Consider the following 115,343-nt stretch of genomic DNA (forward strand, 5'->3'; position numbering starts at 1 on the left):
AAAAATAGGCTGGTTATCGTTCCAATCAGTCATTACATGCGCTTTGTTGTTTGGTGTTATACATAACTATAACACCATAATTGAAGATGATGAAAGAGGAAGAATGAACTCAGTATCGCAATTTTCCATATAGGGATAGTCGTACCATTAAAAAAATGAGACTATATGGTACTACGTACTATTATTGTTTTGGTTAATTAGAGATGCTGCATTTTAACGATAGAAAATTGGTTTGGTTTATCAAGTACCTACCTATTTCGATCATTGTTGTTTCGGCGATCATTATTAATGCAGCCATGTTTTTTGGCATCAACCAGAAAGTAAAAGCTTTAGTTGAAGTAGTAAAAACCGACTACGTAGCTTCTCAAAAGCTATTGATTGAGACTCAAGTACTACAGGTATCTCAGCAAGTGGAACATATTCAACTTGCGGTGAACCATGAAATAAAGAAGAAGATAAAACTGAGAATGGATCGAGCTTATACGATGGCTCAGAATATTTACTCTTCTAATCAGCACCTGCCAGAAGACGACCTAAAACGAATGATCATCCGCGAGCTCCGAAAGCTCAGGTACGATGATGGTCGGGGCTATATCTATCTTTATGACATGGATGGAAATAGCGTCATGCACCCAATTATTCCTGAGATTGAAAGCACCAACCGTTTGCATGTTAAAGACGTGAATGGAGATGAAGTCATAAAGAGTCACATTGATTCTTTGCAGGGGAAACAAGGTGCTTACTCTAGGTATTGGTATATCAAACCGGGTCATGGTGATGTTGAGTTTGAGAAGATCAGTTATAACCGTCGATTCGAGCCTTTTAACTGGTACTTGGGGACGGGCGAGTATGTGGTGGATATCGAACAGCTAAGCCAAGAACGAATTCTCACCATATTGTCTCAGATTAAAATTGGCGATAATGGCTATATTTTTGTTTTTGAAAAGAGTGGAAAAAGTTTACTGACGTCAAATCGTATTACCAAACATACAAGCAGGAATGCTTACGATGTGTTTGGTGAAGCCTTTATGCACGACGTATTAAGTGTTGCAAAGCTGGGTGGTTTTGTTGATTACCAAACTTACGATAAATCGGGAACCTTTGGCCCGAAAAGCAGCTACATGAAAGAGTTGGATCGTTGGGGGTGGATCATCGGAACTGGGGTCTACTTAGATCAAGTCAATGAATCCATTGAATTACGCAAAGACGAACTGCTACTGGAATCGAGACAAGAGTACCGAGTCGTGTTGGCGATTAGTTTGATTGCTACATTGCTGTGTATCTTTTTAAGCGTGTTAGTCAGTCGAAAAGTGTCTGCGCGCTTCATTCAAATGGAAACGCGAATCGCCAACGACTTTAACCGTTTGCAGACGAGCCAACGTAGGTTACAGCATATGGCTAAGCATGATTCCTTGACCGCGTTACCGAATCGCTCTGAGCTGGAACTTAGAATCGCGAAAAGCATTGCTCACTCTAAGCTGGAAGACAAATTGTTGGCGGTTGTTTTCCTTGACCTTGATGATTTTAAGCGGATTAACGATCAATATGGTCACACTTATGGTGACGAACTGCTTAGGCAGATAGGTCAAAGGTTTGAATCGGTATTAGGTTCAAGTGATACCGTGTCGCGCTTTGGTGGCGATGAGTTCGTTTTTTGTTTGTCTGGGTTAAACGAGATTGCAGAAGCGGAAGAAAAAGTGATCAAAATTCGCAACACCTTCAAGCAAGAGTTCAACCTTGGCTCGGTATCGGTGAATGCGAAATGTTCGGCTGGCGTTGCTATGTATCCCTATGACGGGTGCAAAGTTGAAGAGTTGCTAACCAAAGCTGACATCGTATTGTACAAAGCGAAAGAGAGCCATAAAGGTGATGCGATTTTCTATGATGATGTCATCAACAAACAGGTTCAATTCGATTTTGCTGTAGAAGAGCACCTAGAGCATGCGATTACAAATCGAGAGTTGAATGTGGTGTATCAACCGCAAGTCGATTCAAAAACTCAGCAGCTTAAAGGTATAGAAGCCTTGTGTCGTTGGGAAAACCCTGAGCTTGGCTTCGTGTCTCCGCTCGATTTCATTCCCGCAGCGGAGCGCACAGGGCAGATCCACATGATAGGTGAATATGTCTTGAAACAAGCGTGTCGAGATACCTTAAGGCTCATGCCGAACGGTGAAGGAGCGGTTGGCGTGTCAGTGAACGTTTCTCCTAAGCAATTATTGGAGCCAGAGTTCGTTTATCGAGTGACCCGTTTGGTTGCGGAATCGGGGCTCGATGCAAAGCGTGTGACCTTGGAAATTACAGAGAATATTCTAATTAAAGAGCTTAATATCGTGGAGCCGATATTACTTCAATTGCGAGAATACGGCTTTGGCATTTCGCTTGACGATTTTGGTACTGGATTTTCGTCACTGAACTATTTGAATACACTACCGATCAGCGAGATCAAAATTGATCGCTCTTTCATTGGTAAATTGAATACCAGTCAGCACAGTGAAACCTTGGTGAAAGCCATTATTGAAATTGGCGCTTCCTGCCAAATGAAAGTCGTCGCGGAAGGGGTGGAAACTAACGAACAACTACAAACGCTTAAACAGTATCAGTGTGACTTATTACAAGGTTACTACTTTGACAAGCCGCTTAGCGCCAATGCATTGATTGAAAGCTACACCTCAGATAGCGAAGCGCTATGTTGTGAGCTTTAATCTGTTCATCTCAAGTTACTTTGCTTCAAAGACATAGGCGGAAGAGTGAAGTGTTTTGTTTGGTTCTTCACTTTTTAAAATATGGCACATGAAGCCAATCTGAGCCGTTCTCTGGTAATCGTCGACATTATGGTTAAACCCATAAGATGTGGCGGGGCATACTGTTTGTGGTACTTGATTCGCTAAGGTCAAGTCGAAATGGGCGTGAGCATGGCCGCTTAATACTGCAATAGTTTGAGGGTGTATTGCGTCCATCACTTTAAGGTTGTTTTCAATCCCAATTTCCTGAAACCACTGAGCGCCGACATTCAGTAAAGGATGGTGTATTACAACAATGCTTTGCTTTTTACGAGACTGCGATTTCAGTGCGGAGAGTCCGCGCTTAGCCAGTCTTCCTGAGCCAAGCGCCATCTCGGAAAAAGGCTTATCGCTAGAATCCAAACAAATAATTTGGCATCGATGATCCAACGGAATGCGGCTGCGTATTTGAATCCGACTGCCTTGAAAGGCGGTTTTCATGAGATCTCTGTCGTCATGATTGCCAGCAATCGCGTATATATGTGAAATAGAGGTGTGAGTTTCGACCGCGGCCTTGAATGCTTGGTATAGCGCAAGTGTCGGTTGGCATACTAAATCACCGGTCAGCAGCAGTATGTCTTGTTCGCCATTAAAAGTAAGGCGCGAACAAGTCGTACTGACGCGGTTCTGTTCTATTTGGTTGAGAATATAGATTAAGCGTTCGGTAGGCTGAGTTTCTTCCGCCGAAAGGTGGCAATCACTTAGTTGGTAGATTCTTCTTTCATTCACGTGAACTTCTCACCTATCTAATCACAAATAACACGGGATTTCGGGCGCAAAATTTACCTTGAATCGATAGGGATAGAAAGTAGATTCCCACGAAAGTCTTGATGGCGTGACTTTGCTAACATTTGGGGCTGCTAGAGTGTAAACAAATGTTTGATTTGGTCTGCCGTCCTTTAAAGCATAGACACAGATTACAGTGACTGGGTAATTTGAGAACAAAGGCTCCTATCGCGAGCTTGGAGCCTTTACTTTGTGACATTGAGTTTAGCAACCATCCTGCAAACGAATGATTTGCGGGGTACGATGAGGGCGGTATAACACTTGGCAAAAAGGGCCGTCTTCTTTAAAGGTATAGCTATCTTTATTAAAGGTAATGGCCGCAATTAGGTGCTCTTGTTCATTAGGGTTTTGATGATCCGCATCATCGGCTTTGTTTCTTACGTAAAGCTTTGCACTTTCGTCGTTGGTATCAATGTTCATTAAGCGTTCGACGGATTCAATAAAGGCAATCGGATAGCCCCGGCATACAAAGAAACCTTCTACTTCCACCTTAGTCCCGGCTGCGCAATCTCCTTCTACACCACTTATGGCTGACTTAGCATAGATCATGTCGATGCCTGTCCGAAGGTTGCCCGCTACGCCGTCGATCTTGCTAGAACGGGCATCACTTTGGACGCCCGCAAACTTCATCATGGCTATTGACGCGACAAACGCCATGATAACCACGCTCGCGATCAGCTCTAGAAGGGTGAAACCTTTTTGCTTAGCGATCACTCTTCAGGGCGCCAGCTCAATGCACTTGCAATCGTACCAATGACAAGTGTGTCTTTTTGGGACTCATTAAGCTCTGGCAACATCTGCAGTGTTAACATACCGTTGGTTTGCGCTGCGGCTACTTCTTGCGAACCTTGTTTGAAGCTATAACCTAGTGCGTTTTCCACCGACATCATTAAATCTTTACTCGAGTGCACAGTTTCGACGCTAAAGTTTGTATCACCAACACGCACGAATCCGGTTTCTTTCTTCTCTAGGCTCAGCTTGATCATGCCTGCTTGTGGCTCAAGTTCGAATTCTCCGACTTCTTGGCCGTCTTGAGTCACTGTGCATCGATAAGGCTGGTTTCCCCCGAAGTCTACACCCATGTAATTCACAGATGTACCACCACCAGAACAGACTAGTTGCCACTGATGGCCATTATCATTACGAGTGATCTCTGCTGCCAACTCTCCGTCTTTAAACGATACGGTATCAAACCATGTCGAGCTAGATGAATTGCGGCTGTATTTACCTTGGTACAAACCCGCTAGGTCAAAAGTCCCCTCTTGTCCTAGGCCCCAGAAATCACCGTCAGTCTTCATCATTAATTCTGGTTGCGCGCTAACGGCATCTGATTTTTCCATGATGGCAACACTGCCACACGCTGTTAATGCCAATGTAGGGATGAGAATAGAAAGACGCTTTTTCATGGTGGTATCTGCTCGCTAAATAGTAATGGGAGATGAATTTTCAAAGAGAATAATTGAAACCACAGATTGAAAATAGAGAGTGGAATGAGGGCTACTGACGAGAGTGATTATGTAAGCAAGGTTAAAGTATTAAAAGTGATAAATAACAGTTGTTTAGCTGGGTGTTTTACATTGTATTAGCTTTGTAAGGCCGTGTAAGAGCTAGCTAAACTAGCTCTGGTTAAGGATTAGGTCGACTTTAAAAGTTGCTGCGTAGTGTACTTTGAGAAGGAAGGCAGTCCTGTTTTTCGTTAGCTCTCTGATAGGTTGTGGCTTATAGGCTTATAAATTAAGCGAGCGAGTGATCTTTATAACTTTCCCGTCGCTAGTGGTTTCCGCTATGTAGCCCTTTTTGTCGTCAAAAAACTCGCCGTTAATAAATACCCAGCCATTTTCAACCTGCGTCAATTGTTTTGGGAATCGTTCATCAAACATAGATTCACTAGGGTAAACCGTTTCTATGGCTTCAAATAGCAACTGTGCTTGCTCGCTATCGCGTACGACAAAGTTTGGTTTGAGGCAGAAGGTGAGCTCTGGCAAAGGTTCGGTTGATGTTGGCATCGTCATTAAGCCAAGAGATTGTTCGTGAGAATAATATAGAAAACTCTCTGAACTCGATTCCCCACCGTCTGCTGACATTAGGTAAGGTGTCGCCTGATAGAAGTCGCAATCGAATACCATCTTTTGAATAATGCTTTTATTCTGGTTTACTTCAAATTTTATTCTTTTGGCGACTCGTTCTTTTATGCTTTGTTCGATTGAATTTTGTGAATTGTCCTGATTTGCGAACGCAAGTCCTGTTAGAACCATGGAAATGAGGCCGATTTTTAAAATTATTTTAAACATATTTTTCCCTAAAACGCTTACTTTAAATAAAATCTCAATATTGACACGAACACTAAAAATATAAATATCAATTGAAAACTTATGGTAGTCGAATAAAAACTATCGACCAAGTTGTGCCCACGTTCCGGTGATTAGTGGAAGGGGGGGATCTGCTAGAGAAAACGATTCAATGAGGAATTTGGCGACCAAGTTGGCTGTTTTTGATGCGTATTTGTTAATTATTCTTTAATAAATTAAAATAATTTGCGTTATTTCTTTATATTTTTCATTAATCTAAGATGTAAATAGGGTCGGTGTAAGTCATTGTAAGAATATAAATGCTTTGTAATTGCTTCGATTAAAGCGCGTAGCGCTAGCTATATTTTAATCAACTAGGTTCTTAATCAATTAGGTGTTTGATATTTCGGTAAATATCAAAATTTAAATATGTATATTTTAATATACAGTATTTAAAATCATGTTTTACGTACGGTAAAAATTCTGGTGAATAATTGAGGTTGAAGCCATAAATTCTCTATATATACTACGCGAAAATCTATAAAGAGCGTGTAGTTATGAACAAAGCCAAAATTCTTATTGTCGAAGATGATCCTGAAATCGCCCGCTTAACCACTCTTTATTTAGAGGCTGAAGGCTACACCTCTCATGTTGTGAATGATGGTTGCCATGCTCTTGATGCTATTCGTACTTTCAATCCTGATTTAATTCTATTGGATCTGATGCTTCCCGGGTTATGTGGAACGCAAATATGCCGCCAAGCACGAGAATTTTATACAGGAATGATTTTAGTGCTCACCGCAACCGACGATGAACTGAGTGAAGTGAGCCTATTCAAATTTGGGGCCGATGATTATGTAACAAAGCCCATTCGCGGCCATGTTCTCCTAGCAAGAATCGAAGCCTTATTACGCCGCTCGGTTGCTATTCAATCCGCTTCTAGCCAAACCAAAACCTCAAATATCAAAGGCATTGCTGTCGATCCTGTTACTCAAGTAGCGACCCTAGACGGTAAACCACTCAATCTTACTTCCGCAGAATTTGAAATCCTTAATTTGTTGGCCGAAAACGTCAGCGATGTCGTGACCCGTGAGCAATGCTGTCAGTTGTTCAGAGGAATTGATTATTCGTTTAATGACCGCTCAATAGACATGCGAGTCTCGGGGTTAAGACGAAAGCTTCGTGAACACGCTAAAGATAAGCAATTCATCCGTACTATACGTAATAAGGGGTACATGCTTGTTGCTTAAACGTTTTAAGCCGTCGATGTTTGTTCGGTTATACATAGGTAGCGTTGTTGGGTTGATATCGACGGTTTGGCTATTTCTGACATTGGGTGACGGTTACATGCGCCGGACTGAAATAGAGACGTTTCTTAACGATGGCAATTATTTTGTCGAGCAATACATACAGCAGCACAACAAGCCGCAATCCCTTTACGCTGAACTGGATTCTACCGGTCGGCAAACCTTCTATATTTTTGACCTAGCTTTAATCGATAATTGGGACGATACACTGCCTTGCCTTGACTGCGAGTTGTTATACACCTTGAGTGGTGTGCCCGTTTATTTGCGTGGTAACGACCTTTACACCGCCGTGTTTCCACTGCCAAACTCGTCGAAAAGTTTTGTATTCAATGAAAGTCGGGATTTCTTTAGCCCAGACATAGAATGGTATGAAGATTCAGAGCGTCACTTTTTAATTGCGCTGCTGCTATCGGTGTTCTTCGCTATTGGTGCTTGTATTTATTTGCCCGTATATCGATTGCAACGTCATATTCAAAACTTGGTGGATACGCAGAAGCGCTTTGGGCTTGGGAAGCTGGGCACCCGTGCAAACACCAATTTGCCCAAACCTATCTCTGAATTGGCGAATAGCTTTAACGAGATGGCCGAAGAAATCGAAAGCAAAGTCAAACAGAGCCATATTTTCTCTCAAGCGATTCCTCATGAAGTGCGTACACCGCTCAGCAGAATCCAATTGGCGGCCGATCTACTACGAAGGGAAGCCCCTAGTGATAACCAAGATCTGTTTGAAGACATTGATAGCTATATAGATGATATTAATGACTTAACGTCGCAAATCATGATGCTGTCGAAATTGAATGTGATGGACAATAGCTTTTTCGAACTCGTGAAAATTCATGTTGATATCGCTGAATACTGCCAAGATCGAATTCGTTATGCGCGCTTTAATCACGTGACCTTTACAAGCCACCTCCCAATTGGTGTTCAAAGTAAATTCGACTGTACGATGGCGCGTTTGGTAATTGATAACGTCATGAAAAATGCGAACAACTATACGAGCGATTCTGTGTGGGTGTCTTTGGATGAAAATGCCGAAAGCTGGTTGATGATCATTGAAGATAATGGCCCTGGTATTCCAGCAGAGAAAAGAGAAGAAGTACTCATGCCGTTTGCTCGCTTAGATGAGAGCCGTAGCGTACAAAACCAAAGTGGCTTTGGGTTAGGGCTGGCAATAGCAAAAGCGGCGGCGAAAAAATTGGGGTGGGGAATCTCGATTTTTGATAGTGACTACGGCGGCGCTAAGTTCACGATAGTGATACCCAAGAGCTAAAGCGCTTACTTAAAAATAAAACAAAAAGCCCAACCATCACGTATTTTGTGGTGGTTGGGCTTTGTCTTTTGGGGGCCTGATTGTCAGGCCCGATGTTTGTTACTTTACTCGTTTATCAGGTGCTAATTGTTGCTATGGGGGAATGTAGTTAGCGAACAATCAAGCCTAGTAGAATACCCACGACACCGAAGTCAGCGTCACTAAAGGTAGTGTTTGCAAAACCTAAGTCGCCCAGTACAGGTAGCAGGAATACAGGTAGGAAAGTAATCAGTAGACCCTGAGCAAATGCACCTAGAATCGCACCGCGACGTCCGCCTGTAGCATTACCGAATACACCAGCTGCCGCGCCCACGAAGAAGTGTGGAACAACACCAGGGATAATCACTGTTAGGCCCATGATGTATAGTAAGAACATACCGATTAAGCCTGCTGTAAAGCTTGAAAGGAAACCAACTAATACAGCGTTTGGCGCGTATGGGAATACAACAGGACAATCCAGTGCAGGTTTCGCGTTAGGGACAAGTTTGTCTGAAATGCCTTTAAATGCAGGAACGATTTCAGCGATAACCATGCGCACACCTTGTAAGATGACGTACACACCACCAGCAAACGAAATAGATTGCATCATAGCGAACATGAACCAGTGCTTACCGCCACTCACTTCGCGAACAAAGTCGCCGCCAGCGAATAGGCAAGTAATCATGAAGATAATACCCATAGTGAATGAAATCGCTACTGGTGTATCACGTAGGAAAAGCAGGCTTTTCGGTACGTTCATGTCTTCTGTTGAGTGCTCTTTGTTACCAAACTTGCTACCAATGAAACCAGCAAGGACGTAAGAAAGCGTAGAGAAGTGACCAATCGCTACGTCATCAGATCCAGTTACTTGTTTCATGTATTTGTGAGCGATTGCTGGGAATAGCACCATCACTGAGCCCACAACCACAGAGCCAAGAGCGATAAGTGGCACGCCAGTCATACCGTTTGACGATAGAATAGCGGCAACCATCATCGACATGAACAATGTGTGGTGACCCGTTAAGAAGATGAATTTCCAAGGTGTTAAACGAGCAATTACAATGTTCACTAGCATGGCGAAGAACATGATCATAGCCATTTCTTTACCGAAAGCTTCTTGTGCGATAGATACGATAGCTTCGTTATTTGGTACTACACCTTTGATGTTGAAAGCTTCTTGGAAAATGGTCGCGAAGTCACCCAGCGAGTTAACCACTAGGCCAGCACCGGCACCTAAGATAATGAAACCAAGAATGGTTTTCACCGTGCCTTTGATACATTCAGTGGCTGGTTTTTTCTGGGCAATTAAGCCGATAAGAGCGATGAGACCAACCAGAACCGCCGGCTCTGAGAGGACATCGTTCATTAAAAAATTAAAGAATTCCATGATAGATCCTTATAGTGCGCCAAGTTCTTTAAGAGCAACTGAAAGACGTTCTTTCATCGCTGCCTTGTCTACCATGTTGTCTAGGCTAACGATCTTTGGTTCAACATCCATTGATTTTAGTTGATCCGTAATATCGTTCGTACCGATGAAGATTTCACAGTCTGTACCTTTTGCAGAACCAAGATCGATGTGATCAACCGCAGCATTAACTTCTAGTTCTTTAACGATGCTTTTGATGCTCATTTCCATCATTAGGCTAGTACCAAGACCGTGACCGCAAACTACCATAATTTTCATATCTTCTACCTTTTGTATTTGTTATCAAAGGGTGCGCTTAGCACCTGAAATTGTTGTTATTGTGATTAGTACTGGCTGATGATGCTAAGCACATCGTCGGCCGATTTTGCATTACAGATTCGTTCAATGTGTTCGTCGTTCATGAACAAATCCGCTAATTTCTGAATAGCGCCAATGTGGCTGTCGCTGTCTGTTGCGGCTAGTGTTACCAGCATTTTCACTGGGTCATTGCCTTCTGAGTCAAACTTCACGCCGTTTTGAATTACGGTTAAAGAAAGTGATAAGCGGTTTACGCCATCTTCCGGGCGAGCATGAGGCATTGCCATGCCTGGTCCCACAACGTAATAAGGTCCAAGTTCTTCATGAGAGCGGAAAATCGCTTCAACGTAGCTTGGTTCAATCGAACCGTTATCAAGCAGCGGCTGACAAGCTTTACGGATCGCATCTTGCCAATTCTCTGATTCGCTGTGCACTCGAATCACGTCTTTAGTTAATAACTCACTGAGCATTTGTTCTGTCCATCATGTGTGGTTGATGGCGCTAATGTAACGATCTATTTGAAACAAAAAATCGACAATGATCACAAATGGTAGCGTTATCAGGTAGCGCTACCATAATGTGTGATAGCGCTATCATTTCTGAAATACACGCAATTTCATATGGATGTTCTGAGCCAGTTATGCGCTAATATCAGCAAAGGATTGAAAAGTTACTGCATCTTGTTGTAACGCATGATGATTATTGAGAAGTAAATGAGTGAACCTAGAAAGCGCCGCAGTTCGGGTAAAGTGACCATTTCAGATGTCGCGAAGCGAGCAGGCGTAGGTACCATGACAGTATCTCGGGCATTACGTACACCCGATTTAGTGTCTGATAAATTAAGAGAGAAAATTGAACAGGTTGTAGAAGAGCTTGGTTACATCCCCAACAAAGCTGCAGGTGCTTTGGCTTCGGGAGAAAGTCACTCTATTGCTGTGATACTGCCCTCGTTGGTGGAAAAGTCGTGCACTTTATTCTTGCCTAGCTTCCAGCAACACCTCAATAAGGCAGGTTATCAATTATTGTTGGGGTACTGTAATTATTCGATTGAACAAGAAGAAAAACTGCTTACTCAATTTTTAGAAAGTCGCCCCGCGGCGGTGGTGGTGTTTGGTATCGATCACACCACTAAAACTCATCAGCTGTTTGCGGCGTCTAAAGTGCCAGTGTTAGAAATCGCTGAATTTAGCCTTGCATCCAAGTATTTAAATATTGGTGTCGACCACTTTCATATTGGTAAAGCGGCGACTCAGCAATTGATCGATTCAGGTTACGAAAACATCGGTTTCATTGGGGCGAGAGGTAACCATTCGTTATTGCAGAGGCAATTACATGGTTGGCAAAGTGCCATGATAGCTAACTATAGAACCCCCGATCACTTCCTAACTACTCATGAAGCACCAAGCGCAGAACTCGGTGCAGAAGGGCTCGCGAAGCTGTTACTGCGTGAATCAACACTCGACGCCTTGGTGTGTAGTCACGAAGAAGTTGCGTTGGGGGCGCTGTTTGAGTGTCATCGCCGTGTGATTAAGATCCCGAGCGATATGGCCATTATTTGTCTAGATGGAGCGCAGTTAGTCGAGCACGCTTACCCAAGTATCACCTCTATTGATATCGATTATGACGCCATGGGACAAAAAGCTGCCGAGAGTGTTATGAATGCCGTGAAAACCAAAATGTTATTGGCAGAACCGATCAATATCGGCTTTAAACTGAATTCTCGATCCAGTACGTAGAGTGAAGCTGTTTCTTCGAATCATAATTTGCGGAAATGTTGAAGCTGCCGTGTTGTGTCACCGCAGCTTTTTTGATTCCTAGAGTTCAGCTGTTAGATATAAAACTATCAATAATCTCAACCTATCAATCTACATTGGTTCAATAACTTAATATCCATTTTGCTTAGGTCTATTCTTGGTTGATGCGGTTAATTTAAACTATCTTTATAGTGTTCACTCAACTAATTATGGTCTTTCCGATGCAACGAAAATTCATTTATGTTTACCTCATACTTGTTTTTTTACTTCCCTCAGCGAAGTCGTTCGCCCAGTATCAAATGCACTTTTTTTTGCCTGACTTTCCTCCCTACACAACGATAGATACCGATGGCAATCCAAGAGGCATTGGTTTAGATAAAATGAAACAAGTGCTCGATTCAATGGATATAGAGTACACAATTCAAGTGGGGTCGAATCACGGTAGGGCGTTATCTGAGCTGAAGGTAGGGCGATCCGATGGTTTCTTTATGGCATCTAAGAATGAACAACGTGACCGATATGCGGTGTTTTCAGAATCTGTAATGGTGAATCGCTGGGTGTGGGTTGTACTGAAACATAATAAAGACTCGTTTAATCCAAGCCCTGAAGCAGGTTACGAAATAGAAAGTTTGTTGAACACCAACACTCATTATTGGCTAAAGAAGTCCGGTTATGCCGCCGCAAAGCCCGCGTATGACATTACCTCATTGGTTGAAAAGTTAGACACTAAAGAAGCAGACGCCATTTTGGTAGCGGAAGAAGTGTTTAATAGCCGCTTTGGACAAGATGAGCGATACCAAGTGATTCTTCAGCAAGAAAAGAAATTTGGTGCTTATATTTCAAAGGCTTTTCTAAGCCAGAACCCCACCTTCATGACAGAATTAAACCAAGCCATACTGGCGAATCGTTAATATCACGCCAGCCCGATAAAACGCTCTAACCATGGTGTATCACCAGCTTGGTTAGAGCGACTTTAATTAGAACCTGACATACGTTATTTACGCTTTTTGAAGCCCATAGATGGCATGGTCAACAATTCGGCCATTCAGGTTTTCGGCTCGTGTAATTGTGCCTTCGTAAGTAAATCCTAAACGTTCACACAGTTTTCTGCTCGGCTGATTCTCGGTTGCAACGAAGGCTTCGACTTTTTTCATTTCCAGCTCACCGAAAGCGATCTCGATCAGCTTATTGACCACACGAGTCATGATCCCTTTTCCTTGCTCTTCTTTCGACAGCCAGTAACCAATGGTCACTTTTCCAAGATCGTGGTTAATGACGTTAAAGCTACAGTTACCGACCAATCGCTCTTGATACCAAATTGCGCACGTCATGCTTTTTCCTTCTGCGTAATCATGTAAGCAACGCTGAATGAAGATCCGAAAGTCCTGTTCGCTTTGGCAGTGGGGCGGCCAGGCGAGCCACTGGGCTAAATAATCTGTTTGAGTTTGCACAATTTCTGCATAATAAGGCGCAAAGCTTTCTTGCACTAAGGCTAATGACAGCTCTGAATCGATAACGGATTTAAACATCGAAGTCCTTTTTATATTAAATAAAGTGATGTTGAATCACACACATATGTGAGATGAATGCCTGTACTTTAAATGTTGCACTTTATTTGTGGCACGAAATTTACGTAGTTCGTTATAAAGCTCACGAAATTACATAAACCTTAATAATTATGTGTCTATAGATACTACTTTTGAATTAGAATTGACACAAATATATATAAGAATAATAACAAGCTAGGTTAATAATGACTTCTTATAGTGAAGACGTCACGGTCGATTTACGACGTGCGTTATTTGGCATCGCCAAAGCTCTAGACAATATTGGTGTAGAAACAAAAAATCACGGGCAACGTGTCGGGTATATCGCTTATCAATGTGCATTGAGTGTTGGTTGGGAAGAAGAGCAAGCCCAGCTCGCTTTTTATCTCGGGCTTATTCATGACTGTGGAGTGACACAAGGTGACGAGCTGGTCAACTTGATGTCTGACATGGTGCCAACAGGAACCCAGAATCATTGCTTGAAAGGCTATCAGATCTTAAAAGAATGCCCAGCCTTATCGATTTTTTCTAAGCCGGTTCTGTACCATCACACCCCGTGGAGTGAATTGAAAGATTTACCAGTAAGTTCACTAGAAAAAGAGCTTGCCGCTATCGTGATGTTGGCGGATAGGGTGGATTACTTATACGGTGAAACGGCCTCCGACAGGTTTGGAAACCTGAGTAATCAAAGTAAGGCTTACATTATCAGTTGCCTCACTGTATCTGCTGGAACTTTGTTTGAAAGCAATTTAGTTCAACATATGTGTGAGCTGGTGGATAACGATGACTTCTGGTTTTCGATGGACATCAGTTACATCGACATTATGAGCAGCAAGCTAGCGCCAATCCCTTTCTTTTCCCAGCATATGTCTTTGGATGAAACGATCGCGTTTGGTGAGTTTATTGCCAAAGTAGTGGATGCAAAGAGCTCGTTTACATTCCAGCATTCTCTGAAAGTCGGGCAGCTGTCGGAATATTTGGCGAAGCAACTGGGCTACTCCTATACCACGCAACGTAAATTGTATTTGGCTGGATTGGTTCACGATATTGGCAAATTGCAGACTCCAAGCGATGTTTTGCACAAACCTGGAGCGTTAACCGATGAAGAGTATTGTTGTATTAAAAAGCACGCCACCGATACCCGCTTTTCATTACAAGAATTGTTTTTATCGGATCAAATCTGCGATTGGGCATCGAACCATCACGAAAGATTAGATGGTTCGGGTTACCCGATGGGCAAAACCGCGGAGCAACTTGATCAACCAAGTCGTATCATCGCTGTCGTTGATGTGTTCCAAGCCCTAACACAGTATCGCCCTTATCGAGAAGGGATGAGCTTAGAGCAAGCAATATCAATTCTCGAAGAGTTAGTTGAAGACAATAAGTTGGATACGGAAGTGTTCAACTGCTTACGCAAAAACGCGCAATACTGTTTTGAGCTATCAACGGAAAGTTTGTCGCTAGAAGAAGCGGATAAGAATTAAAGGAAACTATCGGATACAAAAACGGCTTGATTGGATCAAGCCGTTTTTGTTGGTAGAAGCTAGCGTTTGATGTCGTTGGCTTGGAGAGTCTTCTAAGCCGTGTTGAGCAAATGCTAGTTGTAAACGCTTTATTGGTTGTTAAGAAAAGCTTTGAAACGCTCTTTTGTTTCGGCGTCTGCTTTTTCATACCAGAAATGAAGCATTTCCTCTGCGTTATTTTGAGCATCTTTCACATGGATTGCTGGTAGTGTTACTGGCATGACTTCTTTCTGAGTGAGCGCTGCTACACCCCCTGCACGGTTATAGTCGACAGATTCGCGCTCGTAATCACGGCCAATTTGCATTCCAGATTTGATTAACTGCTCTTGTGCTAACGCAACAGTTTTGCCTTCGCTATTGGTGAAAGCCCATTGGATAGAGTTAATGTCTTTCTCTGCTTCACGTGCGTTACGATAGTTTGGTAAGGCGAAATCTAACGTGGTGTCTTCGGCATTGAATTTGGCAATGATAGCGCGACTTGCGACAGAGGTTCTTTCGGTACTTTGGTCAAAGTTAACCGTGTAACGAAACACGATTTGGTTTTCACCGTTAGGTAAAGTTAGCGTTTTGCCTGATGAGAAAAATCCTGAGCTAGCAGGCTTGGCTTTGGCTTCATTTGCGACCATTACTTCAACTTCACTCGGAACGTTGATAGTGACGTCAGCGTAAGAAAATGCAGAAGCACCCATAGCCAAAATAAATGTTAATGGTTTGATTATATTCACAGTTTTAATCCTGATAGCTCAATACTTAAGATTCCTCAGATTGCCTGTTTTCGACCCTGCTGACAATCGCCTGTGGCATTTTCAGCCGAAATTTAATCGAAAATTAACACAAGCCAACGAGCCCTCACCGGAATTTCCGATGAGGGCTAGCACGTCATTCAGTGAGCTGCTGCTCACTCGTCTACTGAATAGTAGAGCGTCGCAGTCGCTAAATGGCAACGCTGATCAATCAGCTTACTTATTTTCAAGTGTCATTTTGCCAATCACTTGGCCGGATTGAAAATGAGCGTGCGCTTCTGCTGCTTGCCAAATACTAAAATCAGACTCGTCGATTAGGGGAGTGATCACACCTTGATCTACGAGTTCAGCAATGTGAGTCAGGATCTGCCCATGACGTTGGCGGTTAATGCCTTGAGTCATGGGAATGAGCATCAATACGCTGTGGAAGCTCAACCCTTTTAAGGCGATTTGTAGAGGATCTGCGATTGGCAGGATTGTTGCCACTTGGCCGTTGAATTTCGCGGCTTCAAAGCTGCGTTGAATGTTATCGCCAGCGATGGTGTCGAAAATCGCATCAAAGCCGTGACCGTCGGTATGCTTTGCTACGTATTCTTCGACACTCGTGTGATCAACGTTCACAACGTTGTCGGCATTGAACGAGCGCGCAATTTCTTCTGTTCTGGATAAAACCGTTGTCGTTACCTTAGCCCCCAAATGTTTACCCAGCTGAACGGCAATATGGCCAACGCCGCCGGTTGCGCCGTGTACCAGTAAGTTGTCGCCTGACTGAACGTTCATTTTCTCACATAGTGCTTCCCATGCTGTGATGGAAACTAAAGGCAGTGCAGCAGCTTGCTTCATGGTTAAGCGAGCAGGTTTAAGTGCCATCAGGTCGCAGTCAACGAGCATGAATTCTGCTAATGCGCCATTGATACCAGCGATACCCCCAGCACAACCGTAGACTTCATCTCCGACTTTAAAGTTGGAAGTCGATTCGTCGACTGCAACCACCACGCCTGCAACATCACCATGTAAGATTTTAGGTAGGTTTTCTGACCATGGTGTATCAACAGAGCGCAGCATAGTGTCGAGTGGGTTAACGCTTGTCGCCTTCACTTCAACGATCATGTGGCCTGGTTTTAGTTGTGGTACAGGCTGTTCAGTTTGTTCGAATACATCTACGTCGCCGATTTGAGTAATAGTCATTGCTTTCATAATTTGCCCTTTTTGCTTATCTGTTTGGCTGATGGCGGCTATTCTTATTTATTGTGATAAAAGCAACAATATGGCTAAATGCACTTCACTGTTGCTTTTTGAGCAATGGGGTAATGATGGATAACGATATTGGTGAAGAAATGAGTTCATTGAACAAACTGCAATATTTTAACTGCGTGGTAGAAACCGGAAGTATCGCCCAAGCAAGCCGAGTGTTCGATGTGCAGCCATCTTCAATTTCTCGTCAGTTAGCGGCGCTGGAAGCTGAGTTAGGGACGCGGCTACTAGAAAGAACCACTCGTAATGTCGGTTTAACGGAAGCTGGGCAAACCTACTATCAATATTCCAAGCGTATTGTTTCAGAACTAGAGGAAGCAAAACGGGCGGTTGGCGATCTACAGTTAAGCCCTGTGGGACGCTTGAAAATCAGCACTACAGTGGGGTTTGGAGAGAGCGTTTTACTGCCGCTGTTACCTGCATTTCGCCGTTTGTACCCGGATATTGATGTCAGTATTGAATTAACTGAGCGTGTTGTCGATTTGATTGAAGAAAACGTGGATATCGCAATTCGAAGTGGGCGTTTACCTGATTCTGAAATGGTTGCTAGAAAGCTGCTCGATAATCAGTTTATTTTGTGCACTAGCCCAGAATACATCAATGTACATGGGGCTCCAGAATCACCTGAAGATCTCCAACAGCACGATTGTATTGTATATGGCTATACAGGTTGGCGAGAGTGGTACTGGATGAGCGACAAAGAGCATGTTTTCCCTAAGCCTCCTAAATTGGCGATTCGTCGATTCATGACTGTTGATTCGGTAAACGGGCAAAAACAACTGATAGTAAATGCTGGTGGCATTGCCTTAATCCCTAAGTGGGCTGTGAAAGACGAACTCGAACAAGGAACGCTGCAGCAGGTGATGTCTGAGCATCAATTTAGCCCGTGTGATCATTTCAGTGCGACTTACGCCGTCTATCAAAGCAGAAAACTCGTAGCCGCTAAGATTCGTGTATTTTTGGATTACCTATTGCAGCAAGTGGTTTAGGGAATAGGCTTAGAGGTTAAATAACCCATAGTTGTGATTTATAAATCAAGTTTAAAAAGTGAGCTATCTTTCACATTCGTTATGCTTCTTGATGAATTATAATGTGCACTAATCGGTTATGGTGGTGAAATACACTATAATTTTTAGTAAGCCTAATAAGGGCACCATTATCAAGGAGGATAACGCTATGAGCCAGTTACACCAGCTCGACAGCACGTTAGTGTTGTCACCGTGGTATAACCTCGACTACTGCTTGTCGTTACTCAGCAAAGCAACTTCTCTTTAGTTTCCTAGGTGCGCTCTGCACCGACTGATGTGGCCTTGCCTCATCTCAATAAATCTTACTTATTTCCCTTAGGCTGATGCTTTCGCAACTTTTCAGCTGACGGGATAGATCTATTTAAAGGAAATTAAAATGAAACGTATCCCAGAACCTTTTCGCATCAAAATGGTAGAACCGATCAAAATGACCACGCTAGCCGACCGAGAAATCGCGCTGGCGGAAGCGGGCCTTAACCCGTTCTTGCTGCGCAGTGATGATGTTTATATCGACTTGCTGACCGACTCGGGCACAGGTGCTATGAGTGACAATCAGTGGGCTGGTATGATGATGGGGGACGAATCGTACGCAGGCAGTCGCAACTACTACAATTTGTGTGATGCGGTTAAGCATTTCTTTGGTTACAACCTTACTGTTCCTGCTCACCAAGGGCGCGGCGCTGAGCAAATTTTGTTCCCTTGTTTGATTGAGCGAATGAGAAATGTACGCGGAGGAGAGACACCAGTGTTCATCTCTAATTATCATTTCGATACCACCGCTGGCCATATTGAATTGAACGGCGGTAAAGCGCTTAACGTAGTGACACAAGAGGCGTTTGATACAACCACGCCGTATGATTGGAAAGGTAACTTCGACCTTGAAAAGCTAGAAGCGACCATCGAGGAGCACGGTTCTCATAATATCGCGGCTATCATCACGACAGTGACGTGTAATAGCTCTGGTGGACAGCCAGTGTCGATGGCTAATATGCGTGCTGTCTATGAGATTGCGACCAAGCATGATATTCCAGTCGTGATTGACTCGGCGCGTTACTGTGAGAACGCGTATTTCATTAAGCAGCGTGAAGCGGAATACAAGGACAGCTCGATCTTAGAGATCATTCGTGAGATGTACCAATATGGCGACATGCTAACGATGTCAGCTAAGAAAGACCCAATGGTGAACATCGGTGGTTTGTGTTGTATTCGAGATCATCAAGAGCTGTTTCAAGCGGTGCGTACTCGCTGCGTTCCTATGGAAGGGTTTGTTACCTATGGTGGTATGGCTGGGCGTGATATGGAAGCGTTAGCTCGTGGTTTGTATGAAGGGGCAGATGAGGACTTCCTTCATTACCGCATCAGTCAAGTTGAGTACTTAGGTGATCGGCTGCGTGATGCTGGCATTCCGATCCAATATCCGACAGGAGGCCATGCCGTGTTTGTCGATGCTGCTAAGATCTTGCCTCATATCCCAGCGGAGCAGTTCCCAGCGCAAGTTCTGTGTAACGCCTTGTATTTGGAAGCGGGGATTCGAGCTGTAGAGATTGGCTCCTTGTTACTTGGCCGCGATCCTGAAACGGGAGAGCAGAAAGCTTCGGAACTTGAGCTGATGAGACTAACGATTCCTCGCCGCGTTTATACTAATGATCATATGGACTACATTGCCGATGCGATCATAGAACTGAAAAACCGCGCCGATGAATTAGTTGGACTCTCGTTTGAGTATGAACCGGAAGTGTTACGCCATTTCACAGCTCGTTTTAAGTCTCTGTAGTGTAGAGTTTGTGTTAGCAAGTTAAGGAATACTTGCTGCCATTTACATGCGATAAATAAGCTTCGCCCCTGCATTGGGAGTCTCAATGCAAGGGGCGAATTTATTTGTGCTGCTGTCTAGCTTGGTGTTCCAATGAAGCCGCTATCTAGCTAGGTTTCTAATGTTTATAGGAATTCGATTCGTCGCTATTTGATTCCATATTTCATAAGAATTTTATCAAAGGTGCCATTTGCTTTGATTTCAGCGAGCCCTTTATTGAAGGCGTCAATGATCTCAGCATGTTTAGGATTGGCAAGGCCAGACGTTACATGAATCGGATTGACTGATAACGCGTTGTTAGTAAAATCAAAATCCGCTAGGTTCATGCCCGCGCCAGAGATGGTTGCTTTGGCAACTAATTCATCTTCCAACGTTAGGTCAATTCGTTTCGCTTTTAACTTTTTCACGTTCGCAATCAAGTCATTCGCTTCTGGCTTTTTAAAGTTAGTCGCGTTCAAGAATTCAGTACCATAGCCATAGTTTCGAATAATGCCGACGGATTTTCCGTTCAAGCTGTTGTAGTCGTTATATTCAAACCCGTCTCCCGCTCGTTTAATGAACTTAAGCGAGTTTTCCAAATAACTGTCGCTGTATTTCAAAAATGACGTGCGCTCATCGGTAAACCAAGTCGCCACTAATATATCGACTTTACCGTTTTTCACTTCGTTGAGTGCCCTTGTCCAAGGCATGATCTTAAATTGAACTTGGTGACCTTGCGAGGCAAGCGCTTCGGAGACGATTTCCACTGAAATACCTGCGTCACCTTTGCCTTTATTCACGAAAGGCGGCCATGGATCTTGCGCGGCAGTAATCGTCATACTGAATGCTGAAAACGAGAACAGCAGGGTCGTGAGTAACAATAGATAACGTTTCATAATGCTTCCTTGTTTATATGATGCGTACGGCGCTAGCCGACACTAAACCTAGTGATGTACAGGTAAAGCTGGGTAGGTTCTTATTGAACTAGGTTTTGAATTTGGTCATGTGTTGGGCAATGTTGTTACTTAACGTGAGCACTTCTTCGGTGCGTTTGGCATTGGTTGATGCGCCATCCGACACGTCATTAGAGGCTTCCGAAGCTTCCACAATGGCTTGGCTAATTTCTTCGACAGCCATTCTTTGTTCTTCAGTCGCCTGCGATATTTGGCCACTCTTATCGGAAATATGTGCAATGAGCTCTTCGACTTCTTTTACCGACAGCTGTGATTCCGCCACTTTTGCTGCTGTCGTTTCAAGCATGGTGGAAATGCGGGTAATCTCATCTTCAACAGACTTAGTCGCGTTATCCAAAGCAGTGATGTTGGTTTGAATTTGTTCGGTAGATTGGCTGGTTTTCACCGCGAGGTTTCGCACTTCATCTGCAACTACAGCGAAGCCGCGGCCTTGTTCTCCGGCGCGGGCAGCTTCAATCGCCGCATTTAATGCGAGCAAGTTGGTTTGCCCTGAAATATCGTTGATGACATTCAAAACAACGGTGATTTTTTCACCTTCTTCAATCAACTTGTGCATTTCGGCATTCACATGGTTCATTTCTTCACGCATGTTGATGATTTCGTTAGCAGAGCTTTCGATAGTTTGGTGAACATCTGTAGTCAATGAAGTGGCGCGACTGGCTTCTTCCGCTGTGTTTAGGGCGGTATCTGCAACCGTGACAACGGATTGATTAAGCTCGGTTGCGGCTGCAGCCACCGTAGTGAGCTGGTGCTTTTGAACATCGAGTTTTTCTGAGTTAGTACGCGCGGTTTCTCCATTGGCGTGCGCCATTTCTTGAAGATGCACGGAAGAAGAAGAAACATCCTGAACAATACTGCGCAATGAGCTTGTAAATACATTGATGCCTTCTGTAATGTCGTGGAACTCTTTCAGTTTGGCCTCTGGGATACGGTTAGTGAGGTCGCCTTCGCCCGATGCTAGATCTTTGATTCTTAAGGTGAGTTGCTCTAGCGGTTTGAGCACAGTAAATGCTAAAACGAAAATAATGGTGATCGTAATAATGATGTCGAGTATCAAAAGTTCATAGAAGGTATGCATCACCGATTCTTGCAGCTTTGAATCGAGTGCATGGGTGTCGTAGTAAATGGTCACTTGGCCGACATTGTGTTCTTCTTCATATTCGATGAAGGTCAAGTCTCTGAGCACAGTGTTTGCACTGAATTCTTCGCTCACGGATTCTATGGCAGCCGCTTCGTTACTGTTTGGATCAGGGTTCTTGCCTAAGAAAAGAAAGTTATTGCCTTCGCTGTCGAGAACTTGAATAGCCGCGATTTCAGGTGACTTTAATTCGGCTGAAGCAGCAAGCGTGGCAGTATTGATGTCGAAGTCCCAGATGGCACGGGGTAAGCTCACCTGCATTCGGTTTGCGGTATTTTGTACATTTAAATCCAAATCAGCATAAAGGTTATCTTTAAAATACTGATATTGGAAAAAGGCGGTCACCAGTAATACGAATGAAACGATTACTATGACTTGGACGACAAATATGGCACGTATACTTTTCACTTGAGCCTCTTTTATAAAAGAGTACATATAGTATTGTTAAAGGTAGTTATTGATTTAATTATTATCAAATAGTGCGAATATTGTGCTCTATGTCTCCTATATCTACCAGCGTATTTTATTAAGCCGCCTTGCCGAAAAGTCATATGAAAGTAGCCACAAATACCGCAGAGTAACGTTTTTTCTGGATCTGCTAATTTACCAACTACACTTAGCCTTATGCAGATGGTGGAGGTGATATGAAGTTTATATATGTATTACTGGCGTTAACTTTTGCGCCTTTGGTTGCTGCTAAGGAAATGGTATTCATACATAGCTATCACTTTGCTTATCCTTGGGTGCAGGAATATAGGGAAGGCTTTCTTGGAGAGATAGATGGCTTCAATATTCATGACTTCCAAATGGACACCAAAAGGCGTCCCGTAGAGGATTTTGAAGGCATCGCCGATGAAGCATGGGATTTCATCCAGATAAAAAAGCCAGACGTGGTGGTTGTTTCTGATGACAATGCGCTTAAATACCTAGGCCCGCGTTTAACTAAAAGTCGTATTCCCACCTTTTTTCTCGGTATTAATGCTAATCCCAGACAGTATGTGAGTATGACCGCCAATATTTCGGGAGTACTAGAGCGTCCGTTATTAAAACGTTCGGTTCACATGATCAGTAAATTGCAGCCAGATGCAAAAAAGGTCAAGGTGATGATGGATGGCGCGGCTACGTCTCATGCGATCTTGTCGACCTCCTTTACTAATAAACTTAAACAAGTAATCAATGGTGTAGAAGTCGACGCTTACCTTATCGATTCTATGGAAGGCTGGCGTGAACACACTAAAAATGCCAGTGAGGAAGGTTACGACGCCTTGATTATTGCTAACTATGCGGCTCTGAAGAACAATCAAGGTAAGCACTTTGCGATGGAAGATGTCAGCCGCTGGACCAGTTCAAATACACCTGTGCCCTTGTATGCGTTTTGGAATTATTCGGTTGGAGAAGGAAAAGCGATTGGTGGCTTAGCGATCAGCGCAGTAGAACAGGGGATAGAGGCTGCGAAACAAGTCCAGCGCTATGTGGATTCAGGCATCATGCCCGTGATCACGACGCCGAAGAAGGGCGCTTTAGTGTTCAGTGAGTCAGAACTTGATCGTTGGAAGATCAAAGTACCTCAGGAAATATTGATGCGTTCGGAACTTCGTGACTAACCGAACTAAAGAGTGAGTGAATGGGATGCCGGGAACGGGATTTAGGTAAAAGTATTCTCAGCCGCTCACTTTTATATTCTGCTATCGCAAACCACTGGATAGAAAATAACGCTTATTGATAGGATACGTTTATTCGCTTTTACGTTATGGAATCGTAATGAACGCAGCCTTACAGCCGAATACCGAAAGATCCGAGTGTGATTTTACGCACCTAGATTTACCTCAACAGTTTCAGACTCTCAAAGCGCTTTATCAGGCGGAGCCTGCCACACCTCTTAAGTCGCGCTTGACGCTACTCAGTAATTTGAAAGCGTTGCTTCTTACCAACCAAGACAGGTTAGCGGATGCGCTGTCGCGCGATTATGGTTTTCGTAGTGATTTCGATTCTGTTATTTGCGATTTATTGCCTGCAGTTCAACACATTAATTACACCTTAAAGAAGCTGCCTAAATGGGTGAAACCGAGTAAACGTCATGCTGGGTTGATGCTGTTTCCTTCAAAAGTATTTGTGCATTATCAGCCTTTGGGCGTTGTTGGGGTGATTGTGCCGTGGAATTTCCCAATCGTGCTTAGTATTGCGCCTGTTGTTACTGCGTTGGCGGCAGGTAACCGAGTGATGGTGAAGCTAAGCGAGCACACGCCAAATACTAATGGTGTTCTGAAATCGATTTTTGCTAATTTTTCAGACCATGTCGTGTGTATCGAAGGCGAGGCCGAAGTAGCGGCTGAATTCAGTGCGCTTCCCTTTGATCACCTGCTGTTTACGGGCTCTACGCCGGTAGGCAAGTTGGTGGCAAAAGCGGCAGCTCCAAACTTAACGCCTATTACACTTGAGCTTGGAGGGAAATCTCCAGTAATCATTGCTCCCGACGTTGATCTAGTGGCAGCAGCGGACGCGATAATGTTGGGTAAATCAATCAATGCCGGGCAGATTTGCGTTGCACCTGACTATGTGTTGCTCCCAAAAGGGAAAGAACGAGAGTTCATTGATATTTATCTGGGGCGTTTTAAGCGTGCTTATATGAAGAAGAACAAAGAGCCGCAGATAACCCACATTATCAATGAAACCCAGCGTCAGCGATTACAGCAATATATTGAAGACGCGAAGGAGAAAGGCGCGTTGGTCGATACTTTGCAAGACTGCGAAGCACAAGGTCGGGAGATGTTGCCTCATTTACTGAGTAATGTGAGTGAGGAGATGCTGGTGTGTCAGCATGAAATTTTTGGTCCTATTTTACCGGTTAAAACCTACGAGTCGCTCAACGAAGCAATCAATTATGTCAATAACAAACCAAGGCCCTTGGCTCTGTATTTAATGAGCAATGACAAAACGACGAAAGATAAAATTTTGGCTGAAACGCACAGTGGTACAACGGGAATTAACGAAACTTTACTGCAGATTGCGGCTGAAGATGCGCCCTTTGGTGGTGTGGGGCAGTCCGGGATGGGGCGTTATCATGGTATCGAGGGCTTTCAGACTTTCTCTCACGCCAAAACGGTATTGGACTCTCCTTCATGGCTGCCGCGTTCAAAGTGGGCACTGCGTTATAAGGCGTTGATGAGTAAAGCTCTATCTAGGTTGTTTTTGCGCTAAGCCAGAGCTAGCCCTTTTATATACCAGCAAAAAGATGGAAGAACGTTGGTCACGCTAACCTTTCACGACGATAAAAAATAAGCCTGTTAGCGTAAAAACTAACAGGCTTATTCGTTGTGGAGCTTGGGGGGGGGGTTACTAAATCTGTATCGGTGATTAAGCGACGTGTTCTACCGCTTCACGAACTAGGCGACCAATCTCGTCCCAGTTACCTTCCGCGATAAGTTTAGGTGCAACCATCCATGTACCGCCACAGCAAATCACGCGATCTAGACCTAGGTAATCAGATACGTTGCCTTTACCGATGCCACCCGTTGGCATGAGTGATACGTTTACGTATGGCGCAAGGAGTGATTTCACCATAGCGATACCGCCAGACGCTTCCGCTGGGAAGAACTTCATGAATGTAAGGCCAAGTTCTAGGCCTTGTTCAATTTGGCTAGGGCTGTTAACGCCAGGGACAATAGGCATGCCTACTTCTTGGCAGTATTTAACCGTAGTAGGGTTTAGGCCTGGTGCAACTACAAACTCAGCACCCGCGGCTTTCGCTTTATCAACTTGCTCGGCGTTTAATACTGTGCCTGCGCCGATGCACATTTCTGGGTACGCTTCGCGCATTAGGCGAATCGCTTCAGCGGCTGCTTCAGTGCGGAAAGTGACTTCTGCTACCGGTAGGCCGTTTTCTACAAGCGCTTTTGCTAGAGGCACTGCTTGAGCCGCATCGTCAATCTGAATGACTGGAATAACTTTGTAAGATTTTAGTGCTGAAATTAATTCTTGAGACATCTTATGCTCCTGAAATTTTAAATTGTTCTGTTTTTGTTTTAGGGATAATCGCCCCAGAATATTGGATCACGGTACCTGCTAAAGCATGGCCTAGTTTTGCACTTTGAGCGGGTGTGTTCCCACTCAAGTAACCTGCTAGGTAACCTGCGGCAAAGGAATCTCCGGCCGCGCAAGTATCGATAACTTTTTCGACTTTGGTTGCTGATACTTCAACTTGTTCAGCACTACCTTGTAAATTGTCGACCACAACACATGGCTCGCAACCTCGTTTGATGACCACTTGTTGGCAACCGAAGTGTTGGCAGCGATCAATAACATTCGCATTGCCCCAAACCAGTACATCGTCATCTTCAGTGATTAGTGCGACATCGGTGTAGCTCAATACTTGGCTGTACCAATGTTGCGCTTCTTCTGTTGACCACAATTGAGGACGGTAGTTGTTGTCGAAAAAGATTTGTTTGTTCTGTTTTTTCAATTGTTTGATGCAAAGTAGCAAACTTTCTTTCGCTTGCTCATCTAAGATAGCTAAGCTGATGCCACTGATGTATAGCGCATCAATGTCTTCTTTTTCTATGGCTTCTTCTAGAGGTGAAACTTGGTCAAAGTAGCGTTTTACCGCACTGTCGCTACGCCAGTAATGAAATGAACGCTCACCAGTATTATCCGTTTCAACCATGTACAGCCCTGGGTTTTTGCCTTCAATTCGTTTAACCAAATCACACGCAATGTTTTCTGCTTCCCAGTTATCCATCATTTCTTGGCTGAGTGAATCTTGGCCAAGACCAGTTGCATAACTGATTTCAAAAGGTTGATCTTGTAAGAGTCGAGCTAGGTATAACGCGGTATTGAGTGTGTCCCCACCGTAAGTTCTATTCAGTGGCGTGCCACTTAGTTCAATCATGCACTCGCCGAAAAAGGCGACCTTCTTATTTTCCATCAACTCGACTCCTACTACTTATATTTGATTCTTATCGTGGGAACTGTGGTTCTATTAAGCGCGGTCTGCGCGGAAACACGTTACGTCTACTTCCACTTTTACGTCTACTACTAGGTCACATACCATGCAGATACGAGCTGGTGGGTTTGCACCAAAGAACTCTTTGAATACTTTGTTAAATGACTGGAAGTAGCGAGAATCAGTCAGTACTACTTTTACGTGTACTACGTCTTCTAGGCCGTAACCCGCTTCTTCCATGATGTCTACACAGTTTTGAATCGCAAGACGAGATTGGTCGACGATGCCGCCTTCTACCACTTCGCCATCTGTCATTGGAGTTTGACCAGAAACGTATAGGAAACCACCTGCTTCAGTTGCACGTGCAAATGGAAGGTGTTGACCACCAGTACCTGTACCGCCTTCAACACCGTAACGTTTGATTGTCATAATATTTCTCCGTATTTCTAATTGGTTGCTCAAATCAAGCCTTGAGCACATAAATTTAATGGGTGATTGTGTATTACTTGGCGTTACGTGCGAGGAATCGACCTGCACGCTCAGTCACGCCTTGTTGTTCTTGATAAGCGACCTTGCCATTGACGATAACGGTATCAATGCCTTTAGCAGCAGCGATCGGTTTGTCGAAGTCAGCAACGTCTGTAATTTTGTCTCTATCGAAAATCACTAAATCAGCGAAGTTTCCGGTTTTGATTTCGCCGCGGCCACCCAGTTTGAAGCGCTTAGCCGATAGCCCCGTCATTTTGTGAACGGCAGTTTCTAGTGAAAAGATCCTACGCTCACGGCTGTAGTAACCGAGTACTCGTGGAAACGCGCCCCATAAACGTGGGTGCGGATGAGGATCGTTAGGTAAACCGTCGGAACCGATCATTGTTAGCTTGTACTTGAGCACGCGCTCAACGTCTGCTTCGTCCATACAGTGATAGACTGCGCCAGCAGGTTGAAGTGCTTTAGCGGCGTCCATCAGTGGCAGGTCTAAATCTGAGGCGATGTCTTTAAGCATCTTTCCTGCTTGATCGGGTAGTGCTTCTGACCAAGTGATGAAGATATCAATCTCATCGGTCACTTGTTTTAGGTCTAGCGTTGAAGAGCTAGCGGAATATGGGTAACAGTCACACGCCACATCTTGGTGCTGATGCGCGGTATCGAGTTTGTCGAGTACTTCAACAGTACGCCCCCAGTTACCAGCGCCGGCGCATTTCAAGTGAGAAATAATGACAGGTACTTTAGCTTTCTGACCAACGCGGAAAGATTCGTCCATAGCATCTAGAATGCCTTCGAACTCAGTTCGCATGTGTGTGGTATAAATACCGCCAAATTCTGATAGCTCTTGCGCAAGTTGTTGAACTTCTTCTTCTGGTGAAGATTTTGCGCTGGCGTAAGCTAGGCCGCTGCTCATGCCAAGCGCACCTTGTTCCATCGCTTGACGCAAAGTGGCACGCATTTGAGTTATTTGATCATCGGTCGCACCTGTGAACAAATCGTCCATCACGTTATTGCGCAGTGTGGTATGGCCTACGAGCGCCGCGACATTGACCGCAGGTTGCGCTTCGGTTACCGCTTGTGCATACGCAGCAAATGTCGGGTACTTAAAATCTTCTTGTTTACCAAGTAGGTTCATTGGATCGGGCGGGGCAGTGGTTAATGTTGCCGGAGACGCACTAATGCCGCAGTTACCAACGATGGTAGTGGTGATGCCTTGGCTGATTTTCGGCAGACATTCTGGCATACGAATTACGTTAGTATCATCGTGAGTGTGAACGTCGATGAAACCCGGTGCTACCACCTTACCTTGCGCATCCAGTTCTTGCTGCGCTTGGTATTGAGATAAGTCGCCAATGGCAGTGATCTTGTCACCAGTTACGCCAACATCAGCTAAGTATGAAGGCGTATTCGTTCCATCGATAACGTTCGCATTGCGAATGATTGTATCAAACTGCATAACTTTGCTGCTCCTTGCTAGTGAGCTAAATCTGTATATTGAGATACAGGGTTAGTCACCTAGCGGTTGTCTATCCATACCTCCTCGATGAGAATCCAGCGCTAGTTTTAGTCTACGTAAGCGGTCGCGAGAGCGGCGTTTATGGCTTACGGCTAATTCCATTGCGATAACATCCACCATGGCTAACATGGCGTATCGAGAAGCAGATGGTTTATAAATAAAATCTGTTTCTTGCGTAACTATTGGTAAAACCAAATCACTTACTTTAGCGAGAGGAGAATCAGCCGCGGTAATCGCGATGATTTTTACTCCGTATTGCTTAGCGATTTCCGCTGCTTCGATAATGGCAGGAGTAAAGCCAGTCACTGACATTACAACCAATACATCATTGGCGTCGGCCGTAGATGCTACCATTCTCGCTTGCAGGCCATCGTTGTATGAGACAACGGCATAGCCAAGGCGGAATGTTCGGTTTTGAAACTCTTGTGCGACCATCGTTGAGCCACCACCCATACCAATGCTGATGATTTGGCGAGCTCCATGAAGCCATTCGACTGCGGTTCTTATGTCGTCTTCATTAAGCAACTTACGGTTAAGATCCATAGATTGCTTGATGGATTCATAAATCCCTTGAACGCCCGTGTTATCGACTGGCTCATGAATAAAGCGCTGACCAACGGCCAGTGATTGAGCCAATTTGATTTTCAAATCTCGAACGTTCTTACAGCCTACTGCTTTTGCAAAGCGAGTAATGGTGGCTTCACTAACACCGGCTTGCTCAGCGAGCTGAGTAATACTGGCGTTGGCGGACATTGCTAAATCATCCATGATCAATTTAGCGACCTTTTTTTCAGCTTCTCTTAACGCATTAAAACGCTCTGAAATGCACGAAATGATGTCTATATCGATAGTCATATGGTTTACCTGTTCGCAGAGCAAATACTAAATACACACCGAATAAAAAAAAGTGAGAAAGTGCACATTTAGTGTTTGTTTGTTTGATACTTTCTAACGTAGTGAATATCTTAGCTCACAACAAGCCTAGATACTACAGGCTTTTCATGCCGTGTTAGGAGAATTTGAAGATGAATCAAGAAAAGCAAAGTTATGATAGTAATTTTCACACATGCAGCTCACAAAGCTTGCCAATTGGTACCAAAGGCCTACCGATTTGCCGTTCATCAAGTGGTGTTTTTTCGCTGACACAAGAGGAAATTAGCCTACCTTGCGCAGTAGTGCGTAAGTCCGCGATTGAAAATAACATCGACTGGATGCAGTCATTTGCGTCAAAAAACAATGTGAAGTTGTGTCCACATGGTAAAACCACCATGACTCCAGCTCTATTCAAGCAGCAACTTGATAATGGTGCGTGGGGGATCACGGTGGCTTCGGCAGTGCAAGCGGAAGTGGCAGTACTTGCAGGAGCGAAGAAGGTAATCATTGCTAATCAAGTAGTTGGCAAGGTTAATATGCAGATTGTGACGAATCTAATTAAGCAGCATAACGTGACTATCTATTCGTGTGTGGATAATAAGAGCAACGTACAAGCATGGAATAAGGTCGCAGCAGAAGCTGAAATTAACGTCCCTCTCTTTATCGAGCTAGGCGTTCAAGGGGGCCGCTGTGGCTGCCGCACTGCGGAAGATGTCCATTCTATCGCGAAAACAATCGTTGATGCTTCTCATGTTGAGCTATCAGGGATCGAGCTATACGAAGGTGTAATTGGTGGAGATAACGTTGAGCAAAACATTCGTGAGTTCTTAAAGTTTGCCATTGGCCTATTAAGAGAGCTAAAGGCTGAGCATCATTTAGCTCAAGCTATTATCTCTGGAGCCGGCTCTGCTTGGTACGACATTGTTGCTGATGAATTCAGCCAACTGGATGATTTAACGGGAATTATTCGCCCAGGTTGTTACGCGATTCATGATACTGGTATCTATCAAGATGCACAGAACCTAGTGCAAGATCGCGCACAAGCCGTGAACGGCATCGCATGTGATCTATCTGGTGACTTAGTCTCTTCGCTAGAAGTTTGGGCGTATGTTATCTCAGTTCCGGAGTCGGGAAAGGCTGTGGTTGGTTTGGGTAAGCGTGATGTGGCATTTGACGCTGGTTTACCGATCATTGAGCGAATTATTCGTGATGGTGAAGAAATCACGCCAGAAGCGCTGACATGCACTAATGTCATGGACCAACACATGTTCGTGGAAACTCCTAAAGATAATTTGAAAGTGGGTGATGTCTTAGTTATGTCGACTTCCCATCCTTGCCTTACTTTTGATAAATGGCGATACATCGGTGTAGTAGATGAGCAAGACAATGTGACACATTGGATGCCGACTTTCTTCTAATTGCCTTTTTGTAACTTGTTGATTTTACGTTAATTACTTGGATTGGCTTATAGGGTTTATGTCGAGCAATGAGTGTTGAAAACCGCCTTCGGGCGGTTTTTTTCGTTTAAAATATCCTTCTTTTGGTGACTGCTTGCCTCTCTTTCGTCTCTACACAATAAATCGCTAACCTTATTACCTTTTGCGTTTTTTCTTCGTTGCTTCCCTAGATCACTGCTCATTTTTCATGTGATTCACTTCAAAGATTTTCCTATCAGAAATTAGGTTACTTTCTCAGAATTTGCTTCCTCGCTTTTCGTAACTCATTGATAGTTACAATGATAACTGAATGTTACTTTCAAACCATTGATGAGCAGGTTCATGTAGGTTCTTAATGTTATTTTTATTATTTTTCAATGACTTAAAATGGTATTGGTGACTATATGTTTGAAACTATCATTCATTATGTATTTTGTGAGCTGAATCATTTTTAAATGAATGCTGAATATGTAAGGTGAAATGACTTGATGTAATTCACTTGTTAATTGTTGGTGACCTTTCCATGGAAAGCAGTCAAAAGGAAGGACGGAAGTTAATGACTTTACCAAACAACATAATTACGACGACTAAAAATCGTTTAAATAAAGCCAATCAGCTATGCGTAGGGATACTGACAGCATTGCTGATTTTGGATGTATGGCTTGGCGTGCTTGACCGCTATCTATTAAAGCTTCAGTTGGTATGGGTTGAGGAAATGGCTCGTTACATCATGATTTGGGCGATTTTGATGGCCGTTCCATGCTGTACCGCTGGGCGCGAACATATGGGACTAGAGTTTGTGACCAAGCGTTTCCCTATGATGACGCAGCGCATCATTAAGATTTTCGTTGGGGCGCTAACCACTGCCTTTTTCGCTTATATCGCTTATCTAGGTTATGCCTTTGCTGAAAAAGGCGCGAATCAACTTTCTACCGTATTTTCGATGCCAATGTCTTATGCCTATGCCGCGATTCCTGTCACATTCGCACTCTCTGCTTTCCAATCATTTTTGGTGTGGCTTGAAGATTTGTATGCCTTCAAATTGAGTTTTTCTAATACCTCTGTTTCGATTCAAGGAGAGCAATCATGATTGGTATTTTATTCGCAGCACTCATGTTACTCGGTGCGCCAATCGCTATCGCATTAGGTGTTGCTGGTTTGGTCGGTATGCATGATATCGGCGGTGCGCACTTTGCCTCGCTTGCGCCAAGTAAGATTTTTAACGGTTTGAATATTTTCCCATTTTTGGCGATGCCATTTTTCATCTTAGCGGGTGAAATCATGAACCATACTGGCATCACCAATCGTTTGGTGTATTTATCTGAAGCGCTGGTAGGGCATTTTCGTGGCGGCCTTGCTCATTCCAATATGGTGGCATCGGTATTCTTCTCGGGGATTACAGGTTCTGCGACTGCGGATGCAGCAGCTTTCGGACGTACATTAGTCCCTGCAATGGTTAAGCAGGGTTATAGCAAAGATTATGCATGTGCGGTAACCGCCGCTGGCTCTATCATTGGTCCAACGATTCCGCCTTCCGGTTTGATGGTGGTATATGGCTCGCTAATGGGCGTATCTATCGGTGGCTTATTTGCGACAGGTATTTTACCGGGCATTTTAGTTTGCCTAGTGTGTATGGCTATCATCGGTGCAATGGGTAAGCGTAAGAACTTACCTAAGATGAGCCAAAAAGCATCGTTGAAAGAAGTGTTGGATCACTTTAAGAATTCTGCGCTTGCGCTGTTGATGCCATTAATCATTCTTGGTGGGATCGTATTTGGTGTTGTGACACCAACAGAAGCGGCGTCGATTGCTGTCGCGTATGCCTTAATCATTGGTACATTTATTTACCGCAACCTGTCGATCAAAGCGCTGTACCAGATGATTGTTCGTACGTCGCAAATCTCGGCGGTTATCTACCTAATTATCGGTTCAGCTTCGATTTTAGGCTGGTGGTTGAGCTTCAATCAAATCCCTCAAATGATCGCAGACATGTTTATTTCATTGTCTGATAACCCGAACGTAATCTTGGCTCTGATCATCGTGCTACTGCTTACTGTCGGCATGATCATGGACATCAACGTAATGCTAGTGATTTTAGCGCCAATCTTAGTACCACTTACCGCCGAGATTGGAATGGACCCACTTCATGCTGGCATCGTGTTCATCTTAGCGTTGAATATCTCGCTGATGACACCTCCGATAGGCGCTTGCTTGTTTGTTCTCTCCTCCGTCACCGGAGCCAAAATCGAAGGTATTTCGAAAGAGCTCATGCCGTTCTTAATAGGACAACTGATTCTCTTGTTCGCGATAGCTTTCTTCCCAGACATCGTCTTATTCATTCCTAGGTTACTGGGCTATTAACCACACTGCGGTGAATACCTAATTGAGAATGAAGACACAAATACAAGGTGGGTAGAAAGAACAACGCCCACCTAATCAAAACGTAAAACTGAAACACCCTATATAACAAAGACAATTCATAGTAATGGAGTCAATATGAAAACTTTAACTAAAACTCTCGTTGCCGCTGCGCTTGCTGCAAGTTTTGTTACCGCCCCTTTTGCAATGGCAGAGAAAGTTCTACGCATTGGTCATGACAACAAAGCAGACATCATGGAAAACCCTGCTCATGCCTTTACTGGTGTATTTAAAAACATCGTAGAAACTGCAACGAATGGTGAGATCAAAGTTCAAGTATTCCCAAGCAATCAGCTGGGTAACGCGAAAGAGCATATTCAAATGGTTCGCGATGGTCAGCTACAAGGTACGTTATCACCTGTGGGCCCGCTAGCGGGTTACTACCCACGCATTGGTGTACTGGATGTGCCATTCGCGTTTAACAACAATGCGTCTACATATGAAGTACTAGATGGCAAGTTTGGTACTGCACTCGCTCGTGATATTGAAGCGGAAATGAAAGACGTTAAAGTACTGGGTTTCCCTGATACAGGCGGCTTTTTCTCGGTAACGAACTCAAAGCGTCCAATTGAAAATTTGGAAGATTTTAAAGGCTTGCGCATTCGTACTATGACATTGCCAACTCACCAAAAGATCATTCAATCACTTGGCGCTGAAGCGTACCCGCTATCTTGGGGCGAAGTATATTCTTCACTGCAAACTGGCGTGATCGACGGCCAAATGAACCCAGTACCTACGGTATCTTTCGCGAAATTTAACGAAGTACAAAAATACCTAACGCTGACAAATCACTTGTTCGCCCCGTATACATTCATGGTAAATAAAGACTTTTACGACGGCTTAACTGAGAGCGAAAAGAAAATCGTTGCCGATGCAGTAGAGATTGCTTTGAGTGCTAACCGTGGCTTGTCTCGTTTGATTGAAGCTTCGGATGATCGTGGCCTTGCGGGCTTGAAGAAAAAGATGAAGATTAACTCTCTAACGGATGAGCAACGCGAATCTATGCGTCAAGCGACTCAGCCTGGGGTTAAAAAATACGTTCGTGAAACTCACGGAGAAAAAGGTTCAGAGCTTCTTGATTTGTTCCTAAGTGAAGTAGATAAAGCGAATAGCTCTACCTACCTTCAATAATTCATAGCGTTCTGTTCATCGCATGAACAAGCCCTGACTTATGTCGGGGCTTGATTACGTTGAAAAGCCAACCATTTTAGGGAAAGGGCATTGGAAATAGCACAGTGGGTCGGGTTTGGGAGTTTTGCGTTAGGTGTTCTTTCTTTTTGGCAGAAGGATGATCACAAGCTCAAAATGTATATGTTGGCATTTTACGCCGTCCATACTTTGCATTTTTTACTCCTAGGTAGCATGACATCGGCATTTTCGACCAGCCTTTCTTTAGTCCGAACTTGCATCGCCATTAAATACTCTGGAAAGCTACTGTGTTGGATGACGATTGCAGTGTTAGTCGGAGTTGGCACCTATTTAGCCACCAGTTGGGTGCAAATCTTTGCGATTTTAGGTACTACGATCGGCACTTATTCAATCTTTAACTTGAGTGGTATTCGACTCAGATTTGGCATGATCATCGGCGCATTTTGTTGGCTGACTAATAACATTCTAATGGGGTCGATTGGCGGGATTATGCTCGAAAGTACCTTGATCATGATGAATCTACTCACTGCATTTCGTATCCATCGCAGCCAACAGCAAGCCTCTAAATCACCAGCCTGACGATTTAATTCGTATCAATATAGAACGATCGGCTGAATAATTGACCGCGCGAACGTTTGCCTAAATAAATGTGATGCATCTCTCATTTATTTATCTATACTTCTCTTCCGGTTTTAAGCCGGTGCTTAGCCAATACAAGCCGTCACATGGATATGTGAATGACCCCACGGACCGGACCAGCTGCGTTCCTATGCTTGTATAAGGTGATTTTTACATGAACAACTTGTTGTTATTGACTACTTCGCGCAGCGCTCTGCTCGCGGTTCTTTGTCCTGCTCCTTTAGCTGCATTTGCTTTGCTAATGCTGTCTCTATAAGGATTAATCGGACATATCATGAATATTTTATTTGGTTTAATCGGCGTTGTAGCGCTGATCGTTTGCGCGTACCTGCTATCTGAAAGCCGCTCTGCAATTCAATGGAAAACGGTACTAAGAGCATTACTTCTTCAAGTCTCTTTTGCTGCTCTGGTTTTGTATTTCCCTTGGGGTCAACTGGCGCTCACTAGCTTAAGTAATGGCGTTTCCAGCCTACTTGGTTTTGCTGATGCTGGTATTGCTTTCCTATTCGGTGACCTTGCTAACACTGGTTTCATTTTTGCTATTCGCGTTCTGCCGATCATTATCTTCTTTAGTGCGTTGATCTCGGCACTTTATTACTTGGGCATCATGCAGAAAGTTATCCAAGTATTGGGTGGCGCGGTACAAAAGTTATTGGGGACCAGCAAAGCTGAATCTCTGGTTGCGACGGGTAATATCTTTCTTTCTCAAGGCGAATCTCCGCTCTTGATTCGTCCATTCCTTGCGACGATGACTCGCTCTGAACTGTTCGCAGTGATGGCTGGTGGTATGGCTTCTGTTGCGGGTAGCGTATTGGGTGGCTACGCAGGGCTAGGTGTAGAACTCAAATACCTAATTGCAGCGAGTTTCATGGCTGCACCGGGTAGTTTGATGATGGCGAAAATTATCGTTCCTGAGCGTGGCGTACCAAGTGATTACGACAACATCGAATTAGATAAAGCAGACCAAAGTAACGTTATCGATGCACTCGCAAGTGGCGCAATGAACGGTATGAAAGTTGCGGTTGCTGTCGGTACTATGTTGATCGCATTCGTGAGTGTGATTGCTATGGTGAATACTGGCCTAGAAAACGCGGCTGAAATGTTTGGCATGACAGGCATTACGCTACAAGCGATTTTCGGTTACTTATTCTCACCACTGGCTTGGTTAATTGGTATTCCAAGTAATGAAGTGTTGATGGCTGGTTCTTACATCGGCCAGAAAGTGGTAATGAATGAGTTTGTCGCTTTCATCGACTTTGTTGAAAACAAAGCGTTATTGTCTGAGCACAGCCAAGTGATCATCACGTTCGCATTATGTGGTTTCGCCAATATTGGTTCGATTGCGATTCAGCTAGGTTCTATTGGTGTGATTGCGCCAGAGCGTCGTTCTGAAGTGGCAAACCTAGGCTTAAAAGCGGTTGCAGCGGGTACGTTAGCGAACCTAATGAGTGCGTGTTTAGCGGGTATCTTTATCTTGCTTTAACGCTTTAATGTTATGTCGGCTATTTCGTCGTATCGTTATAGTTACAATTAGCGTTATTATTCTTAAAAGAAATGCCCGCAACTAGCGGGCATTTTTGTCGGAAAATTTAATGACTTTGCGCTATAGCATCAACATTCTCGCGGTTTGGGCTGGAATAGTGAGTGAGTGGTAGCGGGAGTTCACCACTTCTTTGGCGTTGCTAAGTACATCTTTATATTCTTGGTACCAATTGAATTCGTGCTGATAGGTATCAATCGTGTAAGAGCGCTGTTCCCCGCACTTATTAATGCCGACAAGCCCTTCTTTTCCTCGTTTGAATATCAGCAAACATTGGTCGCTATAAAGAGTGGTCATTGTTTTACCTTGCATGCTGTTATGGAATTTGAGCATGTTGACCATAGAGGTTTCATTCCAAACGTCTGCCCAGCGTCCATTGTCTTGATCTTCTTCATCTGGCAGCTCATCGCTGTAAATCAGCGGCGTACCGCCATCTTTACCGAGTATATAGGCGTATGCCAACTCTTCACTTTTTTCATCCATGATCTGATAGCGGAAACCATCGTTTGTCGGAATATCGTGGGTGATGGTGAAAGTAATAGCGCGATGGTTATCTAACGCTTGGCCGTAAGCGAGTGGGTCGTGTAACTGATTGAGTCCACCGCTGTACGAAAATGCCGACCGAATCGACGCAAACAGTGGAAAGTCGTACGCTGAGTGATTGGTATTGTTTAAGTAAGGGGCAAGGAAAGATTCATAACTAGAATCGCCTTTACCTCCACTAGTAATGACTTCACCAAACACATGCATTCCTGACGTGATTTCTGGAGTGAATATTTGATCAATTTGATATTGACTCATGTGCTTGACGGCGTCGATTCTAAAGCCTTTGATACCCATTTCTTTCAACGCTTCTAGGTAGAGCTTTTGTTGGCTTACAACCCAGTTATTTGGGTCTAGGTCAGGAAGGCCAGTGTCACCATTTCCACCGCATAAACGCCAATATTGAACATGACCTGGATTCCCCCAATCTGTAATACAGCCAGCTGGATGAAAATCGTTACTGGAAAATGAACCCTGTGATAAGTCGCCAAATAACTTTTGATCGTTAAAGTAGCTCAAATTATTTTGGTAGCTCGTGAGAACCTCTTCTCCGGGGTAGTTAAGATCATCACGCTTCCAGCTCTCATTAGCCATATGATTGAGCACAACATCGGCATATACGTCGACGCCTTTCGCTTTTAATGCCGAGATCATTGCTTGTAAATTTTGCTTGTTACCAAGTGGGGAATCGATCACTCTAAAATCTTGAGGTTGATAGCGTGCCCACCATTGCGTTCCGCTTGATTTCATTGCCGGCGAAATTAACACTTTCTTGTAGCCCGCATCGGCGATGGCATTAGCTTTAGAGGTGACATCAGAGTATTGCCAGTTAAAAGCATGCAAAATGGCATCGGCATTGGCCATTCCGGAAAAGCTGGCAGCAGCAATAGTCGCTAATAATAGTTTGTTATTTTTCATTGTATGGTTCCACGTTATGTATAACGCTAAGAAATGTATCAATTCTATAAATAGAGCTAAGCTGCGTTTAAATCGCTCTTGAACCTGAATCACTTTTTGCGTGGGCTCATTTACGGTATTCGAGAGGTAGGTAAAAATTGGTATAGGTAGTGCGGCTTGACAGCTAAAAGCTATGTAGAACTACAAAGTGTGTTCTGTGTAAAACTTGAGCAATTTAGCATGTGCAAAAAAGTTCATGCATAAATCAGAACATCTTATTCAAGACTTCCCGTTATCAAACGATCTTCATGATTTGTATATTTCTGTTATCCCAAGACAACAGAGATAAACGAACATGAAATTAAAAACAGTATTGGTTAGCGCGTTACTTTTGACTTCTTTTACGGCCGCTGCCGAGTTAAAAATGTCGGTGAACCAACAATCGAACGGGGTGCTAGTGACCGTTACTCAGAATGGAAAAAGTGTCGCTAATGCGAAGGTGTCTTCCAATATAAGAGGACAGCAAACGGAAGTGACATCGGATAAGGGCCAAGCCTTTTTTCATAAAGGAAATATCGCTAGAGTTTATAAATTTGAAGCGGTAACCCCAGGAGGGGACAGTGTAAAGGCAAGCCGATTCATTGGTCGAGATAGGTAATCTTTCACCCAAGTTCAACCTTAGTGTTGAACTTGGGTGTACTAGCATCAGAGTTGATTCCAAATTTTTTCTAGCTTTTTTAATGCCAGAGTCTTCGCTTTCCCCATATTCCCGCGCTGCCACGCCAACACGATATCTACTGTTCGAGCGTGGCCAATCTCAATCAAGCTGCCTTGCTCCAGTGCGGGTGTCGCTAAGTGTTTGGGCACGGTTCCTATCCCCAAATTACGTTGAATCGCGATGAGTTTGTTACTCATCGAACTGACCGTGCAGGTTTTTTGGTTCGACAATATGTTTTTGGTCACCTTAGGGGAGGAGAAAGCGGTATCGGCGACGACAACTATCGTATGCTGGCAACGTGTCACTTCGCTGAGCGGCTCTGGCTCGTTTAATATTTGCGAGTTATTTGCGGCGACCCAAATCATATCCACATGACCAATCACTTTCGTGTTTACTGTATTGGGGAGCTCCATGGTTGGCGTTGACGATAGCAAGATGTCAGCTTTGCCGGAAATAAGAGATTCCCATCCCCCAGACAGAATATCCTCTTGTGTATGAAGCTGTGTTTCGCATTCGTTTGCCATATCGCTAATCAGAGTGAGAGCGGCGTCTTGACCGATAATCCCGTCATAGGAAAGATAAAGTTCGGTTTCCCATCCCTTTGAAAAACGTTGTATTTGGTGAACAAGTTCGTCGGAAGCGTTAAGTAAGTGCCGCCCTTGTTCAAGTAGTAGCTGGCCCACTTGAGTAAACACGGCGCGATGCCCCGATCTATCTAAAATCAGAATGCCTAACTCATCTTCAAGCTTTTGGATCTGATAGCTAAGTGCTGAAACGGAACGATTCAGATGAGCAGATGCTGCGGAAAAAGTCCCTTCACGATGCAATACATCTAAGATTTGTAAGGTATCAAGTGGCAGTGTTTTTTTGAGAGATTTCATGATTTTTATACAGCGTAGGCTAAACCCATAAAAAAGATGCCGTTAATCCTATCAGCAGTTGATGGTGTAGAAGAGCGGATAACCGTTAGAAAATTGTATGGGGATATGTCTACTAAATTTCAGAACAAGTCGTTTTATTTTTCGAGATATCCTCTTGTTGAGCCGACAGGTAACCTATTGAAAAATTTAACTTAAGGCTTTTTCAATGAAAATTACTTGGAACGATTCTTTACTAGTGGTCGCGCGCATTCTGCTGGCTTATCTATTTATTCAAGCTGGGTGGGGCAAACTGCTTAATTACGAACAAACGGCCAACTATATGGCGACACAAGGTGTTACTGGGGCTTTGTTACCGTTGGTTATATTACTCGAATTTTTTGGTGGTCTTGCAATTTTAGTGGGCTTTTTGACTCGTGTGACTGCGTTAACCATCACTGCGTTTTCTGTTATCTCTGGACTGATGTTTCACTTTGATTTGAGCCAGTCAGGACAGATGATTCACTTCTATAAAAACTTATCGCTAGCAGGTGGGTTTCTAGTGTTAGCGGTGCACGGGGGCGGAGGAATGAGTGTGGATCACTGGTTACAGAATAGATTTAGCTTTTATAAAGGTCGGTTTATTAATTCTCTATAGTTTTTAATGGTTTAGCGATATAACGGGTTTAGAGGATACCTCATCCAACTATTTTTAGAGTAATCAAGCGCCCCTTTTTAAGGACGCTAGACTAAATGAGTCAGCCTCATTGCAAAATTGTAATAGGCTGACTCGCTCTAGAGCTATTCTAAGTCGTCATCTTAAAGCTTAGATGTGCTTGGCGATAAATTTGATTATTGAATCCGCCACTTCTTACCCTTCTGGGCAGTGTCCGTCTGTGCCGTAAAATCCGCAATTCCTTAGCTTTAATGAGCCGCGGTTTTCTTCACTCTTATGCAGAGGCAATCATGCTTCCAGGTATTAATCACTAGAGGTATTAAGCACCAGCATTGACCTATTCACGAGGGGTGAAGTGGTTTTCAGATTAGTCTATTGGTAAAAGCTATTTAATGCTGTGACAAATGCATGCTTGTCATTAAGCGGTAGAGCATTGATTCCGGCTGCTGCTTTTCTGCCTCCTCCCGTGGCAAATTGCCCGCACACTTCATCTGCGCCGATACGGTTTTCTAATGGAGCCCGCACGCTTACCGTGTAATCTGATTTGTTTGAATTCAATGTGAGAACTGCGTGAGCTTTTTCTGGTTTTTGGTTGGCGAGTTGATTGCCAAAAACGCCGCTAATACGTCGAGCCCATGGCTGATTGGGTAACTCAAATACGCGGCAAGTTTCGTTTTCAAATATAGGGCTGATAGCAGAGAGCTCTTTGTAGTCGGCATTGTAGCCGCGCTTTAGCTGGTAATACGGAGAGCCTTTATCCCCTTTTAATAACAGCGGATCTTTGTAGTTCAGTAACTGGCGGAATAATTGATCGGGTGCAATATGCAGATCATCTAACGAAGCTCCGTATCCGTTGTAATTGATCAAAGTGCCAAGTTCTTTTAAAAACTCAATATCATCAGGCGTTAAGCTACTGGTTTTAGCCAAGTCTTGCGCGGTGGAAATTAGGTTGTCACCAAATGCCGCAGTGATTGCCCAGTTGAAGAATTGACCGTTAAGATATTCGTTGATCAGTAACCCAGTACAGACTTCAGAGTCTAAGTTAATGAGCGCAGTTAGGTGTGGAGAATTTGGGATGTCACCACAGCGGTGATGATCACAATAGAAAACACCGATGCTTTTTTTAAGCAATGCCTGTAACGCAGCCGTGTTCTTTTCCATTGAAATATCAAGAACGGTAACAGAGGTGGCATCGTTCGCATTATTTACTTGGTCGAGTAATTTGATATCGCGCTTAATTCCGGTGACGAGCTGGCTCTCTTTTGGTTCGGCTAGTCGTAGTTGGAGGAGCGCAATTATCCCATCGGCATCGCCATTAAAAACATCGTAATGCATATAACCCTTTCATACACCTGCATAAATCGTGCTTAGACTTTACCTGTATTGGTTCAATAAAGTAAACGAAAGCGTCCGATGAAAAGGTAATGGCTTATAATTAAAATGCGCTGAGTAGTTAGTGGTAGGTTATAAAAAATCCCCTTTGCCCAAGGCTTACAGCAAAGGGGGAGAGTTACCAAATGAAACGGTAAAATTAAAAACGTAGATTGAACCCAAGTTCGACACTGCCATCTGACCTAAATACGTCTCCTGGGCTTACCCGTTTTTGGCCAAACGTATATTTCAAATATGGCTCCACCCACTTTGGTTTAAGCGTAAAGGTGACGTCTTGGCTGTTGTAGTAGCCTTTGTCTCCGGTTAAGGAGCGGTCATGACTAAACGAATAGGAAAAGTTCATGTACTGAGAGGGTGAATAGCTAGTGCCAATGGTGTTTTTCCATTCTCGGTTTGTCATGTCGAAAATCGGAATTGATACCTTGCGCCATTCGTGTGATGTATTGGCAAAAACCATAATATTATCGGTAAGTGCTGCACCGCCAAAAAGGCCGATGTCATAAATATCCATCAGGTCTGCACGGCCATAACTGATAAACGCTTCGGTATAGTAATCACCAAGCATCAAACCGTAACCGGTGCCGAGTTCTAGATAACCTTCGGAGTCGATTTCTGCACTGATATTGATTTCTTCCGTCGCTTGAATCACTCCCGAAACAGTGCCAACCCAGCTGTCTCCAGCTTTAGCGGTTTGAAAGCTAAGGCTTGGCTCGTGGTAACTTAGAGTGGTAGAGGCTGGCTCGTTTGACAGCGCATAGCCACTCACCAAACCAAGTAAAATTAGTCGTTTCATAGGAATCTCGAAAACTCTCAAAAAAAAGGAGCCGCATATAAGCGACTCCTTTGCTTTTTATTTTATTATTTTATCTAGCTGCGGCTAGCGCGATCTTTGATCGCTTGTTTGATTTGCTGACGTTGCTCTTGAGATAGTGATTGAATTTGTGAGCGTAGTTCATGCTTTTGCTCTGCTGTTAATTCAGGTCGAGTTGGTAGCCACTCTGTGATCTTATCTTTTGCTGTATCTTTTAGCTCTTGTACTGTTTTTCTTTCACCAGTAAGCAAGTAGTAACCTAGAGAATTACCTTTTAAATCCATCTCTATGTTAGCAATCTTCAACATAGTAAGTTTATTATCTTGAGCCCACTGTGCAGTGATGTCTTTGGTCGTGTGCCAAGCCTTATCTCTCATCTCTTCACTAACAGCTCCTTTCCCTTCGTTTGCAACAAATGCAATAGCTAGGAACTTTTGCTCATTTGGAGTTAAGTGAGTCATAGCTTCTTTATATGCGTTCGCAGTCTTTACAGATACCGCTGTTTCGCCTTCTGAACCAGATACAATGATGCCAACAGGTGTATCTGTAATGGTCACTTCACTAGCCCCTAAACTAATTACGAGTTTGTTATCATCAACTAACTCAAACTCAAACCCAAGACCAAATTCTGGGTCGACTAGTCCCCATTCGTTATCAATATTCTCATCAATAGATACCGACTTCTCACCTGTAGCACTGTTCCATGTGTAGATCATCCCATCTTTTTTAACAGTTACGGTTGTGTGACCGTTAAGTTCGTCCGTTGTAAAGTTAACAGTTGAACCGTCGTAGAAATAGGCACTTCCGTTGTGTCTATCACCTTCAAATTCACCAATAGCTTTATCATCTTTAATGATGGTTCCTAACTCGTTGATTGTGCCAATGTGTTCTTCACCAATATAGATTAACTTGCTTTCACCTTCTTCAACGATTGAGATAGAAGTAGCGCCTTCATCTCCCCATTTCGGCGGAGTATCGACAATGGTGCCGTCTGCCATAAGGCGGCCATCGACAACCGTTAGGGTTACTTCAACTAATTCGCCTTTAATGACTCCTTGGTAAGTAATTGTGTCGCCTTGTGTAATAAGAGTTCCCATTACATTACCTTGACTATCGACAACTTGACCTTCTTCTACTGAGTATATGTTTCCGTCGATTAGTACGTGAGTTGAACCTTCACCGGTTTGATCTCGGACAATCAAAGCATTGTAGTCACCAGCGTCACCTGTAATCAGAGCAGCGTCAAACTCTTCGCCCTGAAGGTACTGAACATCAGCAATTCCATCTTGCGGTGCTGGGCCAGTACCCCCATTGTCACTTGAACCAGAAGAAGAACAACCAGCTAGGAAAGAGGCTGCGATTAGTGTGCTTAATAGTTTTAGTTTCATGATCTACTCTCAAAGTGTGTTAGGAACAAAAGGTTGCGTCTTGCAGTGTTGTGTGGCGTTCCTAGCCGATGAGAGAAGTATATGGAGAGCGTAAAAAAGCCTCTAATCGCTTGATGGAATAGAGGCTTTTACGCTTGGTTATTAATGAGCCCAGATAAACAGCGTGATAACTACTGGTTATCATTGAGGATAGAGTCGAGTACCTTTTTTAACCACAGTGTTGTTGGGCTGTTGCGGTTCTTGTGGTGGAAGTAAGCACAAACAGTAGGCATGATATCGGTACTATCGAAGCGGATTTGAATAGCCCTTAAAGAGGTTTTTTGTTCTATATCGAGAAACTTAGATGCTGGGAACATCATGTCTGAGTTTTTCACGACATCAAGGACAGCGGATGGTAGTTCTGAACGAAAGCCTACATTTGCTGAAAGCCCTTTTACTTTGAGGATTTTTTCCGCAAGTGGTTGGTGCGAGTTCCAATCAATTGCTATTACGGTCGCCAACTCAAAGTTCACACCATCCTTCACTTCAATAAAGTCACCTTTGTAAGGGTGATCATGGCGGACATACCCTTTGAAGCTGTCTTGTGCGATAGGCTGTTGAAGGAGCTCTTTAGGCGCGTGACCAATTTCGTAGTTAAGCCCAATATGTACTTCATCATTGATAATTTCGGTCATGGTGGCTTTCGACCAGTTCAATAAGTGAACTTCAACATTGGGCGCTTGGGCGCGAATTGCCTGGAATAGTTTGCTCGAAATCGAGCTAAGCAAAAATGGGGAGAGTGCTAGCTTGATCGGGCCTTGCAACTGTTTTGGGTCGAAATCATTACTGCTATTCAGGGCTAGACTAAGCTCATCCATTATTGGCGCAATACTTTCAGCCAGCATGTTTGCATGTTCGGTGGCACGTAGTCCATGGTGGGTTTTTACAAACAGCTCGTCATCGAAATGATCTCTTAAGCGTTGTAATGCTTTACTCACCGCTGGTTGAGATACGAATAGACGCTCGGAGGCTTTTCGCATGTTCCTTTCTTGGTGAAGAATAATGAAAGTGCGAAGTAAATTTAAATCGAGATTAGAGAAGAGATCTTTTGCCATCTTGAACGCCTTAATGCCTGAATATATTAATAATAAGGTCAGGTAGATAAGAGGACAAATGGATATTTGATATGGATGTGAGCCAAATAAAGAAAAACCCGCGCTCGGCGGGTTTATTCGTATGGTGGTAATTTCTACTTATTCAGTAACAGTTTGAACTGGTTTCGCTTGCCTTATCGCTAAGATGATTTGCGGCAGCAATGACATAACAATCATACCTATCATGAAGGAGTATTGCGTTGCGGTGAACGATTCACCCATCAATACCATGCCTGTCACGATGCCTGCGACTGGGTTAGCAATACCACCGAAGGTAAAGTCGACCACTGACATACGTTGTAGCAACCAAACGTACATGCCATAGCCAAGTGCTGTATTTAATCCGATGACCCAAAGTAAGCCCATCGCGTTGCGGCTGTCGAAGTTGTTAAGCGCATTGGCGTAGGGTTGGGGATCAATAAACGCGTGGACGATTGAAGCAAGTGACAAAATCATGCCGCCTAAAATCAGCTGCCAAGTAAGCACTTTCCACCAGTGCATTTTATTACCTAGTGACTTAGTAATACTGCTGCCAATGATGATACACATAATTGCGGCAAACATTGCGCCTAAACCCACAGGGTTTAGTGAGATCTGACTTGGGTTAAACAGCATCCACGCTAATGCGACGAGACCAGCCCCTGATGCCGCTTGAATAAAGTGCGGGCGCTGCTTTTTAACGATCCAATGAAAGATCATAGCAAACACAGGTACTGAAATCATACCTACACCGGATATCGCAGATGGCAAGGTTAACGCCATTACAAAGATCAAACCAAAGAAGGTCGCGATGTTAATGAGGCCAAGGCTGAAAATAATTTGCCATTCGCCTTTTTTTGGCAAAGTCGGTTTTACTGCAAGCAATAACAGACCAGCAGGCAAGGCGCGTAATGCACCCAATAACAATGGTGGCCACTCCTGTAGCGTAAATTGCGTCACTGCATAGGTTGTTCCCCAAAAGAAGGCAGGGATCATTGCCAGTAGTATATTCATTTGAAATATCTTTACGTTAAGATAACTATTTGTGTGAACTGTATACTTATAATTTATGATTGTAAAGTATCTTTATGTTAAACTAATTCGAAGTATCGAAATCAATTATGGAGCTAGGTTGCAAATGGATGCTATCGACCGCGTAGTAGAGCAGTGGGCTAAGGAAAAGCCTGAGCTAGAAACTGAACCAATGGCAATGATGGGTAGAATCATGCGTATTGCCAAGTACATGGAGACACAAGTTGCTGATCTTCATAAAAAATACGACATGAAATTAGGTGAGTTTGATGTTCTGGCGACACTGCGTCGTTCAGGGAAACCGTACCGCTTAACCCCGTCTGAATTGATTGAATCTATGATGCTGACATCTGGCGCGATGACGAATCGATTAGATAAGCTTGAAGCGAAAGGTTTGATTGTAAGAGCGCACAGTAAAGAAGACCGACGCAGTGTCACTGTTGAGTTAACCAAAGATGGTTTGGTGTTAATCGACCAAATGATGTCGGAACACGTAGAAACTCAAAAGTACCTAGTAAAATCGTTATCGGCGACTCAAAAAAAGAATACCAATCAGCTACTTAAAACTTGGCTTAGTGCTTACGAATAAACGGTAAACGGCTTATGGCTTGTGAATACATGAGTGTTTGCAAGCTGCTTTATCGAAGTTATATGCAGATGTGATGTGAGCTTACGAGAATAAAAAAACCGAAGTCAGTGACTTCGGTTTTTGTTTGTTTGAATGTTAACGTGAGTAAGAGTGCGGTTCACAATCTGATTGAAGTTACGCTTGTGCCATTTCATCACTGAAAAGGTCGGCGCAGCCAATCCCATTTATGGCGCAGCTTTCATCGATGTCAGAAACATCGCCACTTACGCCGATTGCTCCTAGCACGGTTTTGTCTGCATCACGGATTAATAGGCCACCCGGTACAGGGACCATATTGCCGTGAGCCAGTACGTTAACTGCGGAGATAAACGCAGGTCGGTTATCGGCATCTTGTGCCAGTTTTCTTGAGGAACAACCGAGTGCCAGTGCCCCCCAAGCTTTGGCTATCGCGATGTCTGGTCGCATCATGCTCGAGCCGTCTTGACGTTGCAATGAAATGAGTTTACCGCCACTGTCTAAGACGGCGACCGTCAAAGGTTCTGTGCGGATCTCTTTCCCTGCTTTAAAGGTACCATCAATGATGGTTAACGCTTGTTGTAGAGTCAAACTTCCCATGTTATCTCCTAGTTTTCAAAGGGTATGAATCGCCTTAACTTGGCTCTTGCAATAACCCATAGCTTGGTAAAGTTAGGAAGGCAGCAAACTCTTTAGCGGTAGAAAGTTGATAGAAAAGATCAGCTGTCTCTTCAAATCGACCTGCCGCGTAACGAGTATCACCGACTTCAAGTTTTATGGTATCTAGCTCTTGGTATAACCAAGAGTGGAATAATTTTGCTGTGAATTCTTGGCCGTCATCCAGTTGAACGCCATGGTGAATCCATTGCCAGATATTGGCACGCGAGATTTCTGCCGTAGCAGCGTCTTCCATCAAGCCGTAAATTGGCACACAACCAAAACCTTGAATCCATGCTTCGATGTAGTACAAAGCGATGCGAATATTCTTACGAACGCCAGCTTCGTCGCGAGTACCAGCACATGGCTTAAGTAGTAGGTCTGCGTCAATCGTGTGAGTTGGGCTTTGGTAATCCAATTGGTTTACTTTGCCGTCTAAGTGTTTGTCGAAAACAGACATCGCTAAATCAACGAGTGCAGGGTGTGCAACCCAAGTGCCATCGTGACCGTTTTGCGATTCACGTTGTTTGTCTTCAATTACCTTCGCAGTTACACGTTCCATTTCTTTTGGATCTTTCGCTGGAATGAAGGCTGACATGCCACCCATCGCTAATGCGCCACGAGCGTGACAAGTACGAACCAGCAATTGGCTGTAGGCGTTAAGGAATTCTTGATCCATGCCAATGCCGTGTCGGTCTGGCAAGATACGGTCTTGATGGTTTTTCAGTGTTTTGATGTAGCTGAAAATGTAGTCCCAGCGGCCACAGTTCATCGCAACGATGTGATCACGCATCGCATACAGCATTTCTTCCATTTGGAAAACCGCTGGTAGCGTTTCAATTAGAACGGTCGCGCGAATGGTGCCACGTGGTGCTTTGAAATAATCTTCAGTGAAGGTGAATACATCGTTCCACCACTGCGCTTCTTCCATACTTTCCAGTTTCGGAATGTAGTAATAAACACCTAGCCCCTTATCTGCTCGTGTTTGATAGTTGTGGAAGAAGTACAAAGCGAAATCCATCAAACAGCCCGCTATAGCTTGGCCGTTAAATTGAATCGATTGCTCTGGCAGGTGCAGGCCGCGTGGTCGAGCAATCAATAGAGATGGATCTTCGTTTAAAGAATATTGCTTACCTTTCTTTTCATCAAAGTAGCTAATGGTACCTAAGTTGGCATCACGTAAGTTAATTTGGCCGTCGACCATGTTCGCCCACGTTGGCGAAGAGGCATCTTCGAAACAGCACATAAATACTTTTGCGCCCGAGTTCAGCGCGTTAATCACCATCTTACGTTCGATAGGGCCAGTAATTTCTACTCGGCGGTCTAGCAGTTCAGGTGGTGGGGTAGCCACTTTCCAGCTTTTGTCTTGGCGAATAGCAAGAGTATCTTCACGGAAGTTAGGTAACTCACCGTTATCGAACTTAGCTTGTTTTTCATCGCGAGCGTCTAGAAGCGCATTTCTGCGATCGCCAAACTTATTTACTACTGCCTGTAAGAAGGATAAAGCATCATCGGACAAGATTTGCTTGTACTCGGGCTTGTCCATGTTACCGAGTACCTGAATACAAAGTGACTCTTCTCTTTCCTTTACATCATTCAAAATCATTGCCTGTCTCCTTTAAACAATATCATTCGATTTTGTGTACAAAACATTATTTTTAAAGATACTTATATTGCAAATTGTGTAAACAATCAAAGGGTATTTAACATTTATTTATCAAATTGAAAGTTGCGAAATTATTTTTACGTAAAGATATTTTATGTAAAGCAATGAATACTAAGGTTTAAGGGGTTAGTGATTACTTAATATCGCTTAGATTGTAAAAAAAATGTTTCATTTAGGGGTTGCTAAATCCTGAGGATGATTCATAGTACACAAAAGCGAATAAAATTGTATACAATCGAAACTGGAGGTTCGAATGGCAAGAATGAAAGCAATTGAAGCAGCTGTTGAAGTGCTTAAGCGTGAAGGAGTGGACATCGCATTTGGTGTACCTGGCGCAGCAATCAACCCTATGTATGCAGCAATGAAGAAACTAGGCGGTATTGATCATGTACTAGCTCGTCACGTTGAAGGTGCGTCTCACATGGCAGAGGGTTATACCCGTACTAATCAAGACAATATCGGTGTTTGTATCGGTACTTCTGGCCCTGCGGGCACAGACATGATTACTGGTCTTTATTCTGCTTCAGCGGATTCGATCCCAATCCTTTGTATTACAGGCCAAGCGCCGCGTGCTCGTCTTCATAAAGAAGACTTCCAAGCGGTAGACATTGAAAAAATCGCTGAACCAGTGACTAAGTGGGCAACTACGGTTCTAGAACCTGCACAGGTGCCACGTGCTTTCCAAAAAGCATTCCACCTAATGCGTTCAGGTCGTCCAGGTCCAATCCTGATTGATTTACCTATTGATGTTCAGCTTGCTGAAATCGAGTTCGACATCGATACGTACGAGCCGTTAGCACCGTACAAACCACAAGCAACACGTGAGCAAGTTGAAAAGGCCATGACAATGATGGCTGAATCTGCAAACCCTCTGATTGTGTCTGGTGGTGGTGTAATCAACGCAGGCGCTTCTGAGTTACTACAGCAATTTGCTGAAATCACTGGCGTACCAGTAATTCCAACGCTAATGGGCTGGGGCACAATCCCAGATGACCACGAGCTAATGGCAGGTATGGTAGGTCTACAGACTTCTCACCGTTACGGTAACGAAACCATGCTGAATTCAGACTTCGTATTCGGTGTTGGTAACCGCTGGGCAAACCGCCATACCGGTTCTGTAGATGTTTACACTGAAGGTCGTAAGTTCGTTCACGTTGATATCGAGCCAACTCAAATTGGCCGAGTGTTCTGTCCTGACCTAGGTATTGTCTCTGACGCGAAATCAGCACTTGAGCTAATGGTTGAAGTAGCAAAAGAGTGGCGTGATGCAGGCAAACTGCCAGACCGTAGTAAGTGGGTTGGCGAGTGTCAAGAACGCAAAGCAACCATGCTACGTAAGACTAACTTCGATGACGCACCAATGAAGCCGATGCGTGTATACGAAGAAATGAACAAAGCATTCGGTCGCGATACTTGTTACGTCAGTACGATTGGTCTATCGCAAATTGCGGCGGCTCAGTTCCTACACGTGTACAAGCCACGACATTGGATTAACTGTGGTCAAGCGGGCCCATTAGGTTGGACAACGCCTGCTGCTCTAGGTGTACGTGCTGCGGATCCAGATCGTGACATCGTTGCTATCTCTGGTGACTACGATTTCCAATTCATGATTGAAGAACTAGCCGTAGGTGCGCAATTTAACTTGCCTTACATCCACGTACTAGTGAACAACTCTTACCTAGGTTTGATTCGTCAGGCTCAACGTCAATTTGATATTGATTACTGTGTTCAGCTTGCCTTTGATAACCAAAATGCGCCTGAGCTTGACGGCTACGGTGTGGACCACGTCGCAGTGGTAGAAGGCCTAGGTTGTAAAGCGATCCGTGTACGTGAACCAGACCAAATCGCTGCTGCTTTCGAGCAAGCGAAAGAGCTGATGAACAAACACAAAGTTCCTGTAGTAGTAGAACTGATTCTTGAACGAGTTACGAACATTGCTATGGGTGTAGAAATCAATGCCATCAACGAATTTGAACCGCTTGCCGAAAGTCGCGCCGATGCCCCGACAGCGCTTGCGCACAAGTAGCTTTGTTTCAGTAGAGTCAAAAGCTGACTCTACTGGCTCACTCCAAACGGAGTCGGCCTCAAAACAAAATACTGGTTACGGTAAATCAAACAATAACGACGATACTGGCTCACGAGATATGAGCCACTATTGGAAAAAATTTGGGCTCACCATCGCGAGAATCAATATCGCGAAGCGCAGTGGGCTGTTTAGAAAGTAAGGACAGAGTAATGGCAAAATTTGCAGCAAACTTGTCAATGTTATTCACCGAAATCGATTTTATGGATCGTTTCGAAGCGGCAGCCGAAGCAGGCTTCCAAGGCGTTGAATACCTTTTCCCTTATGCATTTGATGCACAAGAGATCAAACAAAAGCTCGTCGCTAACAACCTAGAGCAAGTGCTTTTCAACTTGCCAGCTGGTGACTGGGATGCAGGCGACCGTGGTATCGCGGTAGACCCATCTCGAGTTGAAGAATTCCAAGCGGGTGTGCCAAAAGCGATTGAATACGCTAAAGCGCTCGGTTGTAAGCAAGTGAACTGCCTAGCGGGTATTGTTCCTGAAGGTGTGACACAGCAAGACGCACAAGCCGCTTTCGTGATTAACCTGCACTATGCTGCGAATGCACTGGCAGCAGAAGGCATTCACTTAGTGATCGAAGCCATCAACACTCGTGATATTCCAGGTTTCTTCTTGAATACCACAGAGCAAGCAAAAGCAATCATTAAAGAAGTGGGCAGCGATAATCTGTCTATTCAATACGATATCTACCACATGCAAATTATGGAAGGCGATCTCGCACCAACGATGCAAAACAACATTAAGCAAATTGCGCATGTTCAACTTGCGGACAACCCAGGTCGTCACGAGCCGGGAACGGGCGAAATCAACTATCCATTCGTACTTAAACACTTAGACGACATTGGTTATCAAGGTTGGGTAGGTTGTGAGTACAAACCTGAAACGACAACCTTAGAAGGCCTAGGTTGGCTAAACCAGTACCGCTAATCGCGACTGGCACTCAATAAAAAGTTAAGGAGAACAACATGTCTAAAATTGCATTTATCGGTACTGGCATCATGGGCAAGCCTATGGCTGAGAATCTTCAGAAAGCGGGCCACGATTTGATCTTTACCGATCACTTCAACGCAGCGCCAGCAGATCTAGTCGCGGCAGGCGCAACCGTTTGTCACTCTCCAGCAGAAGCGACAGAGCTTGCTGAAGTGATCATCCTAATGGTACCAAACACACCACAAGTTGAAGATGTGCTATTTGGCGAAAACGGCGTAGAACAAGGCCTAACGGCTGGTGGCGCTGCAGGCAAGCTAGTGATCGATATGAGCTCAATCTCACCTATCGCGACGAAAGCTATTGCTGCTCGTATTAACGAAGGTGGTGCTTCTTACCTAGATGCTCCGGTATCTGGTGGTGAAGTGGGTGCTATCAACGCAACACTGACAATCATGGTTGGTGGTGAGCAAGAAGCGTTTGATAAAGCGCGTCCACTGTTTGAAATCATGGGTAAAAACATCACGCTAGTTGGCGAAAATGGTGCTGGCCAAACATGTAAAGTGGCGAACCAAATCATCGTTGCACTAAACATTGAAGCAGTGTCAGAAGCGTTAGTATTTGCTTCGAAAGCAGGTGCGGATCCAGCTCGCGTTCGTCAAGCACTACTAGGTGGCTTTGCTAACTCTAAGATTCTTGAAGTACATGGTGAGCGTATGGTTGAAGGTACTTTCGACCCAGGTTTCCGTATCTCTCTACACCAGAAAGATCTAAATCTAGCGCTAACGGGTGCAGAAGAGCTTGGTGTTTCACTTCCAAACACTGCAACTGCTCAGGAGCTATTTGGCGAATGTGCAGAAATGGGCGGAGAAGGTTGGGATCACTCAGCACTTATCCAAGCCATTGAAAAACGTTCAGACCACTCAATCCGTTAATGTTGATTGGTGAGCAAGATTTGATGCTGACTAAGGATGTGAGCATCAAATAACAGTAAGACCCTATGGTTTCGTTTGGGGATAGGCAAAACCATAGGCTAGTAAACGGAGCTATACCTCTGAGTTCCGTTTGCTGAAAGTTTCATATAGTTCGTTAATAAATCGCGTAGTTTCGTCTCCTTTTATACGCGTTCCCGATACAAGGCTAGGAGTTGAAGTTGACCCTTTCCAACTTATCTTAGCAGGCACTTCTAGGCCTTGTATTGGGATTCTTTTTTTAATCTTTCTGTCAACTAAGGAGTAGCTGATGGACATTGATGCTAAACAGTTTTTGCAAACCCTTTTCTATAGTGCAGTCAATGAAGCACTGCCTAAAAATCATATCGAACCATATCTACCAGAAGATATTTTCTATCGCTCGGCCAATCAAGGTGGGCGTACGGTCGTTATCGGTGCCGGAAAAGCAGCAGCATCAATGGCAGCAGAACTCGAAGCCGTATGGCAGAAGAATGCTCGTAAAGACCTAGCTGTAAGAGATCTTGAAGGCTTAGTGGTGACTCGCTACGAGCACACTGCCCCATGTGAATTCATTGAAGTAATTGAAGCCGCGCACCCAGTACCAGATGCAATGGGCTTAGAAGTTGGCCAACGCATTCTTGATTTGGCGAGTAGCCTTAACGAAGACGACACTGTGATTTGTTTGTTATCTGGCGGTGGTTCAGCGCTATTAAGCTTACCGGGTGGTGAAATCACACTAGCCGAGAAACAAGCTATCAATAAAGCATTATTGAAGTCGGGCGCTGCTATCGATGAAATGAACTGTGTTCGCAAACACCTGTCAGCAATTAAAGGTGGTCGATTAGCAAAAGCGGCTTACCCAGCACAGATTTTGTCTTTAGCGATTTCAGATGTACCGGGCGATGATATTAGCGTTATCGCATCTGGCCCTACTGTTCCAGACAGCACTACTCGTTTTGATGCTCTAGCCATTTTAGAGCGTTACGAGATTGCGATTCCACCATCTGCATTTAAGTGGTTGAACAGCCCTGAATCTGAGACGGTGAAACCTGAAGACGAATGCTGGGCGAACAGTACACACCATATTATTGCGACTCCGCAATCGGCGTTAGAGTCAGCAGCTGCAGAGTCGGAAGGCCTTGGTATTCCAGCTTATATTCTCAGTGATTGTATTGAAGGCGAAGCCAGAGATGTGGCTAAAGTGCATGCTGCACTTGCCAAGCAAATTGCCGACAAGAACCAACCTTTTGAAACACCATGTGTGTTGTTATCGGGTGGAGAAACTACAGTAACCGTAAAAGGGAATGGCCGTGGTGGTCGTAACTGTGAATTCTTATTGAGCTTATACAATGAGCTTAAAGGCCATGAGAAAATTTTTGCACTGGCAGCGGATACCGATGGTATTGACGGTGTGGAAGACAATGCGGGAGCTTGGATCACGCCAGAAACATGGTTAGAAGGCAATAAACAAGCTTTGAAGGCAGAAGACTTCCTAGATGACAACAACAGTTATGATTTCTTTAAGAAAACCGGCGTATTACTCACAACAGGGCCAACTCTGACCAATGTGAATGATTTACGCGCGATACTCATTCTCTAGTTTTCGTAGAGAGCTTTTTGCGGTGGCCGCCTGTGTCTTCTCGTGCAGGTGGCCACTTTTTTAAGTCATATTTGCAACAGACAAAACAGTTAAGTGATTTATAAAACATATCTGCTGGACTAATGAAGCACGTTGATTACTATGGCTTATGTAATAGGTTGTAAAGGACGTAGTATGTCTAGGATCAGACAAAAGAATCAGGATTTAATCATTGAAGTAGCCTGTGAACAATTTGCTACTCATGGTTATGCCGCAACAAAGATGGTGGATATCGCCAAAGCTGCGGATATTCCCAAACCTAATGTATTTTATTACTTCAGTTCAAAGGACAAGCTCTATAACGCGGTGCTCGAAACGGTCACCGAACCGTTGCTAGAAGCTTCTCGCCCGATTGAAGAGCTCGATGACCCCGTCGAAGCGCTATCTCAATATATTCAAACTAAACTGATTATTTCCCGTGACCACCCGCATGCATCGAAAGTGTTTGCTAATGAAGTGATGTCTGGTGCCAAAGTATTACCTAAAGAAATTGGTGATGAGCTGTATAAACAGTCCCAGATGATCATTGATAAATTCTCAACGTGGTCGGCTCAAGGGTTAATGGACGAAGTGCCCGCTCACCATTTGATGTTTACTATCTGGGCAGCCACTCAAACTTATGCTGACTTTGGTTGGCAAATTTGTAGTGTGATGAAGAAAGAACAGCTCGACGATCAAGATTACGCCGATGCCGCTAAGTTTATTACTCAACTTGTGATTAAAGGTTGTGGTGTTAAAAGCTAGATACGATTGAGCCGCGCAACCGTCGAGCCAATGTAATTATTTAGCTTGTATGGAAAATCGTACTTCGATAAGATCTTTAAAAGGCCAGAGTGAGAGTTGATCTCATTCTGGCCTTTGTCTCTTAGGTCTGAGCCTAAGCTATTTCACAGATCTGTGGATTGCTTAAGACTTTAGATAGCTAAAAGCTAAAGTGAACAACTACGGCCATTTGGAATACCGCTGCCTAAGAATTCCACTCTAACTTGTTCGACGTCTTGCAAGTATTCGTTATTGGATGAGTTGGTTTCATCGAAGTTGTTGAGTGTCAGGTTCCAAGCACTGAAAGGCGTCGGCTGGAAATACGCGTACTCAAACTTGTTGGCCAAGGCGCCATCGGTAATGATACTGACATCATTGGTTGTTGGATCATCCAAGCGGTAGTAAAACGCGCGAGACAGTGGGTTAGAGCTGAACTGGAATGTTTCGTCTGCGTATCTGTCTTGGTAGTTTCCGGCGCTTGATATTCGCATGTTGAGCTGCTTACCGTAAGGAAGATTCTCTCCTTCTAAGTACACTCGGATGGTGGATAATCTAACGCGGTCAAAAGAACAAAATTGAGCCTGCTCTAAAGGAATCGAAAAGTTGAGCTGACCGGTTTCTAGTAGGCTTGTCAGCTGTTCCTCACCAGATATCACGTAATTATCTATCGTGAAGTCTTGAGGGGCAGGGTGGAAAGAAGACAGAGCATTGACGTATTCATTCTCGATAGACGCGAGATCGAATTTGTAATCGAGGTACGTTTTGTCGAGCGATGGTATTAGCTCACTTGGCTTGAGGGCCCAATATTCATACGCTTGAACGTAGTTGGAAAGCGCGACATACATAGGGCGTTTGAAGTGCATTAAAATTCGAGACAGTTCGCGTTCGATTGATGCAAAGCCTTCCGAATCGGATTGATATCCATCTATTGCGGTGGTCAGGCGCGCTTGCTGGTTTTTGGTCACGTTATTAGTGAGAAGCATATCGACTAACTTCGCTTGCTCTTGAGCAAAATTGAGTTGAGTGGTGTTAATGCTTTTGCCGAGTAAGATTTGTTTTTCGAGCTCTAATAAATAGTTACGCGCGCCTTTGATCCCCAAGCTGTCGGCGTACCTAAGATTGCTACGTACTTCAGTCAGCATGAGATCCCACGCTAAATTACTTTCGTTGATGGTAGGAATGTTAAAGTTAAATCCATCCATCGCTTCTGAGATTTTTTGTTGTTTGATGGTTGATTTCACATCGGCAGTTAATTGAGCGATCCCAGCAATGGTTTTTGTCACGCTATCAATGACGCCGGTAACCGACTTAATATTGGTCACTAAGTTTTTGGCTTTTTCGAGTGCTTCAGGCGTCTTGGCTAGTTGGTCGGTTAAGTCATTTACCCCAGATAGGTTACCTGTGAACACGCCGCTGACAGCGCTACCGATCTCTGCGATGGCTTTGAAAATCGCGAGCGCTGCATTTAGTTGTTGCTGGGTTTTCCAGTTTTCGACACCAACCAAATAGGTGGTTCTCGCGCTGAGTGTTACCAATTCTTGAGCTTTATACTGACTGTCAATTTCAGTCAGGCTATCACCTATTTTGTCGATGTTCCCTTCGGTTTGTTTAATGATAGATTGCTGTGCGTTTAGAACGTCTACCACGTTGGCAAGTGCTAACTTCGCTGACTCAACTTTGTCCGTAATAGCGGTGTTTCTGTCGGTGACGATATCCCATTGGCTTTGGTAAGCGACCATTGCATCAAGGTAAGCGGCATACTTGTCTTGATACAGTGACTTATCGAGGTAAGGGACATAATTATTTTCTGTGGTATTGAATTTAATGAACTGCTTAAACGCGACCGTTTGCAGGTAGAGATCTGACAGCAGTGTATCCTCTTCAACCACTGAACCTGCAAAGCGCATGTTCTTTTCAATCCAGTTGATCAGTTGAAGGCTGACTTCTGGCTGGGTATCAAACAGGCTTGCTGCCATGTCAAAGCTTCGGTTCAATATGTCCGCAAAAGGTGTTCTTGCTAACTTCATTTGACCCGCGATATTGCCTTCAATATCTGATTTTCGATAACGCTCACCTGCTAATACGACGGAAGCGCCATTGGTATCTCCGCCAGTTAAGGACTCCCTTGATACAGACCCATCAGATTGAAAAGCCAATACATTAATCGGGCTTTCTATTTCATCAGCAATTACGGTGACAGAAGCTGCAGAACCTTGTTGGCCAAGTACAAAAGTGGGAGTTCCAGAGCCGACAATTTTCCGAGCGAAGATAAGAATATTTTGGTTGTTGACCACAAGATTAAAGTTTTCTGATACCTCTATCGTATCGGCAAAGACAACAATTTTGGTCGGTTTAGTGACGTAAAGGTTTTGCTCTGCAATCCAATCGTTAAGGTTGATGTGTAAGTCAGATGTAGCGCGAGAAACTAGGCCTACGTCGTTATACGCATCGGTTTGCCAACTTGGGTATTCAATATTGTGAGGCAAGTTGTTTAGCTCTAGCCAATCACTGGAATAAGCGTATGGAGATAATGAGAGTGAAATAATAACTGGAAGTAATCTCATATTAAGTTCCTTGTTATAGCCCCTTAATAACACTGTTAATTAAGGGAATACTAAATTTTGGGTAGCCGAAACCATCACCTTAGTTTTTAACTAAGGTGAGGCTTTAAGGTCGTACTAATTAGATATAATTGGAGTGAAGAAAAGTTATTCCATTTCTTGGATATACGCGTTATTAGCAAATGCTTTTGCTTTTTCGCTGATGTTATTCCAATTCATCTCTGCAATGGCGGTATTAGCAAGTGCACCCGCAGCGCCTAGTAACGCGTCATCTTTTAAGATCTCGGTATTGGTTTCAGCTTCATCCAATGCTGCAATTAAAGAAGAAAAATCGGCATTCATCTTCTGCCAATTTAATTTTAGGTTATTAATATGCGGAATCGCATTTTCTATTTTCGTAGAAATAACATCGATACTTTCTGAAGAACGGTGGTACGAGTTATAGATCTTTTGCGTGTATGTCAGTTGGCTCTGAAGATCTTTGACTTCATTTTGTAGTTCATTACGAAGCTTACGCGCTTTCTCTGCTTTATCCCCATATACACCCATAATCGGAACTGCAACCATTGGGAACCAAGCGTAAGTGACGGCTGTAGCGGCAACCGTTACATAGTGGTTATAGTCATCGTTCAACTGTTTGATACGCGCATTTATGTCATTTACTTGTTGCTGAAGGGCACTGCCGTCATCGCTTAAGTAGCCGTTGTGCGTACCTTCTAATACATCAAGTTGGATTTTTTGGGTATCCAGTTTAGCGGAGAATTCTAGTAGGTTGTCGCCTACCGTTGACACTTCATTTTGATAGCGAGTCGAAAAGTTTTGTAGGCTTTTTAAATAAGCAATGGCGAGCTTTCGGTTACGTTCGACAGCGGCAATATCATCAGGGAGTGGAGAGAAAGCTTTGCTCAGCATTTCATTTAGAGCATTGCTAAGTGGTTGAATCATGTAATCTTTGATCTGTGTATAGTTCGCCAAGCTTAGCGACAAATTTACGATGCTAGGGTACAGATCCTTCTTCCAGTAAAACGCGTTGTCGTGGATCTTGGCGTATTGCTCAACTAAAGCTTGGAAGTTAGAAAAAGGAATATCGTTGGGAATACTTAACGTAGATTTCATGCTGGCTTCAGTAATCGGTAAAGCCAAAGCGCCTTCTACGTAGGCTTGAATTTGAAACCATTCTTTTTGATTTAGGATGAAATCATCCGTTTCTAAATCGATAAATGCACCGTTTTCACCCATGATCGTTTGATAGGTAATTGGTGAAATTTCTTGTTGCGTTGATGGAGATGCCTCAACGCCAGTAGGGTAAGTATTTGCGACAACAGAAGCAGAAATTAAGCTTAGAGAGATCGCCGATAAGGTGAGTGCCTGTTTGAGTTTTTTCATTGAATAGCCTTTCTATGTTTTTATTTTAAGCTTTTTTAGTTAAAAAGATCCCCTACCAGAAAACTGGCATCATTAATAATTATGAGGATTCTTTGAATAGCTTTTATTTATATTATTAGTGTGGTTATTGTTAGTTAGGTTTCGTTCCCCTTTAATATGTATTTTGATGTTTATTGAATTCGGCCAATTTATAGTAACTTTATAAAATAAAATTTTAACCCGATCACACATTTATGAGTGAATTGGTTGTTTGTTGATCTATTAAATTTAGTGATATTTAAATTAGAGTTTGGTTATTTTTATACAGGGCAGGAAAATAAAGGGATAGGTAACTTTTATTCTATGCAACTGTTATTTATTTGATAAAAACATTAATAGATAGGATTTTTACCTTTTAACTAAAAATGTTGAAAATAAATTAAGTTAAAGCCATTAAACATCCGTTTAAAATTTGAGCTGTGCCAAAGTTTGATTAATATTGGTCTGCTGAACTGAATGGGAAGGTGGGCTTAAACACTGAAATTTCAGTGAAGGGGTGTGCAATATGCGCGTAGGCTAGTATGCATTTGTATTGCTGTGGAGATGGCTTAGATAATGTGGGTATAGAGTGAGCGTGTTTGTGTGACTTGTTGTGCAATTACACATTTATTTCAGCTTTCCTAGTTTGAGTATGCCATTTTATTTAAAAATAGAGCTATAGTAGCGGCGAAAATTCGATGCCTCTTAATTGGCACTATATGAAACTCAATGTGGGTTTCTAGCAAGATTACAACACGCACAACATTAAGGTTTAGCAATGAAGCTCAAAAGCTTGGCATGCATTATTAGTACAGCCCTTATCGCAGGCTGTGGTTCGACGGTCGCCACTCAAACATATAACGCTGATTTGATCATCACCAACGGGCAAGTTCTGACCATCAACTCACAAATGGATGTGATTGAAGATGGAGTCGTGGTCGTGAGAGACGACGAGATCATCGCGATTGGTAACGAGGATTTGATCACTCAATATCACGCTGAAAAAGTAATTGATGCGCAAGATGGTATTGTGATGCCAGGTATGGTGAATGCTCATAACCACCTGCCTATGATTGCATTTCGTGGTTTAGGTGAAGAGGGCATTTCGAACCGTTTGTTCGCGTACTTCTTCCCGCTTGAAGCTGAAAAGTTAAGCCGAGAATTGATCTACAACGCAACGAAATTAGGCAGCATTGAACTGGCACAAAGCGGTGTGACGACGTATGCCGACATGTACTACCACATGGATGAAATGGCGAAAGCGACCAAAGAAGTTGGCCTTCGTGCCGTTCTTGGCGAAACCGTTATCAAATTCCCGGTTGTTGATGCGAAAGAACCTTACGGCGGAATTGATTACGCTAAGGGGTTTATCGAACAATTTAAAAACGATGAATTGATCACGCCTGCTTATGCCCCACATGCTGTGTACACCGTAAGCAAAGAGAAGCTGCAAGAAATTAACCAACTTTCTGCTCATTACGACGTTCCTGTGCTGATTCACGTGGCGGAATTTCCAAATGAAGAAAAGCGCATTAAAGATGAAACCCAAGCCACATCACCTGTAGGGTACATGGCGGAAATTGGCGTGCTAGATGAACGTGTGGTTATTGCACACGGTATCCATCTTTCAGAGGAAGACCAACAGCTATTGAAAGATGCTGATGCAGGTATTTCATATAACCCAATGGCAAACGCGAAAGGTGCCACGGGCATTGCCCCTGCTTGGGACATGTATCGTGCCGACATGCGAATTGGCTTGGGTACCGATGGACCAATGAGTTCAAATCAAGTCGACATCATGCGAACGTTAAGCTATGCCGCTAACATGCAGCGCCTTAAACACTCTGATCGTACTATTATGATCCCTGAACAAGTGATTGAAATGGCAACGTTAGGCGGTGCGAAAGCTTTGCATATGGAAGACCAAATTGGTTCTCTGGAAGTTGGCAAAAAAGCGGATATTGTGATTGTTGAAACTCAATCAGCGAATATGCTGCCAAGCTACGACCCATACGCAACTTTGGTGTATCAAGCTAACCCAAGCAATATCGATACTACCATTGTAAATGGCCAAATCGTGATGGAAAACCGAGTGATGCAAACCGTTCAGCTCGATGAAATTCGTAGCAGTGTTAATGAGTTTGAAGCTGATATTGCCGAGTTCGCGAAAGAGCTCTCTAAGAAGGCAATCAAGTCGAAAAGTTTGATGGATTAGTCTAGAAAATAAAGCTCACTATCGGTGAGTAATATGAAATAGAAAAGAGGCCGACGAATTCGTCGGCCTCTTTGTTTATGTCGCTTAGATGGTAAGTGTTAATTGTTCATCGCTAACTTACCTAGCTTCATTGCTGCCGCATGGTGGCGGTGCATTAGCTGTTCCATGTCGACGCCAATCACGGCGCCATCAGTGACTCGCCATTTACCAGCAATCATCACTTTATCTGCTTTCTGAGCACCGCAGAGGAGTAGAGCGGCTAATGGATCATGGCTTCCTGAGAAACGAATGTCGTCTAGCTTAAACATGGCAACATCGGCTTGTTTACCTACTTCTAAGGTCCCAATATCGGTGCGGCCCATCGCTCTTGCTGAACCTGAAGTTGCCCAGCGCAGCGCATCAAAATGCGACACATTGGCGGAGCCGTATTGTAGCCTTTGTAGATACATTGCCATGCGGACTTCAGCAATCATGTTAGAGCCATCATTAGAGGCACTGCCATCGACGCCTAAGCCAACTTTTACGCCTGCTGCTTCAAGTTCGTTATTCTTACAAATGCCAGAAGCCAGCATCATGTTTGAGGTTGGGCAGTGGCTAATACCAATGCCTGCTTTGCCTAGACGACGGATTTCTTCAGAGTTGAAGTGAATACCATGAGCCAGCCAAGTGCGCTCGTTTAGCCAGCCTACATCTTCCAAGTAATCCACCGGGCGAAGTCCAAATTTCTCGATACAGAAATCTTCTTCGTCTAACGTTTCACATAAGTGGGTATGTAGCATGACATTTTCACGTTCACTGATCTTAGCGGTTTCTTTCATTAAGTCTGTGGTAACAGAAAACGGCGAACATGGCGCCAGAGCGATTTGAATCATCGCACCGTCGTCTCGCTGGTGGTAGTCGCGAATCAAGCGTTGGCTATCATCAATGATCGTTTGTTCGGTTTGAATGGTGTGTCTTGGAGGTAACCCACCTTCATCTTCCCCTAGGCTCATTGAACCACGCGTGAATATTGCTCTTACGCCGAGTTTTTCAGCGGCTTCTACTTGGAGGTCGATTGCGTGTTCAAGCCCATTTGGTAGCAAATAGTGGTGATCAGAAGCGGTAGTACAACCAGACATCATCAGTTCAACGAGCGCTAATTCGGTCGCTAAGCTCATCATCTCTGAATCAAGATTTGCCCAAACAGGGTAGAGGCTTTTCAGCCAGTGGAAGAGTTCTTTATTTAACGCACCAGGGTAGGCACGAGTTAAAGTTTGGTAGAAGTGGTGGTGAGCATTGATCAAACCTGGTGTGACCACGTGTTTTGATGCATCAACGCTGTAATCAACGGGAGTGGTTGGCTCTTTATGTTTTCCAACTAGCTCGATGATTTGATTACCTTTAATCACAATACCGCCATCTGCATCAGCTGTGGTGCCTGTGTAGATCGCGAGCGGATTCTTAATCCATATTGTTTCCATTCATAATAGTCCTTAGCCATCTCAGCCTTCTCAGGGAAGAGGGTCTTTAAGTATTTTAGTTAATAAAAAAGGGTGTTTATATTGGCAGGGCGACCGGTTTCATTAAGCCTCCGTCCTGCAGCAATTATGTATCAATTTTGCTTAGCTTGCTTAGCTTGCTTTGATTTCTGTTGCTTCAGAATCTGTCTTTTGCTGAGTCAAAGCCAGTTCTTCTTCAGCTTGTTCTTTCATTTCTTGTTCTACTTGCGCTTGGCTTTCTGCTAGTGCTTCTTGCTCTTCAGCTTTAGACGATTTTGGTAATACTAGGTTTAGCAATACCGTCATGATAGTACCTGTAGTAATACCAGAATGAAGGAAGTTAGCGAGATCGTGAGGTAAATGCTGCAGTAAACGTGGTTCGAAAGTTACCGCTAAGCCAGATGCTAAACCGACACAAATAACTAGCGCATTACGCTTGGTGTCAGCGGCTTTAATTAACATACGAATACCTGCGTATGCGATCATACCGAACATGACGAAACCAACACCACCAAGTACTGGTTTAGGGATGGTCACAGCTACCGCGGCTAGTTTAGGGAAAAGACCACCTAAAATGAGTAAGCCACCGGTTACTGCCACGACGTATCGGCTTGCAACACCAGTAATACCGACGATACCAACGTTTTGACTGAATGATGCCAGAGGCATAGCAGTTAGGATTGAAGATAAAGTACTACCAATACCATCACCTAATAGGCCGCGTTTTAGATCGTTACCGCTTACTTTAGTTTGACAGTTGTTACCCAATGCCATGAAGTCACCGGTCGCTTCAGCGATTACTACTATGTATACCAAGCTCATACTAATGATGGCACTGATAGAAAAGGTAAAGCCGTATTTAAATGGTTCTGGACCACCGACCCATGCTGCCGAACTGATTTGCTCTAAATTCACCATACCAAGCGATAGCGCCACAATGTAACCGCCCGCTAAACCAATCACGATTGCAGAAGCGGCAACAGCACCTTTACAGTAAACCGATACGCCAACCACGATACCAAGTGAAACAAGTGCTAGGAAAAGCTTAGGTAATGTCGCAAATTCTTCACTGACGGCAGGCGAATCACCCACCCAGTTCATTGCGACGGGGAGTATGGTTAAACCGATTAAGGTGACCACTACGCCACTCACCACAGTCGGGAAGAGCTTGCGGACTTTGTCCATGTAGAAGCTGGCTAGGATAACCACAAATGAGCCGATCAGCGCCGAGCCCATGATGGCGCTAACGCCACCTTCGTTACCGATTGAAATGGCTACGCCTAGGAATGCGAAACTAGAACCCATAACAACGGGCAGTTTAATGCCGACAGGGCCTATACCAAGACACTGAGCGACAGTGACGACGCCAGAAGCCAGTAAGGCAGCATTGATTAAAGAAACAATCTCTTCGTTAGGTAGGCCGATAGAGGCTCCAACAATAAGAGGAACGGCAACAATACCGCCGATAGAGGCGAGCATATGTTGTAGAGCGAGTAATAAGGTTAAGCCGTGTGGTGGTCTTTCATTTAGGGTGTACAGAAGTTTCATTTGATATTCCTCTGCCTGTGTTTCCGTGCACAAGCGAATGACGGTCAAATAATGACTTCTACAAACTTCGTAGGGTCATAAAAAAGGTGCACTAGGACACAGAAAATCCCATCCTCTGTGATTAGTACAATTAGCTTTCTTAATTCTTGGGTGTGTCTGTATTTATTATTAGAGGTAGAGCCTGATTAGGTTGGCTCAAAGAGCCAACCTAAAAGTGCACTTGGTGATTAACCAATGAACACAAGTTTTGCAACGAAGATAACCGTCAATAAGTACATTGAGATTGATACATCTTTCGTTTTACCTGTTGCAACTTTAAGTACTGTGTAAGTGATGAAACCTAGAGCAATACCATTCGCGATAGAGAAAGTCAGTGGCATCATCAGCGCTGTAATAGCGGCAGGAGCACCGTTTGTGAAATCTTTCCAATCAACATGCTGCATGCTGCTCATCATTACGAAGGCTACGTAAATCAGTGCGCCAGAGGTTGCGTAAGCTGGGATCATACCTGCTAGTGGTGATAGGAAGATTGCTGCTAAGAACAACGCGCCTACTACGATAGCTGATAAACCTGTACGTGCACCCGCAGCAACACCTGCAGCACTTTCTACGTAACTTGTCACTGGAGGACAACCTACACAAGCACCTGCAACACTTGAGATACTGTCGGCTTTAAGCGCTTTGCTTAGGCCTTGAATCTTACCTGTTTCAGGGTTAGTTAGGTTTGCGCGTTCAGCAACGCCCATTAGGGTACCAGCAGTGTCGAACATGTTTACGAAAAGGAATGCTAAAATAACACTGATCATTGATACGTTAAGTGCACCAGCAATATCCATCGCCATAAACGTTGGCGCAATGCTAGGTGGTGCCGCGAAGAAACCGTTGTATTGTACGAGGCCAAGCATCATACCGATTAGCGTTACGCTAAGAATACCGATAAGTACTGCACCAAATACTTTACGCTCACTTAATACCGCAATGATTAGGAATGCGATAGCAGCAAGTAACGCTTCTGGCTTAGTGAAGTCACCAAGAGAAACTAGAGTTGCTGGGTTTTCGACAACGATGCCTGCTGTTTTAAGACCGATTAAGCCCAAAAACAAACCAACACCTGCGGTCATTGAGTAACGTAAACTTTCAGGGATACTCTCAATAATCCATTGGCGGACTTTGTAGAAACTCATCCCGACGAACAAGATACCGGAAATAAACACCGCACCGAGCGCGACTTCCCAGCTGTAACCCATTTCACTTACTACAGTGAAAGAGAAGAAAGCGTTCAAGCCCATGCCTGGTGCAAGGCCGACTGGCCAGTTTGCAAAAAGACCCATCAACAGACAACCGATCGCAGCACCGATACAAGTTGCAACGAACACAGCGCCAGCATCCATACCTGATGCCGCCATAATTTGCGGGTTGACGAATATAATGTAAGCCATGGTAGCGAAGGTTGTTACACCACCGACTAATTCATCCTTGATGCTACTTCCGTGTTCTTTGATCTTAAAAAGTTTTTCTAAGAATCCGTTATTAGCGTCTTGGTTGAGTATTTCTGTTTTACTCTCACTCATGTCAGCAAGTCCTTTTTGTTGTTTTCCGTTATTGAATACAACTAGATTTCAATTTTAAGTGTTTGAATATTTAGGGTTTAAGCCTTTATTTCCTAACCATTCATGTTATTAGCGTCCCAAATTTGGGCACAGCATTCCCCAATCGGCTGACATAGAGCCGAGGAGAAATGCGAATAAATTATTTATTCAAATTGCTGGAGGCTAGCTGCCTCGGTATGTTGAGAAACTGTACGGTGAAACCAGTAGTGGCACGTGGTAGTGAGCATCTTGGTCGTTAAGACCGAAACGAATTACGACGTCATCTAAAAATGGTACTTCATCGAGCGTTACACCTTTGCTTTGGTAGTAATCAGCGACATGGAAGACAAGTTGATATTTGCCTGAGCGGAAATCATTACCCGCTAAAATTGGCGCGTCTGTGCGGCCATCTGAGTTTGTCAGAACCGTTGCCAGCTTTTCTACTGAATCGTCGTTAACCTTGAAGAGTTCAACCTTGATTTCAGCACCTGGTAAGCCATGCATTGTATCCAAAACGTGTGTTGTTAATCTGCCCATAATTCCTTCTTAGCGCTCTCACGCCCCTCATTTTTCCTAGTTTTACAATCTATGCACATTTGGTTGTTGTGCTTTGTGTTAGTACAACTATGTACGCAATGTATACAATTAGTAAAGCCCTTTGTTATAAAAATGTTAACCTTGATGTCGCATTTTTTAAATATCAAAGGATTTAAGGGATCCCATTTCTGAACATTAACCGGTGCTTAAGTTACTGTTAAATATACATTTGCATAATTATTTTTAACTTAACTAACAAAATCTTTACATTGAGATAAATAATTGTATACAATAAATAGTACAAGGGCTTGGTGATGTAATCTTAAGGGATGCCATAGAGAGCCAATAATTTTTTGTTAGGAGTACTTGGATGAATAAGGATTATTCAAGAAACTTAGTCGGGTATGGCCCAAATCCACCACACCCTAAATGGCCAGGTAATGCGCGAGTCGCGGTTTCGTTTGTATTGAACTACGAAGAGGGCGGTGAGCGTTGTCTATTACATGGTGATGATGAATCAGAAGCGTTTCTGTCTGAAATTCCTTCTGCGCAGCCTATTAAAGGCGAACGTCACATCAGCATGGAATCAATTTACGAGTACGGCAGCCGAGCTGGTGTATGGCGCATACTTCGTTTGTTCGATGAATACGAGATCCCTCTAACTGTCTTTGCGGTTGCGATGGCAATTGAGCGTCACCCAGACGTAGCGCAAGCAATGGTAGAAGCGGGGCACGAAATCTGTAGTCACGGTTATCGCTGGATCGATTACCAATATATGGATGAGTCTGAAGAACGCGATCACATGACTAAAGCGATTGAGATCATCCAAGAAATTACAGGTCAACGCCCACAAGGTTGGTACACAGGCCGTACTGGTCCAAATACTCGCCGCTTGGTGGCTGAAGAAGGTGGTTTCCTTTACGACTCTGATGCGTATGACGATGATCTACCCTATTGGCACACCGAAACTGGTCAACCTCAATTGGTGATCCCATACACCCTAGATGTAAACGATATGCGTTTTTCAACGGTGCAAGGTTTTAACTCAGGTGAGCAATTCTTCCAATACCTAAAAGACACGTTCGATACCTTGTATTTAGAAGGTGAGACTGCGCCGAAAATGATGTCGGTTGGTTTGCACTGTCGTTTGATTGGTCGTCCTGGTCGTATCGCGGCACTAAGACGTTTCTTAGATTACGTAAAACAGCATGAAAGCGTATGGCTGTGTCGCCGAATTGATATCGCGAATCACTGGCACGAGCATCACCCGTACCAAGCAAATACAGATAAAAAATAACCATTAATAACCAGCAATACACTAGCAGCAAGGAGGCTTCACGTGACTGAATTTAGATCATGCCAACCAACTAAAATGGATCGCGATACCTTTGTCGCTCATTTCGCTGATGTTTACGAACATAGCCCATGGGTTGCCGAAGCTGTATTTGATCAAGGTTTGAATGCCGAAGATGATCATATTGAAAATCTTCACTTAAAAATGGCTTCAACGTTGATCAGCGCCGATCAAGAAAAGCAATTGGCATTGATCAATGCTCACCCGGATTTGGCAGGTAGAGCAGCGGTTAACGGCGAGCTAACCGAATCATCAACAAAAGAACAAGCGGGCGCAGGGATTGACCAGTGCAGCGCTGAAGAGTTCGCTAAATTTACTTCTTACAATAACAGCTACAAAAGTCGCTTCAACTTCCCTTTTATCATGGCAGTAAAGGGAGCCAATCGTTATCAAATTCTTGAGTCCTTCGAGATGCGATTAGGAAATGATAGTGAAACTGAGTTTGCTACGGCGATTCAAGAGATCAACAAGATCGCAATGTTTCGTCTCTGGGATATGTAAGTCGCCAAAGTCGACAACTATTTCAGGATTAGTCTTAATCCACTAATAGCTGCCGCACACAAAAGCCACGTATGGCCGAGTTGGTAGGTAAGCAAAGAGGGTTAAGTTCTCATTTTATTATTACTCGATTAATTGGCAGGGAATATATGGAAGTATTCCTAAATGTAATCAAAAGCTTGCTAGTTGAAATGACTAGGTTTTGGATAAACGAGCGCAGATCACAACCGGTTAATTGAATCAAATATATCGGAAGACTTAAGGAAGCATAATGAGCAATGGAATTCGAAAGCTGACGATTGAACCTTTAACTAAACAAGCATTTGCTGAGTTTGGTGATGTGATTGAAGTGGAAAATAGTGACTACTTCATGATCAATAACGGTTCAACTCGACGTTACCATAAATTGGCAGAAGCTGATGTGGAAGAGCAAGGTGGTAAAGCCATCATCAGTATCTTTCAAGCTACGCCATTAGAGTATCCGCTAACCATTAAGATGTTAGAAAGACATCCACTTGGTTCGCAAGCTTTCATCCCTATGCTTGGTCAACCGTATCTAATTGTTGTTGCTCCAAAAGGCGACAAGCCACAACTTAATCAAAGCCGTGCTTTTTACAGCAACGGTAAGCAGGGCGTGAACTATCACAAAGGTGTTTGGCACCATCCTGTATTAGCTCTAACCGAACAAGACAAGTTCTTGATTGTCGATCGCGCTGGCGAAGGCCACAACTGCGATGAAGAGCATTTTGAAACAGATTTAGTGAGCTTGTCTCTGGATGATTTACCAAGCCTTGAAGTAAACGCTGGTAACGAATCTAACGAGAGCATGAAGGATAACGCACAACTCGCGAATGCGTAGTTTGCTATACAGGAGTTTATTATGGATCCGCATATTACGGAATGGTTGAATTTAGCAATTCGCTGGATACACATGATTGTTGGTGTAGCATGGATTGGTGCATCATTTTATTTTGTTTGGTTGGAAAATAACCTTAACCGAGTGAACCCAAAAACGGGATTGTCTGGTGACTTATGGGCAATTCACGGTGGTGGTATCTACCACCTAGAGAAATACAAATTAGCACCGCCAGAAATGCCAGAACACCTGCATTGGTTTAAGTGGGAAGCGTACTTCACGTGGATCACAGGTGTGTGTCTACTGGGTGTGGTGTACTACCTAAATGCTGAAATCTACCTGATTGCTCCAGGCTCGGGTTTGGACTCAACTACTGCGATTGCAATCGGTATTGGTTCTCTTGTTGCGGGTTGGTTTATCTACGATCTACTGTGTGATTCACCGCTAGGTAAAACGCCAATGTTGCTTGGCTTGGTATTGTTCGTCGGTCTAGTGGGCGCGACTTACGGCCTATCTCAAGTGTTCAGTGGCCGTGGTGCATACATTCACGTTGGTGCGATTATTGGTACTATCATGGTGGGTAACGTATTCCGCGTCATCATGCCAGCACAACGTAACCTAGTGAAAGCGATTGAAGAAAAGCGCGAACCAGATCCAGCGTTACCAGCGAAAGGTCTGCTACGTTCTCGTCACAACAACTATCTAACGTTGCCAGTACTGTTCATTATGATCAGTAACCACTTCCCAAGCACATACGGCTCGGAGTACAACTGGTTAATTTTAGCGGGCTTAGCAATCTTCAGTATCTTGGTTCGTCACTACTTTAACACTCGTCACGGTAGTCAGAAGTACGCGTGGACGGTACCTGTAGCAGCTTTAGGTATGATTACATTGGCATTTGTTACATCGCCATATGCGAACCGACCAAGTGTTGCACCAGCGGCGCCGGCAGCAAGTGTTGAAACTAAAGCAACAACTGATGCAGATCCTGCAAAAGAAGTGCTTGAGCTAACAACAGAGAACCACGGTAATGGCGTAACGTTTGAAGAGATCAACAAAGTCATTCAAGAGCGTTGTTCAGTATGTCACTCAGCGACACCAACTCACGCTGCGTTTGCTGTCGCACCAGGTGGTGTGATCTTGGATACTGCTGAAGAGATCAAAACGAATGTACCAAGAATCATGGCGCAGTCGGTTCAAACTAAGGTCATGCCGCTAGGCAACTTGACTCAAATGACGGATGAAGAGCGTGCTCTTATCGGCACTTGGGTAGAGCAAGGCGCGATTATCCAGTAGTTTGAACACCAGTAAGTAAATGTTTGTTATTCCTTTGTCTAAGTTCATGAGTCTTAGATGAGGTTAGGGGGAGTTTGGCGTGAGCACGCGGCCAAACTCAATCCCACCCTGTTTCCCCGGTTCCTATAGCCGGGGCTTTTTGTTTTTAGCAATCATCATTTAGTTAGATGCTATTCTAGCTTACCCATAAATATGCGTGATTTGTTGGTCTGTGCATTATTTCAGCATTTCCGCAGTGGAGATTTCATTTTATTAGATAGATTTAGTGACTAACTTATTAAAAGGCACAGATTAAATATGGTCTTGTGGATATGAAACAATGAATATCATATTATCGGCGCAAGATTAATTTATAGAGTCCATGATGCAACAACTACTCGAACAGTTGATTGAATCACAATCGACCAGCGATTTATTTATAAAATCACTTCAGTTACTCCATGATAAATACCAACCCAATCATTGTTTTATCGCAGACACCAGTAACAAAGATTTAGTCGCTTACACGCAGTGTTACTTCCATGAAGGGAAGTTGGCTAAAAATTTCGCTTATCGTTTACATGGCACGCCCTGTGACATCGCGCTTAGTAGTCAAGATGAATACTGTTTCTTCCCGGCTGAAATTCAGTCTGCCTATCCACAAGACCAAGCACTTATCGACCTAGGCGCACAAGCGTACATAGGACTGCCGTTAACGGCGCGCAATGGCGAGCGTGTCGGGTTAATAGTGATGCTATACGATCAAGATATGTCGGGGTTGGCGCTTGATAAAAAGTGGTTGAAGCTGCTTGGTTATATTGTTGGTCAGGAGCTTTATCAGAATAAAATTAACCTAAAAAATGCGCAGTTAGTCAGGCAATTCAGACAAGTGGAAACTTTGTCTGATATGGGTTTTTTTGGTTGGGATCTTCAGAAAAAGGCGTTCGAGTTTAGCCCGAATTTCTGGCGAGTCATGGGTATTGAATCAGAAAGCATTGGGTCGTTAGAGGAATTGCTCTCTAAATATATCTTCAAGTCAGAGGATCAATTTCTCGACTACTGCTCACGTTTATTTGCTAACAACGATATGCCTGAAACGGAATTTATTAGTAAGCGTCAATCACCTATTAATAAGTATATTAAAATCACGTGCCATAACGTTAAAGATCAGCAGGGCACAGTAATTTATGTTGAAGGAACCGTTCAAAATATAACCGAGCATAAAGAGTTGGCGCATGAATTTAATATTGCGAGTGAAGCACTGAACCAAAGTAATGATGCGATATTAGTTACTGATAAATATAATAAAATCATTCAGGTGAATAAGCGTGTAGAGGAGTTTACCGGTTATACCAAAGCTGAACTAGTAGGTAAGACGCCTTCCATTCTTTCCTCTGGTCTACAAAGTCCTGATTTTTACAAAGAGATGTGGCAATCGATTGAAGATAGCGGCGCTTGGGAGGGGGAATTATGGAATCAGAACAAAAATGGCACCATTTATCCCGAACGCCTAGCGATATCAACACTTAAAGATGAGAGTCAGGACGTCTCTCATTACATCGCTGTTTTCCGTGACATTACCCGTCGAAAACACAACGAGCAACGCATAAAAGAGTTCGAAAAATATGAGTCGGTGACTGGGCTCACTAAAAGGCCAATATTCATCAAAGACGTTGAGAGCAGTTTATCGCAAGGTAAGCCGCTAGCTTTAGCTCTCTTCGATATTAAAGGTTTCTCATTGATCAACCAAAGCTACGGAGATGAGCTCGGCGACAAGCTATTGCTATCGGTGGCTAACCGTTTAGAAATGGTGCTTGGCGACAGATATATGGCATGCCGATACGGATCTGATGAATTTGCGGTTGCGCTAGATGTCACAACGAATGAAGAAGTGGTTGCTCGTTGTGAGGATATTCGCCGAGAGTTAATGATTGGCTATCAAGTGGCTGGCCACACCATCACCCTCGAATGGTCAGTGGGTATGTCTTCGTTTTTGACTTCAGCCAATGAAACGAACCCAATGATGCAAGCCAAGTTGGCGTTGGAGCAATCTAAAACAGTGCAAGGACGTCCGACTTTGTTTACCGCTGAATTAGAGAACCAAGTCGCGCGTCGTTTGAAACTGAAAGTAGCGTTAGAAGCTGCCATTCAATCTGATGCGCTCGAAGTACATTATCAACCTATCTATAACACTGAAACGGGACTCGCGACTAAGTTTGAAGCGCTAGCGAGATGGAAAACCGAGTCAGGTTATATATCGCCATTTGAGTTCATCAGTGTCGCTGAAGAATACAATTTAATTGTTCCGTTAGGTCGCTGCATACTTGAGCAAGCCTGCAGAGATCTAAAAACCTTGTATCAGCAAGGCCACACCGACGTTGTATTTTCGATTAACCGCTCCATCAAGGAGTTGAATGCCATTGAATTACAGCAAAACTCCATTGTCGCGATGCTTGAAAAGTACGGGCTTCCTACTAGCTCAATAGTAATTGAGATCACTGAATCCATTTCGCTTGATGACAATCCAATCGCTAAAGAAGTGCTGGATCAATTAAAGAATAGCGGCGTAAAACTGGCGATTGATGATTTCGGAACAGGTTACGCATCGTTTGCGAACTTGATTTCCCAAGAGCTGGATTATCTAAAAGTAGACCGCTCTTTTATCACTAATGTATCGACGGACAAAAGCTGCATGGTGCTTACTCAAACGGCTATCAGTTTGGCTGATAAGTTGGAATTGGATGTGATTGCCGAAGGTGTCGAAACTCAGTGTCAATTAGAGTTATTGAAGAGTCTAGGCTGTAAGTTCGTCCAAGGGTACTTCTTAGGGAAGCCGCAAGCATTTGAGCAGATTTATCGCCATTTAGCATGATAAATGGCGACTTAAGTAGGAATCTTTTCCTAGAGTGAAAGAGCGAACGTTAGAAGTATTGGTAGGGTGACGATACTCAAGAAGTTACCAAAGAGAATCATAGAGGCGACTTTAGTTGGTTCGATGTTAAACCGTTCTGCAAACAGATAGTTCATTACCGCTGGTGGCAGCATGGTGAACAGCACCATCATTTGTAAGTGTAAGGTCGGTAACGGAATAAAGAAGTAAATAATGGCAAAGGCAACTGCGCCTGTCGCTATGGATTGAATGGTGCTGAGTAAGCCGACTTTTAAGCCGCTAAGACGTAAGTTCACCATTTGTGAACCAAGCGATAACAGCATAATAGGTACTGCTGCTTGGCCTAGTAATGACGTCGCTTCGTAGATCGGGTTCCAGACAGAGACGCCACCCAAGTTTAGCCCCATAGCCAAAGTCGCGGCGAGGAAAACAGGCATCGACAGAATTTGTTTTATTGGGTTGCCGTTACTCAACACAGCTAAACCAAGGCTGATATGAGTACAAGCCGAAACCACAAATAGCAAAACGGCTGGCGCGAGAGCTGTGTCGCCAAATGTGTAGGTGAACAGTGGAATCGCTAAGTTGCCACTGTTACGAAACATGTGCGGTGGTGCCCATGCCTTAAAGTTCAGTTTGGTCAATTTGCAGATCGGAACCATAAGAATACCCGGCACGAGCACAGCGACTAACGAGGCATAAATCAAAGGGAGTTGTTCTGTATCCAGTGGCATGGTGGTGAGCGAGGCGAACACTAACGCAGGAATACACACGTCCATGTTGATGCGATTTATCGGTCTGAAATCGGGTTTTAGCCATTTCCCTATCGCGAAACCAACACTAGCAAGTGCGAATACTGGAAATAGAATACTGACCACTTGTTCGAACATTGAAATCCTTTCTTCGTTCTATCATGGAATTGTGTACTGAGGATATTAAGTTATCAGTATATAGAGGAAAGGTCACTGAACTTACTAGCGTTTTATCTGCTCGATGATGAGAAGATCACGAAAGTTTTTCTTAATAGATGGGTTACGAATGGAGATTTAAAACATGGTAGAGTTGATGAACGTTCGCCAATTTATAGAGAACAAGTAAATGCATTTATTAGATCGTTTGAAAGTTTATTTGTTCCACCGTCAGCGCATTAAAAACTCTGGTTATTCGCCATCTAAAAAACAAGGTTGGTCTAGCGAGCAAGCTCAGCAAAAGCGCTTCGAGGCGGTGCTAAAATCTGGGTCCTTTTCAGGTAAGCACATTGTCGACTTAGGGTGTGGTTATGGTGAATTGGCCAGTTACTTATCTAAGGCTGAAGCATTTGCGAAATATACAGGTGTTGATCAACAGCCGCATTTTTTGAGCCAAGCGAAGCAGCGAACTACTCAACCAAATTGTGTGTTTAAACGTGGAGATTTAAGCACAACAAGTGTGAGTGGGGCGGATATTGTTATCGCGAGTGGATCATTGAATTATAAATCTCGGGATCCTGAATATGTCACTAAGGTCATTCGTCATATGTACCAAATGGCGAATGAGCGTGTGGTGTTTAATTTGCTCGATTCAAGTGTGTTCCCCGAGCAAGCACTATTGATTGGTTACAACAAGCAGGGTATCTATCGCTACTGTAAATCCATGTGCGATGATGTCGAGTTGATCGACGATTATACCGATGAAGATTTTACTATCGTGATGCGAAAATCTTAGTGCTTGGATTCATGCCAGGAGCCACTTCTAAATACGCCTAACTTGCTCTTTTCTTCTGCTTAACTATCTTTGCCTCGTTGTTACCAAAAACAATGGAAGCTTATCTAATCGATATTAATATAAATTCAATTTATTGATCTGTTTGATAAATAGTCGAACGGACACTAATGCATCGTATTGTGTCCTATTCTTTGATATAGAGTCGCCCTGAGATTAGTAACGTCAAACCGACTATTGAGTTCGTATGATTTCTGAAAGCTTATCGGCCCATAAGAAGCTAGCGGTATGTTTTGTTTTTATGTTTACGCTATCTGCTGCGCTTATCGCGTATTACGCAGAAAGTGCGTTCATGGATACCAAACAAAGAGCAAAGGAAGGTATGGAGGACAATAGTTTACTGATTGCTGAATGGATTCGTGGGGGCTTTGAAAGTTCAGACTTTGTTTTACGTGATGTAATAGGGCATACCTCATCAGAGCTACACTCGGCCGCGCATCAAAACACTCACGGTAATCTGATTTATACCGATTTCTTAGAAAGAAAAAGAGCAACTTTACCCAACGTTAAACAGGTGAGTATGCTTGATGAACATTGTGATTTGCAGCATTCCAGTAGCGAGTTAGCGATCACTTTTAGTGAGTATGAATTTTGTCGACTGTTCCAAGCGAGAGAACAAAAAGACGCTTTCATTAGCCAAGCCTATCAACTGTCTGACGGCAGTTGGAACATCTCTCAAGCACGTCAGTACTCTCACCAAGATGCGAAAGGCGTGGCGTTTGTCTCTATTGATCTCGACTTCTTCGGCAATATGATCCGAAAGCTGAAGTACGGCAAAGAAAGTGTCATTGCGATTTACGACACCAATTATCGACTGCTTGCTCGCCAGCCAGAAATCCCCGGGCTTGAAGGTAAATTGGTCTCTTCCCAGTCTTTCTTAGGGCAATACTCCGAAACCGACGCTGTTAGGTTTTTTGATGCAGTATCGACACACGATGGTGTCTCACGACTGTTTTTGGTAAGAAAGGTTGAAGGCTTTCCATTCTTAGTTGTGATCGGTAAGTCAGACGAGGTGTGGCAATCACAGTGGTTCGAGCGTACTCGTATTCTCGCCAGCGCTGGTTTTGTGATCATTATTTTGATGTGGATGATGCTACGAGCCAACTTATTACTTCAACAACAAAGTGAATCTTTAAAGCGCCTGCATGAAGAAACAGCCAAATTGGCTCGAACTGACATGTTGACGCAAATCCCGAACCGCCGCGCCATCTTAGAATGCGGAGCGAAAACTTTTGAGCAGAGCACACGCTATTCTAAGGCTCTATCTGTGCTGATGATCGATATTGACCACTTCAAATCAGTGAATGATAAATATGGTCATGATGCTGGAGATTTAGTGCTCATTAATGTTGCCAAGTTACTGGAAGACGCACTACGAAGTTGCGATGTCGTTGGCAGATTGGGAGGGGAAGAGTTTGTGGTGATCTTGCCTGAAACTAGCCTTGAGTCGACCGTGATTTTAGCCGAAAGGTTGCGTGAGAGAGTGGAAAGGCTTGTGACCGAATATGAAGGGCTCAATATTACTTGCACGATTAGTCTAGGAGCCGCGTCTATTACAGACATCAACACTTCGTTCAAAGAGCTGATGACATTTGCTGATAAGGGTTTATATCAAGCAAAAGATCAAGGGCGAAATCGACTAGTGGTGTGGAAGCCTTAATCTGTGCACTTTTTTGTGGCTTTGAATGTCTAGTTGGCTGTGAACAGCCTGAGTTTATTTTAAATCAGTCCCTTATATTGGTGTTGCTACTTACGCATTATGTAGCATCAGTTCACGCACGCTCGCCCCCGTTGCTGGGAAAGAAAATCTAAAAAGGTTAACCCGTCTTAACCCTCCCTTAACCTCGCACTGAGTATCTTCATGTCCATTCTCACAGGAGACATGAAAGATGAACTCTACGCTTCCTATAAAACACACAATACTTTCGTTGGTGCTTGTCAGCTTGATAGGCTGCAGTACCACGGGTAAAACAGATTACGTTGATCTAGCCAATCAAACGAATGCGACCACCAATCAACAGCTGCTACTGAATTTGATTGATGACGCTCAATCCGTTGCTAAAGACAGTGCGCAAACGGATAAGTTTGTACAAGAACACCAAGTATACCTAACAGATCTCGTTGACTTACCAGAGCTAAATAGCTTCATTGAGCAAGCACTGCGCAATAGTCCTAGCCTTCAGCAGAATATCGTCGCACTTAATATCGCGTATGCGCAGCAAGGCGTGACTGCTGCTGATCGGCTGCCGACTGTGGATGCGAGCTTTAGTGGCAAAGCTGAAGAAGACAGTAACGACACTTACACGAACGAATTGACCGTAGGTTGGGAGCTGGATTTATGGCAAAGACTTGCGGATAGCGACAACGCAGCCTTGAAAGACATCGCGAGTTCTCAAGCGAGCTTACAAGGGGCACAAGACCTTGTCGTCGCAAATATTATGAGAACCTGGCTTGAAATCAGTTTGCGCCAACAGCTTATTTACATCGAACAGCAAAGGTTATCTGTTCTAGAAAATAACGAGACTTTAGTGCTCGATCGCTACCGTGCTGGGCTGGGTAGTTTGGAAGACTTAGACAATGCCAAGACCAACAGTTCGTCAACACGTTCAACCTTAGCGGATTATCAAGAGCAACTCGCGTCGAATAAACGAAGCTTGATGCTGTTATCAGGGCAATGGACGGGCGACGAATTGGCTCTGTTCATATCGGACTCTTTTCCTGAAGTTTTAAATCCGTTAGAAGCCATACCTGAACAGGATTTGGCGCGTCGCCCTGATTTACAAGCGGCTTTCCTAAATATTGAAGCGGAAGCGCTGCGCACTGATGCAGCGTACAAAGCTATGCTGCCATCCATCAGTTTATCAGCAAGCCTTTCTGATATGGCGGAATCGCCGAGCGAAGCGCTGTTAACCGGTCCACTATGGAGTGCACTTGGGCAAATTTCTGCACCTTTGTTCCAAGGAGGCAAGCTTAAAGCCCAAGCTGAAATTGCTGAACTTACCACAGAGCAAAATTATTGGGCTTACCAAGAAACCTTACTCAGTGCTGTGAATGAAGTTGAAAATGCCATGGGGCAAGAAAGCTCATTGCAAAAGCAGCAACTGCACTTAACTAACGCATTGCAAAGCGCTCAACGTAGCTTTGCGAGTTATGAAGAAAAATACCGTCAGGGTTTGGTCGACATTTTTGATCTACTCACCGTTCAGCAGCAAACCTATGACCTTGAAGCACAATTGACACAAACCATTTATAACCGCCTCGTTAACCGAATTGACTTAGGGCTAGCACTTGGCTTAGGAGCATCCTCATGAAACTGAACAAAATTACTCTCGCAGTTACTCTATTAGCCGGTTCGAGCATCTTTGCTACTGTTGCTTTTAACGGTGCGCAGATGGCTCCAGCTTCAACTTCCGCTTCTGAGAGTACCGCTAATGAGCAAATATCACCTGTTCAGGTTCAGCCTAAGGTGGATGAACAGTCTGTGATTTCTCAGTTGCAGCAGGTCGCGGTGATTAATACTCAACTTGGAGATTATCAAGCTGAAGTGGTTGGTTATGGTGAAGCCGCACCGCGCTATGAACTGATGTTAGCGACAGAAGTCAGCGGCCATGTAGAAACGATTAGCGGCAAGTTTGAATCCGGCCAAGTTGTGAAGAAAGGCGAAGTTATCGCAACGATTGACGCGACGAGCTATCAACAAGCGGTCACGCTAGCGAAAGCAAACTTGGCGCAAGCACAGTTAGACTTGTTGGAGGAGCAGAGACAAGGTGAACAAGCTAAATCTGAATGGCAACGTTCGGGGTTATCTGGCGAGCCAGACTCCCCATTAGTATTGAGAAAGCCGCAGCTAGCGCAAGTGACGGCTGCACTAGAAAACGCTCAGCTCGACCTGAAAAAAGCCCAACAAGATCTCGAAAAAACGCAAGTCACAGCGCCATTTGATGCGCTAGTGGTGACCCGTGATGTCCAGCCGGGTAGTTATGTTCAAACGGGGACCCAAGTTGCAACCTTGTATAGCATCGATGAAGTTGAAATCCTGATTCCACTTTCTGAAAGCCAGTGGAGCAGTTTACCAAGCTTTGATAACGAACAACTTAAAAACACGCCTTGGCCAGTGACGCTTAAAAGTTCGGACGGAACTCATCAATGGCAAGGTTATGTTGAACGTATCGAGCAACACTTATCACAAGAAACACGCCAGCGTTCGCTTGTCGTCGTGGTTGACCAACCTTTAGAGCAAAGTGTTGATCTTTATCCGGGGACCTTTGTCACTGCGTCGATATCTGGCAAGCAGTTAGAACAACTTTGGCAGTTGCCTTCTTCTGCGTTATCGCAGCAAGGTGAATTGTGGTTTGTAGATCAGCAGGGGCTTTTGACTAACACTAAAGCCGACACTGTGTTTGAAAAAGATGGCTATATCTACGTTTCGCCAAGCGTTGATGTCTCTCCAAATCAAACTATTTCATCCAACACGCTTGAAGGCCACTCTGCGCAAGTTGTGAAACGCCCACTAAGCAGTTTTCAATCAGGTATGAAAGTTTTGCCTAAGGTCGAGGGGTAATTATGTCTATGCACTCCAATACTCAATCGGGCGCGATCGCATGGTTTGCTCGAAACTCAGTGGCCGCTAATTTATTGTTACTCGGCATGATAGCGATAGGTCTAATGTCGCTGAACAACCTTCGCAAAGAGGCGTTTCCAAGCCTAGAACCTGATGTCGTCACCGTGTCCGTTAACTATGACAGTGGGGATCCGGTTCAAGCGGAAGAAGGGATTGCAATAAAGATAGAAGAAGCGTTAGAAACGGTATCAGGGATCAAGCGTATTACTTCGACGTCTGACGCTAATGGCAGCCACGTCTCAATTGAGAAAGAAAGCACGTATGAACTCGATACCTTATTAGCGGACGTTAAAACTAAGGTCGATGCGATCAATAATTTGCCAGCACAAGCTGACAACCCAGTGATTGATAAAGCTCGCATGCAAGATCATGCGCTTTGGGTACAGTTATACGGTGAAGCGGATAGGGCGACACTGCAAGATTTAGCAGACAAGCTCAAATCTGATTTATTGAGTCAGTCGGCGATTCGAGATTTGGAAATCAAGGCTAAAGCTGAGCCAATGATCTCGGTCGAGGTAGATGAAAACAAACTGCAAGCCTACGGCCTGACATTAAGTGATCTATCTGATGCGATTAACGCAGAATCGTCGACAGCGATGTCGACAAGTCTTCGTAACAATGACAAGACTGTGCGTTTGAAAGTGTCGGAACAAGCGTATGAGCTACAAGACTTTAATGCGATCCCAGTAGTCACAAGCAGTTCGGGTACTCAGATCACTTTAGGTGATATTGCTAAGGTCGAAGATACGTTTGCAGACGATACGTTTGTCCTCTCTCGTTACAACCAACAAAATGCTACCGCAATTCAAATTGTTATGGATGAATACAGCGATGTCGTGAGTATAGTCGAGCAAGCTGAGCAGGTGGTTGAGCGTTGGCAAACCAGCAATGTGTTACCTGAAAATGTAGAAATCGAAACTTGGTATGACAAAAGTACCATGATCAAAGACCGACTGAGCTTACTGGTTAAGAACGCTCTGACAGGCATTGGTTTGGTATTCATCGTGTTGGCATTGTTTCTTAATGTGCGTGTTGCTTTTTGGGTAGCAGCAGGACTGCCGTTTGTCTTCTTTGGCACCTTGTTCTTCATGACAGACTCCTTTGTCGGATTAACCATCAATGAGATGACCACGTTTGGTTTCATCATGGCGCTGGGGATTGTGGTCGATGATGCCGTTGTGGTTGGGGAAAGTATCTATTCCACTCGTAAAGATGATGGTGACACCATCGACAGCACCATACGTGGCACGATGAAAGTTGCGGCCCCGACTATTTTTGGTGTACTCACTACGGTAGTGGCATTTTTAGCGCTGGCTAACGTTGATGGCAAAATGGGTAAGGTCTACTCTCAATTTGGTACGGTAGTAACGATTTGTTTATTGCTTTCATTGGTCGAATCTAAGTTCATTCTTCCTTCGCACTTGGCGCACATCAATACTAAACGTAATGCAACAAAAGGAATTTGGAATCGAATTCAACGTGCAGCGGATGGTTCGCTACAGTGGTTTAACCGTCGAGTTTATAGCCAAGTCATTGAATGGGCATTGAAGCTACGTTATGCGGTGATCATGGTGTTTATTTCGCTGTTGATTTTGGTCGCTGGCCTGCCAATGACTGGCGGAGTGCGTGTTGCTTTCTTCCCTGATATGCCAGGGGATACAGTAACCGCAGATATGTCGATGCAAAACGACGCAAGCTTTGGCCAAACACAAGCTAACCTACTGGTATTGGAAGCGGCTGCGAAACAAGCGGATGCAGAGTTAAGATCGCAATACAGTGAGCCGAATTCGGATTCTGAACTAGAGTCAGAGCTACTCAGCCTTCAAGTTATCGCTGACAGTGACAATGAAGGACAAGTGCGTATCGAGCTCGACTCAAACAGCGTTTATTCGTCGAATGTATTCGCTGAACGCTGGACAGAGATTGCAGGCCAAATGGAAGGGGTTAAAAAACTGAAAATCTTGTCGAAAATGGAAATGATCGACAACTTTAAAGTGGAACTAAAGGCGTGGGACGATGAAACGGTTACGGCTGCGGGCAACCAACTTAAGGCTGAGTTAGAAAAAGTCGCCGGTGTTAGTGGAATCGATCACAACCTAGACCTAGGGGAACCTCAGTATCGATTCGAGCTTACCGAGCAAGGCAGAGCTTTAGGCTTCGATACGGCGAGTTTAGCGCAACAGGTACTGCAGTCTTTTGGGGGTGACATTGTTCAGCAATTCCAACGCGGCAAAGATGAAGTAAAAGTGCGTGTGCGCTATCCAGAGTCGGACCGTCAAACCATTGCAGATATTAAACAAGCGAATGTTCGAACTAACGATGGCACGGTTGTTCCGTTAAGTACGGTAGCGAACGTGATATCTGACTACCAAGTGTCTGAAATCACGCGTATTGATAGCCAACGAGCAGTGTACATTAGTGCAGTGTTAGATAAGAATCTGATTGCTCCTAGTGAACTGGTGAGTCAGCTTGAACAAACGGTGGTGGCTGACTTAACGGCTCAATACCCGAATCTAAGTGTCGATTTCGCGGGTGAGACAGAAGAGCAGCAAGAGACGGCAAGCTCGATGATGACAATGTTTGTGCTAGCCATGATTGCGATTTATGCGCTATTAGCCATTCCGCTGAAATCGTATGTGCAGCCATTGATTATTATGACAGCCATTCCATTTGGTATTGTGGGCGCGATTCTAGGGCATTGGTGGAATGATCTCACCATCAGTATCCTATCTTTAAATGGTATTCTGGCGCTTAGCGGCGTAGTGGTGAATGATAGCTTGCTGTTGGTCTCTCGTTTTAATGAGTTGATGAAGCAAGAGGGCATCAAGGTTCACGACGCGATTGTTCAAGCTTGTACAGGTCGATTAAGAGCGGTATTGCTTACTTCCGTAACCACGTTTGCAGGTTTAACCCCGTTACTTAGTGAAACATCATTGCAGGCGCAGTTCTTGATCCCAGCGGCAGCTGCATTAGGTTATGGCATTTTGTTTGCGACTTTCATCACTTTGATACTGACTCCATCACTATTGATGATTCAGTGTGAAATTAAGGCGTTGATCAATCGTTTACAAGTGAAGCTTTATCCGAAAAAGAGCGTCACAGCTGAGGTATAACTCAATCGTTGGCTGTAGCTTCTACAGCCAATATCTCCAACTGCTTTCAATAAGCATTGAATGAAACAATAAGAGGTAATTATGATCACCGATAAACTTCAATTATTACTTGTTGAAGATGACATGGACTTAGCCACCGCGGTGATCGATTACCTCGCCCTAGAGGACATTCAATGCGATCATGCGGCTAATGGCGTCGCTGGGCTTAATCTTATTCAAGAGAATGGCTACGACGCGGTGATTCTTGATTTGAATTTACCGAAAATGAATGGGTTACAGGTATGCGAGAAGCTACGTAGCCAAGGCATTGATGTGCCGATCCTGATGTTAACGGCGCGCGATACACTCGACGATAAGCTTGTCGGCTTTTCAAAAGGTGCAGATGACTATCTAATCAAACCTTTTGCGATGGAAGAGTTAATTGTTCGCGCGCAAGTACTCGCTAAAAGGCGCAGTGGACAAGTGACGAAGCTATCGGTGATGGATTTGGAATTGGATCTTCAGCAGCAGCAAGCGTTTCGAAACCAGCAGGCGCTAAAGCTTTCTCCAACGGCTTTTAAAATCCTTGAAATATTGATGCGAGAAAGCCCCAAAACGGTGTCACGTGAGAAAGTGATGCAATGGGTATGGGGAGAAGACCAACCTGATAGCAATAGCCTAAAAGTCCATATGTTCAACTTAAGAAAACAGGTGGATGCCAGCTACTCGTCAAAGCTTATTCAAACTGTTCCCGGTAAAGGTTTCGCTATCAAGGAATGTAACGACTAATGAAGATAAGACCGAGTTTACGCCTTTATGTACTGCTGGTGGTTCTGCTGACTGGCATCGTGACCATCCTTACCTTGTCGGTACTCAGTGTCCACTATTTTATCTCTGGAATGGATGTCGCTATGCGCGGTGCTATGTTTGCACAGGCACGTAGCGAAACTGTTGCGGATAACAAGCCGTACTCCTATCAGGAATTTACTGTCGCGACTCGTTGGCAAGACTTGCCTGCAGTGATCCAGCAGAGTTTAGTCGAAGAAGAAGTCGGGTTTCAAGAACTCACTAAGTCCATTCATGGAAAGTCCATCTTTACGCCTCCTGAGGCGGGTTACTTCGCTATGAAGGTGATGAAAGGAGACGATGTTCGTTTTGTGTCTGCGGTCTTTGAAAGAGACAAATCGACGTTCTTTCAAGTAGAAGGTGTCCCTCACTTCATTATCATTTTGGCCACCGCATTAGGGGCAATAGTGCTTTTTTCATCGGTACTTATCTTAGCGATGCGAAAGGTGGCGAGTCCCGTCGAACGTTTAAGAGAGTGGGCAAAATCGCTTGATAAAGACAAGCTCGCGGAGCCAGTACCTGATTTCCTTTTTAGTGAGTTAAATACGCTCGCGAATCTGGTTAGAAATAGCTTGAGTTCGGTACAAGAAGGGTTAGCGCGAGAACAAGAGTTTCTTGGTTATGCCAGTCATGAGTTAAGGACGCCAATCTCCGTAACTCGTACCAATACTGAACTGTTAGAGAAGATGATCCTCAAGGGATTGTCGCAAGAAAAACAATTGGAAGTCGTTGAGCGTATCAAGCGAGCGGGTTATACGATGACGGATCTTACGGAAACTTTGCTTTGGTTAACTCGCCAAGAAGGAAAGGAACTCCCGGAAGACAAAATGAGCGTTGGTTTAGTGGTTGAGCAGCTTGTGCACGACCTTGAATATTTAACCAAAGGTAAGTCGGTTGAAGTCACCGTTACGACCGATAGCGCTGAACAATTTTTACCTGAGAGTTTGTGTCGTATTGTGCTATCTAATTTGATTCGTAATGCTTTGCAGCATACGTCTGAAGGTTCTGTAGAAATAAATCAAATCGGTAATCAAGTCACTATTTTGAACCAAAACCTAAACGGCAGTATCGATGACAATAATTTAGGTTTTGGTCTTGGTTTGGAACTGACAAACAGGTTAGTGAGTCAATATGGTTGGCATTATCACAATCAAGAATTAGAGAACGGAAGAAGAGTCGTGGTCAAATTTCTAGCGGAGGACTGATCTATTTAGTTGCTGAAATAAAAAAGCCACGAACAAGGTTCGTGGCTATAGGTATATTAAGTTTGAAAACTCGATTAGCTCACGAGCTTCTTCTGTTCTTCAAAGTTAACATCGTAAGCTTTTTCACCGTAGATGTAGGTCTCCGCAACTGTGCGGTCATCACCTAGGCTCATCAATACGAACAGTTTTTCTTCTAGCTTAGTTGCCTGTTCCATTCTGAAACGCATTAGCTGAGTAGCGTGTAAATCTAGTACGACAAAGTCTGCTTCCTTACCAACTTCTAAGTTACCAATCTTGTCTTCTAAATGCAGAGAGCGTGCACCACCAAGGGTTGCCAAAAACAGTGATTTAGCTGGGTGAAGCTTTTCTTGTTGAAGTTGCATGATTTTGTATGCTTCGCTCATGGTTTGCAGAATCGAGAAGCTAGTACCTGCGCCGACATCAGTACCCATACCAACTCGGACACCGTGTTCTTCAAGTTTTGGTAATTTGAACAATCCAGACCCTAGGAACAGGTTAGAAGTTGGGCAGAAGGCGATCGCTGAATCGGTCTCTGCAAGGCGCTTACATTCGCAATCCGATAGGTGAATACCGTGAGCAAACACCGAACGCTTGTGTAATAGACCGTAGTGGTCGTAAGCGTCTAGGTAGCTTTCGCGTTCAGGGAATAACTCTAATACCCACTCGATTTCTTTCTTGTTTTCTGAAAGGTGAGTGTGCATGTAAACGTCTGGGTACTCTTCTAAAAGCTTACCTACAGTTTCAAGTTGCTCTGGTGTACTTGTCGGTGCAAAACGTGGCGTAACAGCGTAATGCAGACGGCCGCGATTGTGCCATTTTTCGATCAGTTCTTTGGAATCAGCATAACCAGATTCTGGTGTATCGGTTAGGTAATCTGGAGCGTTGCGATCCATTAATACCTTACCTGCGATCATACGTAGGTTACGCTTTTCTGCTTCTTCGAAGAATACGTCTACTGACTCTTTATGAACGGTACCAAATACCAGTGCTGTCGTGGTTCCGTTGCTTGCGAGTTCGTCTAGAAATAGCTTGGCAACTTTATGTGCATATACTGGATTTTTGAAACGCTTCTCTTCAGGGAACGTGTAGTTTTCAAGCCAGTCGAGCAACTGCTCACCGTAAGAAGCGATCATGCCAGTTTGTGGGTAGTGAATGTGAGTGTCGATAAAGCCTGAAGTGATCAGCTTATCTTTGTACTCTTTGACATCTAGAGTTTTAGGTTGACGAGCAAGCACTTCATCGGCATTGCCCAAATCAACGATGTGACCGTTTTCAACGACCATTACCCCGTCTTCAAAATATTCATACGATTCTTCGATACCGACATCCTTTGGGTCGGCTACGCTGTGAAGAATATTGGCGCGATAAGCTTTGCGTTGCGTTGTCATGTTTACTTCCTTTTGATTACTTCAATGACATTATGGCCTTTGAAGCGCAGCGACTGTTTTAGGCGAATAACGTTTGAGGTTATTGGCTTAGTTAAGCGATTTTCTCTTCTAATTGTGATTCGCTTATGTCGCTCTGTTTATTCGCTGATGTCGATTGATCGTAGTCAGCCGACTGATGTTCTTTGGTTGGGCGCTTTTGTTCAAGTTCCCGACCCTGATAGTGTGCGATCAGTTCACCCGCAACCGATACAGCTATCTCGGCAGGGTGTTTTCCATTGACCGCGCTTATGCCAATAGGGCAAAGCATTGTGTTGATTTGTTCTTGGCTATAACCACGTTGCTCTAAACGGAAATCGAATTTCTTGCGTTTAGTTAGCGAACCAATCATGCCGAAATAACAGCTGTCTTCGCGGTCAATAATCGCGCGTGTCAGGTCAAAATCGAGCTGGTGGTTGTGGGTCATGACGAGGTAATAACTGTTAGGTGGCATATGTTTGACTTCTGATACAGGATCGTCAGTCACTAACTTCTTCACACCTTGTGGGAGTTCTTCTGGAAAAACTTCATCACGCTCGTCAATCCAAGTCACGCGGAAAGGTAGGGTAGAAACAATATGCAGTAGCGCTTTGGCAACATGGCCGGCACCAAATAGCACCAAGTGGTTTTGTTGGGTGCCGATAGGTTCAAAGCTAAGAGTGGCCATTCCGCCACAACATTGACCTAAACGAGCGCCTAAGTTGAAGCGTTCTACTTTGAGGGCTTTTTCGCTAGCGATGAGCATTTCACGAGCCATTTTCGTAGCGACATGTTCAAGGTGACCACCACCAATGGTAGCGATAATGCGATCACGTGTGACCAACATTTTAGTACCAGCATCACGAGGTACTGAGCCTCGATCTTCTAGCACGGTTACCATCACACACGGCTCATAATTTTCTTCAAGCTTAGCCAGTTCGTGAATCCAATTATCCTTAAACATATTCCCTCCAAAAGCTCCGACTTAATGCTTCTTGTCGCCAACCTGTTTCGTGTTACTGAGTGAATCAGGTTGGCTTTACTTATTGCTTTTACCTTAATTTATTGCTTGTGCTTAAATGGCACATGTCATTTAAGCGGTCTCTGATTTTGCGTCTGCCGATGCAGTCTCGGTTTCAGTGACTTCTTGAATCGCCATAAGCACGCGTTCAGGTGTTGCTGGTGTGTTTAGCTTAGGAATCGCACCGTCTACAGCGACAGAAGCGATAGCATCTTTCAATGCGCTCCAAACCGACATACCAAGCATGAACGGCGGCTCACCCACGGCTTTCGAGTTGAATACCGTATCTTCAGGGTTACTGCGGTTTTCTAGAAGGTGTGTTCTGAAATCAATTGGCATATCTGCAATCGCTGGGATCTTGTAGCTTGCAGGGCCGTTAGTCATTAATCGACCTTGTTCGTTCCATACCAGTTCTTCCGTTGTTAACCAACCTGCACCCTGAACAAAGCCACCTTCAACTTGACCGATATCAATCGCTGGGTTCAGTGATGCGCCTACATCATGCAAGATGTCGACACGAAGGATCTTGTTCTCACCCGTTAACGTATCAACGATAACTTCTGAACATGACGCGCCGTACGCGTAGTAGTAGAACGGACGACCGCGTGCTTTCTCGTGATCGTAGAAGATCTTCGGCGTGCGGTAGAAACCAGTGCTCGATAGCGAAATTTGGTTGAACCAAGCCAGTTGAACAAAGGCGTCAAATGTCATGATTTCATCACGAATTTGAATCATACCGTTCTTGAACACGACTTCCTCTGGAGACACTTTGAAGTGTGCAGAAGCAAAATCAATCAAACGCTGCTTAATCGTTAACGCTGCGTTTTGCGCGGCCTTACCGTTGAGGTCGGCGCCCGATGAGGCTGCGGTTGGTGATGTGTTCGGAACTTTGTCTGTGTTTGTAGCGGTGATCTGGATACGTTCGACATCGACTTGGAACTCCTCTGCAACGATTTGTGCAACTTTGATGTTCAAGCCTTGACCCATCTCCGTACCACCGTGGTTCAAGTGGATACTACCATCGGTATAGATATGGATTAGCGCGCCAGCCTGGTTCAAGAAAGTCGCAGTAAATGAGATACCAAACTTCACAGGTGTGATTGCTAGGCCTTTCTTAAGAATTGGGCTTTGCTTGTTGAATTCAGCAATTTCTTTACGACGAGCGTGGTAGTCACTGCTTTTTTCAAGTTGTTCAGTAATCTCAGGAAGAAAGTTGTCTTCAACGGTTTGGTAGTAGTGGGTCACGTTGCGGCCTTCACCGCCGTAGTAGTTCGCCTTACGTACTTCCAAAGGATCTTTTTTCAGGTAACGTGCGATCTCATCCATGATGTGTTCAATCGTCATCATGCCTTGAGGGCCACCGAAACCACGGTAAGCAGTGTTAGACGCTGTGTTGGTCTTACAGCGATGGCCTGTTACCGTCGCATCACCTAGGTAATATGCGTTGTCTGAGTGAAACATTGCACGGTCGACAATCGAGCTGGATAGGTCAGGGGAGTAACCACAGTTACCTGCCACCATGATGTCGGCACCTTGAATCACGCCATTGTCATCAAAACCAACCGTATATTGGTTGTAGAATGGGTGACGCTTACCTGTCTGCTGCATATCTTCGTTACGTAGTAAACGCATTTTAGTTGGGCGACCAGTCAGGCGAGCCACGACTGCCGCCATACATGCTGGAGAAGCAGCCTGTGTTTCTTTACCACCGAAACCACCACCCATACGACGCATGTCAATGACCACTTTGTGCATTGGAACGCCGATAACTTCAGAAACTAACTTTTGTACTTCAGTCGGGTTTTGCGTTGAGGTGTATACGATCATGCCGCCGTCTTCCGTTGGCATAACGCTACTGGTTTGAGTTTCTAGGTAGAAGTGCTCTTGACCACCGATTTCTAGGTCACCGCTTAACACGTGTTTTGCATTGGCAAGCGCTTGTTTAGAGTCGCCACGTTGTTGAGTGTGACTTTCAGTAACGAAGTGTTCTTTCGCTAGGGCTTCTTTTACATCAAGAATCGCAGGAAGCTCTTCGTACTCAATCACAGCAGCGTGAGCGGCTTTGCGAGCGGTTTCTAAGTCGTTTGCTGCAACTGCTAACACTGGTTGGCCGTAGTATTCTACTTTGCCGTCAGCCAGAAGTGGATCGCCCGGTAAGATAGCACCGATGTCTAGTTGACCTGGTACATCTTCTGCTTGAATAACGATGGCAACGCCTTCGAATTCATAACAAGGAGACACATCAATTTTCGTGATTTTTGCGTGCGCTTGCGTGCTTAGACGTGCGTAAACGTGTAGCTGATTTGGGAATTCCAAACGGTCATCGATGTAGACGGCTTCACCAGTTACTTGTTTCGCAGCACTGTCGTGTTTAACACTTTTACCCACGCCAGTTTTTAGATCTTTCTTAGCAATGGCAACCATCTCTTCGTGGCTCATCGCATTGTGATTCGCGTTAGACATAAGACGTTACCCTTGTTTCAATTTGATTGTTCTTGTTTGATTGTTCAATGAAGTAGCGGCGTAGCATATTTGCTGCCGATAGCGAGCGATATTCTTGGCTGGCACGGAAGTCAGACAATGGTTCAAAGTCGCTGTAAAGCTCTTGCATTGCTTCTTTAATATTAGCTTCTGTCCACGCTTTACCTAGTAATACATTTTCACAGCGAGTCGCACGTTTTGGCGTTGCAGCCATACCACCGAAGGCAATGCGTGCGCTGACGACCTTGTTGTCTTCAACTTTGATATCAAATGCACCACAAACTGCTGAAATATCATCATCTAAACGCTTAGAAAGCTTGTAAGCACGGAAACTGTCTTGTGCTGGTTTTGGAATGATGATTTGCTCAATGAATTCGCTTTCTTTTTGAGCCGTTACTTTGTAGCTAATGAAGTAATCTTCAATTGGCATTGTACGAGACTCATCACCACAGCGAAGCTTGATGCTTGCGTTAAGCGCAATCAGTAGTGGAGGCGTGTCACCGATTGGCGAGGCGTTTGCAACGTTACCGCCGATAGTACCTTGGTTACGTACTTGCAGTGACGCAAAGCGGTGTAGTAATTCGCCAAAATCTGGGTAGTACTTTTTCAACAGTGAGTAAGAGTCACTGATTGGTAAGTTCGCACCAATGATTAAATCTGTGTCGGTTTCTTTGCAAACCTTCATATCTTCAACAAGGTTTACGCTGATCAATGTTTCGATTTCACGATGGAATTGCGTAACTTCAAGGGCCAAGTCTGTACCACCAGCCACTAATTTAGCGTTAGGGTGAGCCTTGAAAAGCTTGGCTAGCTCGTCAGTGCTCTTTGGAGAAAACGCTGTAAGGTGACCTTGGCGTAGGCTCGCTTCTGTGTCTTGAATGCTTTCTAGCTTCTCAATCGTGTTGCGTTCTAATTCCGCAAACTGATCCAGTAGTGGTTTTTCAGATGACAGTGACATTGCTGCATCAACAATTGGGCGGTAACCAGTACAACGACATAAGTTACCAGCCAGCGATTCCATGACGTCTTCTTTGCTTGCATCTGGCTTATTTTTGCCTAGTGCAAACATCGACATGATGAAGCCCGGAGTACAGTAACCACATTGTGAACCGTGAAAATCTACCACCGCTTTTTGCACAGGGTGCAAAGAACGATCTTTGTTTTGTAAATCTTCTACCGTGATCAGCTGCTTACCGTGAAGCGCTGAAACGAAAGTAAGACACGAGTTCACCGAGCGGTATTGAAGTTGACCATCAACGACTTCGCCCAATACCACAGTACATGCACCGCAATCGCCAGAACCACAACCTTCTTTCGTACCTGTTTTGTTTATTTGAGTACGAAGGTAATTCAGTACTGTCATGTTGGGTGACAGATTATCTTCATGTCTTATTTCTTGATTGAGTAAGAAAGTAATCAAGAGACCTCCTTGTATATCGACACATTGATTCAGTTATTATTAGCTGGTTAGAATTTTTCTGACCTTTGGGTCAATAATTAGTCATCTTGACCTTTAGGTCAACTAATTATTTACAATTGTGCAACATGGGTCGCCAGCTATCTTTTGTATGCAGATTAAAGTGTTGCTTAAGTGTTTGTTTTATATAGAGCTTTGTGGGTGGTGACAAATTGAAAAAAAATACGTAAAATTTTTAAAATTGAAAACAATATTGTATACAATTTATTTTGTGTGAGCTTTTCGAACTTGAAATCGTTATCTACTATAGATAAATGAGCTGAATCATTGGTTTGAGTCTATGCGAATTGTAAAGAAACTAGTTGCGTTTGGTGTGTTGGGGTTTTTGAGCAGCGGGTTGCTACAGAAGAGCTATGCGTTGGAGATTTCTGTGCATGATTTCCCTCCGTTTGTTCAAAAACTGCCAAATGGTGAGGTCGGTGGTCCTTTTCGAATCATTATCGATGATATATGCCGAGAGCTTAGCCAAACTTGCCACTTAAGCGTGGCACCTAATAGACGTTCAAAACTGCAAGTTGAAGGCGGTGAAGTGGACGCCGGGTTTCCCTATGGGTGGACACAAAAACGTTCTCAAGAATACCACTATTCTGTCCCATTCATGTTAAGCGAGTACGGGTTATTTGTGTCAGAGAATAACGAGATTGTGGTTAATGGAATCAATGACTTACAAGGATATCAAGTCGCAGCCTTCACGCCTTCAATGACCTTAATTTCTCTTGAAGGGCTAAGGAATGACATGCTTATTCAAGGGCTTAACCCATTGAGGATTTTTAAGAAAACCGACGCTAATGGGCAGCTAGTACAAATGCTCGCAGCAGACAGGATCAGCAGTTATTACAGCAACAAAGCATTGGTTGAGTTTCGAGCTGAGCAATTTGGGGTTACTGGAATTCGTTACGCATGGCGTCATAAACCTGTGATGTATTTTTTAGTGTTCCCGCGCGCTTATACTGATGTGAGCTTGGTGAAAAAGTTTAACCAAGCAGCGCTTAAAGTCTTCGCACAACCCAATTACCTACAAGGCGTACTTAGCCCTTGGAATATCGAAGTACCAGATCTTAGCGAAGCTACATTAAAACGCTACAAAATAGAGCGTTAAATTCGCAAGACCGATAACAAAAGCCCTGTGTTCTATGACTAGAACACAGGGCTTAATTGTTGTTATGTAATCAGATTTTATGATTTGCTTTTGAGTAGGTCTGAAAATACGACATGTAAATCGTTAGAGGCGGTGCTGCCATCCAAGTTCAACTTAGAACGAATATGGTCTAAGTGTTCTTGCATCAATTCAATGGCTTTCGCGGTGTCACCAGCTTCAATCGCATCCAATAAAATGGTGTGCTCATCTAACGAACAATTGGAGTTGTTGCCAGTTTCGTATTGGGCGATAAGCAAAGAGGTTTGGGATACTAGGCTGCGTTGAAAAGCTAACAGTGGTGCATTCTCGGCCATTTCAGCCAGTTTAATGTGGAACTCACCAGAGAGACGTAGGCCGCTTCCGTAGTCACCGTGGTCAAAGGCTTGGTTCTCTTTCACCACAAGCTTACGGCACTCGTCGATTTGCGCTTTAGTCGCATTCTGAACCGCTAACTCAGTGATGGCAATTTCCATGACTTCACGTGCTTTAAAAATCTGCTTCGCTTCATCGACAGTAGGCGCAGCAACCATTGCACCGCGGTTCGGGCGAATCACGACGACCTGTTCAAGTGATAGGCGTAGTAAGGCTCTACGAATAATGGTTCTGCTTACACCGAAGATTTCAGCAAGCGCTTCTTCACTCAGCTTGGTCGCTGGTGGTAGCCGTTGCTCTAGAATGGCATCAAAAATATGACAATATACGACGTCGTCTTGCGTCTGTCCTGCGACTTTCGTTTTGATATTTTTGCTGACTGAGTTTTTTAGATTCGCCATACAGCTCCGTGGCCTTGTACTAATTCAATTCATTGATGAAACAATCATACTTCACTTTGTATACATATATCTATACATCTATGAAAACAGGCGACATATATCGCCTTTTTGCTGTTTGAATTTGTGATTAAATCAGCATGGTGGTTATTTAATCGATTGCGACACTGATTTCTAATTTGTGTCGCTAATATCCGAAGCGTTTTACGTCATTTCTACGGAATATTTCGTCACCCAGTGATCACATCAGTTCGATATTGAGTTTACCATCACGACCAATCTATTCTATTTTCGCGGTAGAAAGCTCTCATGGCGTTGAGAGTGCGTATTACGGTCAGCCAATAATCATTGCGTGGCAATAAGTATATTGTTACTGAATTTGGTTGGGTAACGTGCATATCAGTTAACAATTGGCTTTTTTGGTATGCCTCTGCTGAACGGTGAAGTCGCCAAACCTCCAAGTACTTCCCCTTAGTAAAAGAATGGTTACCGTGATAACTATATGAATATGAGTGTTTATTTAAACATGAAAATAACGCTGTCATGAATAAGGTTATATTTCGTCACACATATCGCTAAGGCGATGATGTTCAATGACCTGCTCAGCAAATCATTTCTTGAAGAATTCCCCTTATTAATCGATAACTCATTATTAGTGGTCTAAAATGTGATCAAGCTATCAAAAGGAATTCATATGGCCTAGTTACTTTGGTGCGTGTTGCATCGCTTAGGTCGTAATAGAAAGGCTCAGTATTTACTGGGAGGGTTCAGATGAAGATTGCAACAAAAATAATATTAGCATGCACAGCCTTATGTGCGATTGGGGTAGTAGTAAGTGGTGGATTTGTTGGGTGGAAGGCTTCTGGGCTTTCGGAAAGTGCGCTGTACCAACGAGCTTCAGACCAACTTCTATCTGTTCGGGAAATTAAGAAAAACGAAATCGAGCGCTACTTCGATCTCATTCACTTCCAAGTTGAAACTTTGGCTGATGACCATGCCACAGAACAAGCCTTGATGTATTTCACTAAAGCCTTTAACGAATATCCTGTTAACCGAGTGAGCAGTGGTGATATTCGTCAACTAGAGAATTACTACTCTAGCCAGTTTGGTGCGACTTATCGTGAGCGAAATGGTAACGCGTCGGCGAATGAATCCGACCGATTGCGTCAGGTTTCTCCCATAGGGAAAGCCCTTCAAGCGCGCTATATCGGTGTGAACCAGAATCCTTTGGGCGAAAAACACCTTCTTGATTATGACAGCCTAAATACCGAATACGACGAGGTTCATAAGGAATATCATGGGCCTATTCGTCACTTCCTTGAAGCTTTCGGTTACTACGATATCTTTTTAGTAGATTTAGAAGGTAACGTGGTTTATTCCGTTTTCAAGGAGCTGGATTTTGGTACTAACCTAATGTCCGGCCCATACAGCTCAAGCGGTTTGGCAACGGCCTATAAACAGGCGCGAGGGCTAAGTAAAGACCAATATCACCTAGAAGATTTTTATCCTTATTATCCTTCCTATGAAGCGGCGGCATCGTTTATTGCTGCCCCAGTGTTTGATCACGGAACTAAGATTGGTGTTTTAGTTTTCCAAATGCCGGTGGACGCGATCAATAGCATTATGACCTTTGAAGAAAACTGGCAGGTCGCCGGGTTAGGGGAGAGCGGGGAAGCGTATCTTATTGGGCCCGATATGTTGATGCGAAGCCAATCTCGTTTCTTACTGGAAAATCAAGCTGACTATCTAACGGCGCTTCAAGGGGCTGGGATCCCAAATTCTGTACTCGACAACATTAAAGGTAAGGGCTCTTCAGTAGGCTTTCAACCGGTTAAATCAGTAACTGCTGAAAGAGCCATTTCGGGGCAAAGTGGTGTCCAGGTTGTGAATGACTATCGAGGCGTTCCTGTTCTATCAGCGTACGCTCCAATTGATGCCGCTGGCTTGAAATGGGCGATCTTGACTGAGATTGATGAAGCAGAAGCCTTGGCGGATATTGCGGTACTCAATCAATCGGTATTCACCACAGTGGTGATCAGTATTGTGGTGATCATGGCGGTTGCTGTGGTGTTCTCATACATAGTCGGGAGCAGTATTTCTCGGCCAATTCGCTTGGCATCAACCAAAGTTCAGGCGATCAGTGCAAATAATGATTTAACTTCAAGGTTGGACGTCCACGGGAAAGATGAGATGACAGACTTGTCTAATTCTTTGAATAACTTGTTTGAACAGTTACAAGGAATGATCACTGAGTTTGCTACCGCAACGGATACCTTGAATCAGAATACTCAATCGATGTCTGAGAATATGAACAGCACCCGTAATGCCGTTGCTGAACAAAGTCACCGAACGGATTCTGTTGCGACGGCCGTTAACGAAATGAGCGCGTCTATTTCGGAAGTGGCGCAGTTTGCGAACCGAGCGGCAGACTCGGTGAAAATGGCGAATGACACGGGTACTCAAAGTAAAGAAGTGGGCGAGTCTCTGGGGACAGAGATGTCAGAGATTAATGCACAAATGCAAATCGCGGTAGAAGCCATTGAACGCTTACACAGTGAAAGTAACTCTATTGCAGAAGTGCTGGACGTGATTCAGGGGATTGCTGAGCAAACTAACTTGCTCGCACTGAATGCCGCAATAGAAGCAGCCCGAGCTGGGGAGCAAGGCCGCGGGTTTGCTGTGGTAGCCGATGAAGTGCGATCACTTGCGAGCCGTACCCAAGATTCTACGGAAGAAATCCGAGCGAAGATCGAAGCGCTGCAAAAAGAAACGGCTAGTGTATCGAAAGGGATAGAAAATGCGAATAGCTCGGTGATCAAAGGGGTAGAAACTTGTGGTCAAAACACCGAAATGCTGTCTCAGATCGTAGGTATGCTGACAGAGCTAAATGAAATGAATGTTCAAATCGCGGCAGCGACTGAGGAGCAGAAAGCGGTAACCGATGAAATAAGCAGCAGTATTACTTCCATTGCCGATGCATCTTCTGAAGTGTCAGCGCAAGTGAATGATGTAGATGAAGTACTAGGTGGTTTATCTCGCCAAGCAGATAGCCTAAACACTGAAATCGAGAAATTTAGGTACTAAGTTTCGACATAGCAGCAGAATTTAGACTTTAGAATGATTTGAAAACATAAAGTAAAGCCCTTTGATATGCTGTGTATCAAAGGGCTTTTTATTAAACACGGTTAGTGAATCTGAGTCTAACCTTGATGGACTATTCGTCTTCGATTCTTGGAACCAAACCGTAAGGCAGATTTGAGAATACCTTAGGGTGCTGATCAAACGTTGGCGCTTCGTTCACTTCTTGCCAGTCAAGTAACATGATCGCCAATACGTTGCGGTGCTCACCGTAAGTAAGGTCGAAATCACCAGTTACCGATGGGATCATACCTTGTTCTTTATCGATTGATGCTTGAATCGCTTGACGGGTCTTCTGCACAACTGGATCATCTTCAAGTCCTGCAAGTAGGAACGTAATCCCGACTTCAGCAATGACATCTTCCTTTGCGCGTAGCAAAATAGTGTCGATGTTGGCGCGGAAGTAATCGTAGATCCACTGATGTTTTTCTTCGCTTACTTGATGTTGGTAGTATTCAGAGTCGCCAAAGATGATGTGAGTCATACCATAGAGCTTGTTACCAAATTGCTGCTTCGAAAGCTTTTTGTCTTCGCTATCTGGGTAAGCAGCTTTGAAAGCCTCAGTAAACTCAGACACTACATCTTGCTCACCTAGCTGTCTTAGCCAATAGACTTGGTTAGCCAGTTGAGCGGCCCACGCTTTGATCATTTCATGATCCGTCGCGTAGCGAGAAAAATCGTAGCGGCGAATGATTTCACGAAGCTGTTTATCATCTTGGTGCTTTAATTCGTATTCGTTCGCACGAGCCATTGAACCTAGCAGGTCAACACCAAGGTAAAGGTATTCTGGCATGTGCTTTGTAACGTTGTAGCGTCGTACACTTCGCTCGTCATCATCACCAATATAAGCTGACAATCTTTTTTCTGAATACAAGACGATCTGCTCTTGGGTGTTAATTTCTTCAGAGAAGCGATTTAAACGACTCGCGACACGAGCCATGTCGCTCCACACCGCTGCCGAATATTTTTCATCTTCGGTTTGGCGAAACATTCTTAGGCCGTAATGGCCTTCTTTGAAGGCAGGTAATGTAAAAAGTTGGCTTTCATAGGTTTGGCGAATGACGTCAGCCGACTGCTCGAAGCTAAAGGAAGAATTGGAATCATTTTTGGCGAACGAACCAAAAGAGGCGGTGGCGCCAAGTAAAAGGCACAGAGTTAGTTTTGTTAGTTTCATGTTATAGACACCGAACCAATGAATATGAGCGTTGCAAGTTATCACCCAAACCTGTCATTCGTGTAAGGCTAGCGTCAGAACCGCGTAAGAGTTAATAAATTAAGGGTAATATATTGAAGTAGCTTAAGCATTAAAAAAGGGCCAAACGGCCCTTTTTCTTGGTTTAAGTGAACGATTTTAGTGTTTGTGGTTATCACTATCTAGGTGGTAAAGGTGAGCATCCACTTCGTGACCTTTCATTGGGCGAGGCACGATTTCGAATGCGCTATCAAATTCAATAGAAGCCGCGGCCAGTTTTTCAAAGACACTTGCGTCGCCTTTAATGCCAGCTTGTTTGGTTTCTAACAAATCTTTTAGCGAAGTTTTGCCAAGCAGAATCTTTGTGACATCCGATTTGTTGATGTACAAGGTTGCCTCTGCGTCACGAATCTTATCGACTAAGCCATTGTTTAAGTTACCGTTAGACATTTCTACGAAATACGTTTCATCTAAATCTGGAATCACTACGTTTAAGGTAAACGGAGTATGTTGTGCAATGGTTGAATCTACTTTTACTGCCATGTAATCAAGCAAGTTAGTGATAGACATTTCAGCGAGTACATCAGGAGACGCCGTTTTTGGTGTGCCTGGTAACGTACCGACACGTAGCTCTTGCGCACCCGTTAGGTAGGTGTTTCTCCAGCCCATCGTTTCAGATTGATAGCCTAGTTGTTCATAAGTGTCGGCCAAAAGCTTACGAGCCTCGTCGTTTTCTGGTTCCGCATTTACGACTTTGTTAAGCACTGTTGCAACGAAACGATATTCGCCTTTTTCAAAGTCGGCTTGTGCTTTCTCAACAATCACTTCGCTACCCCCCATGTAATCAACAAATTTTGCGGCTTCTTGATCTGTTGGTAATGGGTTTAAGTTCGCGGGGTTCATATCAAAGTAACCTAGGTACATGTTGTATACCGCTTTCGCATTGTGGCTGTATGAACCGTGGTAGCCATTGGTATGCCAAGCTTGCTGGATAGAATCCGGCAGCGCTTCGACTACCGCATCGCCAATGTCTTGCAATACAACTCCGTTATTGGCTAAACGTAATGTTTGGTTATGAACGAAGCCATAGTTGTCGCGCTGCATCTTCATAAAGTCGGTAACTTCTTCATTCCCCCAGATTGGTGATGAGTGAGAACCAAACAAGACGTCGATATCGCTGCCCCATGCATTGATCATTTCGTTGATGTCTTTCGACCATTTCAACGCATCACGAACTTTTGCGCCGCGTAGTGTGTAGATATTGTGCATTCCGTGATACATCATTTCGCCAGTCCAAAGGGCGTTCATGGATGGAATGAATGTCGCCATACCTGAAGGCGCCTCAGTGCCTGCTGTGTCAATGAACACCATTTCTACGCCGTCTATGGTTAGCGTTTCGAACTTCTCTTTGGTATTCAACTTGATGTCTGGCTTGACGTAGGTGATGTCACCTTTAGAAATCGCTTTACCTAGCCCCGCGTCCACAATCCCGTGATCGTGCGCACCGAGTGTTGCGCCGTATTGGTAAGCCGTTCGACGAGACATAGCATTACCCGCTAATACGTTCTCATCGACCGTTTCTTTAGTCATGTTGTTTGGAGCGTAGACGGTTATCTCTGGGAACATCTCTTGAATGGCACGAGAGCCACCAAAGTGATCAGCATGGCTGTGCGAATAAATCATCGCAACTATTGGTAGATCTCCGCCTTCAGGGACATTTTCCAAGAAGAACTTGGTCGATGTTTCTGCCGCCTGTTTAGTCAGCAATACGTCGTAAACGATCCAGCCGGAGTCACTGCGAATGAAAGTGATATTGGATAAGTCAGTACCGCGAACTTGGTAAATTCCCTCACGAACTTCGTAGAGGCCTGAAGCGGTGTTGTTTACTTGAGCCTGACGGTATAAAGATGGGTTAACTGAATCTGCGATTTCATCTTGGCTGATGAAGTCGTAGTTTGAACGCATGATATCCAGAGACTCTTGGTTCAGTGGTTTGATTAACCCTTTGTTGTTGCGTTCAAAAGCGTCGCGGTCTTGCCAGTTTAGTGTTTGGCTAAACGCCTTGTTTGATTCGATGGTGTGTGAGGTGGCGGCTTTACCGTTGACTTCTAACTCTCCGTGTACATGGTCATGGTCGTGATTAGCGGCGGATACCGGGAATGCAAAAATTACTGCCAGTGCCAATGTCGCTTTTTGGTTTTTAAGTAGAGTGGTCATAGTTACCTCAGTTGGGTCTCTTGTTTCGTTGAGCCCACTTTAACCAAATGACACATAGCCAAAAATAAAGTAAGGTTTATATTAAACATAACTAATGGCTATGTGTTATGACTGAACAAACTCGAAATCGTCTAGACTTAAACTTACTCACCGTATTCTTAGAGGTCTTTCGTTTACGATCGATCACTCGCGCGGCCGAATCGCTAGAGATGACGCAACCTGGTGTCAGTGGTGCGCTTAAACGTTTGCAAGATCAACTGAAGGCCGAGTTGTTTGTCCGAGAAGGGCGTGGGATTTCACCAACACATGTGGCTACCCAATTGGCCAATGAAATAGGCCCAGCGTTTGGAGAGATTGATAGCGCTCTGGGCAATATCAAACAATTCGATCCATCTCGCCCTAAGGTATTTAAAGTGCTAGTAAACGAAATGGCCTTGGTTAACTATCAGCCCTTAGTGGAGGCGGATCTACATTTAGGGAATGTGACCATTCAGTTTGCTATCGCACCGAGTGATGAAGAGAAAATGCTGCAGCAATTGAGCATGCAAAAAGCGGATCTCGCAATCGACTTACAGCCCAACCTCGGGGCTGCCTACAAAACGCAATCTTTGTTTAGAGATGAAATCGTAGTCGTGGCACGTGAGGGGCATCCTCGGATAGTCAATGCGATTTCTCAATCAGAGTTTTACCAAGAAACCCATATTACTTTGCGTTTACGTCGATCTAATAAATATGCAGCGGATGTCTTTACCAAAGAATCATTGCTAGAGAGGAAAGTCGGTGCGGAATGCGACTCAATGATGTCGATGATGGCTTTAGTGTCAACATCTGATTGTATTGGAACCATTACTCGCAGCTTAGCCAATCGCTATGCCTCTCGGTTCGGCTTGAACGTCCTAGAATTGCCTTTTGAAACTTTTCCAGTAGAGCAGCATATGATTTGGCATTCTCGAACCCAATTTAGCCCGGCACACAAATGGTTACGAGAGAGAATCACTTCATATCAAATTTAATTGTAAACAGCGAAACTGCTTTCATTTGCGATGTCACATTTAGAGAAAGAATTAATCAAAACCATGAACAACGCAGGCTTATGGTTTATCCTTAATGATAAATAACTTGCTAAGCGCATAATAAGAAAAATATCGTTATTATTAGAGGATATTGAATGCTAAACCTATCGAGCAAACAATGGTCCATTAACCTATTGTTGTTAGTTTTTGTGTTGCTCGCCGGTGGAATGATCGAAGTTCTTCATCGAAATCAAATCGCTTTTCTTGAAAACCAGTCTGTATCCGTCGCCAAAAAACATTTATCTGTGATCCGATCTAAATTGGAAGCTGCGATTGTGGCTGACATTTATGTGATCAATAGCCTTTCGACCTTAGTGACTGTAAATCCTGATTCCAGCTTCAGTGAGTGGGAAAAGATCGCGGCTAGCGTTATTCGCGAAGGAACTCATGTGAAAGTGATTGGCTTAGCCAAAGACGACAAAATCAATTTTATCTATCCGCTGAGAGGCAATGAACGCGCGCTCGGCTTGGATTACCGTAAAGTGCCCGAACAGTGGGCGACGGTACAAATGGCCAAAAAGATTGAGCAAATTTTCATAGCTGGTCCGGTCAATCTAGTCCAAGGGGGACGAGGTCTCATTGCCCGTTTACCTATCTTTATCGATCCGCCTTTTAATCTCCAATATTGGGGGGTATGCAGTGCAGTGATAGATTTGGATTCGTTGTTTAATGAGGTTGGTGTTGGTGCCTTTGAACATAAGTATCTTTTAGGTATTCGAGGGCAAGACAGTTCTGGACAGAATGGCCCTATTTTCTATGGTTCAAAAAAGATCTTCGATAATGCGTTTGCGACAGAAAAAGTAAACTTCCCTTATGGTGGTTGGAGTTTAGCGGTGTCGATGGATAAGGACATTCTCGCTGACGTTGCTTGGTATCGTGTCTATATTGTTTATCTGATCGGCTATCCGGTGCTGTTGCTCCTTGTAGCCGCTTTCATGATGATATTCAGGCTCTATAGCATTGCCCATAGCCGTTCTCTGCATGACGCGTTGACGAAATTGCCTAACCGCCGTTATTTCATGTACAGCTTGAATCAATTGTTTGATCACGCCAAACGTTTCGGGACTGAGCGATTTGCTGTACTGAATATCGATCTCGATAAATTTAAAGTCATCAACGATACCTACGGACACGCAGCAGGGGACAAGGTGCTGATTGCGTGTGCGGAGCGGATTAAAAACGTGTTGAGAAGTTCAGACATTGTTGCACGGATTGGTGGCGATGAATTCCTCATTCTGTTGCCTAGGATCATCGATGACGATAACGTTTCGGTTATTAACCTAGAATTACAGAAAGCCATTTGTAGCACGCCAGTGATATATGAACAGCATTTGATTTACCTTGAAGTTAGCGTGGGATGGGCGACTTACAATTCGAATCTGCGAGATGTGGATTCGTTACTAAAGATGGCCGACGAGAAAATGTATGCTGAAAAACGTGGGGTAAGGGCGATTCAGCGCTAAGTGTAGAATTTGGTTGCTGTATCTGGGGAAAAGCCTCAGAATGTCGCGCTTCGCTCAAGAAAGCGAATGTTTGAAGCTGTGTTTTCTACTGAGTCATTTTTACAGCTTTACTTTATTGTTATTAAATTGAGAAATATATCTATGAGTTTTACCTCTTTGGGCCTTTCTGCTCCAATCCTTAAAGCAATTGAAGAGCAAGGTTACGACAAGCCATCGCCAATCCAAGAGAAAGCTATTCCAGCGGTTCTGCAAGGCAAAGATGTGATGGCTGCGGCCCAAACGGGTACAGGTAAAACGGCGGGCTTTACATTACCTATTCTGGAAATGTTGTCTAAAGGCCCACGTGTTCGCCAAAACCAGGTACGTGCTTTAGTTCTGACTCCAACTCGCGAATTAGCTGCACAAGTAAATGGCAGTGTTGTGAAGTATGGTTTGAACTTACCGCTGACATCTAGCGTAGTGTTTGGTGGTGTTAAGATTAACCCTCAAATGCAAAAATTGCGTAAAGGTAGCGACGTACTTGTGGCAACACCAGGCCGTTTATTGGATCTCTACAATCAAAACGCAGTACGTTTCGATCAACTCGAAATTCTAGTCTTAGATGAAGCCGATCGCATGCTAGACATGGGCTTTATTCGTGACATCCGTAAGATCTTAGCTTTCTTACCTAAGAAGCGTCAAAACCTACTATTCTCTGCAACGTTTTCTGATGATATTCGTAGCCTAGCAAAAGGGCTGGTGAACAACCCTGTTGAGATTTCAGTTAACCCAGCTAACTCAACTGCGAAAACGGTTGAACAGAGTATTTATCCTGCGGACAAAAAGAAAAAGGGCCCAATGCTGGCGAAGCTGATCAAAGATAACGATTGGCATCAAGTTTTGGTATTTAGTAAGACTAAACACGGTGCAAACCGTTTATCTCGCTACTTAGAAGATCAAGGTATTACTTCAGCTCCTATTCACGGCAACAAGAGCCAAGGCGCGAGAACCAAAGCGCTAGAAAATTTTAAAACGGGTCAGGTTCGTGTGTTAGTGGCTACCGATATTGCAGCGCGTGGTATTGATATCCCGCAGTTACCTCAAGTTGTTAACTTCGACTTACCGCATGTATCAGAAGATTATGTTCACCGTATTGGTCGTACAGGACGTGCGGGTGAAGCTGGCAAAGCCATTTCATTGGTGAGCGCTGACGAAGCTTCAGAGCTATTTGGTATTGAGCGCTTGATCCAGCAAGTGCTCGTTCGTCATGAACTTGAAGGTTTTACACCAACGAACAAGCTGCCTGAGTCACGTTTAGACACGCGTCCAATCAAACCTAAGAAACCTAAAAAGCCGAAGAAACCAAAGTCTGAGCATGCCGATGGTCAGCGTTCGGGTGATAATGCACGTGGTCATAAGCCAGCAGGTAAGAACAAGCGCCATGTGGCGGGGAATGGTTCAGCGCCTAAGCGTAAGCCAGCACCTAAAGGAAATAAAGACGGCGCGGTCGGTGGTGAAGAAGCAACTGTAAAGAACAATGGCCAAAACTTTAAACGTAGAAGTGGTGCTGGTAAGCCTAAATCTGGCAACCGCGCTGGTGGAGAGCGTCAACCTTCAGGTTATGGTTCAAAGAAGCCACGCTCAAGAAATCAATCTAGCTAGTTAGCGGATAGCTGCAGAGCCCTTAGGAGGCTGCTAGAGAGTTACTCACAAAAAAAGCGCATATCGTTATGATATGCGCTTTTTTTGTTGTGATGAAATGTCGGAATTTACCATTATGAAATGGATTTATAGGGTGTGCTATGGTGTCGTGCTTAAAGGATGATATAAGCGCATCCCTTTTTCTGTTTATATAGTGGCAGTGACAGGCGGATTTCGTATAGGGCTAGGATGAACACGAAAACAAATTTACTCGATGGCATCATTATTTTCTCAGAGGTGGTGAAAAGTGGCAGCTTCACCAAAGCGGCACACAACACCGGGCATTCCACTTCGTATATCAGTAAAGAAATAAACAAGCTGGAAGAGCGACTTGGCGTTCGCTTGCTACACCGTACAACGAGGACTTTAAGTTTAACCCCTGAAGGCGAAAGCTATTACGCGCAAAGCGTTCAGATAATAGATGATGCACTAAATGCTGAACTCTGCGTTACAGGCCAGCAGGGAGAGCCTCAAGGGATGTTACGTGTGAGCTGCCCGGTAAGTTTTGGCACAGCAAACTTAGCGCCTGTTTTAGCTAAGTTTACCCAGGCTTATCCTAAAATTGAACTCGAACTAGAGCTCAACGATCGCATGGTTGACGTGGTGTCAGAAGGTTTTGATATTGTTATTCGTGCCTCTAAAAAACTGGAGGACTCAAGTTTAGTTAGCCGTTTCATTATGGAGTCGTATGGTGTCACCGTTGCCACACCTGAGTACCTAAAGGCTTATGGACATCCAAGATCACCGTGCGAACTCACAGAGCATAAAGTGATTAATTACAGTTTGGCTAAGCAGCCTGATATTTGGGAATACATTAATTTAGATGGAGAGCCCATTTCAGTCCGCGTCAAAAGCTGCGTAAAAACCAACAGCCCGGAGCTTGAACGAGCTTTGTGTGTTGCTAGCCAAGGTATCACTCGCATCCCTATCTCTCATGTGGAAGGCGATTTGCAGAATGGTACTTTGGTTGAACTATTTGCAGATTACCCACGACTTCGTCTCGATTTGCACATGGTGTATCCAAGCCGAAAGCATGTATCGGCTAAGGTAAGGAGTTTTATTGATTTCGTGCTATCGGAGTTTGAAAACTAAGGGGATTGGACATCAAATAAAGTTAGATAATAACAACCTTCTCACTAGCAAATATCGGTTATGTTGCAAAATGCATTTGCATAATGCAAATTTGTTGGGGGGGATTTGGGTCAATAAGCGCCTGAATGCCTAATAAATGGTGGTTTTAAAGTTGGCACGCATAGTGCATTAATATAAATGACCCTTCTTAAGCCGAGGGTCACCTAGCCAACTGACGTTGTTAGTGAACCTGAATTGTTCACAAAAATATATAGCCAATCACCTAGTTCGTGATTGGTTTTTTTTTGCCAAAATTTCAGTAATGGTGTTTAAGTTTTCAAGTTATTGAGAGCAAATGTACCAGTAGTTTACCCAGTTACCTATAAAGCTAACCCAAGCCACCAGTTTAAAACGCGATATTAAAAACTGATGACTTGAAAGGGCACAGTGAGCTCTAGAAGGATGCTTGTGAGCTAGCCTTGGCATTTAGAGTAGCAACTAGGTTGTCTTGGACAGGCTGCGCCACGAGAACAAATGAGTCGGGCTTCTGTTTCAATTCCACGCTCGATCCAATTGATGTTTAGGATCTTGGCGATGGTGGTTAGATCCTTTTTGATGCTTCTTGGAATCGCGACTGAGCCACCATTACTTACACAAGAAGCTTTGAGCTCTTCAGCGATAGATCGAGCATTACCACCTTGCGCATCAATGGCTGGGTTTAAGTCGATACCAGCGCACAATACTCGGTTATTACCCGCAGGGTCTGTCATATTGATGGATTCACAACAATAGATTCGTGGTTCGTCACCAACATCGAGTATTGAGATCTGCGCTGAACTGCCCGCGACTGGTTCAGAAAGACGTCTTAGCACCGCCCAATGTTGACAAGGGTCCGCAACCGCTCGCATGTTGCCCCAAGGTAGGGGGATCCCATTCCCGCGATATACCGCCTTAAGTTTTCCTGGTCCGTAAGCATCGAAGTAGTGCCAATGCGGGTAAGGCGATACGACCGTCATTCTACGCATTGCTACGGACGGTGAAACGCCAGCTCGCTTATGTACGTCAATCTCGTAGCCGGTGCGGTCTAGCAGTTGTCTGAATGGCACTTTAGGGCATAGAAGGGCGCCGGCGAAGAAGCTAGATTCGAAGTCTCGCCAAGCTTGTAAAATGTCTTGAGAATTCAGTTGGGAAGATGGGTTCCCCGATTGACTATCATCCCAAGTATTATTATTGCCAACAGAAAGCACACTTTTTAGGCCTTCTTTGCTGTGCAAAATACAGTGGCCGATGTAGACAGACAGGTCATATTTAAGGCGAGTCGGGTACTCTTTTAGTATCTCGTTAAGGAAGATAGTACTAGGAGGTTCGAAGAACGAGGTGACTAGTTGCTTCGCTTTAATACCCAGCTCGTCGACCACATCTTGTGGTGTTCTTTTTACCCAGCGAATTTGTATACCAAGACTTTTAGCGATATCGATTAAGTCTTCGATACTCAAATTTAGACGCTTCAACCCAACTTCTTCAGCTGCTCGTTCTAAATCTGGGAAGTGATTTTGGTTACTTTCTTGGTGAGCACGAATCAACAAATGGGCAAACTGGCGGCCTGTCACACCGGTTTGAGAAAGCATCTCAGGAATAGCAATTTGTAGAATATCGTTGGAAAACAAGAAGCTTGGCTCGAGCGCCATACCACTTATTCCGCCGCGATTCCCTTTGTCTGGTGTGATTTCTTGTTGCTCAGGCTCATCGTCCAGAAACCAAGTTGGTTCTTTCTGAAATACTTCTGCAATCACTTCAAGCATATCGATACTTGGCACGCGCTTCCCCCGTTCAATCATCGAGAGGTAGGAAACCGATGGCGCGTATTCGGGGTTTATACGGATACAGCGGGCAGACAAATCCTCCATCGTGAGATGATTACGTTTCCTTAAGTTACGTATCTTTGTACCTAAGAAATGAGACTGACGAACTAAGCTTTTTGACAGGGCCATTTTGTAAAATTCACATTGTAAAATTTTTGTTGTGAAATTGTAGTCAAAAAAGCGCTAGTCTACATATTAAGCAATTCACAAAACGACGAACAAATTTAAAGTCAGTTTGGAATTATTGCTCTAGAACACAAAATTGGATGGCTAGCTGCAGAACATACAAGTAAAAATGGAACTTGGCCGCTGCAAAACTAGTGAATTAAACGGTGAATTGTCACCGAATTAGTCAAGAGGGAAAGACTATGAATATGCTTACTTTCGATAAAACAGAAATTGAACAACAAAACAAACCATTTATCGCTGAAGCAGTCTTTGCCGTAGAGACTATCAGCTCTAATCGACAAGATGAAAAGCAGATCAAAGCTAAACAGCTGCTTGATAGACTTTTCCCGCTAGAAAATGGTTCACACCAAGACGTAACCAGCTATGTTATTGATTACCGACATATTCTGGCTTACTTCAAAGACGGTCAGCATAGTGGCCTGAAGCACCCGAAACACTTTGTTGCTTACATGGGGGAGAAATCGGATCCTGATTCAATCCTATTTAAAGATGGAAGTGGTAGTCACCTTGAAGTGATGTTCGGTTGCCATAAAGGCACTGGCTGTGTAGAGCTGATTGATATTTCCGACATTCAATTAGAAACATGCACGACATTTAGTCAAATCCCTACTGAATCGAGCATGGCGGCAATGCGTCACTGGATCAGCTTAGTAAGAGGTGACGAGAAAGGTAAGCCAAAAGCGTGCAGTGAAGATAAAGAATTTACATCGAAATGTGGTGAAGACTACCGACTTGATTACAGCTTCAATATTTAAATTGAAAGTAAAAAGGCCGCTCAATAGAGCGGCCTTTTTGTATTGTGTTCAAATAGAGCGATGTAACTTTTGCTCTAATTTACTTTCATGCTTTAGGTAACTTCTCGCTTCTAATTTCTAATTTAGAGCGGCATTACTCGGTTTCGTCCAAGAGACTTCGCTTCATATAGGAGCTTATCGGCTTTGTCGATTAGCGACTCTGCAGTGTCACCAGGTTTGAATTCTGTTACGCCAAAGGAAGCGGTGATATTCGCAACTTGTTGTCCGCTTCTGCGATCTTTAATGGAAAGCTTTTCAATAGCGCGTCGGTTTGTCTCAGCGAATTGGCGGGCGATACGTAAGGATTTGTTTGGAACAATCAGTGCAAACTCTTCGCCACCAAAACGATACGCGGTGATGCCTTCACGACAACTTAGCTGTAGCTTTCTTGCTAAGCTTTTTATTACGGTATCCCCAAATAGGTGACCATAGGTATCGTTGAAGTTCTTGAAATAATCGATATCAAGTAAAATCAAACACATAGTTTGATTTGTTTCACAGAGAGTTCTTAAATCGTTATCAAAAGAGCGTCGATTGTATAAGCTTGATAAGCTGTCAAACATCGCATCTTTTTGAACTTCCATTAACTGACTTTTAAGCTTCGCAATTTCAGAGCTAGCGTTATTCAATTGAGAATTCAAAAACTGAGTTGAGTGGCGTATGTCGCGAGATTCAGAAACTAAGTGTCTAACTAGTCCCATTACCTCATCGATAGACATCCCCTCATTATCAAATTGGGAAAGTTCACCAAAGCTTTTATCAATCATTTCAGAAAAAGCTGAAGTATCAGCGATGGTATCGTTCATTGAACTGGCAACTTCAGTCACCAGAACTTCAATACTTGCACGGAGGTCGCGCATGTTGGTTTCGGCCTTGGCCGCAACGTAATTATTGTAGAGTTGTTCACCGGCTGAAGGAGGGCAGATACCATATTGCTCAAGAACATTGTCCATGTCTTGATTGAGCTGGGGGATCGCGTTGTCTACGTAGGTATACCACAAAGCATAATTCGCTGGTGTAGTTGATACGCGATTTTTCATCATTAGCGGGACTGCTTTTTTTAAGTTAGCGGTCGATTTTTGAAATTCGTCTTTATCCATTATTATTACTGCAAACTGAAACACCACTAGTTAACTTAGTACTAAGGTTAGCGGATTTTTTAATGATTTGCCTTAAATATTATAAGATTAATTACATGAAAACTTTATAAAACATCAAGTTTAGTGATAATTGAGTTACTAAGGGAAAGGGGAGGTTTAGTGAGAAAGGGAGAGGGAAATCGGACTATTAAATTGCAGATACAAAAAAGCGCCGATAAAAATCAGCGCCTTAAAATTCTTTATTAGCTAAATGCTAATTATTGAGCAACAACGTTTGCTGCTTGTAGGCCTTTTTGACCGTTTTCAACTTCGAAAGTAACCTTTTGGCCTTCTTTCAGAGTTTTGAAGCCTTCTGAAGCGATAGCGCGGAAGTGTACGAATACGTCAGCACCGCCGTTGTCTTGAGAAATGAAGCCGAAACCTTTCTCTTCGTTAAACCATTTTACAGTGCCAGTATTTGTGTTAGACATAATTTGTCCCTTATTCATAAATTTTCTAAATTGTTGTTTGCATTAACTGCAACGCGCTGTTACTTAAAATTATTTAATATTGCTAAGAAATAAGGAAAAACTACTTACAAATACGTGTTACGAATTTACTTGTCACTTTTACTTCACTCTAACTTAAATAACTCTGGCTAACAGAGCGAGTGAATCATAACACGTATACAGCGAATGTACATGGTTTGTTGTGAATTAAATGAAAATAATTTGGTATGAGCGTATATGAACAAAGGGAGCCGAAGCTCCCTTTTTATCAAACTGAAAAAAGCTTAACGTTTGAACGTAACTTCTTCGTTTGTCTCTAAGTTAATCTGGGTCTTCGCTGGTTGTGTTTCAGCAATGACTTTACCGTGTCTCACTGAGAAACGAACTGGAACTTGTCGACGTACTGCATCAAAGCCGTTCTCTGCTGGTAGGATTAATAAGCTACCAGGTTTACCTTCTTCAATACCAAAGGCGTCTTGGATATTTAAAGTGCGCGCTGAGTTCTTGCTGATTAGGTCTAGCGACTGATTGATTTGGTCGTAGCCCATTACTTGCGTCACGTGTAAGCCCATATGAAGAACTTGAAGCATGTTAGCTGTGCCAAGTGGATACCAAGGGTCGAACACGTCATCGTGGCCGAAACAAACATTAATGTTGGCCGCCAGCATTTCTTTAACGCGAGTTACACCTCGACGTTTCGGGTAGTCGTCGAAGCGTCCTTGTAGGTGAATATTTACCAGCGGGTTTGCAACAAAGTTGATGCCCGACATGCGTAATAAACGGAACAGGCGAGAAGCGTATGCGCCATTATAAGAGCCCATTGCCGTTGTGTGACTAGCGGTGACTTTATCGCCCATTTCGTATTTATGTGCCAATGCTGCAAGTGTTTCTACGAAACGAGATTGCTCATCGTCTATTTCATCACAGTGAACGTCGATTAGGCGATCGTACTTACGCGCTAATTCGAACACATAGTGTAAAGATTCCACCCCATATTCTCGTGTGAATTCAAAGTGAGGGATTGCACCGATGACATCTGCGCCTAACTGTACAGCTTCTTCTAATAACTCTTTACCGTTAGGGTAAGACAAAATGCCTTCTTGAGGGAACGCGACGATCTGAATGTCTACCCATTCTTTCATTTCTTCACGAACTTCAACCATTGCTTTCAAAGCAATAAGCGTTGGATCCGAAACATCTACGTGGGTACGTACGTGCTGGACACCATTAGCAATTTGCCATTTCAGTGTTTGCTTAGCACGTGACTTTACATCTTCTACTGATAGTAACTCTTTGCGTTCAGACCAACGTTCGATACCTTCAAATAAAGTACCCGAAATATTCCAATTCGGCTCACCAGCGGTTTGAGTAGTATCCAGATGAATGTGAGGTTCACAGAATGGGGTAACCGCTAAGCCACCCTCCGCATCTAGTATGTCGCCTTGGTGAGAAAGTTCTGCATCGTTATCAACGATTTTTGTAAATTGACCGTTTTCAATCAGAATTTGCTTCAAGCCTTCTTCCGCTTGAATTTTTGCATTCTTGATGAGTAGTGTCGTCATTGTGGTTCCTTACGCTGGCTGTTGAGCCAGAGTTTCTTTGTTCAAAATTGGGTTCAGGATTAGGTAACTAATAGCGCCACCAAGTACAGCGTTCAAAGGTACTACTCCAGGTAAGAAGTGTCCTGCTGCCACGCCAAGAGCTACAGCGATTATGCCTGCCCAGTTTACGGTTTGGAATTCTGCTTTTGCAAAATCTTTGTAACGTTTACGATTTGCCATAAAGTCAGCAATGATAACGCCACCAATTGGTGGAATAGCTAATGATAAGAACGTTAGCCAGCCTACGAAGTTGTTGTATAGCCAAAGCGCGAAGATCGTACCGATAACCCCGTTAATGATAGACATTGCAGTGCTTGAGCGGCCAGTAATGTTTGAGAAGCCTAAACCTGAAGCATAAAGTGCGTTTTCGTTTGTTGTCCAAATGTTTAAACCTAAAACGATGATTGCTGGAAGGAGCAAGCCTTGAGCAATCATAACGTCGGAGATATCAGCTTGGCCTGTCGCCGCTGCGCCTGCTGCGCCAAAGATAAACATCAGTGAGTTACCGATAAAGAAAGCAACCATGGTCACTAGTACTGCGCTAGCTGGTTTTTTACCAAATCGCACGAAATCAGCAGTCAGTGTACCTGCGCTAACAAACGAACCTACCACCATGGCTAATGCCACTGAGAAGTCCATTGGAGTATCAGGCTGAATAAGCTGTAGCTGTTCTAAGCCACCAACGCTATCGACAGCCGTTAATACTGAGTAACCACCTAAAATCGCGATAGCCGGTACTGCAATCGCAGACAACACCATCAGTGCTTTTATACCGAAGTATACGGTTGCGGTCATCAATAAGCCTGAAACGATGATCAGTGTGTTGGTATCAATCCCCGTTGCCTTTTGTACTGGGATTGCAAACATAGCCACGCCCACACCAAACCAACCAACTTGTGTACCGCCAAGTAGAGCAGAAGGAAGCCAAGAGCCTTTAGTACCGAAAGAGAAACGAGCAAGAAGGTGAGTCGAGAGACCAGTTGAAGCGCCGATGTAGCCAAGAAAAGAAGTGTAAATACCGAGGATTAAGTTGCCGATGAGAACAGCGAGGAAGAAATCATTAAAGGAGAGACCAGTGCCGAGTGAACCGCCAGTCCACATGCTTGCAGAGAAGAAAGTCAGTCCTAACATTACCATAGTTAATGCAGGAACCCCTTTCCTAGCCGATGATGGAACCGGCCCAAGACTGTAGTTATTATCCGCAGCCATTTATTACCTCCGCAACGTAAATTATTAAATTATCCATGCCATTTTTCAGGCAAACGTGCGCATTATGGTGATCTAATTCGTATAGTCAATGATAAGTTTGTTAATAAAGTGTTTTAAATTCAACTTATTTAAAAATAAGTGTTATTTTTCAAGTGGTTATATTTCTATAAAGTGAATTAAATATTTGGGTAAACGTTTACTAATTGATGGGGTTCTGTACGTGAAGGGGAGTATTGAATGAACTGCGTAATTGTTCGATATGAATAGATGTCTGTATAGATCCTTGAATCGAAAAAGCCTTTCACTGACATGATGTTAGCGAAAGGCTAGCGGTTAAATGATTGCCACACAAAAGCTTACATCGGACGTTTCAGTTTCCAAATCGTAATGGTGGTATAACTCAAAGCATGGTCTGTCATCTGTCTCAATGCCTTGATTGACTACTTGATTCATTAAGTCGTCCCAAGCGAGAGAATATTGAGATTTGTCTGAAATCTTCTGTCTTATGCAGGCGTATTTTCCACCTGCAAACTCTTTTACTTCAATTCCTTTAGGGGGACTTATGTTAGGTGCGATAAATAGACAAATATCTGTCCTACATTTTTCAGCTGCTGTGATTTCAGGGTTATCGTGGTAGATAAATATCGAAGTGTTGCCAGCTAAGCCCTCTGGTTCGGCCCAACTGTAGAGTTGATTAGAGGCTGGTATATAGTTTTCACCATATGGCCCTGTGACTCTGATATAGGCAAGTTTCGTTGGTTCGAACGTTTTGATTTCCATATTGTTACTCCTATTACTGAACTCGAGATCAGTATAAGAAGGCGCATTAAAGAAAACGTGTCCATTCTTGCGAAGCGAGTGTCCGATCTTGCTACTTCTTAGAAGGTTAGAGAACTCATCGATAGTTGAACACTCACGGACTTGGCTAGGTGTTAAGTGAAACCTTTGTTTAAAAGCTTTCGCCATGCTTTGGGAGCTAGAAAAACCATAATCTAGTGCGACTGAAGTGATCGTTGGCTTCACATAAAATAATTCGTTGGCGATTGCTTCTAAGCGAAGTCTGCGGACATATTCGTTGAGTGTTTCTCCCACCACTACCTTGAAAATTCGATGGAAATGATAATGCGATAGGTGAGCCAGCTCTGCCACTTGCGTCAAATTGATAGGGTGATTGTAATTTGATTCTAAATGACGAATCACAGGTCGAAGCTTATCGGGATAGTTTGTCTTCATTGCATCACTGCGGTTAGCAAGGTTGATTCAGTGTAGCGAATCGAATTTATAGCGTGGGCATTGAAGCAATTAAACGGGAGCTGACTCACATCAGTCTTGGGGGGAGCGACAAATAAAAAAAGAGCCAATTGCAATAACCGCAATTGGCTTATATATAGTGTGAACAAAAAATTATTCACTAACAACGTCAGTTGGCTAGGTGACCCTCGGCTTAAGAAGGGTCAATTAATATAATGCAGCATGCGTGCCAACTTTTAAATCAAGATAAATGCTGATATTCACAGCAATTCGATGCGTATTTATACGTAAATGAGGTTTTTCTTTGCAATTTGCAATTGCAGTTTGCAAAAGTATATTGATGTGCACTCTGATGCATTTGAGGTTGTTGAGAGTAAGAGCCCAAGCTTTTGATCTTAGGCTCTTGGTCAGGTTAGATGGAATAGAAGTAGTACAGCTGAGACTTCATTCGAATAATGATTCCACGAATCACATCCAAGAATGACATGAAGCTGATAGGCTTTTCTGCACTCACCCACGCTAGACCAACTGAGCCAACAGGGATGTCGTAGCCTTCCGTTTCGTTAATCTTTAAACGGACGAAGTGATGTTTGTTCTGGAGGTTTTTGCCAGTAGTGACTCGCACAGGGTCGTCCCAACCCAGTAATGATCCTTGTGCTTCACCTGTCGCCTCAACTACGCCTTCTACCGTTGCAGAGAATATATGCCCAGGGTAAACCGCGGAGGCAAATTCAGCGGCTTGTCCTACCTTTACATTTCTCATTGCTTGGTGATTCACTCGCATTAGCACGTATTTTTCGTCTGTATACATCTGCAACCTAGGCATCATCGAAATGCGTTGCCCTTCGCGCAGAATAAAGTTAGTTACAAAACCATCGGCAGGTGCACGAACATTGGTGCTTTCCAAATCCCATTCTGCTTGAGCAAGTGATGCTTTGGCGGAATCCACATCGCTTTGCTTAGTGGTGACATTGGTCAGTGCTTTGCTGATATTTAATTCAGCGTTTTGGGAATCAACTTTCTTTTTACTGAGCTCAGACCTTAAGGTTTCGACTTTGTGAACGGTCAGCTCTACATTGGTCGTCTGTTTGTCTATGTCGCTTTCAGTAATGGTGTTTTTCACCACTTTGTTTTGTTCGACGTAACGCTCTAACGTTCTTTGCTGCAGAGCTAAATTGGTCTCAGCCGCCTTGAGCTTACCTTCTGCCGCTTTGATATCTTCTGTACTGGATTGGAAGCTAACCTTTGCGATCTCAACCTCCTGCTCTGCGGTGTTTAGCGCAGCAAGTGCCGATCTGAGTTTCACTTGCTGTTGCTCTACCGCGTTTAAGTATTTG

92 protein-coding genes and 2 pseudogenes (2 of these 94 cut by a window edge) are annotated in these 115,343 nt (G+C 43.9%); 46 read left to right on the forward strand and 48 right to left on the reverse strand.

The genetic code is table 11. The annotated features are described in order from the left end of the window. On the reverse strand, positions 1 to 33 hold the 5' portion of the coding sequence (locus ELZ11_RS09075; RefSeq protein WP_137357088.1) for a GntR family transcriptional regulator. It extends 336 nt beyond the left edge of the window; only the first 33 of its 369 coding nucleotides appear in the window; the start codon lies at positions 31 to 33; its stop codon lies off the left edge, out of view. A gap of 170 nt (positions 34 to 203) precedes the next feature. On the opposite strand from ELZ11_RS09075, the gene ELZ11_RS09080 reads away from it, so the two are divergent. Further along, positions 204 to 2,702, forward strand: coding sequence for a bifunctional diguanylate cyclase/phosphodiesterase (locus ELZ11_RS09080; RefSeq protein ID WP_137357089.1), 2,499 nt, complete (start codon positions 204 to 206; stop codon positions 2,700 to 2,702). A gap of 15 nt (positions 2,703 to 2,717) precedes the next feature. Here ELZ11_RS09080 and ELZ11_RS09085 read toward each other — a convergent pair whose 3' ends face one another. The 4 genes from ELZ11_RS09085 to ELZ11_RS09100 form a co-directional block, all read right to left on the reverse strand. Beyond that, positions 2,718 to 3,509: a metallophosphoesterase family protein gene (locus tag ELZ11_RS09085; RefSeq protein ID WP_137357090.1), complete on the reverse strand. Its 792-nt coding sequence runs from the start codon at positions 3,507 to 3,509 to the stop codon at positions 2,718 to 2,720. A 261-nt stretch (positions 3,510 to 3,770) separates the two neighbouring features. Then, positions 3,771 to 4,280, reverse strand: coding sequence for a type II secretion system protein (locus tag ELZ11_RS09090; protein WP_167494655.1), 510 nt, complete (start codon positions 4,278 to 4,280; stop codon positions 3,771 to 3,773). Next, the gene (locus ELZ11_RS09095) at positions 4,277 to 4,972 is read right to left on the reverse strand and encodes a VV20781 family protein (RefSeq protein ID WP_137357091.1); all 696 of its coding nucleotides are present in this window, start codon (positions 4,970 to 4,972) and stop codon (positions 4,277 to 4,279) included. The genes ELZ11_RS09090 and ELZ11_RS09095 overlap by 4 nt, the downstream gene beginning before the upstream one ends. A gap of 321 nt (positions 4,973 to 5,293) precedes the next feature. Then, on the reverse strand, positions 5,294 to 5,857 hold the full coding sequence (locus tag ELZ11_RS09100) for a hypothetical protein (protein ID WP_137357092.1): 564 nt from the start codon (positions 5,855 to 5,857) through the stop codon (positions 5,294 to 5,296). 554 nt (positions 5,858 to 6,411) lie between these two features. Here ELZ11_RS09100 and ELZ11_RS09105 point away from each other — a divergent pair. Further along, on the forward strand, positions 6,412 to 7,104 hold the full coding sequence (locus ELZ11_RS09105) for a response regulator transcription factor (protein WP_137357093.1): 693 nt from the start codon (positions 6,412 to 6,414) through the stop codon (positions 7,102 to 7,104). A gap of 16 nt (positions 7,105 to 7,120) precedes the next feature. Further along, entirely contained in the window at positions 7,121 to 8,431 is a 1,311-nt protein-coding gene (locus tag ELZ11_RS09110) for a sensor histidine kinase (RefSeq protein WP_137357511.1), read from the forward strand. A gap of 148 nt (positions 8,432 to 8,579) precedes the next feature. Here the strand turns inward: ELZ11_RS09110 and ELZ11_RS09115 are convergent, their stop codons facing one another. The 3 genes from ELZ11_RS09115 to ELZ11_RS09125 all read right to left on the reverse strand — a co-directional run bounded on the left by ELZ11_RS09115 (position 8,580) and on the right by ELZ11_RS09125 (position 10,642). Then, the gene (locus ELZ11_RS09115; RefSeq protein ID WP_137357094.1) at positions 8,580 to 9,836 is read right to left on the reverse strand and encodes a PTS ascorbate transporter subunit IIC; all 1,257 of its coding nucleotides are present in this window, start codon (positions 9,834 to 9,836) and stop codon (positions 8,580 to 8,582) included. A 9-nt stretch (positions 9,837 to 9,845) separates the two neighbouring features. Beyond that, the gene (locus tag ELZ11_RS09120) at positions 9,846 to 10,133 is read right to left on the reverse strand and encodes a PTS sugar transporter subunit IIB (protein WP_137357095.1); all 288 of its coding nucleotides are present in this window, start codon (positions 10,131 to 10,133) and stop codon (positions 9,846 to 9,848) included. 65 nt (positions 10,134 to 10,198) lie between these two features. After that, the gene (locus ELZ11_RS09125; protein ID WP_137357096.1) at positions 10,199 to 10,642 is read right to left on the reverse strand and encodes a PTS sugar transporter subunit IIA; all 444 of its coding nucleotides are present in this window, start codon (positions 10,640 to 10,642) and stop codon (positions 10,199 to 10,201) included. 243 nt (positions 10,643 to 10,885) lie between these two features. Here ELZ11_RS09125 and ELZ11_RS09130 point away from each other — a divergent pair, with 243 nt between their 5' ends. After that, positions 10,886 to 11,908, forward strand: a complete 1,023-nt coding sequence (locus ELZ11_RS09130) for a LacI family DNA-binding transcriptional regulator (protein WP_137357097.1) — start codon at positions 10,886 to 10,888, stop codon at positions 11,906 to 11,908. 239 nt (positions 11,909 to 12,147) lie between these two features. Next, positions 12,148 to 12,837 (forward strand): substrate-binding periplasmic protein, encoded by a 690-nt coding sequence (locus tag ELZ11_RS09135; protein WP_137357098.1) that lies wholly within the window; start codon positions 12,148 to 12,150, stop codon positions 12,835 to 12,837. An 87-nt stretch (positions 12,838 to 12,924) separates the two neighbouring features. Here the strand turns inward: ELZ11_RS09135 and ELZ11_RS09140 are convergent, their stop codons facing one another. Then, positions 12,925 to 13,455, reverse strand: coding sequence for a GNAT family N-acetyltransferase (locus tag ELZ11_RS09140; RefSeq protein WP_137357099.1), 531 nt, complete (start codon positions 13,453 to 13,455; stop codon positions 12,925 to 12,927). 224 nt (positions 13,456 to 13,679) lie between these two features. Here ELZ11_RS09140 and ELZ11_RS09145 point away from each other — a divergent pair, with 224 nt between their 5' ends. Next, positions 13,680 to 14,957, forward strand: coding sequence for an HD-GYP domain-containing protein (locus ELZ11_RS09145; RefSeq protein ID WP_137357100.1), 1,278 nt, complete (start codon positions 13,680 to 13,682; stop codon positions 14,955 to 14,957). Between the two features lie 128 nt (positions 14,958 to 15,085). Here ELZ11_RS09145 and ELZ11_RS09150 read toward each other — a convergent pair whose 3' ends face one another. Together ELZ11_RS09150 and ELZ11_RS09155 are read right to left on the reverse strand one after the other, a co-directional pair. After that, positions 15,086 to 15,721, reverse strand: coding sequence for a DUF2057 family protein (locus tag ELZ11_RS09150; protein WP_137357101.1), 636 nt, complete (start codon positions 15,719 to 15,721; stop codon positions 15,086 to 15,088). 234 nt (positions 15,722 to 15,955) lie between these two features. Next, positions 15,956 to 16,936: a zinc-dependent alcohol dehydrogenase family protein gene (locus tag ELZ11_RS09155; protein ID WP_137357102.1), complete on the reverse strand. Its 981-nt coding sequence runs from the start codon at positions 16,934 to 16,936 to the stop codon at positions 15,956 to 15,958. Between the two features lie 116 nt (positions 16,937 to 17,052). On the opposite strand from ELZ11_RS09155, the gene ELZ11_RS09160 reads away from it, so the two are divergent. After that, on the forward strand, positions 17,053 to 17,982 hold the full coding sequence (locus ELZ11_RS09160; protein ID WP_244291636.1) for a LysR family transcriptional regulator: 930 nt from the start codon (positions 17,053 to 17,055) through the stop codon (positions 17,980 to 17,982). A 415-nt stretch (positions 17,983 to 18,397) separates the two neighbouring features. Continuing rightward, positions 18,398 to 19,795 carry a tryptophanase gene (locus ELZ11_RS09165; RefSeq protein ID WP_137357103.1) on the forward strand — a complete coding sequence of 466 codons (1,398 nt, stop codon included), beginning with the start codon at positions 18,398 to 18,400 and terminating at the stop codon, positions 19,793 to 19,795. Between the two features lie 185 nt (positions 19,796 to 19,980). Here the strand turns inward: ELZ11_RS09165 and ELZ11_RS09170 are convergent, their stop codons facing one another. Both ELZ11_RS09170 and ELZ11_RS09175 read right to left on the reverse strand, forming a co-directional pair. Further along, the gene (locus ELZ11_RS09170; RefSeq protein WP_374939816.1) at positions 19,981 to 20,712 is read right to left on the reverse strand and encodes a transporter substrate-binding domain-containing protein; all 732 of its coding nucleotides are present in this window, start codon (positions 20,710 to 20,712) and stop codon (positions 19,981 to 19,983) included. An 85-nt stretch (positions 20,713 to 20,797) separates the two neighbouring features. Continuing rightward, the gene (locus ELZ11_RS09175) at positions 20,798 to 22,333 is read right to left on the reverse strand and encodes a methyl-accepting chemotaxis protein (RefSeq protein WP_137357105.1); all 1,536 of its coding nucleotides are present in this window, start codon (positions 22,331 to 22,333) and stop codon (positions 20,798 to 20,800) included. Positions 22,334 to 22,569: 236 nt separating this feature from the next. On the opposite strand from ELZ11_RS09175, the gene ELZ11_RS09180 reads away from it, so the two are divergent. After that, positions 22,570 to 23,529, forward strand: a complete 960-nt coding sequence (locus ELZ11_RS09180; RefSeq protein WP_137357106.1) for an ABC transporter substrate-binding protein — start codon at positions 22,570 to 22,572, stop codon at positions 23,527 to 23,529. A gap of 157 nt (positions 23,530 to 23,686) precedes the next feature. Beyond that, complete coding sequence (locus ELZ11_RS09185; RefSeq protein ID WP_137357107.1) at positions 23,687 to 25,123, forward strand: coniferyl aldehyde dehydrogenase; 1,437 nt, start codon at positions 23,687 to 23,689, stop codon at positions 25,121 to 25,123. Between the two features lie 156 nt (positions 25,124 to 25,279). On the opposite strand, the gene ELZ11_RS09190 is transcribed toward ELZ11_RS09185, so the two are convergent. The 5 genes from ELZ11_RS09190 to ELZ11_RS09210 form a co-directional block, all read right to left on the reverse strand. Next, positions 25,280 to 25,909, reverse strand: a complete 630-nt coding sequence (locus ELZ11_RS09190) for a bifunctional 4-hydroxy-2-oxoglutarate aldolase/2-dehydro-3-deoxy-phosphogluconate aldolase (RefSeq protein ID WP_137357108.1) — start codon at positions 25,907 to 25,909, stop codon at positions 25,280 to 25,282. Position 25,910: 1 nt separating this feature from the next. Beyond that, positions 25,911 to 26,846: a sugar kinase gene (locus ELZ11_RS09195; RefSeq protein WP_137357109.1), complete on the reverse strand. Its 936-nt coding sequence runs from the start codon at positions 26,844 to 26,846 to the stop codon at positions 25,911 to 25,913. A 54-nt stretch (positions 26,847 to 26,900) separates the two neighbouring features. After that, positions 26,901 to 27,293 carry a RidA family protein gene (locus ELZ11_RS09200; protein WP_137357110.1) on the reverse strand — a complete coding sequence of 131 codons (393 nt, stop codon included), beginning with the start codon at positions 27,291 to 27,293 and terminating at the stop codon, positions 26,901 to 26,903. Between the two features lie 73 nt (positions 27,294 to 27,366). Further along, the gene (locus tag ELZ11_RS09205) at positions 27,367 to 28,806 is read right to left on the reverse strand and encodes an N-acyl-D-amino-acid deacylase family protein (protein WP_137357111.1); all 1,440 of its coding nucleotides are present in this window, start codon (positions 28,804 to 28,806) and stop codon (positions 27,367 to 27,369) included. Between the two features lie 51 nt (positions 28,807 to 28,857). Further along, the gene (locus ELZ11_RS09210) at positions 28,858 to 29,721 is read right to left on the reverse strand and encodes a MurR/RpiR family transcriptional regulator (protein WP_137357112.1); all 864 of its coding nucleotides are present in this window, start codon (positions 29,719 to 29,721) and stop codon (positions 28,858 to 28,860) included. A gap of 170 nt (positions 29,722 to 29,891) precedes the next feature. Between ELZ11_RS09210 and ELZ11_RS09215 the strand changes: the two genes are divergently transcribed. From ELZ11_RS09215 to ELZ11_RS09240, 6 genes are all read left to right on the forward strand, one after another. After that, positions 29,892 to 31,157 (forward strand): amino acid deaminase, encoded by a 1,266-nt coding sequence (locus ELZ11_RS09215; protein WP_137357113.1) that lies wholly within the window; start codon positions 29,892 to 29,894, stop codon positions 31,155 to 31,157. A 541-nt stretch (positions 31,158 to 31,698) separates the two neighbouring features. Further along, positions 31,699 to 32,265, forward strand: coding sequence for a TRAP transporter small permease (locus tag ELZ11_RS09220; RefSeq protein ID WP_244291637.1), 567 nt, complete (start codon positions 31,699 to 31,701; stop codon positions 32,263 to 32,265). Continuing rightward, entirely contained in the window at positions 32,262 to 33,536 is a 1,275-nt protein-coding gene (locus ELZ11_RS09225; protein ID WP_137357114.1) for a TRAP transporter large permease, read from the forward strand. Before ELZ11_RS09220 ends, ELZ11_RS09225 begins: the two co-directional genes overlap by 4 nt. A gap of 135 nt (positions 33,537 to 33,671) precedes the next feature. Further along, a complete protein-coding gene (locus ELZ11_RS09230) occupies positions 33,672 to 34,724 on the forward strand; it encodes a TRAP transporter substrate-binding protein (protein WP_137357115.1) in 1,053 nt (350 codons plus the stop codon). A 90-nt stretch (positions 34,725 to 34,814) separates the two neighbouring features. Beyond that, a complete protein-coding gene (locus ELZ11_RS09235) occupies positions 34,815 to 35,321 on the forward strand; it encodes a YgjV family protein (protein WP_137357116.1) in 507 nt (168 codons plus the stop codon). Between the two features lie 334 nt (positions 35,322 to 35,655). Beyond that, complete coding sequence (locus ELZ11_RS09240; RefSeq protein WP_137357117.1) at positions 35,656 to 36,864, forward strand: NupC/NupG family nucleoside CNT transporter; 1,209 nt, start codon at positions 35,656 to 35,658, stop codon at positions 36,862 to 36,864. Between the two features lie 120 nt (positions 36,865 to 36,984). On the opposite strand, the gene ELZ11_RS09245 is transcribed toward ELZ11_RS09240, so the two are convergent. Beyond that, a complete protein-coding gene (locus ELZ11_RS09245; RefSeq protein WP_137357118.1) occupies positions 36,985 to 38,382 on the reverse strand; it encodes an alpha-amylase family protein in 1,398 nt (465 codons plus the stop codon). A gap of 334 nt (positions 38,383 to 38,716) precedes the next feature. Here ELZ11_RS09245 and ELZ11_RS09250 point away from each other — a divergent pair, with 334 nt between their 5' ends. Next, positions 38,717 to 39,019, forward strand: coding sequence for a hypothetical protein (locus tag ELZ11_RS09250; RefSeq protein ID WP_137357119.1), 303 nt, complete (start codon positions 38,717 to 38,719; stop codon positions 39,017 to 39,019). A gap of 47 nt (positions 39,020 to 39,066) precedes the next feature. On the opposite strand, the gene ELZ11_RS09255 is transcribed toward ELZ11_RS09250, so the two are convergent. Then, complete coding sequence (locus ELZ11_RS09255) at positions 39,067 to 39,960, reverse strand: LysR family transcriptional regulator (RefSeq protein WP_137357120.1); 894 nt, start codon at positions 39,958 to 39,960, stop codon at positions 39,067 to 39,069. 205 nt (positions 39,961 to 40,165) lie between these two features. Here ELZ11_RS09255 and ELZ11_RS09260 point away from each other — a divergent pair, with 205 nt between their 5' ends. Further along, entirely contained in the window at positions 40,166 to 40,594 is a 429-nt protein-coding gene (locus ELZ11_RS09260; protein WP_137357121.1) for a DoxX family protein, read from the forward strand. 390 nt (positions 40,595 to 40,984) lie between these two features. Here ELZ11_RS09260 and ELZ11_RS09265 read toward each other — a convergent pair whose 3' ends face one another. The 5 genes from ELZ11_RS09265 to ELZ11_RS09285 all read right to left on the reverse strand — a co-directional run bounded on the left by ELZ11_RS09265 (position 40,985) and on the right by ELZ11_RS09285 (position 46,329). Next, positions 40,985 to 41,947, reverse strand: a complete 963-nt coding sequence (locus ELZ11_RS09265) for a DHH family phosphoesterase (RefSeq protein WP_137357122.1) — start codon at positions 41,945 to 41,947, stop codon at positions 40,985 to 40,987. A gap of 196 nt (positions 41,948 to 42,143) precedes the next feature. After that, positions 42,144 to 42,818, reverse strand: a complete 675-nt coding sequence (locus ELZ11_RS09270) for a hypothetical protein (RefSeq protein ID WP_137357123.1) — start codon at positions 42,816 to 42,818, stop codon at positions 42,144 to 42,146. Between the two features lie 53 nt (positions 42,819 to 42,871). Continuing rightward, complete coding sequence (locus tag ELZ11_RS23880) at positions 42,872 to 44,203, reverse strand: hypothetical protein (protein ID WP_208746701.1); 1,332 nt, start codon at positions 44,201 to 44,203, stop codon at positions 42,872 to 42,874. 170 nt (positions 44,204 to 44,373) lie between these two features. Further along, complete coding sequence (locus ELZ11_RS09280) at positions 44,374 to 45,297, reverse strand: LysR family transcriptional regulator (protein ID WP_137357124.1); 924 nt, start codon at positions 45,295 to 45,297, stop codon at positions 44,374 to 44,376. Positions 45,298 to 45,435: 138 nt separating this feature from the next. Further along, complete coding sequence (locus tag ELZ11_RS09285; protein WP_137357125.1) at positions 45,436 to 46,329, reverse strand: DMT family transporter; 894 nt, start codon at positions 46,327 to 46,329, stop codon at positions 45,436 to 45,438. Between the two features lie 124 nt (positions 46,330 to 46,453). Here ELZ11_RS09285 and ELZ11_RS09290 point away from each other — a divergent pair, with 124 nt between their 5' ends. Next, on the forward strand, positions 46,454 to 46,936 hold the full coding sequence (locus tag ELZ11_RS09290; protein ID WP_137357126.1) for a MarR family winged helix-turn-helix transcriptional regulator: 483 nt from the start codon (positions 46,454 to 46,456) through the stop codon (positions 46,934 to 46,936). 174 nt (positions 46,937 to 47,110) lie between these two features. On the opposite strand, the gene ELZ11_RS09295 is transcribed toward ELZ11_RS09290, so the two are convergent. Beyond that, positions 47,111 to 47,551 carry a GlcG/HbpS family heme-binding protein gene (locus tag ELZ11_RS09295; RefSeq protein ID WP_137357127.1) on the reverse strand — a complete coding sequence of 147 codons (441 nt, stop codon included), beginning with the start codon at positions 47,549 to 47,551 and terminating at the stop codon, positions 47,111 to 47,113. A 34-nt stretch (positions 47,552 to 47,585) separates the two neighbouring features. Further along, positions 47,586 to 49,211: a malate synthase A gene (aceB, locus tag ELZ11_RS09300; protein WP_208746706.1), complete on the reverse strand. Its 1,626-nt coding sequence runs from the start codon at positions 49,209 to 49,211 to the stop codon at positions 47,586 to 47,588. Between the two features lie 316 nt (positions 49,212 to 49,527). Between aceB and gcl the strand changes: the two genes are divergently transcribed. From gcl to ELZ11_RS09330, 6 genes are all read left to right on the forward strand, one after another. After that, positions 49,528 to 51,300 (forward strand): glyoxylate carboligase, encoded by a 1,773-nt coding sequence (gcl, locus tag ELZ11_RS09305; RefSeq protein ID WP_137357129.1) that lies wholly within the window; start codon positions 49,528 to 49,530, stop codon positions 51,298 to 51,300. Further along, positions 51,272 to 51,499, forward strand: a complete 228-nt coding sequence (locus ELZ11_RS09310; RefSeq protein ID WP_137357130.1) for a hypothetical protein — start codon at positions 51,272 to 51,274, stop codon at positions 51,497 to 51,499. The genes gcl and ELZ11_RS09310 overlap by 29 nt, the downstream gene beginning before the upstream one ends. A gap of 10 nt (positions 51,500 to 51,509) precedes the next feature. Then, the gene (gene hyi, locus ELZ11_RS09315; RefSeq protein WP_137357131.1) at positions 51,510 to 52,286 is read left to right on the forward strand and encodes a hydroxypyruvate isomerase; all 777 of its coding nucleotides are present in this window, start codon (positions 51,510 to 51,512) and stop codon (positions 52,284 to 52,286) included. 38 nt (positions 52,287 to 52,324) lie between these two features. After that, on the forward strand, positions 52,325 to 53,221 hold the full coding sequence (locus ELZ11_RS09320) for a 2-hydroxy-3-oxopropionate reductase (RefSeq protein WP_137357132.1): 897 nt from the start codon (positions 52,325 to 52,327) through the stop codon (positions 53,219 to 53,221). A gap of 307 nt (positions 53,222 to 53,528) precedes the next feature. Beyond that, positions 53,529 to 54,839 carry a glycerate kinase type-2 family protein gene (locus ELZ11_RS09325; protein ID WP_137357133.1) on the forward strand — a complete coding sequence of 437 codons (1,311 nt, stop codon included), beginning with the start codon at positions 53,529 to 53,531 and terminating at the stop codon, positions 54,837 to 54,839. Between the two features lie 174 nt (positions 54,840 to 55,013). After that, a complete protein-coding gene (locus ELZ11_RS09330) occupies positions 55,014 to 55,622 on the forward strand; it encodes a TetR/AcrR family transcriptional regulator (RefSeq protein WP_137357134.1) in 609 nt (202 codons plus the stop codon). A gap of 185 nt (positions 55,623 to 55,807) precedes the next feature. On the opposite strand, the gene ELZ11_RS09335 is transcribed toward ELZ11_RS09330, so the two are convergent. Together ELZ11_RS09335 and ELZ11_RS09340 are read right to left on the reverse strand one after the other, a co-directional pair. Continuing rightward, a complete protein-coding gene (locus tag ELZ11_RS09335; protein ID WP_137357135.1) occupies positions 55,808 to 58,204 on the reverse strand; it encodes a hypothetical protein in 2,397 nt (798 codons plus the stop codon). 144 nt (positions 58,205 to 58,348) lie between these two features. After that, the gene (locus ELZ11_RS09340) at positions 58,349 to 59,587 is read right to left on the reverse strand and encodes an alpha-xenorhabdolysin family binary toxin subunit A (protein WP_137357136.1); all 1,239 of its coding nucleotides are present in this window, start codon (positions 59,585 to 59,587) and stop codon (positions 58,349 to 58,351) included. Between the two features lie 796 nt (positions 59,588 to 60,383). Here ELZ11_RS09340 and ELZ11_RS09345 point away from each other — a divergent pair. After that, positions 60,384 to 61,820, forward strand: a complete 1,437-nt coding sequence (locus tag ELZ11_RS09345) for an amidohydrolase (RefSeq protein WP_137357137.1) — start codon at positions 60,384 to 60,386, stop codon at positions 61,818 to 61,820. Positions 61,821 to 61,918: 98 nt separating this feature from the next. Here ELZ11_RS09345 and ELZ11_RS09350 read toward each other — a convergent pair whose 3' ends face one another. The 4 genes from ELZ11_RS09350 to uraH all read right to left on the reverse strand — a co-directional run bounded on the left by ELZ11_RS09350 (position 61,919) and on the right by uraH (position 66,972). Further along, positions 61,919 to 63,280, reverse strand: coding sequence for an 8-oxoguanine deaminase (locus ELZ11_RS09350; RefSeq protein WP_137357138.1), 1,362 nt, complete (start codon positions 63,278 to 63,280; stop codon positions 61,919 to 61,921). Positions 63,281 to 63,430: 150 nt separating this feature from the next. Next, entirely contained in the window at positions 63,431 to 64,846 is a 1,416-nt protein-coding gene (locus ELZ11_RS09355; protein ID WP_137357139.1) for a nucleobase:cation symporter-2 family protein, read from the reverse strand. 227 nt (positions 64,847 to 65,073) lie between these two features. After that, on the reverse strand, positions 65,074 to 66,417 hold the full coding sequence (locus tag ELZ11_RS09360) for an NCS2 family permease (RefSeq protein ID WP_137357140.1): 1,344 nt from the start codon (positions 66,415 to 66,417) through the stop codon (positions 65,074 to 65,076). Positions 66,418 to 66,618: 201 nt separating this feature from the next. Continuing rightward, a complete protein-coding gene (uraH, locus tag ELZ11_RS09365; protein ID WP_137357141.1) occupies positions 66,619 to 66,972 on the reverse strand; it encodes a hydroxyisourate hydrolase in 354 nt (117 codons plus the stop codon). Between the two features lie 370 nt (positions 66,973 to 67,342). Between uraH and puuE the strand changes: the two genes are divergently transcribed. The 6 genes and pseudogenes from puuE to ELZ11_RS09390 all read left to right on the forward strand — a co-directional run bounded on the left by puuE (position 67,343) and on the right by ELZ11_RS09390 (position 73,827). After that, positions 67,343 to 68,269: an allantoinase PuuE gene (gene puuE / locus ELZ11_RS09370; protein ID WP_137357142.1), complete on the forward strand. Its 927-nt coding sequence runs from the start codon at positions 67,343 to 67,345 to the stop codon at positions 68,267 to 68,269. Between the two features lie 42 nt (positions 68,270 to 68,311). Continuing rightward, positions 68,312 to 68,827, forward strand: coding sequence for a 2-oxo-4-hydroxy-4-carboxy-5-ureidoimidazoline decarboxylase (gene uraD, locus ELZ11_RS09375; protein ID WP_137357143.1), 516 nt, complete (start codon positions 68,312 to 68,314; stop codon positions 68,825 to 68,827). Positions 68,828 to 69,095: 268 nt separating this feature from the next. Then, positions 69,096 to 69,683 carry an ureidoglycolate lyase gene (locus ELZ11_RS09380; protein WP_137357144.1) on the forward strand — a complete coding sequence of 196 codons (588 nt, stop codon included), beginning with the start codon at positions 69,096 to 69,098 and terminating at the stop codon, positions 69,681 to 69,683. 21 nt (positions 69,684 to 69,704) lie between these two features. Further along, a pseudogene (locus ELZ11_RS09385) lies at positions 69,705 to 70,602 on the forward strand (urate hydroxylase PuuD); the annotation flags it as partial. A 110-nt stretch (positions 70,603 to 70,712) separates the two neighbouring features. Then, positions 70,713 to 70,976 (forward strand): annotated as a pseudogene (locus ELZ11_RS24090) (urate hydroxylase PuuD); the annotation flags it as partial. A gap of 361 nt (positions 70,977 to 71,337) precedes the next feature. After that, positions 71,338 to 73,827, forward strand: a complete 2,490-nt coding sequence (locus ELZ11_RS09390) for a putative bifunctional diguanylate cyclase/phosphodiesterase (protein WP_137357146.1) — start codon at positions 71,338 to 71,340, stop codon at positions 73,825 to 73,827. A gap of 29 nt (positions 73,828 to 73,856) precedes the next feature. Here the strand turns inward: ELZ11_RS09390 and ELZ11_RS09395 are convergent, their stop codons facing one another. Continuing rightward, a complete protein-coding gene (locus tag ELZ11_RS09395) occupies positions 73,857 to 74,732 on the reverse strand; it encodes an AEC family transporter (RefSeq protein WP_137357147.1) in 876 nt (291 codons plus the stop codon). Between the two features lie 208 nt (positions 74,733 to 74,940). Here ELZ11_RS09395 and ELZ11_RS09400 point away from each other — a divergent pair, with 208 nt between their 5' ends. From ELZ11_RS09400 to ELZ11_RS09430, 7 genes are all read left to right on the forward strand, one after another. Next, positions 74,941 to 75,546, forward strand: a complete 606-nt coding sequence (locus tag ELZ11_RS09400) for a class I SAM-dependent methyltransferase (protein ID WP_137357148.1) — start codon at positions 74,941 to 74,943, stop codon at positions 75,544 to 75,546. Between the two features lie 244 nt (positions 75,547 to 75,790). Next, positions 75,791 to 77,263 (forward strand): sensor domain-containing diguanylate cyclase, encoded by a 1,473-nt coding sequence (locus ELZ11_RS09405; RefSeq protein WP_137357149.1) that lies wholly within the window; start codon positions 75,791 to 75,793, stop codon positions 77,261 to 77,263. Positions 77,264 to 77,492: 229 nt separating this feature from the next. Next, positions 77,493 to 78,914, forward strand: a complete 1,422-nt coding sequence (locus ELZ11_RS09410) for a TolC family protein (RefSeq protein WP_137357150.1) — start codon at positions 77,493 to 77,495, stop codon at positions 78,912 to 78,914. Then, complete coding sequence (locus ELZ11_RS09415; protein WP_137357151.1) at positions 78,911 to 80,164, forward strand: efflux RND transporter periplasmic adaptor subunit; 1,254 nt, start codon at positions 78,911 to 78,913, stop codon at positions 80,162 to 80,164. The genes ELZ11_RS09410 and ELZ11_RS09415 overlap by 4 nt, the downstream gene beginning before the upstream one ends. Positions 80,165 to 80,166: 2 nt before the next feature. Beyond that, a complete protein-coding gene (locus ELZ11_RS09420; protein ID WP_137357152.1) occupies positions 80,167 to 83,337 on the forward strand; it encodes an efflux RND transporter permease subunit in 3,171 nt (1,056 codons plus the stop codon). Positions 83,338 to 83,418: 81 nt separating this feature from the next. Continuing rightward, positions 83,419 to 84,105: a response regulator transcription factor gene (locus ELZ11_RS09425; RefSeq protein WP_137357153.1), complete on the forward strand. Its 687-nt coding sequence runs from the start codon at positions 83,419 to 83,421 to the stop codon at positions 84,103 to 84,105. Next, entirely contained in the window at positions 84,105 to 85,367 is a 1,263-nt protein-coding gene (locus tag ELZ11_RS09430; protein ID WP_137357154.1) for a sensor histidine kinase, read from the forward strand. The genes ELZ11_RS09425 and ELZ11_RS09430 overlap by 1 nt, the downstream gene beginning before the upstream one ends. A gap of 74 nt (positions 85,368 to 85,441) precedes the next feature. On the opposite strand, the gene guaD is transcribed toward ELZ11_RS09430, so the two are convergent. The 4 genes from guaD to xdhA all read right to left on the reverse strand — a co-directional run bounded on the left by guaD (position 85,442) and on the right by xdhA (position 91,713). Then, positions 85,442 to 86,776: a guanine deaminase gene (guaD, locus tag ELZ11_RS09435; RefSeq protein WP_137357155.1), complete on the reverse strand. Its 1,335-nt coding sequence runs from the start codon at positions 86,774 to 86,776 to the stop codon at positions 85,442 to 85,444. Between the two features lie 91 nt (positions 86,777 to 86,867). Next, the gene (gene xdhC, locus ELZ11_RS09440; RefSeq protein WP_137357156.1) at positions 86,868 to 87,755 is read right to left on the reverse strand and encodes a xanthine dehydrogenase accessory protein XdhC; all 888 of its coding nucleotides are present in this window, start codon (positions 87,753 to 87,755) and stop codon (positions 86,868 to 86,870) included. Between the two features lie 129 nt (positions 87,756 to 87,884). Further along, entirely contained in the window at positions 87,885 to 90,275 is a 2,391-nt protein-coding gene (xdhB, locus tag ELZ11_RS09445; protein WP_137357157.1) for a xanthine dehydrogenase molybdopterin binding subunit, read from the reverse strand. Beyond that, the gene (xdhA, locus tag ELZ11_RS09450) at positions 90,268 to 91,713 is read right to left on the reverse strand and encodes a xanthine dehydrogenase small subunit (protein WP_137357158.1); all 1,446 of its coding nucleotides are present in this window, start codon (positions 91,711 to 91,713) and stop codon (positions 90,268 to 90,270) included. The genes xdhB and xdhA overlap by 8 nt, the downstream gene beginning before the upstream one ends. A 337-nt stretch (positions 91,714 to 92,050) precedes the next feature. Between xdhA and ELZ11_RS09455 the strand changes: the two genes are divergently transcribed. Further along, positions 92,051 to 92,869 (forward strand): substrate-binding periplasmic protein, encoded by an 819-nt coding sequence (locus ELZ11_RS09455; protein ID WP_137357159.1) that lies wholly within the window; start codon positions 92,051 to 92,053, stop codon positions 92,867 to 92,869. A 77-nt stretch (positions 92,870 to 92,946) separates the two neighbouring features. On the opposite strand, the gene ELZ11_RS09460 is transcribed toward ELZ11_RS09455, so the two are convergent. Further along, positions 92,947 to 93,681, reverse strand: a complete 735-nt coding sequence (locus ELZ11_RS09460; protein WP_137357160.1) for a GntR family transcriptional regulator — start codon at positions 93,679 to 93,681, stop codon at positions 92,947 to 92,949. A gap of 768 nt (positions 93,682 to 94,449) precedes the next feature. On the opposite strand from ELZ11_RS09460, the gene ELZ11_RS09465 reads away from it, so the two are divergent. Beyond that, positions 94,450 to 96,762, forward strand: a complete 2,313-nt coding sequence (locus tag ELZ11_RS09465) for a methyl-accepting chemotaxis protein (protein WP_137357161.1) — start codon at positions 94,450 to 94,452, stop codon at positions 96,760 to 96,762. A gap of 130 nt (positions 96,763 to 96,892) precedes the next feature. On the opposite strand, the gene ELZ11_RS09470 is transcribed toward ELZ11_RS09465, so the two are convergent. Then, entirely contained in the window at positions 96,893 to 97,990 is a 1,098-nt protein-coding gene (locus tag ELZ11_RS09470; RefSeq protein WP_137357162.1) for a DUF3541 domain-containing protein, read from the reverse strand. 177 nt (positions 97,991 to 98,167) lie between these two features. Beyond that, positions 98,168 to 100,225: an alkyl/aryl-sulfatase gene (locus tag ELZ11_RS09475; protein WP_137357163.1), complete on the reverse strand. Its 2,058-nt coding sequence runs from the start codon at positions 100,223 to 100,225 to the stop codon at positions 98,168 to 98,170. Between the two features lie 107 nt (positions 100,226 to 100,332). On the opposite strand from ELZ11_RS09475, the gene ELZ11_RS09480 reads away from it, so the two are divergent. The 4 genes from ELZ11_RS09480 (at position 100,333) to ELZ11_RS09495 (ending at position 105,533) form a co-directional block, all read left to right on the forward strand. Continuing rightward, positions 100,333 to 101,238: a LysR family transcriptional regulator gene (locus ELZ11_RS09480; protein ID WP_137357164.1), complete on the forward strand. Its 906-nt coding sequence runs from the start codon at positions 100,333 to 100,335 to the stop codon at positions 101,236 to 101,238. Positions 101,239 to 101,393: 155 nt separating this feature from the next. Beyond that, positions 101,394 to 102,761: a diguanylate cyclase gene (locus ELZ11_RS09485; RefSeq protein ID WP_137357165.1), complete on the forward strand. Its 1,368-nt coding sequence runs from the start codon at positions 101,394 to 101,396 to the stop codon at positions 102,759 to 102,761. Between the two features lie 141 nt (positions 102,762 to 102,902). Beyond that, positions 102,903 to 104,402: a DEAD/DEAH box helicase gene (locus ELZ11_RS09490; RefSeq protein ID WP_137357166.1), complete on the forward strand. Its 1,500-nt coding sequence runs from the start codon at positions 102,903 to 102,905 to the stop codon at positions 104,400 to 104,402. A 228-nt stretch (positions 104,403 to 104,630) separates the two neighbouring features. After that, a complete protein-coding gene (locus ELZ11_RS09495) occupies positions 104,631 to 105,533 on the forward strand; it encodes a LysR family transcriptional regulator (protein ID WP_137357167.1) in 903 nt (300 codons plus the stop codon). A gap of 452 nt (positions 105,534 to 105,985) precedes the next feature. On the opposite strand, the gene ELZ11_RS09500 is transcribed toward ELZ11_RS09495, so the two are convergent. Continuing rightward, entirely contained in the window at positions 105,986 to 107,503 is a 1,518-nt protein-coding gene (locus tag ELZ11_RS09500; RefSeq protein ID WP_137357168.1) for a DUF3612 domain-containing protein, read from the reverse strand. A 239-nt stretch (positions 107,504 to 107,742) separates the two neighbouring features. Between ELZ11_RS09500 and ELZ11_RS09505 the strand changes: the two genes are divergently transcribed. Beyond that, positions 107,743 to 108,318, forward strand: coding sequence for an aldolase/citrate lyase/malate synthase family protein (locus ELZ11_RS09505; RefSeq protein WP_137357169.1), 576 nt, complete (start codon positions 107,743 to 107,745; stop codon positions 108,316 to 108,318). 122 nt (positions 108,319 to 108,440) lie between these two features. On the opposite strand, the gene ELZ11_RS09510 is transcribed toward ELZ11_RS09505, so the two are convergent. From ELZ11_RS09510 to ELZ11_RS09535, 6 genes are all read right to left on the reverse strand, one after another. Then, positions 108,441 to 109,457, reverse strand: a complete 1,017-nt coding sequence (locus ELZ11_RS09510) for a GGDEF domain-containing protein (protein ID WP_137357170.1) — start codon at positions 109,455 to 109,457, stop codon at positions 108,441 to 108,443. Between the two features lie 257 nt (positions 109,458 to 109,714). After that, positions 109,715 to 109,927, reverse strand: coding sequence for a transcription antiterminator/RNA stability regulator CspE (cspE, locus tag ELZ11_RS09515; protein WP_137357171.1), 213 nt, complete (start codon positions 109,925 to 109,927; stop codon positions 109,715 to 109,717). A 302-nt stretch (positions 109,928 to 110,229) separates the two neighbouring features. Continuing rightward, positions 110,230 to 111,507 (reverse strand): cytosine deaminase, encoded by a 1,278-nt coding sequence (locus ELZ11_RS09520; protein ID WP_137357172.1) that lies wholly within the window; start codon positions 111,505 to 111,507, stop codon positions 110,230 to 110,232. 9 nt (positions 111,508 to 111,516) lie between these two features. Beyond that, entirely contained in the window at positions 111,517 to 112,755 is a 1,239-nt protein-coding gene (gene codB, locus ELZ11_RS09525) for a cytosine permease (protein WP_137357173.1), read from the reverse strand. 333 nt (positions 112,756 to 113,088) lie between these two features. Continuing rightward, on the reverse strand, positions 113,089 to 113,988 hold the full coding sequence (locus tag ELZ11_RS09530) for an AraC family transcriptional regulator (protein WP_137357174.1): 900 nt from the start codon (positions 113,986 to 113,988) through the stop codon (positions 113,089 to 113,091). A 430-nt stretch (positions 113,989 to 114,418) separates the two neighbouring features. Beyond that, on the reverse strand, positions 114,419 to 115,343 hold the 3' portion of the coding sequence (locus ELZ11_RS09535) for an HlyD family secretion protein (protein WP_137357175.1). It continues 299 nt past the right edge of the window; only the last 925 of its 1,224 coding nucleotides appear in the window; its start codon lies beyond the right edge, outside the window; its stop codon occupies positions 114,419 to 114,421.

Origin of the sequence: Vibrio profundi (assembly GCF_005281835.1) — a bacterium.
GTDB lineage: Bacteria > Pseudomonadota > Gammaproteobacteria > Enterobacterales > Vibrionaceae > Vibrio > Vibrio profundi.

Coding starts and splice junctions, on each gene's coding strand:
- ELZ11_RS09130 (WP_137357097.1), top strand. CDS start 10,886: ATGAGTGAACCTAGAAAGCGCCGCAGTTCGGGTAAAGTGACCATTTCA.
- ELZ11_RS09490 (WP_137357166.1), top strand. CDS start 102,903: ATGAGTTTTACCTCTTTGGGCCTTTCTGCTCCAATCCTTAAAGCAATT.
- ELZ11_RS09240 (WP_137357117.1), top strand. CDS start 35,656: ATGAATATTTTATTTGGTTTAATCGGCGTTGTAGCGCTGATCGTTTGC.
- ELZ11_RS09200 (WP_137357110.1), bottom strand. CDS start 27,293: ATGACAATCAAACGTTACGGTGTTGAAGGCGGTACAGGTACTGGTGGT.
- uraH (WP_137357141.1), bottom strand. CDS start 66,972: ATGGGCAGATTAACAACACACGTTTTGGATACAATGCATGGCTTACCA.
- ELZ11_RS09345 (WP_137357137.1), top strand. CDS start 60,384: ATGAAGCTCAAAAGCTTGGCATGCATTATTAGTACAGCCCTTATCGCA.
- cspE (WP_137357171.1), bottom strand. CDS start 109,927: ATGTCTAACACAAATACTGGCACTGTAAAATGGTTTAACGAAGAGAAA.
- ELZ11_RS09325 (WP_137357133.1), top strand. CDS start 53,529: ATGGACATTGATGCTAAACAGTTTTTGCAAACCCTTTTCTATAGTGCA.
- ELZ11_RS09135 (WP_137357098.1), top strand. CDS start 12,148: ATGCAACGAAAATTCATTTATGTTTACCTCATACTTGTTTTTTTACTT.
- ELZ11_RS09220 (WP_244291637.1), top strand. CDS start 31,699: ATGGAAAGCAGTCAAAAGGAAGGACGGAAGTTAATGACTTTACCAAAC.
- ELZ11_RS09180 (WP_137357106.1), top strand. CDS start 22,570: ATGAAGTTTATATATGTATTACTGGCGTTAACTTTTGCGCCTTTGGTT.
- ELZ11_RS09360 (WP_137357140.1), bottom strand. CDS start 66,417: ATGAGTGAGAGTAAAACAGAAATACTCAACCAAGACGCTAATAACGGA.
- ELZ11_RS09100 (WP_137357092.1), bottom strand. CDS start 5,857: ATGTTTAAAATAATTTTAAAAATCGGCCTCATTTCCATGGTTCTAACA.
- ELZ11_RS09250 (WP_137357119.1), top strand. CDS start 38,717: ATGAAATTAAAAACAGTATTGGTTAGCGCGTTACTTTTGACTTCTTTT.
- ELZ11_RS09405 (WP_137357149.1), top strand. CDS start 75,791: ATGATTTCTGAAAGCTTATCGGCCCATAAGAAGCTAGCGGTATGTTTT.
- ELZ11_RS09185 (WP_137357107.1), top strand. CDS start 23,687: ATGAACGCAGCCTTACAGCCGAATACCGAAAGATCCGAGTGTGATTTT.
- ELZ11_RS09475 (WP_137357163.1), bottom strand. CDS start 100,225: ATGACCACTCTACTTAAAAACCAAAAAGCGACATTGGCACTGGCAGTA.
- ELZ11_RS09530 (WP_137357174.1), bottom strand. CDS start 113,988: ATGAAGACAAACTATCCCGATAAGCTTCGACCTGTGATTCGTCATTTA.
- ELZ11_RS09155 (WP_137357102.1), bottom strand. CDS start 16,936: ATGAAAGCAATGACTATTACTCAAATCGGCGACGTAGATGTATTCGAA.
- ELZ11_RS09215 (WP_137357113.1), top strand. CDS start 29,892: ATGAATCAAGAAAAGCAAAGTTATGATAGTAATTTTCACACATGCAGC.
- ELZ11_RS09140 (WP_137357099.1), bottom strand. CDS start 13,455: ATGTTTAAATCCGTTATCGATTCAGAGCTGTCATTAGCCTTAGTGCAA.
- ELZ11_RS09340 (WP_137357136.1), bottom strand. CDS start 59,587: ATGAAAAAACTCAAACAGGCACTCACCTTATCGGCGATCTCTCTAAGC.
- puuE (WP_137357142.1), top strand. CDS start 67,343: ATGAATAAGGATTATTCAAGAAACTTAGTCGGGTATGGCCCAAATCCA.
- ELZ11_RS09120 (WP_137357095.1), bottom strand. CDS start 10,133: ATGAAAATTATGGTAGTTTGCGGTCACGGTCTTGGTACTAGCCTAATG.
- ELZ11_RS09280 (WP_137357124.1), bottom strand. CDS start 45,297: ATGGCAAAAGATCTCTTCTCTAATCTCGATTTAAATTTACTTCGCACT.
- ELZ11_RS09265 (WP_137357122.1), bottom strand. CDS start 41,947: ATGCATTACGATGTTTTTAATGGCGATGCCGATGGGATAATTGCGCTC.
- ELZ11_RS09455 (WP_137357159.1), top strand. CDS start 92,051: ATGCGAATTGTAAAGAAACTAGTTGCGTTTGGTGTGTTGGGGTTTTTG.
- ELZ11_RS09105 (WP_137357093.1), top strand. CDS start 6,412: ATGAACAAAGCCAAAATTCTTATTGTCGAAGATGATCCTGAAATCGCC.
- ELZ11_RS09390 (WP_137357146.1), top strand. CDS start 71,338: ATGATGCAACAACTACTCGAACAGTTGATTGAATCACAATCGACCAGC.
- ELZ11_RS09420 (WP_137357152.1), top strand. CDS start 80,167: ATGTCTATGCACTCCAATACTCAATCGGGCGCGATCGCATGGTTTGCT.
- ELZ11_RS09425 (WP_137357153.1), top strand. CDS start 83,419: ATGATCACCGATAAACTTCAATTATTACTTGTTGAAGATGACATGGAC.
- ELZ11_RS09310 (WP_137357130.1), top strand. CDS start 51,272: ATGCCCCGACAGCGCTTGCGCACAAGTAGCTTTGTTTCAGTAGAGTCA.
- ELZ11_RS09210 (WP_137357112.1), bottom strand. CDS start 29,721: ATGACTATCGATATAGACATCATTTCGTGCATTTCAGAGCGTTTTAAT.
- codB (WP_137357173.1), bottom strand. CDS start 112,755: ATGGCTGCGGATAATAACTACAGTCTTGGGCCGGTTCCATCATCGGCT.
- ELZ11_RS09260 (WP_137357121.1), top strand. CDS start 40,166: ATGAAAATTACTTGGAACGATTCTTTACTAGTGGTCGCGCGCATTCTG.
- ELZ11_RS09520 (WP_137357172.1), bottom strand. CDS start 111,507: ATGACGACACTACTCATCAAGAATGCAAAAATTCAAGCGGAAGAAGGC.
- ELZ11_RS09285 (WP_137357125.1), bottom strand. CDS start 46,329: ATGAATATACTACTGGCAATGATCCCTGCCTTCTTTTGGGGAACAACC.
- ELZ11_RS09335 (WP_137357135.1), bottom strand. CDS start 58,204: ATGAGATTACTTCCAGTTATTATTTCACTCTCATTATCTCCATACGCT.
- ELZ11_RS09080 (WP_137357089.1), top strand. CDS start 204: ATGCTGCATTTTAACGATAGAAAATTGGTTTGGTTTATCAAGTACCTA.
- ELZ11_RS09480 (WP_137357164.1), top strand. CDS start 100,333: ATGACTGAACAAACTCGAAATCGTCTAGACTTAAACTTACTCACCGTA.
- xdhC (WP_137357156.1), bottom strand. CDS start 87,755: ATGTTTAAGGATAATTGGATTCACGAACTGGCTAAGCTTGAAGAAAAT.
- ELZ11_RS09255 (WP_137357120.1), bottom strand. CDS start 39,960: ATGAAATCTCTCAAAAAAACACTGCCACTTGATACCTTACAAATCTTA.
- ELZ11_RS09415 (WP_137357151.1), top strand. CDS start 78,911: ATGAAACTGAACAAAATTACTCTCGCAGTTACTCTATTAGCCGGTTCG.
- ELZ11_RS09430 (WP_137357154.1), top strand. CDS start 84,105: ATGAAGATAAGACCGAGTTTACGCCTTTATGTACTGCTGGTGGTTCTG.
- ELZ11_RS09355 (WP_137357139.1), bottom strand. CDS start 64,846: ATGAAACTTCTGTACACCCTAAATGAAAGACCACCACACGGCTTAACC.
- ELZ11_RS09505 (WP_137357169.1), top strand. CDS start 107,743: ATGAATATGCTTACTTTCGATAAAACAGAAATTGAACAACAAAACAAA.
- ELZ11_RS09230 (WP_137357115.1), top strand. CDS start 33,672: ATGAAAACTTTAACTAAAACTCTCGTTGCCGCTGCGCTTGCTGCAAGT.
- ELZ11_RS23880 (WP_208746701.1), bottom strand. CDS start 44,203: ATGAAACTAAAACTATTAAGCACACTAATCGCAGCCTCTTTCCTAGCT.
- ELZ11_RS09145 (WP_137357100.1), top strand. CDS start 13,680: ATGACTTCTTATAGTGAAGACGTCACGGTCGATTTACGACGTGCGTTA.
- ELZ11_RS09400 (WP_137357148.1), top strand. CDS start 74,941: ATGCATTTATTAGATCGTTTGAAAGTTTATTTGTTCCACCGTCAGCGC.
- ELZ11_RS09395 (WP_137357147.1), bottom strand. CDS start 74,732: ATGTTCGAACAAGTGGTCAGTATTCTATTTCCAGTATTCGCACTTGCT.
- gcl (WP_137357129.1), top strand. CDS start 49,528: ATGGCAAGAATGAAAGCAATTGAAGCAGCTGTTGAAGTGCTTAAGCGT.
- xdhB (WP_137357157.1), bottom strand. CDS start 90,275: ATGTCTAACGCGAATCACAATGCGATGAGCCACGAAGAGATGGTTGCC.
- ELZ11_RS09410 (WP_137357150.1), top strand. CDS start 77,493: ATGAACTCTACGCTTCCTATAAAACACACAATACTTTCGTTGGTGCTT.
- ELZ11_RS09470 (WP_137357162.1), bottom strand. CDS start 97,990: ATGAAACTAACAAAACTAACTCTGTGCCTTTTACTTGGCGCCACCGCC.
- ELZ11_RS09485 (WP_137357165.1), top strand. CDS start 101,394: ATGCTAAACCTATCGAGCAAACAATGGTCCATTAACCTATTGTTGTTA.
- ELZ11_RS09465 (WP_137357161.1), top strand. CDS start 94,450: ATGAAGATTGCAACAAAAATAATATTAGCATGCACAGCCTTATGTGCG.
- hyi (WP_137357131.1), top strand. CDS start 51,510: ATGGCAAAATTTGCAGCAAACTTGTCAATGTTATTCACCGAAATCGAT.
- ELZ11_RS09350 (WP_137357138.1), bottom strand. CDS start 63,280: ATGGAAACAATATGGATTAAGAATCCGCTCGCGATCTACACAGGCACC.
- ELZ11_RS09245 (WP_137357118.1), bottom strand. CDS start 38,382: ATGAAAAATAACAAACTATTATTAGCGACTATTGCTGCTGCCAGCTTT.
- ELZ11_RS09115 (WP_137357094.1), bottom strand. CDS start 9,836: ATGGAATTCTTTAATTTTTTAATGAACGATGTCCTCTCAGAGCCGGCG.
- ELZ11_RS09320 (WP_137357132.1), top strand. CDS start 52,325: ATGTCTAAAATTGCATTTATCGGTACTGGCATCATGGGCAAGCCTATG.
- ELZ11_RS09190 (WP_137357108.1), bottom strand. CDS start 25,909: ATGTCTCAAGAATTAATTTCAGCACTAAAATCTTACAAAGTTATTCCA.
- ELZ11_RS09195 (WP_137357109.1), bottom strand. CDS start 26,846: ATGGAAAATAAGAAGGTCGCCTTTTTCGGCGAGTGCATGATTGAACTA.
- ELZ11_RS09125 (WP_137357096.1), bottom strand. CDS start 10,642: ATGCTCAGTGAGTTATTAACTAAAGACGTGATTCGAGTGCACAGCGAA.
- ELZ11_RS09380 (WP_137357144.1), top strand. CDS start 69,096: ATGAGCAATGGAATTCGAAAGCTGACGATTGAACCTTTAACTAAACAA.
- ELZ11_RS09330 (WP_137357134.1), top strand. CDS start 55,014: ATGTCTAGGATCAGACAAAAGAATCAGGATTTAATCATTGAAGTAGCC.
- ELZ11_RS09510 (WP_137357170.1), bottom strand. CDS start 109,457: ATGGATAAAGACGAATTTCAAAAATCGACCGCTAACTTAAAAAAAGCA.
- ELZ11_RS09110 (WP_137357511.1), top strand. CDS start 7,121: ATGTTTGTTCGGTTATACATAGGTAGCGTTGTTGGGTTGATATCGACG.
- ELZ11_RS09165 (WP_137357103.1), top strand. CDS start 18,398: ATGAAACGTATCCCAGAACCTTTTCGCATCAAAATGGTAGAACCGATC.
- ELZ11_RS09160 (WP_244291636.1), top strand. CDS start 17,053: ATGGATAACGATATTGGTGAAGAAATGAGTTCATTGAACAAACTGCAA.
- ELZ11_RS09290 (WP_137357126.1), top strand. CDS start 46,454: ATGGATGCTATCGACCGCGTAGTAGAGCAGTGGGCTAAGGAAAAGCCT.
- guaD (WP_137357155.1), bottom strand. CDS start 86,776: ATGACAACGCAACGCAAAGCTTATCGCGCCAATATTCTTCACAGCGTA.
- ELZ11_RS09205 (WP_137357111.1), bottom strand. CDS start 28,806: ATGCAGTTTGATACAATCATTCGCAATGCGAACGTTATCGATGGAACG.
- ELZ11_RS09495 (WP_137357167.1), top strand. CDS start 104,631: ATGAACACGAAAACAAATTTACTCGATGGCATCATTATTTTCTCAGAG.
- ELZ11_RS09095 (WP_137357091.1), bottom strand. CDS start 4,972: ATGAAAAAGCGTCTTTCTATTCTCATCCCTACATTGGCATTAACAGCG.
- ELZ11_RS09225 (WP_137357114.1), top strand. CDS start 32,262: ATGATTGGTATTTTATTCGCAGCACTCATGTTACTCGGTGCGCCAATC.
- ELZ11_RS09460 (WP_137357160.1), bottom strand. CDS start 93,681: ATGGCGAATCTAAAAAACTCAGTCAGCAAAAATATCAAAACGAAAGTC.
- ELZ11_RS09295 (WP_137357127.1), bottom strand. CDS start 47,551: ATGGGAAGTTTGACTCTACAACAAGCGTTAACCATCATTGATGGTACC.
- ELZ11_RS09500 (WP_137357168.1), bottom strand. CDS start 107,503: ATGGCCCTGTCAAAAAGCTTAGTTCGTCAGTCTCATTTCTTAGGTACA.